This is a genomic window from Actinosynnema sp. NPDC023794 (assembly GCF_040639675.1).
Classification (GTDB): domain Bacteria; phylum Actinomycetota; class Actinomycetes; order Mycobacteriales; family Pseudonocardiaceae; genus Actinosynnema; species Actinosynnema luteola.
Window position 1 is genome coordinate 1 of sequence record NZ_JBFAFR010000002.1, and the last position, 113,646, is coordinate 113,646.

The following is a 113,646-nucleotide window of genomic DNA, read 5'->3' on the forward strand; positions in this document are numbered from 1 at the left end:
GCTCCCCACACCCCCCCCTCCACACAAGGCCCCCCCCCTCCGGGGCCACGCCACCCGGCGGTGGGGTCGCCCGGCCCCGCGCGACCCACCCGCCGTCAGCGGGTCCTGCTGTGCCGAGGGCTCATCTGCGGTGCGACGGGGTCTTCCACTCCGGCACGTCCGCCCGGCCGACCCGGTCGGGCGCGATCCGGAACCGGTGGTCGGTGTGGGTCGACTTCACGCCCGCCGCGGTGCGGCTGACCACCCGCAGCTGCTGGTCGCCGGTGTGGGTGGGGGCCCAGCGGATCGTCGCGGTGCCGTCCGGGCCGATCGGGACCGTGGTGGTGACGCCGTCGACCGTGTACTCGAACGCCGTCGCGTCGGCCTGGTTCGCGGTGAACGTGAAGGACCCTTCGCGCGACTTGCCGCTGGAGGCGGCGGGGAACTCCGCCGAGCTGACGGTCGGGTTGTCGTGGACCCGCCAGTTCGCGCCGCCCTGGGCCGACCAGGTGCCGGCGGCGTTGCGGACGCGGGCGCGCAGCACCAGCGTGCCGACGCGGTCGGCGGTGTGCCGGACGGTGGTCGTGCCGTCGGGGTCGGCGGGCGCGGTGTACTTCACCGAGGGCGCGTGGTCGAACCAGTACTCGTACTCGACCGGCGCGACCATGCTGGTGGTGAAGGTGACCGTGGCCGGCCGGGCCGGCGACTCGCCGGCGATGGTGATGGCCGGCGCCGCGCCGTCCACGCCCAGGTGGACCGTCCGCGTCACCGACAGCCGGCCCGACCCGTCGGTGCTGCGCACCCGCAGGGAGGCGAAGTCCAGGTCGGTGGCCTGCGGCACCCAGGTGAAGCGGGCCGTGCCGTCCGCCTCCGCGGGCACCACGACGCGTTCGGTCGTCGAGGCGTCGTGGCGCATGAAGAAGTAGGTGTAGGAGACGGCGCCCGCTTGGCGGGGCTGGATCTCGAACTCCACCGACGACCCGACGACCTCGCTCCCGCGCTGGGTGACGACCGGCGCGTCGTCCAGCACGAACCGGTAGGTGCGCTCGGCCGACGCCACGCCGGCCGCGGACGTGCTGTGGGCCGTGAGCACGTTGAGCCCGCTGTGGGTCGGCGCGTACATGACGCTCGCCTTGCGCTGCGCGTCGGCGGCCACGGTGATCTCCGGGCCGTCGTCGACCTGGAAGGTGTAGCTCACCACGTCGGTCAGGTTCGAGGAGAAGTCGAACCGACCGGGCACGCCCACGCCGCCGTTGGGGCTGCCGTGGATGTCGTACCGGTCCGACACCACGATCGGGCGATTGTCCAGGACTTCGAACGGGTACGAGCGGTCCGACGAGCGGTTGCCCGCGCGATCGACCGTCCGCACGACCGCGACGTCGTAGCCCGTGCGCGGGGGCGTGCGGGTGATCGTCGCCCGGCCGCCGGGGGAGGCCGGGGTGGCGGTCTGCCACTCCGCTTCGGCGAAGAACCGGTACTCGTACGCGACGACGTCGTCAGAGGTGGTGGAGAAGGTGAAGTCACCGGGCACGCCGAGACCACCGCCCCTCTGACCGGGCCCGCTCGGGTAGACCTCCGAGAAGACGGTCGGCGCCGAGGGCGCGGTCCGGTCGATGGTGAAGTAGCAGGGCTCGGTCTCCGGGGAGGCGGACGTGGCGTCGAGCGCGCGCACCGTCCACGCGTGCGTGCCGTCCTGCGGGAACAACCAGGCGTTCGCCTGCGCGACGACCGCGCCGTTCGCGTCGGCCGGCCACTGGAGCGTCTCGCGGGCGGGAGGGTCGGCGACGGGCCAGTGCGCGAACTCGGCCGTCAGCGCGTCACCGGGGTCCGGGTCGCTCAGCGTCGCGGTGAACACCACGCGTTGGGCGTCGTTGAGCCTCGCCGGGTTGAGGTAGGTGCCAGGCGCGGTCGGCGCGCAGCCCTGGTCCGGCCAGACCTGGCGCCCGGTCGGTGTCGCCGGCGGGCTGTTCTCCGCGGTCGCGACGGGCGCGTCGCCCCTCGGCTCCTGGTAGGCCGACGCCGGTGCGGCGGTGGTGAAGGCGGTGCTCAGCAGAGCGATCGCGGCGACCGCGCGCGCGGATCTTCGCCACGGTGTCATGGTGGGGTCCCCCTGGGGTCGGCACGTCGCGAGGATCATGCCAGGAAATCGCCCGGAAAACGCCAGGTGGGAGCACTGTTACCGGCGGTGCGCGGCCGATCACGCGACCGGGTCGGCCAGAGCGGGCCGGAGCGGGACGGCCGGGGTTGGTCGGCCAGGTGGGGCGGCTCGGCCGGGTCAGCTCGGCAGGGGAGCGGCGCCGCGTTCGGTGATCAGTTGCTGCATGTACGTGCTCTCGGCCGTCTGCGACTTGAGCATGTTGTCCGCGAGCGTCCGCACGACCGACTGCCCGGCGCGCGTGGCGGCGTACTCGGCCATCGGGGCGCCGCCCTTGTGGTGCCGCAGCATCAGCTGCAGGAAGTAGACGTCGAACTCGACGCCGGTCAGCGAGCGCAGCTTGGTGATCTCCTCGGACGACGCCATGCCCGGCATCCGCTCGGCGTCACCGGAGCCCGAGGCCGAGCCGGCCGCGTCGTGCCCGTGCGTGCCGGAGGTCATCCACCGCATGTGCACGCCGTCGACCGACTGCTCGGGGTAGCCCCAGAGGAACAGCCAGCCCTTCATCCGCCCGACCTGCTCCAACTGGGTCGAGGCGATGTCGAAGGCGAGCTGCCGGACGGCGGGGTCGGCCGTCTTCTCCCGCGCGATGTTGGCCATCGTCACGCCCTGGAGGTGGTGCGTCGACATGTCCTGCGTGAACCCGACGTCGACGGAGTCGCGCGCGGGCGTGGAGCTGGTGTCGGCGCCCGGCAGCTTGATCAGCAGGCCGACGGCGGCGCCGAGCAGGAGGACGGCCACGACCGCGATGGTCACGACGACCGTCCTGGTCGCGGTCACCCCGCGTGGCGGGGGTGCCTCGTCCTGCTGCCCGGCGCCTGCCACAGGTCAGCTGCTCGCGGTCGTGGTGGCCGCGGGCGCGTCGGTCGCGGCCGGCGGGGCCGACGGGTCGCCGCTCGACTCCGTGCCGTCCGTCGCCCCACCGTCCATCGGGACGGCGTCGGCGCCGGGCGCCTCCGCCACGAACGGCGGCGGGTTGGTCACGTCGAACTGGGTCGCGTCGCACGTGGCGCCGACCTCGGGGTACGTGTACTGGTTGCGCCGCAGCGACTGGATGAACTGGTCGATCCGCTCGTCGTCCGCGCTCTCCAGCTTCAGCTGGTGGCCCCACGACTGCAGCGAGATCGGCTTGTCCAGGCCGGGGTAGGGCGACAGCATGGTGAACGGCTGGCCCTCGGCCCGCGACTTCAGCTTGTCCAGCGCCTCACCGGTGATCTGGTCCGGGTTGTAGGCGATCCACACCGCGCCGTGCTCGAGCGGGTGGACCATGTTCTCGTTGCGAACGGCCTTGTCGTACACCGTGCCGGTGCAGTCGGCCCACACGTTGTCGTGCGGACCGCCGAACGGCGGTGACTGGTCGTAGGCGACCCGCTGCGTGGCGTCGACGTGCTTGCTGGCCTCGTACTCGACCTTGACCACGCCGGGGATCTGGTCCGAGGGGTCCTTGTTCTCCTCGGTCGGGTTCCACTTCGCGAGCGCCTGCTCCTTCGCGTTGCGGTCCGCGATCTGGCTGTACGCGTAGCCGAACACGGTGCCGGCCAGGGCCAGCACGGCCACCACCGCGATGATGGTCCCCCACGGCTTCGGCTTCTTGGCCACCACCGAGGAGCGCGCCGCCGCAACGCTGGAGCGCGCGGCCTTCGTCTTCTTGCCGCTGGTCATGTCCGCCTCAGTCTCGTCATACGCCCATGCCGCGGGCCAGTGTAGGGATACCGTGTCTGATCACCGTCAACTGGCCGTCACAGCGGGTGGTCGTCAACAGTTGCCATTCCCACTTCGCGGGACGCGCATCCCGGTCGAGACCAGCGAGAACGCTTCCCTAGACTTGTCGGGTGACTCCCGCTGCGCTCGCTGAACTGGTCCGTGCGACGGCCGTGGACGTGCTGTCCACCCGCGGCCTCGACCCCGCCGCCCTGCCCACAGCGGTCACGATCGAGCGCCCCCGCAACCCCGAGCACGGCGACTACGCCACCAACGTGGCCCTCCAGACCGCGAAGAAGGTCGGCGTGACGTCCCGCGACCTGGCCGGCTGGCTGGCCGACGCGCTGACCGGCACCGACGCCATCTCCTCGGTCGAGGTGGCGGGCCCCGGCTTCCTGAACCTGCGGCTCGCCGCGGACGCGCAGGGCGCGATCGTGCGCGAGGTGCTGAAGGCCGGCGACGCCTACGGCCGCGGCGACCAGTTCGCCGGCACCCGGATCAACCTGGAGTTCGTCTCGGCGAACCCGACCGGCCCCATCCACCTGGGCGGCACCCGCTGGGCCGCGGTCGGCGACGCGCTCGGCCGCGTCCTCGCCGCCAACGGGGGCGAGGTCACCCGCGAGTACTACTTCAACGACGCGGGCGCGCAGATCGACCGGTTCGTCCGGTCCCTGATCGCCGCCGCGAAGGGCGAGCCCGCGCCGGAGGACGGCTACGCGGGCGGCTACATCGGCGACATCGCCGCCGAGGTGCTGCGGCAGGAGCCCGGCGCGCTGACCGCCGAGGACTCGCACGAGGTGTTCCGCCGCATCGGCGTGACCCTCATGTTCGAGGAGATCAAGAAGGACCTGCACGACTTCGGCACGGACTTCGACGTCTTCTTCCACGAGGACTCGCTGCACAAGTCCGGCGCGGTCACCAAGGCCGTCGAGCAGCTCAAGGACTCCGGCGCGCTGTACTTCGACAACGGCGCCTGGTGGCTGCGGTCCACCGAGTTCGGCGACGACAAGGACCGCGTGGTCATCAAGAGCGACGGTGACCCGGCGTACATCGCCGGTGACATCGCGTACCTGGTCGACAAGCGGTCGCGCGGCTTCGACCTGTGCATCTACATGCTCGGCGCCGACCACCACGGCTACATCGGCAGGCTCAAGGCCGCCGCGTCGGCGCTGGGAGACGACCCGGCGTCGGTCGAGGTGCTGATCGGCCAGATGGTGAACCTGGTCAGCGAGGGCGTCCCGGTGCGGATGAGCAAGCGCGCGGGCAACGTGATCACCATGCAGGACCTGGTGGACGCGGTCGGCGTGGACGCCGCCCGGTACGCGATGACCCGCTCCTCGGCGGACTCGTCCCTGGACATCGACCTCGACCTGCTGCGCAAGCGGAGCAACGACAACCCGGTGTTCTACGTCCAGTACGCGCACGCGCGGCTCTCGTCGGTGCTGCGCAACGCCGCCGACCTGGGCGTCACGCCCGGTGAGGCGGTCGAGGAGCTCGCGCACGACCGCGAGGGCGACCTGATCCGCACCATCGGCGAGTTCCCGCGCGTCGTCGCCACCGCCGGTGAGCTGCGCGAACCGCACCGCGTCGCGCGGTACCTGGAGGAGCTGGCCGGTACCTACCACCGGTTCTACGAGGCCTGTCGCGTGCTGCCGAGGGGCGACGAGGAGACGACCGAGCTGCACCGGGCGCGGCTGAGCCTGTGCGCGGCGACCCGCCAGGTGTTCGCCAACGGCCTGGCGCTGCTGGGCGTGACCGCGCCGGAGCGCATGTGATGCGCGCGCACCCGGCCGGTCCCCGGCACGCCGACGTCGTGGTCCCCGCCAGCACGGCGGGCAACCGGCCGTCCTCCACCGAGCAGCTCGACGCCCTGCACCCGCGGGTGTGGCCCCGCAACGCCGAGCGCGGCGACGACGGCGCGGTGCGCCTGGCGGGCGTGGACGTGCGGCAGCTCGCCCAGGACCACGGCACCCCGCTGTTCGTGATGGACGAGGGCGACTTCCGCGCACGTTGCCGCGAGCACGCCGAGGCGTTCGGCGACCCGACCCGGGTCCACTACGCGTCCAAGGCGTTCCTGTCCGTCGCGGTGGCCCGGTGGGTCGCCGAGGAGGGCCTGAGCATCGACGTGGCCAGCGGCGGCGAGCTGGCCGTCGCGCTGCGCGCCGAGTTCCCGCCGGAGCGGATCGCGCTGCACGGCAACAACAAGTCCGTGGCCGAGCTGACCGCCGCGGTCGAGGCCGGTGTCGGCGTGGTCGTGCTGGACTCGTTCTACGAGATCGCCCGGCTCGACCAGGTCGCCCGCGAACGCGGACGCGTGCAGCCGGTGATGATCCGGGTGACGGTCGGCGTCGAGGCGCACACGCACGAGTTCATCGCCACCGCGCACGAGGACCAGAAGTTCGGCTTCTCGCTGTCCTCGGGCGACGCGGCCGAGGCGGCGCGCCGGGTGCTGAAGTCCGACGGGCTGCGGCTGATCGGCCTGCACAGCCACATCGGCTCGCAGATCTTCGACGCCAGCGGCTTCGAGGTCGCGGCGCGCCGGGTCATCGGGCTGTTCGCGGAGCTGCGCGACGAGCACGGCGCCGGGATCCTCGAGCACGTCACGACCGTGGACCTCGGCGGCGGCCTCGGCATCGCCTACACCGCCGACGACGACCCGCCGCCGCCCGCGGAGCTGGCCAGGCAGCTGCACAACATCGTGGCCAAGGAGAGCGAGCACGCCGAGCTGCCCGCGCCGAAGATCGCGGTCGAGCCGGGCCGCGCCATCGTCGGCCCCGGCACGGTGACGCTGTACGAGGTGGGCACCATCAAGGACGTCCAGCTCGACGCGGGCGTGGTCCGCCGGTACGTGAGCGTGGACGGCGGCATGAGCGACAACATCCGCACCGCCCTCTACGACGCGGTCTACGACTGCAAGCTCGTCTCACGCGCCGCGGGCGAGGACGCCCGGCCCGTGCTCTGCCGCGTCGTGGGCAAGCACTGCGAGTCCGGCGACGTGGTCGTGCGCGACTGCTGGCTGCCCGACGACCTCGCGCCCGGCGACCTGATCGCGGTCGCCGCCACCGGCGCGTACTGCTACTCCATGGCCAGCGGCTACAACCGGCTGCCCCGGCCCGCGCTCGCCGCGGTCGTGGACGGCCAGGCCCGGTTGCTGCTGCGCCGGGAGACCGAGGAAGACCTGTTCCGCCTGGAGGTATGAGAAGTGGCAAGCCACGAGGGCAAACCGATCAGGGTCGCGCTGCTGGGCTGCGGCACGGTCGGCACCGAGGTGGTCCGGCTGCTCACCGACCAGGCGGCCGACCTCACCGCGCGGGTCGGAGCGCCGGTCGAGGTGACCGGCATCGCCGTGCGCCGGCCGAACAAGCACCGGGACGTGCCCGCCGAGCTGCTGACGACCGACGCGGCGGCACTGGTGGCCTCCGACGACGTGGACGTGGTCGTGGAGGTCATCGGCGGCATCGAGCCCGCCCGGACGCTGCTGCTGGCCGCGCTGCGCGCGGGCAAGTCGGTGGTGACCGCGAACAAGGCGCTGCTGGCCGAGCACTCGGCCGAGCTGTTCGAGGCCGCCGACACCTCCGGCGCCGACCTGTACTTCGAGGCGGCGGTGGCGGGTGCGATCCCGCTGCTGCGCCCGCTGCGCGAGTCGCTGGCCGGCGACCGCATCACCCGGGTGATGGGCATCGTCAACGGCACCACGAACTTCATCCTCTCGGGCATGGACTCCACCGGGGCCGGTTACGCCGAGACCCTGGAGGAGGCGACCAGGCTCGGGTACGCCGAGGCGGACCCGACGGCCGACGTGGACGGCTTCGACGCCGCGTCCAAGGCCGCCATCCTGGCTTCCCTGGCCTTCCACAGCCGGGTCACGGCCGCCGACGTGCACCGCGAGGGCATCGCGTCGGTCAGCGCCGCCGACATCGCCGCCGCCAAGGCACTGGGCCGCACGGTGAAGCTGCTCGCCATCTGCGAGCGGGTCGCCCAGGACGACGGCGAGGGCATCTCGGTGCGGGTCCACCCGGCGATGATCCCCACGTCCCACCCGCTGGCGAGCGTGCACGGCGCGTTCAACGCGGTGTTCGTGGAGGCCGACGCGGCCGGCGAGATGATGTTCTACGGCCAGGGCGCGGGTGGCGCCCCGACCGCCAGCGCGGTGCTCGGCGACCTCGTCGCGGTGGCCCGCAACCGGGTGCACCAGGGGCGCGGGCCGCGTGAGTCGGCCTACGCGGCGCTGCCCGTCCGGCCGATGGGCCAGACGCCCACGCGTTATCACATCAGCCTCGACGTCGCCGACCGGGCGGGCGTGTTGTCGCAGGTGGCGGCGGTGTTCGCGGAACACGACGTGAGCATCGCGGCCGTGCGGCAGGAGGGCCGGGTCGACGACGCCAGCCTGGTGATCGTCACCCACGCCGCGACCGACGCGGCACTGCGGTCGACCGTGGACAAAATCGGCGGGCTGCCCGTGGTTCGGGAAGTGGTCAGCGTGATGAGGGTGGAAGGCGAAGAAACATGACGATCCAAGCAGGCGTGCGACCGGGGTGGCCCGGCATCATCCACGCCTACGCGGACCGGATCGAACTCCCCGAGGGCGCCAAGGTCGTCACCCTCCACGAAGGCGGCACGCCGTTGGTCGCCGCCGAGCACCTGTCGGAGCTGACCGGCTGCCAGGTCTACGTCAAGGTCGAGGGCGCGAACCCGACCGGCTCGTTCAAGGACCGCGGCATGACCGTGGCCATGACGCACGCGCTGGCCAGCGGCATCCGCGCGGTGATCTGCGCGTCGACCGGCAACACCTCCGCCAGCGCGGCGGCGTACGCGGCCAAGGCGGGCCTCACCGCCGCGGTGCTCGTGCCGCGGGGCAAGATCGCGCTGGGCAAGCTCGCCCAGGCGGTCGCGCACGGCGCGCGGATCCTGCAGATCGACGGGAACTTCGACGACTGCCTGGAGCTCGCGTCCAAGACCGCGACCGAGTACCCGATCACGCTGGTCAACTCGGTCAACCCGGTGCGGCTGATCGGCCAGAAGACCGCCGCGTGGGAGATCTGCGACGTGCTCGGCCGCGCGCCGGACGTCCACTGCCTGCCCGTCGGCAACGCGGGCAACATCACCGCGTACTGGCGCGGTTACTCGGACTACCACAAGGACGGCGTCACCGACTCGGCGCCCCGGATGTTCGGGTTCCAGGCCGCGGGCTCCGCGCCGCTGGTGCTCGGGCAGCCGGTGGCGAACCCGGAGACCATCGCGACCGCCATCCGGGTGGGCAGCCCGGCGTCGTGGACCGGCGCGGTGGCCGCCAAGGAGGAGTCCGGCGGGCTGTTCGAGGCCGTGACGGACGAGAAGATCCTGGAGGCCTACCGGCTGCTGGCCTCGGCCGAGGGCATCTTCGTCGAGCCCGCGTCCGCGACCAGCGTGGCGGGCCTGCTGGCCACGGCCGCCGACGGTCGGCTGCCGAAGGGCTCCACGGTCGTCTGCACGGTCACCGGCCACGGCCTGAAGGACCCCGACACGGCCCTGCTGGGCATGCCCGAGGTCGAGCCGGTGCCGGTGGACCCCGGCGCCGTGGCGACCGCGCTGGAGCTGGCGTGACGGCCCTGGCCGCCCGCCGCGTCCGCGTCACCGTGCCCGCGTCGACGGCGAACCTCGGCTCGGGGTTCGACGCGCTCGGGATGGCGCTGGGCGTGCACGACGAGCTGGAGTTCGCCGTGACCGGCGGCGGCCTGGTGGTGGAGGTGTCCGGCGAGGGCGCCGCCGACGTGCCGACCGACGAGCGCCACCTGGTCGTGCGCGCGTTCCGGGCGGCGTGCGAGCTGGTCGGGGTCGAGGCGCCGGGGCTGCGGCTGACGTGCCGCAACGCCATCCCGCACGCGCGGGGCCTCGGCTCGTCCGCGGCGGCGGTCGTGGCCGGTGTGGCGGCCGGTTTCGCCCTCGCCGGTCGCGAGTCGGACACGAGCGCGTTGCAACTCGCCGCGGAGTTCGAGGGGCACGCCGACAACGCGGCGGCGGCGATGTTCGGCGGCGTGGTGATCGCGTGGACGCAGGGTGACCGGTACCGAGCGGTCCGTGTCGACCCGCACCCCGGTGTGACGCCGGTCGTGCTGGTGCCCTCGGAGGAGTCGTCCACCCACACCACCCGCGGCCTGCTGCCGTCGAAGGTGCCGCACGAGGACGCGGCGTTCGCGGCGGCTCGGTCGGCGCTGGCCGTGCACGCGCTCACCGCGGACCCGTCGCTGCTGGTCGACGCGTTGGACGACCGGTTGCACGAGCCCTACCGGGAACCCGCCTGGCCTGCGACGACGCGGCTGGTGCGGTCCCTGCGGGAGGCGGGGGTGGCCGCCGCGGTGTCCGGGGCGGGACCCACGGTCCTGGCCCTGCCACCGGACGGTGTGCTGCCGCCCCGGGTGGAGCTGACCGGGTTCGAGGCGCGTCAGGTGCCGGTCGACCTGGACGGAGTCCGGGTTGCGCCACTCGGCTGAGTGGTGCGACGCGCCGCACCCCGGTTGTTGCACCCGGCCGGACCGGCGTCTACCCTCGGGGCCATCAGTCACCGCGCGCACGGGCGCCGGTGTGGTGCCCGGACGTTCGTTCCGGGTCGCATTCCTCCAGTGATCTGGCTCTGTGCCGTATGGACGGGGCCGACGCTGGAAGGCACCCGCTCGCCGTGTGACCGAAGTCCCGCACCGGAGGACTCCGCTTTCGTGCGCGTTCCGCGCCGTCGCCAGGTCCGCCTGAACCGGGACGAAACTGCCGCACCGCATTCCGTCGGACGGCAGGTCCGCTGGAACGCGTAGGAGGCGCGTTCCGGTCAGGAAGGACATGTGTGACCAACACCGATGTACTGAGCAGCCAAGCTCCTGCTGCTCCCAACCCCGCTGCCAGTTCCGGAGCCGAGGAGAACGCTCTGACCACCCCTTCGAACGGCAGCGCCACGCCGCGCAAGCGCGCGGGCCTCTCTGGAATGGTGCTGGCCGAACTCCGTGAACTCGCAGGTCAGCTGGGTATCACCGGCACGGCCGGCCTCCGCAAGGGCGACCTGATCGCCGCCATCAAGGAGCGGCAGGGCGGCACCTCCGGTCGGGGCAGTGCCGCGACGCCGCCCAAGGCCGAGAAGAAGGCCGAGGCCCCTAAGGCGGTCGTCGAGCAGGCGCCCGTGGTGGAGAAGAAGGCCCCCGCGGCCACCGCCCCGGTGGAGAAGCCGACCCAGCAGCAACTCGACGTGACCGACCGTCCCGCCGAGGAGGAGGGCGGCCGTCGCGGCAACCGCCGCCGCCGTTCCTCCAACCGCCCGGCGGGCAGCCCCGAGGCTCCCGCCGCGGACGTCCAGCAGGCGCCGGCCCAGGCCGACCGGCCCGCTCAGGCGGACCGCGTCCAGGCCGACCGCCAGCAGGGCGACGGCCGCCAGCAGGGCGAGCGCACCGAGCGGCCGGACCGCGCCGAGCGGTCGGACCGGGGCGACCGGCCCGACCGCGGTGACCGGCAGGACCGCTCCGAGCAGCGCGAACAGCGCCAGGACCGGGGCGACCGCGGCAACCGCGGCGACCGCGGCGACCGGCAGGACCGGGGCGGGCGTGACGACCGCGGTGGCCGCGACCGCGACCAGAACCGCAACCGCCAGCAGAGCGGTCCGGGTGACGACGACGAAGAGGGCGGCCGTCGCGGTCGCCGCTTCCGCGACCGCCGCCGTCGCGGTGGCCGCGGGGACGAGGGCGGTCCGGCCACGGACACCGAGGTCCGCGACGACGACGTCCTGCTGCCCGTGGCGGGCATCCTCGACGTGCTGGAGAACTACGCGTTCGTCCGCACCTCGGGCTACCTGGCCGGGCCGAACGACGTGTACGTCTCGTTGTCGCTGGTCCGCAAGTACGGGCTGCGCCGCGGCGACGCCCTGATCGGCGCCGTGCGGCAGCCGCGCGACGGCGAGCAGCAGCGGCAGAAGTTCAACCCGCTGGTGCGGGTGGACAAGATCAACGGCCTCGACCCGGAGGAGTCCCGCAACCGGCCGGACTTCACCAAGCTGACGCCGCTGTACCCGAACGAGCGCCTGCGCCTCGAGACGGAACCGCACATCCTGACCACGCGCGTCATCGACCTGGTGATGCCGATCGGCAAGGGTCAGCGGGCCCTGGTCGTGTCGCCGCCGAAGGCGGGCAAGACCTCGGTGCTCCAGTCGATCGCGAACGCGATCACGAAGAACAACCCCGAGTGCCACCTGATGGTGGTGCTGGTGGACGAGCGCCCGGAAGAGGTCACCGACATGCAGCGGTCGGTGAAGGGCGAGGTCATCGCCTCCACCTTCGACCGCCCGCCGTCGGACCACACCACGATCTCGGAGCTGGCCATCGAGCGGGCGAAGCGCCTGGTCGAGATGGGTCACGACGTGGTCGTGCTGCTGGACTCGATCACCCGACTGGGTCGCGCCTACAACCTCGCGGCCCCCGCGAGCGGCCGGATCCTGTCCGGTGGTGTCGACTCGACCGCCCTGTACCCGCCGAAGCGGTTCCTGGGCGCGGCCCGCAACATCGAGGGCGGCGGCTCGCTGACCGTCATCGCGACGGCCCTGGTCGAGACCGGGTCCGCGGGTGACAGCGTGATCTTCGAGGAGTTCAAGGGCACCGGCAACGCCGAGCTCAAGCTCGACCGGAAGATCGCGGACAAGCGGACCTTCCCGGCGGTGGACGTCGACTCGTCCGGCACCCGCAAGGAAGACCTGCTGCTCTCGCCGGACGAGCTGGCGGTCATGCACAAGCTGCGCCGGGTGCTGCACGCCCTGGACAGCCAGCAGGCCATCGACCTGCTGCTCGACCGCCTCCGCAAGAGCCGGACGAACATCGAGTTCCTGATGCAGGTGGCCAAGACCACCCCGGGCGGGGACAACGACTGACCCCGTCCGACCACCGAAGGCCCGTCCGGCACCCACGCCGGGCGGGCCTTCGGGCGTGCTCAGGGCGTTCCGGCGTCCGTCAGCAGGGCGGCGCGGTCGAGGCGGTGCCCGCCTCGACGAGAGCGGCGGTGCGGCGGCGTTCGAGGAAGTAGTCGGCGATCAGCAGCACGACGACCGGCACGCCGAGGCCGACGACGGCCGGCACGGGCACGCGCACGCCGTCCAGCAGCACCCCGACCGCCAGCACGGACGTCAGGTACGGCCAGCGCAGCCACCAGCGCTGCCACCGGGCCGTCCACCCGACCGAGCCCGACGTCGCGACGCCGACGGCGACGGCCGCGCCGAACACGGGGCTCGACAGGGCCAGCTGCCCCGGAGCGCCCACCAGCAGGCCACCCAACCCGGTGAGGCCCAGGACGGCGATGCTGAACAGGAACGGCACGGCCAGCCACGAGGTCAGCGACAGGGGACGCCCGACAGTGCAGAACACCCCGACAGTGTTGCGTCCGCGCAGCGTGGACCGCTGCTGTCTGTAGTTCAGCGGTTACCTCGTGCGCCAAATGGTCGACCACCATCGGCGAGCGGTTGTGACCCCGGCCACCGGGAACAAGCGCGCGAAGCCGCGCGTTGCAGTCCGTGACGGCCGATCTGGCACACTGTCTGGTCGAGCCCGGCTCCGGTTCACCTCGAAGGATCGAGGACCCGGCGGCCACTTCAGGAAAGGGACAAGACGTTGAAGACCGGCATTCACCCCGAGTACGTGACGACCGAGGTCACCTGCGGCTGCGGCAACACCTTCAGCACCCGCAGCACCAAGACGTCCGGCGCCATCCACGTCGAGATCTGCTCCAACTGCCACCCGTTCTACACGGGCAAGCAGAAGATCATGGACACCGGTGGCCGGGTCGCGCGCTTCGAGGCCCGCTACGGCAAGCGCGCCAAGTAGCTGTCACAACGGCGTCCACCCCGAATCCGCGGGTGGGCGCCGTTGTCGTCTCCACACCCCGAAGCACCCTCGCCAGACGTTGAGACCGGAGCAAGATCGTGACGCTGGACGCCCTGCTGGCCGAGCACGCCGAGCTGGAAGCCAGGCTCGCCGACCCCTCGGTGCACGCCGACCAGGCGGGCGCGCGGAAGCTCGGCAAGCGCTACGCCGAGCTGACCCCGATCGTGAAGACCGCCCGTGAGCTGGAGCAGGCGAAGTCCGACCTGGAGACGGCCCGCGAGCTGGCCGCCGAGGACGCGGTGTTCGCCGACGAGGCCGAGCAGCTGGCCAGGACCGTGCCCGCGCTGGAGTCGAAGCTGACCGAGCTGCTCCTGCCGCGCGACCCGCACGACAGCGCGGACGTCGTGCTGGAGATCAAGTCCGGCGAGGGCGGCGAGGAGTCGGCCCTGTTCGCCGGCGACCTGCTGCGCATGTACCTGCGGTACGCCGAACGGCACGGGTGGAAAGCCGAAGTGCTCGACGGGACGGATTCCGACCTGGGCGGCTACAAGGACGTCACGGTGGCCATCAAGAGCCGCGTGGACACCCCGGACGGCGTGTGGTCGCGGCTGAAGTACGAGGGCGGCGTGCACCGCGTGCAGCGGGTGCCGGTGACCGAGTCGCAGGGCCGCATCCACACCTCCGCCGCGGGCGTCCTGGTGTTCCCCGAGGTCGACGAGGTCGAGGTCGAGATCGACGAGAACGACCTGCGCGTCGACGTGTTCCGCTCGTCCGGCAAGGGCGGGCAGAGCGTCAACACGACCGACTCCGCGGTGCGCATCACGCACCTGCCCACCGGCATCGTGGTGTCCTGCCAGAACGAGCGCAGCCAGCTGCAGAACAAGGCGCGCGCGATGCAGGTGCTCCAGGCCCGGCTGACCGCGCTGGCCGAGGAGAAGCAGCAGCAGGAGGCGTCGGACGCCCGGCGCACCCAGATCCGCACGGTGGACCGCTCCGAGCGGGTCCGGACCTACAACTTCCCGGAATCGCGCATCTCCGATCACCGGGTCGGGTACAAAGCCCATAACCTGGACCAAGTGCTCGACGGCGACCTGGACGCGGTGCTGGACGCCCTGGCGGCGGCCGACCGCGCGGAGCGACTAGCCGCCGGGTGAGCCGACGATGAGGGGGCGCGCGATGGCGGAGATCCTGGTGAACCCGCGGCGAGCCCCTCTCGACGCCGTCCTGGAGATCCGGGTGGTCGACCTGCCACCGGACGAACGGGTCGTGGTGCGCGCGTCGACCGGCGACTGGTCGTCGTCCGCGGTGTTCCTGGCCGACGAGCGCGGCGTGGTGGACCTGACCCGGCACGCGCCCGTCGAGGGCGACTACTCCGGCGTCGACCCGATGGGGTTGTCCTGGTCGATGACCCGGACGGGTGAGCCGAGCGGGCCGACGTTGATCGAGGTCGTCGGGGTCGGCAAGGCGGAGCTCGACCGGCTGACCGTGCCCGAGGGCGTCAGGCGGACCGAGGTGCGCGAGAACGGCCTGGTCGGCGTGCTGTTCGAGCCCGACGACGACCAGGTGCACCCCGGCGTGCTCGTGCTGGGCGGGTCCGAGGGCGGGGTGCGCGAGCTGGACGCGGCACTGCTCGCCGGGCACGGGTTCGCGGTGCTGGCGCCGGCGTACTTCGGCGCGCCGGGCGTGCCGGACGACCTGGTCGAGATCCCGCTGGAGCACTTCGGGACCGCGCTGGAGTGGCTCGGCGCGCGGGCGGGGCGGCTGGGTGTCGTCGGCGGGTCGCGCGGCGGTGAGGCGGCGTTGCTGCTCGGCGTGACGTTCCCGCAGGTCAAGGCCGTGGTGAGCGTGGTGGGCAGTGGCGTGGTCACGCAGTGCATCGGGCCGGGAACGCGGTTGTTGCGGAAGCTGGACCACGAGGCCGCGTCGTGGACGTGGCAGGGCAGGCCGCTGCCGTACCTGCCGTACTCGATCCCGGACGAGCTGCGCGAGCGGGTGGTCTCGGGCAAGCCGGTGCGGCTGAGCCTGGCGTTCGACCTCTCCGACGGCATCCCGGAGGACGCCGAGATCCCGGTCGAGCGGATCGAGGGCGGTGTGTTGCTGCTCTCATCCGGGCAGGACGAGTCGTGGCCGTCGGTGGCGCTGAGCGAGGTCGCCTGGCGCCGGCTGACCGGGCACGCGCACCGGCACGAGCGCGTGGTGTACCCCGAGGCAGGACACCTGATCGCGGGGCCACCGCACCGGCCGGTGGAACTGGTGGTGCCGGGCCCGGGCGTGGACTTCTCGATGGGCGGCACGGCCGCCGCCACGGCCGCCGCCCGCGCCGACGCGTGGCGTCGGACGGTTGAGTTCTTGTCGGACCAACTGGGCACCTAATGTGTCGCTCATGAGCGCACACTTTGACGTCGTGGTCCTCGGTGCGGGGCCAGGCGGGTACGTCGCCGCGATCCGGGCGGCCCAGCTGGGGCTGAAGACGGCGGTCATCGAGGAGCGTTACTGGGGCGGGGTGTGCCTGAACGTGGGCTGCATCCCGTCGAAGGCGCTCCTGCGCAACGCGGAGCTCGCGCACCTGTTCACCCACGAGCAGAAGACCTACGGCATCCAGGTCGACGGCGCGGTGAAGTTCGACTACGGCGCCGCCTACGACCGCAGCCGCAAGGTCGCGGACGGGCGCGTCAAGGGCGTGCACTTCCTGATGAAGAAGAACGGCATCACCGAGTACAACGGCCGGGGCACGTTCCTCGACGCGAACACCATCCAGGTGGGTGACGAGACGGTCACGTTCACCCACGCGATCATCGCGGCGGGCGCGACGACCCGACTCCTCCCGGGGACGAAGCTGTCCGAACGGGTGGTGACGTACGAGGAGCAGATCCTGTCGCAGGACCTGCCGGAGAGCATCGTCATCGCCGGCGCGGGCGCCATCGGCGTCGAGTTCGCGTACGTGCTGCACAACTACGGCGTGAAGGTCACCATCGTCGAGTTCCTCGACCGGGTGGTGCCGCTGGAGGACGCCGAGGTGTCGGCGGAGCTGGCGAAGCGGTACAAGCGGCTCGGGATCGACGTGCGGACGTCCACGAGGGTCGAGTCCATCGACGACTCCGGGCCGCGCGTGCGGGTGACCGTGTCGAAGGACGGCGCGCAGGAGGTCCTGGAGGCCGACAAGGTCATGCAGGCCATCGGCTTCCAGCCGCGGGTCGAGGGCTACGGGCTGGAGAACACCGGCGTCCAGCTCACCGAGCGCGGCGCGATCGCGGTCGACGGGCGCGGGCGCACGAACGTGGAGAACATCTTCGCGATCGGCGACGTGACGGCGAAGCTGATGCTCGCGCACGCCGCCGAGTCGATGGGCGTCATCGCGGCGGAGACCATCGCGGGCGCGGAGACCATGGAGCTGGACTTCGTGATGATCCCGCGGGCGACGTACTGCCAGCCGCAGATCGCGTCGTTCGGGTGGACCGAGGCGCAGGCGCGCGAGCGCGGGTTCGACGTGCGGGTGGCGAAGTTCCCGTTCACCGCGAACGGCAAGGCGCACGGCATCGGCGACTCGGCCGGGTTCGTGAAGCTGATCAGCGACGCCAAGTACGGCGAGCTGCTCGGCGGCCACCTGATCGGACCGGACGTGACCGAGCTGCTGCCCGAGCTGACGCTGGCCCAGCAGTGGGACCTGACCGTCCACGAGGTGGCGCGCAACGTGCACGCGCACCCGACGTTGGGCGAGGCGGTCAAGGAAGCCGTGCACGGGCTGGCCGGCCACATGATCAACTTCTGATCCCCCTACCCTGGAAGCATGACCCGACACCCGTTGCGGCTGGCCATCAACGAAGCGGAACGCCTGCTGGCCGCGGCGGGTGTCGACAGCCCCCGGGTGGACGCCGAGCTGCTGGCCGCCCACGTGCTCGGCGTCGAGCGCTCGCGCCTGCCGCTGATCCCGCTGGTCGACCCGCCGGTGGTCGACGCGCTGCACAAGGCCGTGCGGGAGCGCGCCACGCGCGTGCCGCTGCAGCACATCACCGGCCGGGCGCACCTGGGCGGCGTGGACCTGGAGGTCGGTCCGGGCGTGTTCATCCCGCGTCCGGAGACCGAGTTGGTGCTGGAGTGGGCGCTGTCCACTGTGGAGGTCTCGGACCCGGTCGTGGTCGACCTGTGCACGGGTTCCGGCGCCCTGGCGCTGGCCGCGGCGCACCGGTTGCCGAAGGCGTCCGTGCACGCGGTCGAGCGCGACCCCTCGGCGCTGGCCTGGGCCCGGCGCAACGCGGAGGCCCGTGCCGCCGCGGGCGACACGCCGATCACGCTGCACGCCGGCGACGTGACCGAGCCGGACGTGCTGTCCGACTTGGACGGACAGGTGGACCTGGTGCTGTGCAACCCGCCGTACGTGCCGGATGCCACCGAGGTGCAGCCGGAGGTCGCCGACCACGACCCGCGGCACGCCGTGTTCGGCGGGCCGGACGGGCTGGAGGTGATCCGGCACGTCGTGGCGGTGGCCGCGCGGTTGCTCAAGCCCGGCGGGCACGTGGCGATCGAGCACGACGACAGCCACGGCGTGGTCGTGCCCTCGCTGCTCTCCTCGCGCCGGGTGCTCACCGACGTCGCGGACCACCGCGACCTGGCGGGCCGCCCCCGCTTCGCGACCGCGCGCCGGACCTGCCTGCACATGGCATCTTGACGCACATCTTCGAGTGCATCATGAGGTTTAGGTGATAACGACCTTGACTCTCGATGACGACATCGCACATCTGGTGGACGAGGCTGTCCACCGCGAGCGCCGTCCGATGAAGCAGGTTGTCAACGATGCCCTGCGGAAAGCGTTGGCGTCACCCGTGACGCGACAAGAGCCGTACCGACTCAAGCCCCATCGCTCCGCGGTGAGGCCCGGGTTCGATCTGGCGGGCCTCAACCGGCTGGCCGACGAACTGGAGGACGAAGCGGTCATCGGCAAGGCCCGGGACACTTCGTGATCATTCCCGACGGCAACTTGCTGCTGTACGCCGTGGTCCCAGGCTTTCCGCAGCACGCCCGAGCCCACGAGTGGTGGGAAGAGACGGTCAACAGCAACGCTCGGATCGGCCTCAGCCACCCGCTGTGTCGGCTTCCTGCGGATCGTCACGAACGCGCGCGTCCTAGCGTCACCGTTGGCGGTCGATGGCGCCGTTGGCCACGTGCAGGAGTGGCTCGCCCAACCCAAGTGGGTCAACCCGCCCTGACCGCGCGCCGGGGCTAGGGGGTGGCGTGCTCGACCATCCCGGCCAGGCGCGACCGGGTCAGGTCCCACTCCTCGGGCGGTCCGGCGGAGTAGAGGACGTATTCGACTCCGCCCGATTCCCAGTACGCGGTGGCGACCCGTTTCGCGCCCGACGGGGTGTTCTCGTCGAATTCCCAGGTGACGGCCGGATGAGTGCGGATCGTGGTCGGGGTGAGCGCGACGCGGCGGTGGCCGGGTTCCCGTTCGCGGTCGGCGGCGGCTCGCGTGATGCGGTCCAGGAGCGGTGTCGACCGGTCGGTCACCGGTGCGCCGCCGAGCCGCAGCTCGCGGCGCGGTGACGTCGGGTCGGTGGCGACGAAGGTCGTGGTGACCGTGCCGGTGGCGACCTCCCACCCTGCCGGGATCGCGGTGGCGAGGCCCCACGGCGCTTCGACCCGTCGCAGGTCCGGCGGGAGGGTGGCGGTGGTCGTGGGCGGCGGGGTGGTGGTGGTCGTGGTGATGACGGGCAGGGTGGCCGCCGCCGCCGCGGCGGTGGTGGCGCCGGGTGCGGGCGTCGGCGCCTGTCGGTCCAGGGCCAGGTAGCCCGCGGCGCCGGCCACGACGACGTACGCGGCGGCGGCCGACAGCGCCAGGGGAAGGGCGCCGATCGGGTTTCTCGCATTCACCGGACGCCTCGCCATCGGGATAATCTGGACGTCAACGCTCCGCCGAGTAAATCGGAGAACCCGCGATGGCTGTCAATGGGCCGAACGAGTGGAGCGGAGTGCGGGAATGGCTGGCGGCGCGCATCATCCGCGTCGACCTGACCGATTTCGCCGATCCCGACCGGGTGCGCCTGTCCCGCGCGCTGACCGCGCTGACGTCGGCGCTGGGCGAGGGCCACGACGGCGAGAGCCACCTGGCCGCCGCCGTGGTGCGCGCGGAGCTGGGACGTGGCGGCGCGCCCCGCGCGGACGACGTGCTGCGGACGCACCTGGCCATCGCGCTCGCGGCCCGGACGGCGGAGGTGCGCGGCGTCACGCCGGAGGGCGCGCTGGTCGTGACGGGTGCGCGTCAGGCGGCGGAGTGCCGCGCGCTGGCCGAGGAGATCCTGGCGCTCAGCCCGCACCCGGAGTTGATCGCGTTCGCGACCGACCTGTCCCGGCGGGTGGACGAGGCGCAGAGGTGGCGGTGGGTCGAGCCGGACGTGTGGACGGCGGCGGTGGTCGGGCTGGCCGTGCTCGTGCTGCCGTTCGTGGGTGGCGCGATCGGCGACCCGGCGGTCACGGCGGCCGGTGTGCTGGTGGGCGCGGCGCTCGTGTTCGGGTTCGTGATGGCGCACCGGAAGCGGAGGTGGGCGGTCGACGCGGCCGCGGTGTTCGGCCGCGGCCGTCCGTGAGCGGGCCGCCGAACGCGCCTGCCGCGCCGTGCCCGCCGCTCGCCGTCCGGGTGTGACCTCGACCGCTGGGGTCGGTCGCGCTGTGCTTGGATCAGCAGGGTGAGCACGATCTACGATTGTGGTGTCCAGGCCGATCGCGTGGCGGGCCTGGAGGCCGCCGCGGGAGCCGTGCGGGCCGGGCGGCTGGTCGTCCTGCCCACCGACACCGTGTACGGCATCGGGTGTGACGCGTTCGACGCGGCGGCTGTTCGTGCCCTGCTGGAGGCCAAGGGCCGCGGGCCCGACATGCCGGTGCCCGTGCTGGTCGGCTCGTGGACCACGATCGACGGGCTGGTCCTCGGGGTCCCCCGGCAGGCTCGGGCGTTGATCGAGGCGTTCTGGCCGGGCGGGCTGTCGCTCGTGCTGCCGCACGCCCCCTCGTTGGCGTGGGATCTCGGTCACACCCGCGGCACCGTGATGCTGCGGATGCCGTTGCACCCGGTCGCGTTGGAGCTGCTCCGCGACGTCGGGCCGATGGCCGTCTCCAGCGCGAACAAGTCGGGCTTCCCGCCCGCGGGCACCGCCCAGGAGGCCTGGGACCAGCTCGGCGAGGAGGTCGGCGTCTACCTGGACGGCGGGCCGGCCGCCGAGAACATCGCCTCCACCATCGTCGACCTGACCGGACCGGACCCCGTGGTCCTGCGGGAGGGCGCGGTGCCGGTCGGCGAGGTGTCGAAGGCCCTCGGCGTCGAAGTCGAGGTCGCCCGCTAGTGGATCTTCCCGATCGGAGTAGCGTGGTGCTCCCGTCGCACGAACCACCCGCTCAAGATCCACCCGACACCCCATCGCCGAGGGGCTAGCCTGCCGTGGGCCAGTTGCCTGCCGTGTCCAACGTCCTCCCCGTCCGGGAGTACCTGCTCGTCGCGCTGACCGCCGCGGTCGTGACGTTCCTGCTCGTCGGCCTGGTCCGCGCGCTGGCGTTCCGGATCGGCGCGGTCGCCTACCCCCGCCAGCGCGACGTGCACGTCCAGCCCATGCCGCGGATGGGCGGCCTCGCGATGTACGGCGGGGTGCTCGGCGGCATGCTCCTGGCGCACCAGCTGCCGGTGCTGCGCTCGGCGTTCGACTTCTCCTACGACCCGTACGCGGTGATCGTGGGTGGCGGCGTGATCGTCCTCGTCGGCGTGCTCGACGACCGGTTCGAGCTGGACTCCCTCACGAAGCTCGCCGGACAGGTCACCGCGGCGGGCATCCTCGTGCTGTTCGGCCTGCAGTGGCTGCTGTTCTGGGTGCCGTGGGGCGACGACGGCGAGGGCACCGGCTCGCTGCTCTCGCTGGACCAGAACCAGGGCGCGATCCTGAGCGTGCTGCTGGCCGTGACCATGGTCAACGCGATGAACTTCGTGGACGGGCTGGACGGCCTGGCGGCCGGCATCGGGCTCATCGCGGCGGCGGCCACCTGCGTGTTCTCCATCGGGCTGCTGGCCAACAACGGCGGCGACGTGGGCGCGTACCCGCCCGCGCTGATCGCGGCCACGCTGGCGGGCGCGTGCCTGGGCTTCCTGCCGCACAACTTCAACCCGGCGCGGATCTTCATGGGCGACTCGGGGTCGATGCTGATCGGGCTGATGCTCGCGGCGGCGACGATCTCGGCGTCGGGGAAGATCAACTACGAGTCGGTGCGGGCCACCGACGTCCTCGGCCTGCTCTCGCCGCTGGTCGTGGTGGCCGCGGTGCTGTTCGTGCCGCTGCTGGACCTGCTCATGGCCGTGGTCCGGCGGACCCGGCGGGGCGAGAGCCCGTTCTCCGCGGACAAGATGCACCTGCACCACCGGCTGCTGGAGATCGGCCACTCCCAGCGCCGCGCGGTGCTGCTGATCTACTTGTGGGCGGGCGTGCTGGCGTTCGGCGCGGTCGCGTTGACGCTGTTCGACGTCGTCGTCGTGGTGTGGTGCCTCGCCATCGGACTTGTTCTCGCGCTGTTGGTCTCCGCGATACCCAGACTTCGCGAAGTGCGCCGCACCTGACCCCCGCCGGCGAGGTGGGCATCAAGACCTCTTTACACTCGGTCCCGACCAGTGAGAAGAGGTGACATGAGCCAGGACAGCTCTGAGGGCAAGACGGAGTGGACCCACGAAGCCGTCGTGCAGCGACTCGCGGGTGAGATGTACCGCAGCGCGCTGTGGGCCGCGCTCGGGACCGTGGTCGCGGCCGCGATCCTCTGGACTGTGCTGGCCGGTGTCCCCGGCCTGGTCGCCGCGCTGATCGGTGGCGCGCTCGCGTGCCTGTCGTCGGCGGGGACGCTGCTGCTGATGCACCGCACCGCGGCGATGCCGCTCCAGGTGATCATGGTGGCGGCGCTCGGCGGGTTCATGGGCAAGCTGATCCTGCTGTTCGCGGTGGTCGCGCTGCTGCGCCAGTTCCCCGTGCTGCACGCCAACGCGCTCGCGTTGACCATGGTCGCGACCATCGTGGTCGCCACGGTCATGGAGGTGCGCGCCTCCAAGCGCAGTCGCAGTCAGATCATCATCCCCACCCCTGGCAACACCTGATCTACCGGCTGGTACGGTGCGCGCAGGACGGGACACCCAGGTAGGTGGGGTGCCTCTCGCGGGCGCTTGCGGTCCGTAAGGTACGTTAAGTCCCGATCGTGACGATTCCCCCGGCGGAGTGAACGCCGGCCGGGAGAACCGGAAGGAACACAGTGACCACGATGGTGCTGGCTGCGGGTGATGAGTTCGTCGCACCCGGCGTGAAGGACTTCTTCCTCCCACCGATCTTCGGTGAGGTCACCAAGCCCATGGTGCTTCTGGTGCTCTCGATCTTGATCATCGGTGCGTTCTTCATCGCGGCGACCCGCAACCTCAAGCTCGTCCCCGGCAAGTTCCAGTTCGCCGCCGAGTCGCTCTACGACATCGGCCGCAACTCGATCGCACGCGAGCAGATCGGCGCGAAGGACTTCAAGCCGTTCGTCCCGCTGATCCTCACGGTCTTCACCTTCATCCTGGTGAACAACCTGTTCGGGCTCATTCCGGTCGTGCAGTTCCCGACGATGTCGCACATCGGATTCCCGTTGGCCGTCTCGGTGCTGGTGATCTACCCGGTGTACCACTTCGTCGGGTTCAAGCGCCACGGGTTCGTCGGGTATCTGAAGAATCAGACCATGCCGCCCGGCGCGCCGTGGTTCGTGCTGATCCTGCTGATTCCGATCGAGTTCTTCCAGAAGTTCGTCCTGAACCCGCTCACGCTCGCGATCCGAGTTTTCGCGGCCATGTTCGCGGGTCACCTGCTCTTGCTGGTGTTCACCCTGGCCGGTGAGTACCTGCTCTTCTCCGGCGGCATCACCGTCGTGGTCGCGCCCATCGCGTTCGCCTTCGCCATCGGGCTGACGTTCCTGGAAGCGCTGATCATGGTGCTGCAGGCCTACATCTTCGCGTTGCTGTCCGCCAACTACATCGGCGCGGCGCTGGCCGAAGAGCACTGAGAAATCACAAGCCTCCGATCCGCGAGCGTTCGCGGACCGAGTTGGAAAGGGAACACCACAAGTGAGCGCTATCGTTCTTGCCCAGGAAGCCGCGACCGTCAACCTCAACCAGGGTCTCGCTGCCATCGGCTACGGCCTCGCGGCGATCGGCCCCGGCATCGGCGTGGGTCTGATCTTCTCCTCGGTCATCAACGGCACCGCCCGTCAGCCCGAGGCTCGCGGCGTGCTGCTGAGCCTGGCCTGGACCACCTTCGCCATCGTCGAGGTCCTGGCGCTGCTCGGCTTCGTCGTCTACTTCCTCGCCATCGGCTGATCTGAAGTTCATCGCAATAAGGAAGGTTTGTGATGACTACCCTCATCCTGGCGGCGGAAGAAGGGGCCATCAACCCCGTTCTCCCACACACGTCCGAAATCATCATCGGCCTGATCGCGTTCCTCCTGCTGCTCTTCGTCATCAAGAAGTTCGTGTCGCCGCGCTTCGAGACGTTGTACGCGGAACGCGCCGCCAAGATCGAGGGCGGTATCGAGAAGGCCGAGCAGGCTCAGGCGCAGGCGCAGCAGGCGCTGGACCAGTACAAGGCGCAGCTGGCCGAGGCCCGCGCCGAGGCGGCCCGCATCCGTGACGACGCCCGCATCGAAGGCGAGCAGATCATCAGCGAGCTGCGCGCCAAGGCGCAGGAGGAGTCCTCGCGGATCATCGCGCAGGGGCAGACCCAGCTCGAGACGCAGCGGGCGCAGATCGTCGCCGAGCTGCGCGGTGAGTTGGGCCGGCTGGCCATCGACCTGGCGGACCGGGTCGTCGGCGAGTCGCTGGAGGACGAGGTGCGCCGTCGGGGCACCGTCGACCGGTTCCTCTCCGAACTCGACGGCACGTCGGCTCCGGCCGCCAAGTGAGGGAACGCCGATGACGCTGCACGCCGCCAGCCGTGACGCCCTGGCCGCCGCCGAACTGCGGTTGCTGGAGGTCGTCGACGCCACGTTGGACAGTGCCGCACTGGGCAAGCTGGGCAGCGAGCTGTTCGCGGTCGTGAGCCTGCTGTCGGCGCAGCCCGCGCTGCGCCGCGCGCTGGCCGACAACTCCTCGAGCCCCGAGTCGCGGGAGCAGCTGCTGCGCGGCCTGCTCGACGGCAAGGTCGCCGACGTGACCGTGCAGGTGCTGGCCACGGTCGTCACCGCGCGCTGGTCCAGCCCGCGCGAGCTGGTCGACGGCATCGAGTCGCTGGCCCGCACCACGCTGCTGGTGCGGGCGGAGCGGGACGGCAAGCTCGACGCCGTCGAGGACGAGCTGTTCCGACTCGGTCGCATCATCGCGGGCAACCACGCGCTCGAGCTGGCGCTGTCCGACCCGGTGGCCGAGCCCGCGGGCAAGGTCGCGCTGGTCGACAGCCTCGTCGCGGGCAAGGTCGACGAGACCACCAAGACCCTGGTGGACCAGCTCGTCCGCGAGCCGCGCGGCCAGGGAGTCGTCAACGGCCTCGGCGACCTGGCGTCGCTCGCGGCCAAGCGCCGGGAACGTTCCGTCGCGTACGTCCGTTCCGCCGTCGAGCTCGACGCGGCGCAGCAGGACCGCCTCGAGGCCACGCTGACCCGGATCTACTCCAGGCCGATCGCGCTGCACGTCGAGGTCGACCCCACGCTGCGCGGCGGGCTGCTGATCAAGATCGGTGACGAGGTCATCGACGGCAGCGTGGCCGGTCGCCTGGCGTCACTGCGCCGCGACCTCGCCGGCTGACCGACCGGAACCGCGGCCCACAAGCCCCTTTCCCAGAACGAAGTGAGAGCAGGAACGACATGGCGGAGCTGACGATCTCGTCGGACGAGATCCGCAGTGCGATCGAGAAGTACGTTTCGACCTACTCCCCGGAAGTCAGCCGGGAAGAGGTCGGCGTCGTCGCGGAGACCTACGACGGCATCGCCATCGTCGAGGGTCTGCCCGGCACCATGACCAACGAGCTGCTGGAGTTCCCCGGCGGCGTGCTCGGCGTGGCCCTGAGCCTCGAAGTCCGCACCATCGGCGCGGTCATCCTGGGTGACTTCGACAAGATCGAAGAGGGGCAGGAGGTCAAGCGGACCGGCCAGGTGCTCTCCGTGCCGGTCGGCGACGGCTTCCTCGGCCGCGTGGTGAACCCGCTCGGCCAGCCGATCGACGGCCTCGGCGACATCGTGGCCGACGACAACCGCGCGCTGGAGCTGCAGGCGGCGTCCGTGCTGCAGCGGCAGCCGGTGAGCGAGCCGATGCAGACCGGCATCAAGGCCATCGACGCGATGACCCCGATCGGTCGCGGCCAGCGCCAGCTGATCATCGGCGACCGCAAGACCGGCAAGACCGCGGTCTGCATCGACACGATCATCAACCAGAAGAAGGCCTGGGACTCGGGCGACCCGCAGCAGCAGGTCCGCTGCGTGTACGTCGCCATCGGCCAGAAGGGCTCCACCATCGCGGGCGTCAAGACCGCGCTGGAGGAGGCGGGCGCGCTGGAGTACACCACCATCGTCGCCGCCCCCGCGTCCGACTCGGCAGGCTTCAAGTGGCTCGCGCCCTACACCGGCTCGGCCATCGGCCAGCACTGGATGTACCAGGGCAAGCACGTCCTGATCATCTTCGACGACCTGACCAAGCAGGCGGAGGCGTACCGCGCCATCTCGCTGCTGCTGCGTCGCCCGCCGGGCCGCGAGGCCTACCCCGGCGACGTCTTCTACTTGCACTCGCGCCTGCTCGAGCGCTGCGCGAAGCTGTCCGACGACATGGGCGGCGGCTCGATGACCGGCCTGCCGATCATCGAGACCAAGGCCAACGACGTGTCGGCGTACATCCCGACCAACGTCATCTCGATCACCGACGGCCAGTGCTTCCTGGAGTCGGACCTGTTCAACGCGGGTGTGCGCCCGGCCGTCAACGTGGGCATCTCGGTGTCCCGCGTCGGTGGCGCCGCGCAGACCAAGGCGATGAAGACGGTCTCCGGCTCGCTGCGCCTGGACCTGTCGCAGTTCCGCGAGCTGGAGGCGTTCTCCGCCTTCGCCTCGGACCTCGACGCGGCCTCACGCGCCCAGTTGGACCGCGGCGCCCGCCTGGTCGAGCTGCTCAAGCAGGGCCAGTACTCGCCGGTCCCCGTCGAGGAGCAGGTCGTCTCGATCTACCTCGGCACCAAGGGCCACTACGACGACATCGCGGTCGGCGACGTCCGCCGCTTCGAGTCGGAGTTCCTGGACCACGTGCGGCGCAGCCACGACGTGATCCTCTCCGACATCCGCGAGTCCAAGAAGTTGTCGGAGGACACGGAGCGGGGCATCGTGGACGCCGTCACCGCGTTCAAGCAGCAGTTCACCGCGTCCGGTGGCGCGAGCACCTCGGTCAACGAGGCGCCCGCCGACGCGATGGACGCCGACAAGGTCGGGCAGGAGTCGGTGAAGGTCAACCGGCCCGCTCCGACCGAGAAGTGACGTAGGCATGGCGGCACAGATCCGGGAGCTGCGCCAGCGGATCCGCTCGGTCAACTCGACCAAGAAGATCACCAAGGCGTACGAGCTCATCGCCACGTCCCGTCTCGCCAAGGCGCAGACGAGGGTCGCGGCGTCGCGTCCCTACGCGGAGGAGATCACCTCGGTCCTCTCCGCGCTGGCGACCGCGTCCGCGAACCTCGACCACCCGCTGCTGACCGAGCGCAAGAACCCCCGCCGCGCCGGCGTCCTGGTCGTGACCAGCGACAAGGGCATGTGCGGCGGCTACAACGCCAACGTGCTGCGTGCTGCGGAGGAACTGCTCTCGCTGCTGCGGTCCGAGGGCAAGGAGCCCGTGCTCTACGTCGTCGGCCGCAAGGGCGTCGGCTACTACAAGTTCCGCAGGCGCGCGATCGCGGGCGAGTGGACCGGCTTCTCGCAGCTCCCGCACTACGTGAACGCGGTCGAGGCCGGTGACGCGCTGGTCAAGGCGTTCGTCGCGGGCAGCGACGACGAGGGCGACCAGCCCGGTCCGGACGGCGTGCTCGGCGTGGACGAGCTGCACGTGGTCTACACCGAGTTCAAGTCGATGCTGAGCCAGACGCCGGTCGCCAAGCGGATCGCGCCGATGGTGGTCGACTTCGACCCGGAGCCGCAGAAGCTCCAGTCGGTGTACTCGTTCGAACCGAGCGCGGAGACGCTGCTGGGCGCGTTGCTGCCCAAGTACGTCAAGACCCGGCTCTTCTCGGCGCTGCTGGACGCGGCGGCCTCGGAGTCGGCGGCACGGCGGACCGCGATGAAGGCGGCGACGGACAACGCCACCGAGCTGGTCCGCAACCTGAGCCGCCAGGCGAACGCGGCCCGCCAGGCCCAGATCACCCAGGAGATCAGCGAGATCGTCGGTGGCGCCTCCGCGCTTACCGGGGGCGCAGGAAGTGATGAGTGACATGAGTGCTACTGCCACCACCACCCGCACCGGCCGTGTGGTCCGGGTGATCGGTGCCGTCGTCGACGTGGAGTTCCCCCGCGACGCGGTGCCGGAGCTGTTCAACGCACTGCACGTGGAGATCACCTACGAGGCGGTCGCCAAGACGCTGACCCTGGAGGTCGCCCAGCACCTGGGTGACAACCTGGTCCGCACGATCTCCATGCAGCCGACCGACGGCCTGGTCCGCGGCGCGGCGGTGACCGACACCGGCAAGGCGATCAGCGTGCCCGTCGGCGACGTCGTCAAGGGCCACGTCTTCAACGCGCTGGGCGACTGCCTCGACGAGCCCGGCCTCGGCCGCGACGGCGAGCAGTGGGGCATCCACCGCAAGGCGCCGTCGTTCGACCAGCTCGAGGGCAAGACCGAGATCCTGGAAACGGGCATCAAGGTCATCGACCTGCTGACCCCGTACGTCAAGGGCGGCAAGATCGGCCTGTTCGGCGGCGCGGGCGTGGGCAAGACGGTGCTCATCCAGGAGATGATCACCCGTATCGCCCGCGAGTTCTCCGGCACGTCGGTGTTCGCCGGCGTCGGCGAGCGCACCCGTGAGGGCACCGACCTCCTCCTCGAGATGGAGGAGATGGGCGTGCTCGGCGACACCGCCCTGGTGTTCGGTCAGATGGACGAGCCGCCCGGCACCCGCATGCGCGTCGCGCTGTCCGCGCTGACGATGGCGGAGTACTTCCGCGACGTGCAGGGCCAGGACGTGCTGCTGTTCATCGACAACATCTTCCGGTTCACCCAGGCGGGTTCCGAGGTGTCGACCCTGCTGGGCCGCATGCCGTCCGCCGTGGGTTACCAGCCGACGCTGGCGGACGAGATGGGTGAGCTCCAGGAGCGCATCACCTCGACGCGCGGCAAGTCGATCACCTCGCTGCAGGCCATCTACGTGCCCGCGGACGACTACACCGACCCCGCGCCGGCCACCACGTTCGCCCACCTGGACGCGACGACGGAGCTCTCCCGTCCGATCTCCCAGAAGGGCATCTACCCGGCGGTGGACCCGCTGTCCTCGTCCTCCCGGATCCTCGAGCCGTCGATCGTCGGCGAGGAGCACTACCGGGTGGCGCAGGAGGTCAAGCGGATCCTGCAGAAGTACAAGGAGCTGCAGGACATCATCGCCATCCTCGGCATGGACGAGCTGTCCGAGGAGGACAAGGTCCTCGTCGGCCGCGCCCGTCGCCTGGAGCGCTTCCTCGGCCAGAACTTCATCGTGGCCGAGAAGTTCACCGGTCAGCCGGGGTCGTTCGTGTCCATCAAGGACACCATCGAGGCGTTCGACCGCGTCTGCAAGGGCGAGTTCGACCACTTCCCGGAGCAGGCGTTCTTCTCCTGCGGCGGGTTGGACGACGTCGAGGCCAACGCCAAGAAGCTCGCCGGCAAGTAAGTCGGGCTTTGCCGAAGGGCCGTTCCCCGCTCGGGGAACGGCCCTTCGGCCGTTGTCGGGGTCAGTGGGAGGCCCAGCCCAGGGCGCGGGAGATGGCCAGGCCGCACGTGCGCACGGCGGGCACGACGGTGTCCGTGCGGGTGCCCGTCGGCACGACGACGGACACCGCGGCCACCACGTGGCCGTCCGGGCCGCGCACGGGGGCGGCGACCGAGTAGGTGATCATCTCGATCTGGCGGTCGCTGATGGCGTAACCCTCGCGGCGCACGCGGGCCAGGGCCGCCCGCAGCTCCGGCGCCGACCCGATCGTCCGGGGCGTGAACCGCTTGAGCGGCGCGGCCAGCACGGCCTCCTGCACGGCGACGGGCGCGGCGGCCAGCAGCACCAGACCGACGCCCGTGCAGTGCGTCGGCATCCGGCTGCCGACCCGCGTCACCACGTTCACCGCGTCCCGCGCCGAGATCCGCTCCACGTACACGACCTCCGTGCCGTCGCGCACGGCCAGCTGCACGTTGTGCCGCGTGACCTCGTAGAGGTCCTCCAGGAACGGCAGGGCGCGGTCCCGGAGGTCCAGGCTGCCGGGCGACAGCGCGCCCAGCTCCAGCAGCCGCAGGCCCACGCGGTAGCGGCCGTCCGGCGCGCGGTCCAGGGCCCGCAGCTCCACCAGGGACGCCACCAGCCGGTGCGTGGTGCTCAGCGGCAGGCCGGAGTGGCGGCTCAGCTCGGACAGCGTGACCGCCGGCCGGTCCACGGTGAACACCGACAACAGCGAGAACGCCCGCTCCAGCAGCGACTTCGGTGTGGGCACCGGCCCAGTCTCCCAACGGCCTTCCGCTCATCGGAAACCGCCCTGCCCTGTTCGATGTGACCCGCGCCACCCTCCCGGAATGGGCAGATGGGTGCTCCCGGTACTGCTCGAAACGGGGCAGTGGGGCATCACGCCGGCGTCCGCGTCGGTCGTCTCCACGGCGGGCCTGGTCGGCATGATGCTGGGGGCGATGGCGATCGGCACGGTCACCGACCTGGTCGGGCGGCGCAAGGCGCTGATCGCGTCCGTCGGCGGCTTCTCCCTGTTCACCCTGCTGTGCGCGGCGGCGCCGTCGATCGAGGTGTTCGGCGGGTTGACGTTCCTGGCCGGGCTCGGCCTCGGCGGCTGCCTGCCGACGGCCATCGCGCTGGTCGACGAGTTCGCGCCGGCGCGGCGGCGGGGCCGGGCCACCACGCTGGTCATGACCGGCTACCACGCCGGGGCGGTGCTGACCGCGCCGCTCGGCATGGTGGTCATCCCTTCGCAGGGGTGGCGGGCGTTGTTCGTCGTCGGCGCGGCGCCCGCGCTCGCGCTGGTGCCGTTGATGGTGGTGCTGCTGCCCGAGTCGCGGGCGTTCCAGGGGGAGCGGGCGTCGGCCGGGCGGCTGGTCGGCTCGCTGTTCCGGCCCGGCGTGCGGCGGGCCACGGCGGCGTTCCTCGGCCTGCTGAGCGTGAAGCTGCCGACCGCGGCCGTCTACGCGGCGGTGTTCGTGGCCGGGTGCTTCGTGTTCAGCTCGCAGGTTTTGGTGTACGCGTACGTGGGCCGCGCGTACGACGACGGCAACCGCGCCACGGGTCTGGGGTGGACGGCGGGCGCCGGCCGGATCGGGGCCGTCTGCGGGCCGGTGCTGGGTGGGGCGCTGCTCACCGCGGGCCTCGCCCACCCGTGGGTTTCTACGCGTTCGCCTTGGTGGCGGGCCTGGGCGCGGTCGCGGTGACCGCCGTCGGAGCGGTCTCCGGGCGGGTCGCCGCGGGCCGCGACGGCGGCTGAGGGTGGCTGGTGCGGCGGGGTGAACCGGTCACCGTTTAGACTGCGGGTGACTCCAGTCGACTCAGGGAGATGCGCGTGGCCGAGATGACCGTTCAGCTGGTCGCGGTGGAACGCCGCCTGTGGTCCGGCACGGCCACCTCGGTGGTCGCGCAGACGCTCGAAGGCGAGATCGGCATCCTGCCCGGCCACGAGCCGGTGCTCGGTCAGCTGGTCGAGGGCGGCGTGGTCCGGATCCGCACCGCGGACAACGAGCTGGTGACGGCGGCCGTGCACGGCGGGTTCCTCTCCGTGACCGGCGACGGGGTGAGCATCCTCGCCGAGGCCGCGGAGCTCTCCCACGAGATCGACGTCGAACAGGCCCGCTCGGACGCGCAGAACGCGGACGACGTGCAACGGGCCCGGGCGATCGCGCGGCTTCGCGCCGCCGGGCACTCGGCCTGACGCGGACGAGCGGACGAACGCCGTGGGGATCGCCGAGCTGGTGGGGCTGGTCCTGTTCGGCGCGGTGGTCGTCCTCGCGTACCTGGCGTGGCGGCGCGTCCGGCTGCTGCGCGCGGGCGGCGTGCACGTCGCGCTGAGGTCCAGGATCAAGGGCTCCGGCCGGGGCTGGCACCTGGGTGTCGGGCACTACCGGGGTGACGAGTTCACCTGGTTCCGCGTGCTGAGCCTCAGCTCCGGCCCGGACATGGTCATCTCCCGCGAAGGCTTCGAGATCGACGACCGCCGCGAGCCCACCGCACCGGAGGCGTACGCGATGCCCGCGGGCGCGGTGGTACTCCGTTGCCGCGGCAACAAGGGCGAGGTCGAGATCGCGATGGGCCCGGACGCGCTGACAGGATTCCTGTCCTGGTTGGAGTCAGCGCCTCCGGGCCGATCCATTCCCTGGGCCTCCTAGCGACCCCCGGTCAGGTCAGGTCGAGGCCGGTGAGCGCCGGCCGCACCGCCGTCGTCGAGCTGATCGCCTCGTTGTCCAGCGGGTGGTCGTCCTCCCCGGGCAGGGACGCCACCGCCCGGAAGTTCACCTTCCCGAACGCGGCGTCGTCCGGGCGGAACGTGTAGCTGAACGGGAAGCCCACCGTGCCCGTCGCGCTCGCCGGCACGTACTGGGTGTAGTGGCCGACCTCGCTCCAGCCCGACGGCGTGCTGCGGTACAGCGTGACGGTCACGTCCTCGGCGTACCGCGTGTTCGCGATCCGGATGGTGACGGGTTTGGTGACGCCGACCGTCGCCGACGCCGGTGTGGTGAACCGGGCGATGGCGACGTCGTGCGTGCGGACCTGGACCACCCGCGACGTGGTGGCCGAGCGGCCGTCCCCGGTGTTGTGGGTCAACGTCACGGTGTAGTCGCCGTCTGCCGCGTAGCGGTGGTGCGGTCGTACCGTGCCTTCGGCGGTCGTCCCGTCGCCGAAGTCCCACCGGGTGGTCAGGTCGGTGGACACGTCCGGGACCTCGGTGTAGTCGTAGAACCCGATGTCGTCGAACACGGACGGCGAAGACGGGGTGTGCGAGAAGTAGGGCACGATCGGTCGGGCGACGTCGATGGTGAGCCGCAGGTTTCCCGCGTTGTACTCGCCCTGGGCGACTCGCAGGTAGTACGTCGTGCCCGCGACCGCGCGGAAGGTCAGGCTTCGCGACGAGGACACGCAGTCGACCTCGGTGAGGCTCCCGGGCGTCGATCCCGTGAAGACCGACAGCACCGCGGTGCTCGGGTCCTGCGAGAAGGTGACCGAGGTGGTTTCGGCCAGCGTCACGGCGTACCAGAGCGATCGGGTGGGCGGTGCGCACGTGCCCGCCGGCTCGCCCGGTTCCAAGGTCGCCGTCGACAGGGCGGGCTGCGCGGTGCGGGGCAGGGTGGTGACCGGTTCGGCGTCGGCGAACGCGTCGTTCGGGAGCGTGGCCGGCCCGGTCACCGAGAAGGTCAGCGACGGCGGCCAGGCCGGCTGCGGGGTGAGCGAGCTGACCATGAAGTGGTAGCGGGCGCCGGCGACGACGGGCAGCTCGATGCGCGACTGGAGCGTGCCGTCCACGTCGTCGTTGCAGGCGACCCTGGTCAGCGCGCCGCGGGAGCCGGTGTGCGCCGACAGGCCCGTGTCGTAGGTGCTGCCCGCGGTGGTGGCCGTGACCACGCCGTTCGCGGGTGCGGTGTAGGTGAACCAGACCGTGAGCTGGTACCCGTAGCAGTTGTCGGGGTCGTCGGCGGCGTGCGTCGCCTCGACGACCGGCTGGGTGGTGGTGAACGGCAGGGCGCCGACCGGCGTCGCCTGGTCGAAGTCGTCGTTCGGGGGCGGCGCGGCGTGCGCCACCCCCGGGACGAGCAGACCGAGCAGCGCGGCCACCACGACCAATCCGGATCTTCGTGTTCTGCGCACGGCGAAATCCCCCCTCGTCGAGTGGACGCCCCCCGGCGTCCGGACTCGACCGAGTGAACACAAAGACGATCAATCGTGGTGGCCTGCCGATCACCCGGGCACTCGATCGGTCGAGTGATGTCACTCGAACGGAGGGTCAGGCCGGATTCCTGATGCTCTCGTAGATCCGCGCGAAGCCCTCCTTGCCGTGACCGGCGTCGACCTGCCGCCGGATCAGGTTCCGCACCATGCCGACCACCTCCGTGGAGATGCCCCGGGCGGCGCTCGCGTCGAGCATGTCGCCGAGATCGGAGAACTCCAGGCTCTGCTGATCCGGCACGGTGTAGTCGCCGCCGTCGACCACGGCCGCGAGCCCGGCGAACCCGCCGGTCATCGCGGCCAGCCACGGCGCGGCACGCCCGGCGAACTCGGTCGCCGTCACGCCCGCGTCCGCGACCATCGCCGCGCCGTGCAGGAAACCGGCGAACATCACGTACATGCCGGCGAGCAGGGCCAGGTCGTACAGCGACGCCAGGCCCGCGTCCTCGCCGAAGTACGCGCTCTCGCCCCACAGGTCCAGCAGCGGGCGGTGCCGCTCGAACGCGGTGGCCGAGCCGCTGTAGAGGACGGACGAGCCGGGCCGCCCGATCATGTCCGGCACGGCCATGATGCCGCCGTCGAGGTACACCACGCCGTGCGCCGCCGCCCAGCCGGCGATCTCCCTCGACTGGTCGGGCGTGGTCGTGGTGACGTTGACCAGCGTGCGGCCGGTGAGCAGGTCGGCGACGGGGTCGAGCACCTCGTGGACCGAGGCGGCGTCGAAGAGGCAGGCGATCACCACGTCGGACGCGGTCACGGCGTCGCCGACGGTGCCGGCGGCCGCGGCGCCGAAGTCGACGAGGGCGTCGGCCTTGCCGGGCGAGCGGTTCCAGACCGTCGTGGTGTGCCCGGCGCGCACCAGGGCGGTGGCGAGGGCGGCGCCCATCGCGCCGAGCCCGAGAACGGTCACCTTCGTGTTCGTCATGCCAAGATCGTCACTCGTACCGGTACGGTTGACCAGTACGGACTATTTTGTGCAGTACACACCTTTTGGTAAGCACCCCCGGGAGGGGCCGATGGCGGCTCGACGTGGTCCCTACTTCTGCGGCATCGACGCCGCGATGGACGTGGTGTCCGGCAAGTGGAAGTCGCTGATCCTGTGGGACCTGGCCGAGCACGGCGTGCGGCGGTTCGCCCAGCTGCGCCGCGGCCTGCCGGGCGTGAGCGAGAAGATGCTGGTCCAGCAGCTGCGTGAGCTGGAGGAGGACGGCCTCGTGCACCGCGAGGTGTTCCCCGAGGTGCCGCCGAGGGTGGAGTACGCGCTGACCGGGCACGGGGAGTCGCTCAACGAGGCGCTCGCCGCGCTGGGCGTGTGGGGCGCCGAGCGGATCGAGCGCATCGGCGCCGAGAAGGTGGTCTACGCGTCCTGAGCGGGCACCCGCTCGGCGGGGCTCGGTCGCCGGAACAGGGTGCCCAGCCTGCGCAGGGCCTCCTGGTCGCCGGAGGCCGAGGCGGCGCCGGAGGCGATCTTGTCCGCCAGGCTCGACCGGCCGTCGGCCAACGAGGCGAAGACGTCCTCGTCGGTCTCGACCACCGCGTCGGGCCGCCCGGCGGGGCCGTGGCCCGCGTCCACCCCGCCGTCGTCCACGCGGACGTGGAACACCTCGTCGCCGACCCGGAACTCGTAGACGGCCCGCACGCCCGCGGCGGCCTCGGCGTCGAAGAACGCCTCCATCGCCAGCACGGCCCAGCCGGGGTGGAACGCCTCGCCCGCCCGCCGCTCGCCCATGGCCCACCTCGTGCCCCAGCGGGCCAGGGCGAGCACCGCCGGCCCGAGCTCCAGGCCTGCCTCGGTGAGGGCGTAGGCGGGGGTCCGGGCCGGCGCGGGCAGCGTGACCTTGTGCGCGAGGCCTTCGTGTTCGAGGTGCTTCAACCGGGCCGCGAGCAGCCCCGTGCCGAGGCCGCGCAGGCTCTGCTGGAGGTCGCCGAAGCGCTTCGGCCCGGTCAGCAGCTCGCGGACCAGCAGGAGCGTCCAGCGCTCGCCGACGAGGTCGAGCGTCCGCGCGGTGGCGCAGTACTGGTTGTACGTCCGCTGGTCCACCGGCTCATCCTAGGGTCGGCGCCTCCCGGCCCACGACGGCGAGCAGCACGTCCGCGATGCGGCGCGGATCGGTCAGCGGCACGTCGTGCGGCCCGTCCACCGGCACCCTCCGGTAGCCGAGGTCGGCGGCGAACCGGGCGAACGGGAACGTCTCCGGCAGGCAGTGGACGCCGGTGCCGGGGATGCGGTCGACGGCGCCGGTGAGGCGGGTCGGCTCGGTGAACGTCCGCAGCGCGTGGGTGCGCAGCCGCTCGCCGAGCCACCGCGCGTCGTCGGGGTCGGTGACGCCGAACGACTCGGGCGCGGGCGGTGCGATCAGGCCGTCGGCGTTCGCGGCGGCGGTGACCCTGGTGGTGAACCAGTCCGGCGCCAGGTCGGTCAGGCTCGCGCCGTCGGGTCCGGCCCAGCCGTCGACCAGCACGAGGTGGGCCACCCGGTGCGGGCGGAGGTCGGCGGCCTGGCGGACGACCAGGCCCGCGTAGCTGTGGCCGACCAGCACCAGGTCCGGGTCCGTGACGGCGTCGACCGCGGCGACCACCTCGTCGACGTGGTCGGACAGGCCGACGTCGCGGTCGTGCGTGAGGTCGGGCGTGACGACGTGCGCGCCGGCCGCCGTGAGCAGGGGCGCGACCCGCTCCCAGGCCCAGCCGCCGTGCCACGCGCCGTGGACGAGGGCGTAAGTGGTCATGGTCGACCTCCGGGTAGGCGTGCTTCCTGTTTTTGAAGCTTAGACTTCAAAAACAGGAAGCACCATCCCCGGGGTCAGGCGTTGGCGCCCGGCTGCCAGAGCACGTCGCCGTCCGGGTTGGCGACCCTGGCCAGGATGAACAGCAGGTCGGAGAGCCGGTTCAGGTACTTCGCGGTCAGCGCGTTCGTCTGCTCGGCCTCGACCTCGATCAACGCCCACGCGCCCCGCTCGGCCCGCCGGGCGATGGTGCGGGCCTGGTGCAGCAGCGCCGCGCCGGGTGTGCCACCGTTGAGGATGAACGACTCCAGCTTGCCCAACCGGGAGTTGAACGCATCGCACCACGACTCGAGCCGGTCGACGTAGGCCTGGGTGATCCGCAGCGGCGGGTACTTCGGGTCGGGCGCGATCGGCGTGCAGAGGTCCGCGCCGACGTCGAACAGGTCGTTCTGGACCTGCCGCACCACCTCGGCGACGTCGGGTTCCAGCGCGCCGAGCGCCAGGGCGACGCCGAGCGCGGCGTTGGTCTCGTCGACGTCGGCGTACGCCGTGATGCGGGGTGACGTCTTGGGCACCCGGGAGAAGTCGCCGAGGCCGGTGGTCCCGTCGTCGCCGACCCGGGTGTAGATCTTCGTCAGGTGCACGGCCATGCGAAGCACTGTAGACACCGCGGTGGCCGACCACGGACGGGCACGATTCAGACCGTACGTAGGATTGCGGCACAACGAGCAAGGAGTTCCTTACGTGAGTGAGCACTTCCGGGTTCAGGGCGGTGGGCGGCTCGTCGGCGAGGTCGCCGTCGTAGGCGCGAAGAACAGCGTGCTCAAGCTGATGGCGGCGGCACTGCTGGCCGAGGGCACCACCACCATCACCAACTGCCCGGAGATCCTGGACGTGCCGCTGATGGCGGACGTCCTGCGCAGCCTCGGCTGCGAGGTGGCGATCGAGGGCCGGGTCGTCACGATCACCACGCCCAAGGAGCTCAACCACCGCGCCGACTCCGAGGCGATGGGCAAGCTGCGCGCGTCCGTGTGCGTGCTCGGTCCCCTGGTGGGCCGGTGCAGGCGGGCCGTCGTCGCGCTGCCGGGTGGCGACGCGATCGGCAACCGGCCGCTGGACATGCACCAGAGCGGCCTGCGCAAGCTCGGCGCGCACAGCGAGATCGAGCACGGCTGCGTGATCGCCGAGGCCGAGGGCCTGCACGGCGCGCAGATCTGGCTCGACTTCCCCAGCGTCGGCGCGACGGAGAACATCCTGATGGCGGCGGTGCTGGCCAACGGCACCACGGTCATCGACAACGCCGCCCGCGAGCCGGAGATCGTGGACATCTGCGTGATGCTCCAGCAGATGGGCGCGAAGATCGAGGGCGCGGGCACGTCCACGCTCACCGTGCACGGGGTGGAGTCGCTCCAGCCGACCGAGCACCGGGTGATCGGCGACCGGATCGTCGGCGCCACCTGGGCGTTCGCCGCCGCCATGACCCGCGGTGACATCACCGTGCGCGGCGTGGACCCGCACCACCTCGACCTGGTGCTGGAGAAGCTGCGGATGGCGGGCGCGGACGTGACCACGCTCGACGACGGCTTCCGCGTGGTGCAGACCGACCGGCCGCGGTCGGTGGACTTCGTGACGTTGCCGTACCCCGGTTTCGCCACCGACCTGCAGCCGTTCGCGATCGCGCTGTCGAGCGTGTCCGACGGCACGTCGATGATCACCGAGAACCTGTTCGAGGCGCGGTTCCGGTTCATCGAGGAGATGGTGCGGCTGGGCGCGGACGCGCGCACCGACGGCCACCACGCGGTGGTGCGGGGCGTCGAGCGGCTGTCCAGCGCGCCGGTGTGGGCGTCGGACATCCGCGCGGGCGCGGGGCTGGTGCTGGCCGGGCTGTGCGCGGACGGCGCGACCGAGGTCTACGAGATCTTCCACATCGAGCGCGGCTACCCGGGCTTCGTGGAGAACCTGCGCAAGCTCGGCGCGACCGTGGAGCGCGTCAGCGCCTGACGGCTCAGGGCCGCACGGTCACCGGCACCCGCTGGGCGGTGTTGTTGGCCATGCCCTGCCGGTTCCACGGCTGGTCGACGGGCTGGGTGCGGCCGTCCTCGTCGGTCGCCCGCACCCGCAGCACGTGCTCGCCGGGCGTCGCGTCCCACGCGCACTCCCAGCGCCGCCACGCGTACCGGTCGCCGGCGGGGCCGAGGTCGGCCTCCACCCACGTGCCGTCCAGCTCGACCTCGACCTCCGCCACGGGCGCGTGGCCGCTCCACGCGCGGCCGGTGAGCAGCACGCGGCCGGCGTCCACGAACCGCCGGCGGGTCATGAAGTCGGGGAAGCCGGGCGGGACCATCAGGGCCTTGGGCAGGATCCGGGTCACCGGCGTGCCCTCGTCGTCGGGCTCGTGCGTGATCCGGTAGGCGACGGCCTGCTGGAAGCCGTCGAACGGCCGGTCCAGCGCGGTGATCGAGCGCAGCCACTTCACGTGCGCCATGCCGTACCAGCCGGGCACGACCAGCCGCAGCGGCGCGCCGTGCTGCGGCAGCAGCGGTTGGCCGTTCATCTCGTAGGCCAGCAGCACGTCCGGTCGCAACGCCTCGGCGACCGGCAGCGCGCGCTCGTAGTCCTGCTCGACACCCCGGTCCAGCCCGTGGTCCAGGCCGGTGAACACCACGTCCACCGCGTCCGGCGGCAGGTCGGCCAGCAACGGGGCCAGCGGCGTGCCGGTCCACGTCGCGCAGCCGACCGCCTCGTCCAGCCACGGCTGGCTCACCGGCCGCGGGTGCAGCTTGGCCCGGCCGTTGCCCGCGCACTCCAGCGTCACCTGCCGGGTCACGGCGGGCAGCGCGCGCAGCTCCTCCAGCGTCCACGTGCGGCCGAGCACGTCCAGCGACCAGCCCGTGACGTCGGGGATGTCGTAGTGGATCAGCAGGTAGTGCAGGCCGGCCGGCGTCTCGTCGTAGCGCAGCGCCTCCAGCGGCATGCCGTGGTTGCGCGTGGCGAGCCGCAGCTCGTCGATCGAGATGTCCTCGTCGTCGTCGGCGATCCGGGACAGGCCGATGGTCATGTGGCGCTCCGCGGGAGGGGTTCGGCGTCGGGCACGTCGGCGGGGGAACACCACCAGCCGGTGCGGGCCGCCGTCGCACCACTGTCACCTTCATGCGCGCGGTCCGCAAGCGCTTGCCCGTGGTCAGACCTGAGCCGGTGTCCGCCCCTGAACCTGCGCGGCCACGCGGAACGCCCGGCGAAGCGTGGTGCGACCCTCCGGGGTCGTCACGCTGAGCTCCAGCACCGCTTTTCGGCGACCCATCCAGGTGAACGTCGGGGCCAGGAGTTGCGCCAGGTGCACCAGTCGCTTTGCGGACGTTTCCTTCAGGTGCGCCTCGTCCGAAAGCACCGCCAGGCATTCCAACGCGGCACGGCGGCTTTCCGGGTCGGTGAGCACACGGTTCGCCAGGACTTTCATCTGCGCGGGGCACGACGTGGCGAGGTCGGCCGCGGGCGGGTACGGGAAGTAGCCCGTGATCCACATGGCCAGCGGCAGTGCGACCTGGGACAGGCGGCGGTTCGAGGTCCACGACACGACCGCGTCCAGCACCTGTGCGCGGTGGTCGTCGACCTGCACCAGCTTCAGGATGGCGGCGACCACCGCGTTGCGCGGTGTCCACTTCGACGAGCGGGCGATCAGCTCCAACCGTCGCAGCGCCTCGCCCAGCGGCCGGGCTTGCGACAGGGTGAGGCTGAACCACACCGCGGTCGCCTGCTGGTAGGCCGTGCCGTCGGTCCACGCCTCGACCGTGCGTGAGACGAGGTCGCGGTACCTCTCGTCCAACCGCGCGACCACGGACGCCGCCAGGTTCTGGTGCGCCACCGCGCCCCGACCGGCGAGGTCGTCCACGAGTTGGAGCGGTTCGTGTGCCGGGATCTCGGTCACGATCGTGACCACCGCGCGCTGCACCGCGTCGGTGAACCGGGCGATCATGTCGCGGTCGCTCATCCACTGCCACAACACCTCGTGCGCGAGCGGGTACTCGCGCCACAGCCTGCGCAGCACCGCGCCCGCCCAGCCCTGGCGGGTGAAGTGGATCGTCTCCTCCTGCAAGCCGGGGTAGTCGGGGTGGTCGCGCACCGTGGTGGTCGCGGTGACCGCGGCCAGCAGGTCCTTCTTCGACAGCGCGAACGCCTTGTGACGCAGCGCCTCGCCGTCCTCGTGGCCCGCCTCGCGCAGCGCTTCGTCCAGGGACAGCGCCAGCGCCATCACCTCGTCGTAGGGCTGGTTCTCCAGCAGCGCCACGGCGAACGACAGGGCGAACTCCAAGTCGGTGCGCTCCGCCAGGTGCCGCTCCACGGCCTGCTCGACGTGTTCGCGCAGCTTCGCCAGCGCCTCCCGCGGGTCGAGCCCTTCGTGCACCCGCACGGCCAGCTCCGCCGCGCGCACCGCCTTCTCGGGCGATGCCTTCTCCTCCAGTTCGAGGTCGGCGGTGAGCACTCGCAGCGGACCGTCGAAGTCGGTCGGGCGCCGCCGCCTCAGTTCCGCTCGTGCCACGTCGTGAGCGGGTGGCGCGGTCAGTTGCACCACGTGGTCGGTCGCCTCGAGCGGAGCTTGTGCCGCCGAGTCCAGCACGATCACGAGGTGGCAGCCGACGGATCTCACCAGCCGGGTGACCCGTTCGAACTCGGCCCGGTCGAACGGGCCGCGCGTCGACTCCCGCACGTCCCAGACGTACCCCGTGCCGGCGACGAGGTTGTCGAACGTGCCCAGCGCCCGCTCCCGGTTGGCCTCCACGACCTCGACCGCGCCGACGTCGACCAGCAGCCGCCGCGCGGTGTACGAGCGGCCGGAGCCCGGCCCGGTGAGCACGACCACGCCGCGTGTGTCGAGCGTTCGTCGCGCGGCGGTGTACCCGTCGGGTGGTACGAAGTGCTGCCGCACGTCGTCCAGTTCGGACTGCGTCGCTCGGAGCACGACGAGCTTGGACACGCGGTCGACCCCGAACTGGACCCCGCCGTGGATCGCACCCGCCTGGATGCCGGTGAACGTTCCGTCGGCCGAGTTCTCGACGGGAATCAGCCGCAGCTCATCGGGCACCTTGTCGTCGTCGCTCATGGAAGCGCATTGTGGAGGAGATCTATCGGAGGTCTTCCGTACTAGTACGGGCTCGTCGATCCCCTCTTGCCCGGTCCTGGGGCCCGCTGTTCGGTGGTCACCCGTTCCCGTGCAGGAGGAGTTTCGCGTCGGGCACGTCCGCGGGGAACACCATCAGCCGGTGCAGGCCGCCGCGGCGCACGACGGTCACCTTGATGCGGGCCGTTCGCAAGCGCTGGGCCAGCACGTCCGCGGCCTCGGGCGTCGGCACGGCGGTGACCTCGGTCAGCAGGCCGAAGTCGTCGCCGGTGTAGTCGGGCACGGCGCGCCGGTCGATGCCGAACGCCCAGAACAGCACCAGGGCGAGCAGCCCGAACACGATCACCAGCAGCAGGAAGGTGGTGAGCGCGGTCACGTCGCACATCCTCCCGCAGCTTCGATTCAGTGAGCAACGGCACGCGCGGGCTGGGTTACTGGTCAGTACGCTACGGGGACAACGCGAGGTCGCGAGCGGCCGACTGCCGGGCGACCGAGTCGCCGCCTGCCGAGCAGCGGCAACACAACACCTAGGAGGTTGCCGTGCCGTACCCGGCCGACCGGGAGCGCGACCGTCCGTGGGTCATGCGGACGTACGCGGGTCACTCCAGCGCCACCGCCTCCAACGCGCTGTACCGCCGCAACCTCGCCAAGGGCCAGACGGGCCTGTCCGTGGCGTTCGACCTGCCCACGCAGACCGGCTACGACCCGGACGACGAGCTGGCCAAGGGCGAGGTCGGCAAGGTCGGCGTGCCCGTCGGCCACATCGGCGACATGCGGCAGCTGTTCGACGGCATCCCGATGGGCGAGGCGAACACGTCCATGACCATCAACGCGACGGCCATGTGGCTGCTCGCGCTGTACGTGAGCGTGGCCGAGGAGCACGGCGCCGACCGCGCCACCCTCGCGGGCACCACGCAGAACGACATCATCAAGGAGTACCTGTCCCGCGGCACGTACGTGTTCCCGCCCGGGCCGAGCCTGCGGCTGATCACCGACATGGTCGCGTGGACCGTGTCGAACGTGCCGAAGTGGAACCCGATCAACATCTGCTCCTACCACCTGCAGGAGGCGGGCGCGACGCCCGTGCAGGAGATCGCGTACTCGCTGTCCACCGCGATCGCGGTGCTGGACTCGGTGTTCGACTCGGGCCAGGTGCCCGAGGAACGGCGCGGCGAGGTCGTCGCCCGCATCTCCTTCTTCGTCAACGCGGGCGTGCGGTTCGTCGAGGAGATGTGCAAGATGCGGGCGTTCGTCCGGCTCTGGGACGAGATCACCCGCGACCGGTACGGCATCGCGGACCCCAAGCACCGCCGGTTCCGGTACGGGGTGCAGGTGAACTCGCTCGGGCTGACCGAGGCGCAGCCGGAGAACAACGTGCAGCGGATCGTGCTGGAGATGCTGGCCGTGACGCTGTCGCGGGACGCGCGGGCCCGCGCGATCCAGCTGCCCGCGTGGAACGAGGCGCTCGGCCTGCCCCGGCCGTGGGACCAGCAGTGGGCGCTGCGGATGCAGCAGGTGCTGGCCTACGAGACGGACCTGTTGGAGTACCAGGACATCTTCGAGGGCTCGCACGTCGTCGGGGCCAAGGTGGACGAGCTCGTCGAGGGCGCGCGGGCCGAGATCGACCGCGTGCAGGCGATGGGCGGCGCGGTCGCGGCGGTCGAGTCCGGGTACATGAAGTCGGCGCTGGTGTCGTCGTTGGCGGACCGGCGTCGGCGGGTGGAGTCCGGTGAGGACGTCGTCGTCGGCGTGAACAAGTTCGCCACCACCGAGCCGTCGCCGTTGCAGGCCGAGGGCGCGAACGCGATCGAGCAGATCGACCCGATCGTCGAGCAGCGCGCGGTCGAGGCGATCCGGGCGTGGCGGTCCTCTCGGGACGACGCGCTGGTGAAGTCCAGTTTGGACGACCTGCGGGCGGCGGCGAAGACGGACCGGAACCTGGTCGAGGTCACGATCGCGTGCGCGAAGGCAGGCGTGACGACGGGCGAGTGGTCGCAGGCGTTGCGCGAGACGTTCGGCGAGTACCGCGCGCCGACCGGGGTCTCGGCGGCGTCGGCGTCCGGTGAGGCGGGCGTGGAGATCGCGCGGGTGCGCGAACGCGTGCGGGCGACCGGCGAGGAGTTGGGCGAGCGGCTGCGGATCCTGGTCGGCAAGCCCGGCCTGGACGGTCACTCCAACGGCGCCGAGCAGGTCGCCGTGCGGGCCCGCGACGTCGGCCTCGAGGTCGTCTACCAGGGCATCCGGCTCACGCCCGCGCAGATCGTGGCCGCCGCCGTCCAGGAGGACGTGCACGTGGTCGGCCTGTCGGTCCTGTCCGGCTCGCACCTCGAGGTCGTGCCGGCGGTGGTCGACGGCCTGCGTGCGGCGGGCGCGGGTGACGTGCCGGTCGTCGTCGGGGGGATCGTCCCGCCCGACGACGCCGCCGCGCTGCGCGAACGCGGTGTGGCCCGGGTGTTCACGCCCAAGGACTACGAGCTGACCCAGATCATGGACGAGATCGTGACCGTCGTGCGCCAGGCGAACGGCCTGGAGACGTAGCACCCGCAGTGGACCGCCCGGCCGCTCGTCCCGGTCAGCGCGGCGTCACGGGGATGATGCCGTTGTCCTCCTCGAACACCAACAGGCGTGCGCCCAACGGCTTGCTCAGCGTCACCGGGTAGTACTGGAACCGGTAGATCGCGGTGTGCGCGCAGTCGCCGACCGGCCCGGTCTCGCGCACGCCGATCACCACGGACGTCTCGGTCTCGGTCACCACGGGCTCCCTGACCACGGGCTCGTCACCCGGGCACGGGGGGTAGGGTGCGCCCAGCTCCACCTCCAGGTGCACGCCGTCCGACGTCTTGGCGTCCTGAGCGCCGGGGATCTCCTCGCCCTGCTTCCAGAACGCGTCGGGCGTGAGCGCGGGCCACGCGTACACGCTGCCGAACGCCGACCGGAACAGCCACGCCGGCAGTTCCAGGTCGCCGCGGTCGGTCCTGAACGTCGCCCTGCCCAGCTCGGCGCTCACCAACTCCAGCGGCTCGCCCTCGCGGGCGCCCGCGGACATCCCGGCCAGCGCGTCGCGCACGCCGACCAGCGGGAACGTCGCCGGACCGTCGATCAGCACGACCTCCGCCGGCCCCGGCGTCGGCGGCTCGACGCCGGTGAACCGGTAGCCGTGGCCGTGGGCCAGCTTCTCCTCCTCGAGGCCCATCCACTCCACCTTCACCAGCTTCGGCGCGAACAGCACGATCGGCCGGGGGACGGCGTCGACCGGGAAGTCCACCACCCCGGCGGGAACGGGCGCGGTCGAGGTGGGCGGGTCGGACTCGAACGGCAGCGGCGCCGCTGCGTGGTCGACGCGGGCGCAGCCGGCCGCCAGCACACCGAGGATCACGACTAACAGGCGAAGTCTCATGCCAACGGGACGGAGGTCCACCGGCGGGCGGTTGCACGGCCGGTTACCGTCGGAACATGGCCGAATACCAGCACATCCGCGTCGACCGCACGGATGACGTCGTGCGGATCACCATGGACCGCGCCGCCCGGCGCAACTCGCTGTCCGCCGAGCACCTGGCGGAGCTGCTGACCGCGTTCCGCGAAGTCGCCGCGTCGGACGCGGTAGGGGTGGTGCTCGCGGGCGAGGGGCCGGTGTTCTCCGCCGGGCACGACTTCGCCGACGTGTCGGCCCGCGACCTGGAGGGCGTGCGCGAGCTGCTGACGCTGTGCACGGACCTGATGCGCACGATCGAGTCCGTGCCTCAGGTCGTGATCGCGCGCGTGCACGGCCTGGCCACGGCGGCCGGCTGCCAGCTGATGGCGTCGTGCGACCTCGCGGTGGCCGCCGAGGAGGCCGGGTTCGCCCTGCCCGGCGGCAAGGGTGGCTGGTTCTGCCACACCCCGGCGGTGCCGGTGGCCCGCGCGATCGGGCGCAAGCGCCTGATGGAGATGGCGTTGACCGGTGACGCGGTGGACGCGCGCACCGCCGAGCAGTGGGGCCTGGTGAACCGCGTCGTGCCGCTCGCCGAGCTGGACGACGCCGTGGACGAGCTGATGCGCCGGGCCACCCGCGGCAGCCGGGCCGCCAAGGCGTTGGGCAAGCAGACGATCTACGCCCAGCTCGACCGGCCCGAGGCCGACGCCTACGGCATCGCGGTGGAGGTGATGGCGGCGGCGTCGCAGACCCCGGCGGCCAAGGAGGGCATGGCGTCGTTCCTGGAGAAGCGCCCGGCCGTCTGGACCGGCTAACCGACCACCCCGAGCACGAGGGACCCGGCGGCGAGGGCGAGGGACGCGCCGGGAGCGGCGATGTTGTGCCACACCCGGTGCCGCACGTGGAGCCCGACCGCGCCCGCGAAGAACGCCACCAGCCCGATCGCCGCCGCCGTCCCGACGACGGGCGCCCCGAGCAGGCCGAGGAGCAGGCCGACCGCGCCCGCGGCCTTCAGCGCGCCCAGGGCGGGCACCCACGAGCCCGGCACGTGGACCTCGGCCGAGTTCGCCGGCACGAACCCCGCCCTCGCGAAGTCGGCGACGGCGACGGCGGCGTTGGCCAGGATCGCGAGGACGGTGACGACGACGTGTGCGGTGGACACGAAACCCTCCGGACGTGAGGTGAGCGGGCGGAGCGCCTACTCACCCGACGTGCGGGCGGCGTGGGAGGTGACCGGCCGCCCCACCCGCTCGCAGAACAACGTCGTCGGCCGGCGCCTCCGCGCACGCCTGCACCTCGGCGGAGGTCGACTCCGCGATCGCGGCGGTCACGGCTGCGCGTGCTCGTGCAGCAGGAGCAGCGTGTAGGCGGCGATCGACTGGGCGTCGGTGATGTCGCCCCGCGCGATCATCGCCTCGAACTCCGCGCGCGGGAACCACGCCGAGCGCATGTCCTGCTCCTCGTGCTCCCGCTCGTGGAAGCCCTCGCGCAGGTCGGTGGCCAGGAACACCCGGCCGCGCTGGCTGGACATGCCCGGCGCGACGTCCAGCATGCCGAGCTGCACCAGCTTGCCCGCCCGCAGCCCCGTCTCCTCCCGCAACTCGCGTTCGGCCAGCACCAGCGGGTCCTCGTCGGCGCGTTCGGGCGCGGTGCCCTGCGGGAACTCCCAGCGCCGCATGCCGATGGGGTAGCGGAACTGCTCGACCAGCCGCAGCCGCTCGCCGTCCATGGGGATCACCAGCGCGAAGTCGGGCTTGTCCACCACGCCGAAGATGCCGGTGGTCCCGTCCGCCCGCCCGATGGCGTCCTCCCGGACCACCATCCACTGGTTCGCGTACACCTCACGCGATCCGAGGGTTTCCACGATCACTCTCCCTGTGCCGAAGGCTCCGGGCCGCCGCGCGATCGGGCCACTGCCGATCGACGCCGCCCGCACGCGAAGTACACCACCGGGCGGCCGACCGGACTCCGACCACCTCCGCGTGCGGCCGGGGCGCCGCCTCGGCGTGTGCGCTCTCGTCGGTGATCAGGGTCGACGGGCTCGGCGCGCGGCGCGGTCGCCGCGGTGACACGTCGGCCGACGGCACCTGCCGGTGGGCCGAGGGCCGCACCCCGTAGCCTGTCGGCCGTGCGCCTCGTCATCGCTCGCTGCCAGGTCGACTACGTCGGACGTCTCACCGCCCATCTGCCGATGGCGCAGAGGCTGCTGCTGATCAAGGCGGACGGCTCGGTGTCGATCCACTCCGACGACCGCGCGTACAAGCCGCTGAACTGGATGAGCCCGCCGTGCTGGCTGATCGAGGACCCGGACATGTGGGTCGTGCAGAACAAGGCGGGCGAGAAGCTGATCATCACGTTGGCCGAGGTGCTGCACGACTCCAAGCACGAGCTCGGCCCGGAACCCGGCCTGGTCAAGGACGGCGTCGAAGCGGACCTGCAGAAGCTGCTGGCCGAGCACGTCACCACGCTCGGCGACGGCTGGACCCTGGTGCGGCGCGAGTTCCCGACCCCGATCGGGCCGGTGGACCTGATGTGCCGCGACGCGTCCGGCGCCTCGGTGGCCGTGGAGATCAAGCGCCGCGGCGAGATCGACGGCGTCGAACAGCTGACCCGCTACCTGGAACTGCTCAACCGCGACCCGCTGCTGGCGCCGGTGCGGGGCGTGTTCGCCGCGCAGCAGATCAAGCCGCAGGCGCGGACCCTCGCCGAGGACCGCGGCATCCGCTGCGTCGTGCTCGACTACGACGCGCTGCGCGGCATCGAGTCGGACGAGTTCCGCCTGTTCTGATCGCTCGAGTTGACCTTTCGTCGCTCTTGCTTACCCTGGTCGACGCATTCCCGGTGCGAAGTCCCGCGACTGTTGTCACTGCACGGCACAGCGGTACGCCTTGATCTCGGGAGCCACCAACGTCACGTGGCTGAGGCACGGGGGACGGTCAGCGCGGCGTGCCGTTCGCCGTCTTCCCGATCTCGGTCTCGGTCACGCAGGTGATGGTTCCGTCTCGACGAGAGGTTGAGCGTTGACCAGGCCGCCAGTCGATCCGCATCCATGCGAGCACTGCGGGTCGGAAACCCGAAATCCGCGCTTCTGCAGCAACTCCTGCCACCTCAAGGGGACTCAGGAGCTTCGTTCGGCGCGCTTGCTCAACCGCGCCCGCCTTGTCCTCAGTGTGGCAGTGGTCGAGTCATGCGAGGTGCGAAAACCTGTAGTCGGGCCTGCTCGGACGCGATGCGTCGACGTGAGCCCGATCCGTGTCGCCGCTGCGGGTCGCAAGAGCGGTTCGGGCGCCGCAGGAGAGGTCCTTACTGCTCATGGCAGTGTTTCAACGAGGATCGTTACGAACGGACCGGTTCATTCGCCACGTGGCTCGCGAAGTGGACATCCGGATTGATCTCCGGCACTGCCCTTCCTGCGTGGTCAGCGGTGCGAGGAGTGCGGGTGGAACCAGGTGAACCCGGTCAGCGGCCGAGTCCCGTTGCACGTCGATCACACCACCGGGGACCGGAGCCGGAACAAACCGGACGAGGTGCGTCTCCTCTGTCCCAACTGCCACTCTTTGACCCCCAACTACCAGCACCTCAACAACCCCGGCGTCGCGCCGGTACGGTCACGGCCGAGCCGGAGGTACCGGGACACGTGGCTGAGGTCCGCGCCGGAGGGCGCCGTGCGGCGGTCGTGGTCGGCAGCCGTTCGGCGGTCTGACCGTTCGGGCGAATCGCGCCGCCGGTCCGCACGCGGGTCGGCCGCGCCCGTTCGCGCTGGGTCCGCGGAGCCGGCGGCGCGCCCGTTCTCGCCGCAGTTTGCGGGGTCGGCGGTAAGCCGTTCGGGCGCGTGGCAGGCCGGATTTCGCGATATACGCTGACTTCCCCCTCAACGGGCTTGGAGGCGCGTGGTGCGAAGATCGCGAAGACGAAGATCCGGTTCACCCCTGGTCCTGTCGGTTCTCCTGTCGGCCCTCCCGGCGGTGGCGGGCTGCGTGTCGCAGACGCCCGCGTTGTCGCCGCCCGTCGTCGCGGTGGTGAGCTCACCCGCCGCACCTTCTCCAGCCGCGCACCTCGCGGCACACCCACTCTCCGGCCACGCGGGCGGCGAAGTCCTGCTCAGCGGCCAGGGTTATCCGGCACACGGTCGAGTGGTGTTCACCTTCCACGGCCACCGGATCGGCGACACCACCGCGGACGCGGTCGGCCGGTTCGTCGAAGTGCCGGTGCGCGTGCCCGACTCGTTCGGCGATTCCGCGCCCGGCACGCCGTTCACCATCGGCGCCACCTCCGGACCCGTCTACGCCGAGACGCCGTTCGTGCTGACCCGCTGACGCGGCGGCGTGCTCACCTGAGGTTTAGCCCCGGGTAGTTCAAACCGGCGGAGCGCGTCGAGGTGCACTACCGTCGGCTTGATCGGCTGTGCGGTAGTGCCTGGTCACGCGTGGTGGCGCGCGATCGTGTTCGGGGTTGTTCGGAGCAGGGAGGTGGGCTGAGGTGCCCGTACTGGCCCAGGTGGACCTCAGGCTGGACGCCGGTCCGTTGGACTACACCTTGCTGGCGGTGTACTTCGTGTTCGTCCTCGGCATCGGCTTCCTGGCCCGCAGATCGGTCTCGTCCAGCCTGGACTTCCTGCTCTCCGGCCGCTCGTTGCCCGCGTGGGTGACGGGACTGGCGTTCATCTCCGCCAACCTCGGCGCGATCGAGCTGCTCGGCATGGCGGCCAACGGCGCGCAGTACGGCATGGCGACGGTGCACTACTACTGGATCGGCGCGATCCCGGCCATGGTGTTCCTCGGCCTGGTGATGATGCCGTTCTACTACGGCTCGAAGGTGCGCAGCGTCCCGGAGTTCCTGCGCCGCCGCTTCGGCAAGGGCGCGCACCTGGTCAACGCGATCAGCTTCGCCGTCGCCCAGGTGCTGATCGCGGGCGTGAACCTGTACGCCCTGGCGTTCCTGCTGAACCTGATGCTCGGCTGGCCGATCCCGCTGTCGGTGGTCATCGCCGCGGCGATCGTCCTGACCTACACCGCGCTGGGCGGCCTGTCCGCGGCGATCTACAACGAGGTGTTGCAGTTCTTCGTGATCGTGGCCGCGCTGCTGCCGCTGACGATCGTCGGCCTGCACAAGGTCGGCGGGTGGGACGGGCTGGTCGAGAAGGTCACCGGCGGTCCGGGCGGCACCGAGCAGCTGTCGGCGTGGCCCGCGACCGAGCTGACCGGCATCCAGAACCCGGTGCTCAGCGTGATCGGCATCGTGTTCGGCCTCGGCTTCGTGCTGTCGTTCGGGTACTGGACGACGAACTTCGCCGAGGTGCAGCGCGCGTTGTCGGCGAAGAGCATGTCGGCCGCGCGGCGCACGCCGATCATCGGCGCTTACCCGAAGATGCTGATCCCGTTCGTGATCATCATCCCGGGCATCATCGCCGCGCTGGTGGTGCCGGAGATGGCCGCGCTCAAGGCCGGTGAGGAGAGCGGCGTCGTCTACAACAACGCGCTGCCCGCGTTGATCGGCGAGCTGCTGCCCAACGGCATGCTGGGCATCGCGATCACGGGTCTGCTGGCGTCGTTCATGGCGGGTGTGGCGGCGAACGTGTCGTCGTTCAACACGGTGTTCACGTACGACCTGTGGCAGGACTACGTGAAGAAGGACCGCCCGGACGAGTACTACCTGCGGATCGGGCGGCTGGCCACGATCGGCGGCACGGTGGTCGCCATCGGGACCGCGTTCCTCGCCGCCGGCTACGGCAACATCATGGACTACATCCAGGCGCTGTTCTCGTTCTTCAACGCGCCGCTGTTCGCCACGTTCATCCTGGCCATGTTCTGGAAGCGGATGTCGGCGGCGGCGGGTTGGGCCGGCCTGGTCGCGGGCACGCTCGGCGCGGTGGCGGTGTTCGTGCTCGCCGAGACCGGCGTGCTGGACCTGCCGGGGCAGGGCGCGAGCTTCGTCGGCGCGGGCGTGGCGTTCGCGGTGGACATCGTGGTCAGCGTGGTGGTGACCACGTTCACCCGGCCGGTGCCGGAGGAGCGGCTGGTCGGGCTGGTCTACAGCCTCACGCCGAGGGAGGACCGCAGGCACTCCACCACGGGCGAGGACGCCGGGTGGTACCGGTCGCCGCTGCTGCTCGGCATCGGCGTGCTGGTGCTGACCGCCGTGCTCAACATCATCTTCGGCTGAGGGAGGTCGTCGTGGCGCACAAGGCCGGTCTGTTCGACCTGCGACTGGTGATCGCGGTGCTGTTCGCCGTCTACGGCGTGGTGCTGCTGGTGGTCGGGCTCGGCTTCACCGACGAGGCCGACCTGGCCAAGGCCGATGGGCTCAACATCAACCTGTGGACCGGCGTGGGCATGATCGCGCTGGCGGCGGTGTTCGCCGCCTGGGCGACCTGGCGGCCGGTCGTCGTGCCCGACAAGCCCGACGTGTCGGACCTGGCGTCCGGGCCGCCGCCGGGGTCGGAGGGGTGAAGCCCCGGTCAGCGCTTCGGGTAGACCGGGTTGAACGCCTCGACCGTCCAGGTGTCGAGCCAGCGGACGGCGCGGCGGATGCCGGGTCGGATTCGGTCGCGCATGCGGTGGTCCTCTCGGTCCGGTTCATCGGGGTCACCTGGTTCAGCGCGTCGACCTTCTGAATCGTTCCCGAGGGCGGTAGTGAGGACGGACACAGGGTTCGTGCCACGAATGGAGCACTCGGTCGCTACCGTGCACCCGTGCCCCGTCTCGTCGCCGTGTTGAGCTTGATCCTGCTGCTGGCCGGCTGTGCCGGGGCGGATCTGGCCAAGCAGAAGTTCCCGCGCACCACGATCCCGGCCGACGCCGAGAACGTCTCGGACCCGGGCGGGTCGAGCCAGAAGTCGCCGCCGCCCGCGAACGGCCAGCCGGTCGACCCGGCCTTCGCCGCGGACAAGCTGCGGCTGACCGACCCGTGCGAGCTGCTCGACGAGGACGTGCTGAAGCGGTTCGGCACGCCCGGCGACCGGTCGCGCAGCGGGTTCAGCCGGTGCTCGAACTTCATGAAGGACAAGGGTGGCAAGGACCTGGCCGTCACCGTCGAGGTCGGCCAGACCATGACCAGCGAGCTGAAGAACGCCGACAAGCAGCTCGCCGGCCTGCGCAGCTACGAGCAGGTGCTGGAGAACAGCGCGTGCTTCGTCTCGGTGATCACGCAGGAGGAGCCGGGGCTGGGTCTGACGGTGCAGATCGGGTACGAGGACGGCGACGCCTGCGCGCCGGGGCGTGAGATGGCCGAGGCGGTGGTCAAGCAGATCAAGGAGCGCTCGGCGACCCGGACGCCCGCCAAGGGCTCGCTGATCACGCTCGACCCGTGCGCCGTGCCGGACAAGGCGGCGGTCGACGCGGCGGCGGGCGCCGATTACCGTGTGTACCCGTACGGGCTGCACAACTGCGCCTGGGTCGGCGACGATCGCGAGCTGACGCTGGCGTTCCGCGAGACCTACATCCCCGACGACCGCTCGTTCGACGACAAGCAGACCGAGGTCGACCTGGGTGGCGGCGTGGTCGGCTACCAGGTGTCGAACAGCACGGCGTTCCCGTCGTGCGAGGTCAAGTGGGTGCAGCTGGCCGGCTCGGACAACGAGGGCGAGATCGTCCAGGTCAAGTCGGCCGCGCCGAAGGCGACCGAGTTCGACCGCTGCGCGGCGGCCGTGACGTTCGCCAAGTCGATCCTCGGCAAGATCCCGAAGGGCTGAACGGGGGCTGACATCACCCCCCGTTACCCGTTACTGTCGAGTAACCCCCGTGTTCGTGTTCGTGCTAGGAGGGTCCGATGACGCAGACCGTTCCCACCACTCCGGCGCGGGCCGACGACGGGCAGCGGAGGTTCGCCTCGCTCGACCCCCGCACGGGTGAGGTCGTCGCCCACCACGTGGTGAAGTCGGAGGACGACGTCCGGGAGGCCGTGCGGGTGGCTCGGGACGCGGCGGCGTTCTGGGCGGAGCTCGGGTTCGACGGCAGGCGGGCGCGGTTGGACGCGTGGCGCAAGCTGCTGCTCAAGCGGTTGGACGAGTTCCAGGTGCTGATCAGCGCCGAGACCGGCAAGTCCGCCGACGACGCGCGGGCCGAGCTGGCGCTGGTGATCGACCACCTGCACTGGGCGGCGAAGCACGCGCCCAAGGTGCTGGGCAAGCGCAAGGTCGCGCCCGGGATGTTGATGTACAACCACGCGGCGACGTTGGAGTACCGGCCGTTGGGCGTGGTCGGCGTGATCGGGCCGTGGAACTACCCGGCGTTCACGCCGATGGGGTCCATCGCGTACGCGTTGGCGGCGGGGAACGCGGTGGTGTTCAAGCCGTCGGAGTTCACGCCGGGGGTCGGGGTGTTCCTGGCGTCGACGTTCGGCGAGGTGGTGCCGGAGTTCCCGGTGCTGCAGGTGGTGACGGGGTTCGGTGAGACCGGCGCGGCGTTGTGCACCTCCGGGGTGGACAAGCTGGCGTTCACCGGGTCGACGGCGACGGGCAAGAAGGTGATGGCGGCGTGCGCGGCGTCGTTGACGCCGGTGTTGGTGGAGTGCGGCGGCAAGGATCCGCTGATCGTGGCCGAGGACGCCGACGTCCGGGCGGCGGCGGACGGCGCGGTGTGGGGCGGGATCTTCAACTCCGGGCAGACGTGCGCCGGGGTCGAGCGGGTCTACGTGGCCGACGCGGTGTACGACGAGTTCATCGGGTTGGTGGTGGAGAAGGCGAAGAAGTTGCGGCCCGGTGGTGAGGCTGACGCGCACTTCGGGCCGATCACCATGCCCAAGCAGGTCGACGTGATCCAGTCGCACGTGGCCGATGCGTTGGAGCGGGGCGGGCGGGCGGTGGTCGGCGGGTTGGAGTCGATCCGGCCGCCGTACGTCGAGCCGGTGGTGCTGGTGGACGTGCCCGATGACTCGACCGCGGTGACCGAGGAGACGTTCGGGCCGACGTTGGTGGTGACGAGGGTGGCCGATGCGGACGAGGCGGTTCGGCGGGCCAACTCGCTGGCCTTCGGGCTCGGTGCGTCGGTGTACTCGCGGAACCGGGGCGAGGAGTTGGCGGACAAGCTGCGGTGCGGGATGGTGTCGATCAACTCGGTGCTGGCGTACGCGTCGGTGCCCGGGTTGCCGTTCGGCGGGGTGGGCGATTCGGGGTTCGGGCGGATTCACGGGGACGACGGGCTGCGGGAGTTCGCCTATGCCCACTCGGTGACGCGGAAGCGGTTCGGGGCCCTGCTGAACCCGATGACGTACGACCGCGGGTCTCGCACGATCCGGCACGTGGTGCGGCTGGTCCGCGTCCTCTACGGCCGCTGACCGCGCGTGTCGAACGCTCAGGTCGCGAGAGTCGAACGCTCAGGTCGCGCGTGTCGAACGTTCAGGTCGTGAGAGTCCTACGTTCGGAATGCCCGAGTTGAACGCTCGGGGGTCAAGTCCGGTTCGATGTGACATGGGCCCCTAACGGGCATCCCAGGCAGCCAAAGCCGGGCAGGCTTGGCGGGGGAAGAGCGTCCGCCAAGCCTGCCCGGCCTCGACCAGCCCATGGCACCCGAACCCGTGTCAAATCGGGCCTCGGTGGGTGTGCGGCGGGTCTGTTGTCGGTGGGGTGACTGTGTGGGGGTGGTTGCGGGTTTGGGCGCTGGGTGGATCTCGATCAGGGTGAGAGGGTTCGTTCGAGGTCGGTGAGGACTTCTTCGGCGGCGAGGACGCCCAGGCCCAGGAACCAGGTTTCGTCGGGGACGGGCTTGGCGTGGTCGGATTCGACGGCGGTCAGGGTTTGCCACAGGGGGCCGCCGAGGACTTGGGCTTGGGCGGTCTTGGCCTGGTCGCCGTAGGTGCCGATGAGGATCCAGTCGGCGTCCGCTTGGGCGATTTGTTCGGTGCTGACCTCGACGGCCAGGTCGTCCACCTGGCTGGCTTGGGGTTGGGGGATGCCCGCGTCGATCAGGATCGTGCCGATGAAGCTCTTCTTGGCGTAGAGCCTGATCTTGCCCGGCATGAAGCGGAGCATGGTGACGGTGGGGCGCTTGCCCGCCTTGGACTCGATGGTCTCGCCGACCCGCTTGGCGTGGGTCTCGTAGTCGCTGATGAGCTTCTCGGCCTCGGTGGAGCGGTCGAGGGCGGCGGCGTTCAGGCGGAAGTTCTCCTTCCACGTGTAGCCGGGGCGGGCGGCGAAGACGGTCGGTGCGATTTCCGAGAGCTTCGGGTACTGCTGCTCGGCGCGCAGTTGCGAGCCGATGATGAGGTCGGGCTGGAGCTTGGCGATCGTCTCCAGGTTGAGGCTGGTGATGCCGCCGACGTCCTCCGGGTTGCCCGCCTTGTCGCCGATGTAGCCGGGCATGGTGGGCGCGCCGTCCGGGTAGGCGACGCCCACCGGCTTGATGCCCAGGGCGACGACGTTGTCCAGCTCGCCGCCGTCGAGGACGACGACGCGTTCCGGGCGCTTCTCGATCACGGTCTCGCCCATGGCGTGCTTGATGGTGCGGGGGAACTGGCCGGGCTGGGCGTCGGTCCCGAAGCCGGCGCTCTTCTCGCCCGCCTTGCCGAACTCCGAACCGCCCTGGGCCACCGCGGGTCTGTCCGCCGGCGTCTCGGTCTGGCCGCACGCGGCGAGGGTGAGGGCGGCTGCCAGCAGCGCCGCGATCCTGGTGTTCGACACTCCGAGGTTCCTCCGCTACTCCAGGTCACTGACCTGCTGTTCTTAGGGTTGCCTCACCGTAGCTTCCGCTTTCCGGGCCGCTCGCGGTGGAGTAGTAATGGGGTGATCAGCGTCGATCGGGAGGTCCACCCGTGAAGAAGATCATCAACGATCCGGCGACCGTGGTGGTCGACGCGTTGCGCGGCATGGCGCTCGCGCACGCCGACTTGCTGGAGGTCCAGTACGACCCGGCGGTGGTGTTGCGGGCGGACGCGCCGGTGTCGCGGAAGGTGGCCGTCATCTCGGGCGGGGGTTCCGGGCACGAGCCGTTGCACGGCGGGTTCGTCGGGCGGGGGATGCTCGACGCGGCCTGTCCCGGCGCGGTGTTCACGTCGCCCACACCCGATCAGGTGGCGGCGGCCGTGGCGCGGACCGACGGTGGCGCGGGCGCGTTGTTGATCGTGAAGAACTACACGGGTGACGTGCTCAACTTCGAGACCGCCGGCGAGCTGGCGGCGGCTGACGGCGTGGACGTGCGGACGGTTGTCATCGACGACGACGTCGCGGTGAAGGACTCGCTGTACACGGCCGGGCGGCGTGGTGTCGGTGGGACGGTCTTGCTGGAGAAGATCGTCGGGGCCGCGGCGGAACGAGGGGTCGACCTGGACGGCTGCGAGGCGTTGGCGCGGCGGGTCGTCGGGCAGGTGCGGTCGATGGGGTTGGCGTTGACGGCCTGCACGGTGCCGCACGCGGGGGAGCCGTCGTTCACGCTGGCCGACGACGAGATGGAGCTGGGGATCGGGATCCACGGTGAGCCGGGGCGCAGGCGGGTCGCGGTGGGGTCGGCGGACGAGATGGTGAGGGCCCTGCTCGATCCGGTGCTGGAGGACCTGCCGTTCGCCGAGGGCGACCGGGTCCTGTTGTTCACGAACTCGATGGGCGGGACGCCGTTGATCGAGCTGTACTTGGCGCACGGGATCGCGGAGCGGTTGTTGGCGGAGCGGGGCGTCGTCGTGGAGCGGCGGTTGGTCGGGCCGTACATCACCAGTCTGGAGATGCAGGGGATGAGCTTGACGGTGTTGAAGCTGGACGACGAGATGATCGAGTTGTGGGACGCGCCCGTGCACACCCCGGCGCTGCGGTGGGGCGTCTGATGGACTGCACGGCGGAGTCTGTCGCGGAGGCGATGCGGGCGGTGGCGGCGGTCGTGGTCGAGCACCGCGAGGAATTGATCCGGTTGGACCGCGAGATCGGCGACGGCGACCACGGCGAGAACATGGCCCGGGGGTTCAGGGCGTTGGAGTCCAAACTGGACGAGGTGCCGTCGTCGCCCGGCGGGGTGCTGAGGTTGGCGGCCACGACGTTGATCTCGACGGTGGGCGGTGCCGCGGGGCCGTTGTACGGGACGGCGTTCCTGCGTGCGGCGACGTCGGTGGGCGATGTCGCTTCGGTGGACGGTGCGGCGGTGGCGGCGGCGTTGCGGGCGGCGTTGGAGGGGGTGGTGGCGCGGGGGAAGGCGGCGTTGGGCGACAAGACGATGGTGGACGCGCTGACACCCGCGGTGGCCGCCGCGGAGTCGGTGGCGGCGACCGGCGGCGGAGTGGCGGAGGTGTTGGGGGCGGCTGCCGACGCGGCTGAGCTGGGCGCCGATTCGACGGTGCCGATGGTGGCGCGGAAGGGCCGTGCGTCGTACCTGGGTGAGCGCAGTGCCGGGCACCTGGACCCGGGCGCGCGGTCGACGGCGTTGTTGTTGCGGACGTTGGCGGGGAGGGCGCGGTGATCGGGCTCGTCGTGGTGTCGCACAGCCGGCAGTTGGCCGCGGGTGTGGCCGAGTTGGCCGGGCAGATGGCCCCGAGGGTGGCGATCGTGCCGTCCGGTGGTGACGGGGCGGGTGGCCTGGGCACGGACTACGTGGCCGTCGGCGAGGCCATCGCGCAGGCCGATTCCGGGTCTGGAGTGGTGGTCCTGTTCGATCTCGGCAGCGCGAAGATGGTGGCCGACATGGCCGCTGAGGAGGCGGAAGGGTCCGTCGTCGTGGTGGACGCGCCGTTGGTCGAGGGTGCGGTGGCGGCGGCGGTTCGGGCGCAGGGCGGGGCCGGGTTGGCGGAGGTGGCCGCGGCGGCGTCGACTGCCGGGACCGTCTCGGCGGCGTCGGTGGCGTCGGTCGCGGAGGGGGATGTCGTGCGGGCGGGCGTGGAGCTGACGAACTCGGTGGGGTTGCACGCGCGGCCGGCGGCGTTGGTGGTGCGGGCGTTGGACTCGTTGGACGCGTCGGTGGTGGTGCGGTTCGGGGAGGAGTCGGCGGACGCCAAGAGCGTGCTGGCGTTGATGGGGTTGGGCGCGCCGGGCGGCGCCCGGGTGGAGGTGGTGGCTTCGGGCGCCGACGCGGCGGAAGCCGTGCGGAGGGTGGAGGAACTCGCCGCGCGGCGGTTCGACGAATGAGCTGGTGAGAGGCGCCTGGACCGATTACTTGCTCGATACGGATGGTGAAGCTCACGCGAACGATGCGTGACGGCCGTGGGATAGTCGCGGACAAGTTACCGTTCGGTAGCCACTCCGGCGAGTGGGAGGTCAACAGTGACGCGCCAGTTCAACACGGTCGGTGTCGTCGGTCTCGGCACGATGGGCGCCGGTATCGCCGAAGTCCTCGCCCGGACCGGCATCACCGTGGTGGCGGTCGACGTGGACGAGGCGGGCCTGGCTCGCGGTCGCGGCCACCTGGACCACTCGACGGACCGCGCGGTGGCGGGCGGCAAGTTGTCGTCGGACGAGCGTGACGCGACGTTGGCCCGCATCTCCTACGCCACGTCGTTGGACGCGCTGGCCGGTGTCGACCTGGTGATCGAAGCGGTGCCGGAGCGGATGGAGCTCAAGGCCGCCGTGTTCGAGGAGCTGGACCGGATCTGCGGCCCGGACGTCGTGCTCGCGTCGAACACCTCGTCGCTGTCGATCACCGAGATCGGTGTCCACACCGGACGGCCGGGCAAGGTGGTCGGCCTGCACTTCTTCAACCCCGCGCCCGTGTTGAAGCTGGTCGAGGTGATCCGCACGGTCGTCACCGAGCCGGACGTGGTGACCGACGTGGTCGCGTTCGCCGAAGGGCTGGGCAAGTCGCCTGTCGTCATCGGGGACCGGGCGGGGTTCATCGCCAACGCGCTGCTGTTCGGGTACCTCAACCACGCGGTGCGGATGTACGAATCCCGTTACGCGACAAGGGAAGACCTCGACGCGGCCATGCGGTACGGGTGCGGCTACCCCATGGGTCCGCTGGCCGTGCTCGACCTCATCGGGCTGGACACGGCGTACGAGATCCTGGACACGATGTACCACCAGTCGCGCAACCGGCTGCACGCGCCGGCGCCGCTGTTGAAGCAGATGATCACGGCGGGGTTGCTGGGGCGCAAGAGCGGGCGCGGCTTCTACACCTACGACGGGCCGGACTCGCCGGTCGTCGTGCCGGACGTCCTCACGCCGGTCGCTTCGGCGGAGGGTGAGGCCACGCGTGAGGTGCAGCGGGTCGGTGTGATCGGCACCGGGACGATGGCCACGGGGATCGTCGAGGTGTTCGCCAAGCGCGGGTACGACGTGGTGCTGCGGGCGCGTTCGGAGGAGAAGGCCGACGCGGCGGTGGGCAAGGTGCGCAAGTCGTTGGAGAAGGCGGTCTCGCGGGGCAGGTTGTCGGCGGGGGACCGGGACGCCGCGCTGGCCCGGGTGACGCCCGTCGTCGACTTCGCGGGCCTGGCCGACTGCGACCTGGTGGTCGAGGCGGTGGCCGAGGAGCTGGCGATCAAGAAGGCGGTGTTCGAGGCGCTGGACGAGGTGTGCAAGCCGGGTGCGGTGCTGGCGACCACGACGTCCTCGCTGCCGGTGATCGAGTGCGCCGCGGCCACCGACCGGCCCGGTGACGTCGTCGGGCTGCACTTCTTCAACCCGGCGCAGGTGATGAAGCTGGTGGAGGTCGTGGAGACGATCTCGACGTCGGCCGATGTCGTGGCCACGGCGCGCCGCGTGTGCCTCGACCTGGGCAAGGTGCCGGTGCACTGCGGGGACCGCGCCGGGTTCATCGTGAACGCGCTGCTGTTCCCGTACCTGAACGACGCGGTGAAGATGCTGGAGGCGCACTACGCGGTGGCCGACGACATCGACAACGCGATGAAGGTCGGCTGCTCGTTGCCGATGGGGCCGTTCGAGCTGCTGGACGTGGTCGGGCTGGACGTGTCGCTGGCCATCGAGCGGAGCCTGTACCTGGAGTTCCGCGAGGCCGGGTTCGCCCCCGCGCCGCTGTTGGAGCACCTGGTGAAGGCCGGGCGGCTGGGGCGCAAGACGGGCAAGGGTTTCCGCGACTACGTGTCCTGAGGGGCACGTTGTGCGGGCTGATGGCGTGTCGGGTTTCGGCGTTTGGCATCGTGGTCACCATGCGGCGTGTGGTGATCTCGCTCCTGGTGGCGGCGTTCGGTCTGACGAGCGCCTGCGCGTACACGGTCAACGGCACCCCGGTGGCGGAGCAGGTGCTCGACGTCGACCCGCCGTTCACGTCGGCCCCGCGCACGCCGACGGGGTCCGCGGACCCGTCCGGTGAGCCGAGCGGGGACGTCGGCGACATCTGCGCGTTGATCGGGTGGAAGGACCTGCCCTACGAGGTGCCGGACAAGGACGCCGAGCCGACGGAGACCGGTTACGACTCGGAGTTCGACCAGTCGTGCAAGTGGCAGACGTCGGTGGGTTCGCTGGACGTGGGCGTGACCTTGCGGTTCCGCGAGGGGCGGTCGATCACGTTGGAGCAGAACAACGGCGAGTTCGACCTGGGTGACCGGAAGGTGACCTACTTCGACCGGACGACGGACACGTCCGTGCAGCCGTCGTGCGTGCTGGTGATGGACTACGCCGGTGGCGGGCTCGGGATCATCGTGATCGACGGGTCGGCCCGGTTCGGCGCGATCTGCGACCAGGGCAAGAAGGTGGCCGAGGTGCTGCTGGAGAAGGAACCGACCGTCTGAGTCACGTTCGGCCCGTTGCGGCGTTCCGGCTTGCTCCGGTGACCACCGGTTCGCTTGGCGCGGGTGGGGGTAGGACCGGTCGAGGCGCGGCGCAGGTCGAGCGGGTTCGGCACGCGTTCGACCGGGCTCGGGTCGGGTGGCGCGTTCGACCGTCCGCACCTTGGCGTGCGGCTTGGCCTGGACCTGGGCTTGATCCCGCACCTGGACCGGGCCTGGACCTGGGCTGGAGCCGGCCCAGGCCGCTGGCCGTGGGGTCGGCCGGGTCAGCTGCAGCAGCCGCCGCCGCAGCACCCGCCCCCACCACCGGCACCGCCGGCGGGCGCGTTGGCCTTGCCGCCCAGACCGGCCATGGAGAGCAGCTTCACGGTGTCGTCGTGGCCGTTCGGGCACGGCGCGGGCGCGGAGGCCTCGTCCATCGAGCGCTTCACGTCGAAGGTCGAGCCGCACGCCTTGCAACGGAATTCGTAGGTTGGCACGTCGCTCATTCTCCCTGGCGCGGCGGTGCGAGCACCAGCAAGGGCACCCCAACTGCTGACACCGCGGCGAGCAGGGTCAACAGCGGCAGGCCGTGCACCCAACCCAGGCCGGCGGCGGCCAGGTGGGTGCCGGCGAACGTCGCCACCCACATCCGCGAGCTGGACCGCAACCACACCGGCGCCAACGCCGACAGTGCCGTGACCAGCATCAACATCGTCGCACCCAGCAGGACGCCCTGCCGGAGCCCGCGCGGCTGGCCGACCGGCACGTCCCCCTCGTGCAGGACCTGTCGTCCCTCGTCACCGGCGACGACGTCCGGCAGGGAGGGCTCGAAGAGCAGCCCACGCACTACCGGCACGAGGGTCACGGCCACTTCGGTCATCAGAAGAAGGGTTAATACGACCCGTTGCCACTTGCTCACCCAGTGGACCGTAGGCGATCACCCAGGGCGAGCCCGGATACCCTCGCTTCTCGTGCCACGTCGTAACCGCCAGCAACGCCCTGACGAGCCCTCACCCATCGGTGGGCACGGTTGGGCGCGCGCCGAGAGCGCCTCGGACGGCGAGTGGCTGGTGCGCACCGTCTCCGGCAGCGCCACAACCAAGACCTACCGCTGCCCAGGTTGTGACCACGAGATCCGCCCGGGCACCCCGCACATCGTCGCCTGGCCCGCCGGCGACTACGGCTCGGTAGAAGACCGCCGCCACTGGCACCAGGGCTGCTGGGCCTCCCGCCGCCGCCGAGGCCCCACCACCCGCCGCTGGTAACGCTCTGTATTGACGGGCGGGGCGAGCTGATCGACGGCGGGACCGCCGAATGGGATCGCGAACGGCCGGATGGACGGGAACCGGCGGGATGGCCAGTTGGACGGGTGGACGGCCGGGTGGGCCGGCTGGCCGGCTGACTCGCGCCACAATCCCGACGCCACAACCCCCGCATCGCACAGCCCGGCCGAGCCCAGCCGCGCGGGCTTAACGCAGCCGCGCCGATCCTGCCCGGCCAAGCCCTCGCCCAGGCCAGCTACGCCCGGTCCCACTGGGCCGGTCGCCGCCAGTCAGGCGATGGGTGAGGAGGCGGTGCGCGGGGTGGTTGGTGGCACGATGTCGCTGTGGGTGGTGACGTTCCGATCAGGGCCAACACCGTGCTCCCGGCACGCCGGGAAGCGGTGAGGTTGTGGACGTCGGACGGGCTCGCGTTGGTTGGCGAGTTGGCGTTGCCGGTCGACCGGGAGCCGTTGGCCACCGTGGTGTTGTTGCACCCGTTGCCGACGCGCGGCGGGATGATGGACTCCCACCTCTACCGCAAGGCGGCGTGGCGGTTGCCCGCGCTGGCCGGCCTCGCGGTGCTGAGGTTCAACACGCGGGGCACGACCAGCGCGGCCGGGTGCAGTGAGGGCGCGTTCGACCACGCCGTGGGCGAGCGGCTGGATGTGGCTGCCGCCCTGGCGTTCGCGGTCGAGCGCGGGTTGCCCTCGGTGTGGCTGGTCGGCTGGTCGTTCGGCACCGACCTCGCACTCATGCACGGGTGTGTGCCGGTGGTCGAGGGCGCCGTGTTGATCTCACCTCCTCTGCGGTGGAGCCAGGCCGAGCACTTGCGGACGTGGACGCGTGCGGGCAAGCCGGTCGTGTGCCTGGTGCCCGAGTTCGACACCTACCTGCCACCAGCCGAGGCCAAGCGGCGGTTCGGCGCGGAGCTCCCGACCGCGGACGTCATCGACTTCCCCGGCGCCAAGCACCTCATGGTCGGGTACACCGAAGAGGTGCTGGACGCGATCGTGTCCGCGGCCGTACCCGAGGTGCCCACGCCGTTGCCGCGCACCTGGTCCGGCCCTCACGAGCAGCATCAGACGGCCATCGCGACCTCCTGACGCCGCCAGACCAGCACCGGACCCTCGGCGGTCCGGCTGTCGCCCACGTGCGCGAAGCCCAGCTTCTCCGCGACGCGCTGGGAGGGCGTGTTGCCGGGGTCGGTGATGATCGTGATCGGACGGTCCGGTCGCGCCCGGCCCGCCCAGTCGATGGCCGCGCGCGCCATCTCCGGTGCGTAGCCGCGCCCCCAGTGCCGGGGGCGGAACCGGTAGAACAGGTTCAACGTCCGCTCGCCGTCCAGCTCGTGGTGCCGCAGGCCGCCGAAGCCGATGACCTCGCCGGTCTCCTGCAGCTCCACCGCCCAGTACCCGATGCCGTCGTGCGCCCAGTGGAGCTGCCACTCGGCCAGCATCTTCGCCGCCTGCTCCGCCGACGGTGGCCCCGACGGGTTGAAGCGGTTCGTCGCCGGATCCGACAGCACCGCGATCGCCGCGCGCACGTCAGCGGGGCCGACGCGTCTGAGCACGAGGCGGTCGGTGCGCAGCTCGTCCGGTTCGGGCGTGGAGGTCATGCGACGAAGCTAGCTCCGGGGTCCGACAATTCCGGGTATGGAATCCGCTCCGCTCGTCCTCCTGCACGCCTTCCCGTTCGACTCACGGATGTGGGACGGGGTGCGTCACCTGCTGAAACCGATCACGCCGGACCAGCGCGGCGGCGATCGTTCACCCGATCTGGTGGCTGTTGCGGACGACGTGCTGCGGTTGCTCGACGACCGTGGGATCGAGCGGGCGGTGCTCGGCGGGTGCTCCATGGGCGGGTACGTGGCGATGGCCGTGCTGCGGCGCGACCCGTCCCGGGTGGCCGGGCTCGTGCTGGCCGACACGCGCGCCGGCGCCGACACGGAGGAGGGGCGGGCGAACCGGCTGACGATGGCCGCACGGGTCGAGGCGGAGGGTCTCGGCTGGGTGCCGGACACGGTCGTGAGCGGGCTCCTCGGACCGGCGCCGGACGACGCCGTGGTGGCGAGGGTGCGTGAGTTGATCCTCGACCAGGACCCGGCGGAGGTGGTGTGGGCGCAGCGGGCGATGGCCGCGCGGCCGGATTCGGCCGGGGTGCTGGCGGAGGTGGACGTGCCGGCGTTGGTGCTGGTGGGGGAGCACGACGCGCTCACGCCGCCCGCGTTGGCCCGCGAGCTGGCCGGGGTGCTCCGGAAGGGCGAGTACGCCGAGCTGCCGGGCGTCGGCCACCTCACGCCCCTGGAGGCGCCGGACGCGTTCGCCGCCGCCGTTCTGGACTGGCGACGGCGCGTCGGTGTGTGACGGCGCGTCCTGAGCGTTGAATTCAGGGGTCCTGAACGTAGGACACACACGTCCTGGACGTAGGACTCGCGCGGGGTGGGGGTTAGCGCTTGCTGGCTTGGGCCTTCGGGTTCGGGCGCGCGATCTTTTGGGTCGGGCCGTCGGGAGCGGGGGCCGGGGTGGCGTCGGAGGTGGCCTCGGTGGGGGTGGAGGCCGACTTCGGTGAGGACGGTGGCTTGGCGGCGGTGGCGCCGGCGGTGGGTGCGCCAGTGGGAGGTGCGCCGGCGGAGGGAGTGGAGCCGGTGGAGGGAGTGGAGTCGGCGGAGGTGGAAGGTGCGCTGGTGGCGGGCGCGGGGGCGGTGGGTTGCTGCGGGCGCTCCTCCTCCAGCGGGTCCAGGAGGGGGGTCACGTCGTGCAGGGCCGAGCTCACGGCGTGCAGCTGCTGGGACAGCCGGTTGCGGAGCTGGCGGAGGGCGTCCACCTTCTGACTCGCCTGGGTGACGCGGCGGTTCGCTTCCTCCGTCGCCTCGCGCACCCGGCGGTTCGCCTCGTCGGTCGCCTCCTGCACGCGGGCCGTGGCCTCGCTGACGGAGTCGTGCCGCCGCCGGTTGGCCTCCTCGGTCGCCTCGCGCACCAAGCGCTGCGCCTCGGCGTTCGACGCGGCCTGCTCCTGCGCGATCTGGGCACGCACGCGCGCGGCTTCCTCCGCCGCCTCGCGCAACCGCCGCTCGGCCTCGCCCTTCGACGCTGCCTCCTGCTCGGCCAGCGTCTTCATCGACTCGACCCGCCGGGCCGCCATCGCGATCTCGAAGTCCTCCTCGACCGTGGTCCGGCGCTGGAGCGACTCCTCGTCCAACCGGGCGGCCTCGGCGCGGGCCTCGCCGACCACCCGGTCGGCCTCGGCGCGCGCCGTCTCCAGCACGCCCCGGTGCTCGGCCTCCATGTCGGCGCGCCGCTGGTCCAGCTCGGCGATCAGCTTCTCGTACCGGGTGCGCAGCACCCCCGCGTCGGCCTCGGCCTTGGCGCGGATGTGCCCGCCCTCGGCCTCGGCCCGCGCCTTGATCTCGTTCGCCTCGTCCTGCGCGAGGCGCAGCATCCGCTGCAACCGCTCGCTCAGGCCCTCCAACGTGGTCGGCGGCAGCGACAGCCGCTCCACCTGACCGCGCAGCTCGGCGATCTCCGACCGGGCCGCCTCGAGCTGGCGGGCCAGGTCGTTGGTCTGCGAGACCGCCGCGTCCCGGTCGGCCGCGAGCAGGCGCAGGTCGGAGTCGAGGCGTTCCAGGTGGTCCTCGACCTGGGCGCGGTCGTACCCGCGCTTGACGATGTCGAAGCCGGATCCCAGGGGGACGAGGTCACGGTCGTCGGCGAGGCCCATGTCGCTCACGCTACCCGCTCCCGATGTGCGGCGGTCACCCGAGCGCCGCACATCGGGGGTGATTTCGCTTTAGACGCCCCGGAAACGGTTGATCGCGTCCAGGTGGGCGGCCCGCAGCTCGTGGTCGCGCACGCCCAGGCCCTCCTCCGGCGCCAGCGTCAGCACGCCGACCTTGCCCTGGTGGGCGTTGCGGTGCACGTCGTGCGCGGCCTGCCCGGTCTCCTCCATGGAGTACACCTTGGACAGTGTCGGGTGGATCTTCCCCTTGGCGACCAACCGGTTGGCCTCCCAGGCCTCGCGGTAGTTCGCGAAGTGCGAGCCGACGATCCGCTTGAGGTGCATCCACAGGTACCGGTTGTCGTACTGGTGCATGTACCCGCTGGTGGACGCGCACGTCACGATCGTGCCGCCCTTGCGCGTCACGTAGACCGACGCGCCGAACGTCTCCCGGCCGGGGTGCTCGAACACGATGTCCGGGTCGTCGCCGCCGGTCAGCTCGCGGATCTTCGCGCCGAGCCGCTTCCACTCGCCGACGTCCTGCTCGTGCTCGTCCTTCCAGAACCTGTAGCCCTCGGCGCTGCGGTCGATGATCAGCTCCGCGCCCATGCGCCGGCAGATCTCGGCCTTCTCCGGCGACGACACCACGCACACGGGGGTGGCGCCGCCGTTGAGCGCGAACTGGGTCGCGTAGGAGCCGAGGCCGCCGGACGCGCCCCAGATCAGCACGGTGTCGCCTTGCTTCATGTTCGCGCCGTTGGTGGACACGAGCTGCCGGTACGCGGTGGAGTTCACCAGGCCGGGTGACGCCGCCTCCTCCCACGTCAGGTGGGCGGGCATCGGCATCAGCTGGTTGGCCTTGACCAGCGCGATCTCGGCGAGGCCGCCGTAGTTGGTCTCGAAGCCCCAGATGCGCTGCTCGGGGTCGAGCATGGTGTCGCTGTGCCCGTCGTGGTGCTCCAGCTGCACGTCGAGGCAGTGCGCGACGACCCGGTCGCCCGGCTTCCACGCGTTCACGCCCGGTCCCGTGCGCAGCACCACGCCCGCGAGGTCGGAGCCGACCACGTGGAACGGCTGGTCGTGCCTGCCGCCGTACTTCTTCAGGAACGCGAACGTGGACAGCGGCTCGAAGATCGAGGTCCACACGGTGTTGTAGTTGATGGCGCTCGCCATCACGGCCACCAGCGCCTCGCCGGGGCCGAGCTCCGGGGTGGCGACCTCGTCGACGTGCAGCGACTTGCGCGGGTCCTTGTCCTTGGTGGCCAAGCCGTCGAACATCTTGACCTCGTCGGCGTGCACCGTCACGCCCCGGTAGCTCTCCGGTACGTCCAGTGATCCGATCGCGTCCAGTTCGTCCGCGAGGATCGCGTCGAGGATCTTCTGCACGGCGTTCCCTCCCAATGGGGGCTTCGGGATGGTCGGGTGTGGCGGGCTCTAGAGGTCCACGCAGGTTGCCGGAGGTTACCCACGGGTAACCGATTCAGAACACGCGCTGTGAGCCACCGCACTGGCATTTCCCCCGATCGGTCGGTCTTGACCGGGCGGCCAATCAAGCGGAGCATCGATGTCGTCCGATTGATGAGGACGGAGGTACGAGTCATGGCAAAGGCGTGGACCAGGTGGCAGGACTGGGCCGAGGTCGTCATCGGCGCCTTGGTGCTGCTCTCGCCCCTGGTGGTGGAGACGACCACCGGGGCCATGTGGACGATGATCGTGCTCGGCGCACTGATCGCCATCGACGGCCTCGCGTCGCTCGCGATGCCCGGGATGGTGTACGGCGAGTGGTTCCAGATGGTCCTCGGCGCGCTGCTGTTCATCTCGCCGTGGGTGATCGGCTACAGCGACCTGATGGCGGCGTCGTGGGTCTCGTGGGTCGGCGGTGTGCTGACCGTCGCGGCGGGCGCCATGGCGGTGCCGCTGGCGAACGCCGCGCACGGCGGCCGGATCGCCGGCACTGCCTGAGAGTGACGACAACCCGGGCCTGCGGCCGATCGCCGTGGGCCCGGACCAACGGGAAAGGGCGCAGGCATTGGCAGAGGACTCGTCGGCCCGGGAACGGATCCTGCGAGCGGCCGAGGAGTTGTTCGCCGAGTCGGGTTTCGACGCGACGCCGACCTCGCGCATCGCCGAACGGGCCGCCGTGCCCAAAGGGCTCGTGCACTACTACTTCCGCCGCAAGACCGACCTGCTGGCGGCGCTCGTGCAGCGCCTGCCGGACGGCAACGTCGACGCGCGCCGGGTGGTGGTCGTCGGGGACATCGCGGAGAGCCTGCGCAGGCTCATCGCCGCGCTGGACGCCCGGCTCGACTCGTCGCCGCTGCTCAGCCACCTGCTGTGGCGTGAGGCGGACACGCACAAGGCGGTCCGCGACGCGCTGCACGAGCGCTACCAGTCGGTGGTGCGGCAGATCCGCCACGTCATCGTCGCCGCCGGCGGCACGGCGGTGGCCGCGAAGGACGTCGACAGCGCCTCCGCGCTGCTCGGCCTCGCGGTCAGCTACCGGCACTCGGTGGCCCGCCACGCGCCGGACGACGACCGGATGGACCTGGAGCTGACGTTCGTGGCCGCCGCCCTGGAACGCCCGTAGCCGGCGGCCCTGGAGCGGACGGCCCTAGTGGGTCGCCGCGGGCTCGACCAGCTCCACCAGCACTCCGCCCGCGTCCTTGGGGTGCACGAAGTTGACCCGGCTGTCGGACGTGCCGCGCCGCGCCGCCTCGTACAGCAGCCGCAAGCCCTTGCCGCGCAGCGCCTCCGCCGCCGCGTCCACATCGGACACCCGGTAGGCCAGCTGCTGCAGCCCCGGCCCGGACCGGCCGATGAACTTCGCGATGGTCGACTCCGGCGTCAGCGGCGCGAGCAGCTGCACGGCGGTGCCCGTGCCGTCGTCGCCCGGCGCGCGCAGCATCGCCTCGCGCACGCCCTGCTCCTCGTTGACCTCCTCGTGCGCGACCTCGAGGCCGAAGTGCTCGCGGTGGAACGCGATCGCGGCGTCGAGGTCCGGCACGGCGATGCCGACGTGGTCGATGGCTGTGACGAAACCGCGCAGTTCTTCCATGGCCGGATAGGCTAGTAGCCGAATCGGTGCAGGTCGCGCTGTGCGACGCCTCACACGGCTACCCCGTGGTAACCGTGGGTATCGTGGCCAGTTAACAACCGCTTACACCCGCTGTGGAGGCCGCTGTGTCCGGTTCCGTCATCGTCGCCGGGGCCCGAACCCCGATGGGGCGACTGCTCGGATCGTTGAAGGACTTCTCCGGCGCCCAGCTCGGTGGCGTCGCGATCAAGGCGGCCCTGGAACGGGCCGGGGTCGCGCCCGAGCAGGTGCAGTACGTGATCATGGGACAGGTGCTGACCGGCGGCGCGGGCCAGATCCCGGCGCGCCAGGCCGCGGTGAACGCGGGCATCCCCATGACCGTGCCCGCGCTCACGATCAACAAGGTGTGCCTGTCCGGCATCGACGCGATCGCGCTGGCCGACCAACTGATCCGCGCCGGCGAGTTCGACGTCGTCGTGGCGGGCGGTCAGGAGTCGATGACGCAGGCGCCGCACCTGCTGCCCAAGTCGCGCGGCGGGTTCAAGTACGGCGACGTCACGATGATCGACCACATGGCGCACGACGGCCTGTTCTGCGCGTTCGACCAGGTCGCGATGGGCGCCTCCACGGAGAAGTTCAACGCCCGCTACGGCCTGACCCGCGAGGAGCAGGACGCGTTCTCGGCCCGGTCGCACCAGCTGGCCGCCAAGGCCTCGGCGAACGGCGTCTTCGCCGAGGAGATCGCACCCGTCTCCATCCCGCAGCGCAAGGGCGACCCGGTGCTGGTCGCCACCGACGAGGGCGTGCGCGGCGACACGACCGTGGAGACGCTGGCCAGGTTGCGCCCGGCGTTCGCCTCCGACGGCACGATCACCGCTGGCTCGGCGTCGCAGATCTCCGACGGCGCGGCGGCCGTGGTCGTGATGAGCAAGGCCAAGGCCGAGGAGCTGGGCCTGACCTGGCTGGCCGAGATCGGCGCGCACGGCGTCGTCGCCGGCCCCGACGCCAGCCTGCACGAGCAGCCCGCGAACGCGATCAAGGCCGCGTGCGCCAAGGAGGGCATCGACCCGGCCGACCTGGACCTGGTCGAGATCAACGAGGCGTTCGCCGCGGTCGGCCTGGTCTCCACCCGTGAGCTGGGCGTGGCCGAGGACAAGGTCAACGTCAACGGCGGCGCGATCGCGCTGGGCCACCCGATCGGCATGTCGGGCGCCCGCATCGCGCTGCACCTGGCGCTGGAGCTGAAGCGGCGCGGCGGCGGCGTCGGCGCGGCGGCCCTGTGCGGCGGCGGTGGTCAGGGCGACGCCCTGATCGTCCGCGTGCCCAAGGGCCCCGCTGCCTAGGATCTGGAGGAGTGGGCCGCACCGTTGACGTAGCCGAGCTGGTCGACCGCGCGCGGGAAGGGCAACCGCGCGCGGTCGCCAGGCTGATCTCGCTCGTCGAGGACGCCGGCCCCCAGCTGCGCGAGGTGGCGGGCGCGCTGGCGCCGTTCTGCGGCAACGCGCAGGTCATCGGCTTGACGGGTGCGCCGGGCGTGGGCAAGTCCACGTCGACGTCCGCGCTGGTCGCCGCCTACCGCAGGCGTGGCAGGCGGGTCGGGGTGCTGGCCGTGGACCCGTCGTCGCCGTTCTCCGGCGGCGCGCTGCTCGGCGACCGGGTGCGGATGGGCGAGCACGCCACCGACCCCGGCGTGTTCATCCGGTCCATGGCCACCCGCGGTCACCTGGGCGGGCTGTCCTGGGCCACGCCGCAGGCGTTGCGCGTGCTCGACGCGGCGGGCTGCGACGTGGTGCTGGTCGAGACGGTCGGCGTCGGCCAGTCCGAGGTCGAGGTGGTGTCGCTGGCCGACACCACGGTCGTGCTGCTCGCGCCCGGCATGGGTGACGGCGTCCAGGCCGCGAAGGCGGGCGTCCTGGAGATCGCCGACGTGTTCGTGGTCAACAAGGCCGACCGCGACGGCGCCGACCAGACCGCGCGCGACCTCAAGCACATGATCTCGCTGGGCCGCCGGGAGCGGGAAGGCGGCTCGTGGCGGCCCCCCGTGGTGAAGACGGTCGCGTCGCGCGCCGAAGGGCTGGACGAGGTCGTGGACGCCGTCGAGGCGCACCACGCGTGGCTCGTGGAACGCGGTGAGCTGGCACGACGCCGCGCGACCAGGGCCGCGGGCGAGATCGAGGCCATCGCGCTGGAGCGGCTGCGTTCCCGGATCGGCGGATTGCGCGGCGCGTCCGCCCTCGAAACCCTGGCCAAACGGGTCGTGGCGGGTGAGCTGGACCCCTACGCTGCGGCTGATCGACTGGTCGAGGGGGTGGGGGTATGACAACGCCGGTGGAGGTGGACATCGGCACGCGCGACACCCGTCGGGTGATCATCGGCGGTGTGGTCGCCGGCGGCCTCGGAGTGGCGGCGCTCATCGGCGCGGTGAGCGCGTACGCCGACGGCGAGGGCGTCGGCGGGACGATCGCGCTGGTCATCGGGCTCGCGTTCACGGGCATCGCGCTGGGCGCGGTGCTCAACTGGAAGAGGATCTCCCGGCCGCGCAAGCTCGTGTTCGAGACCCCGGGCGTGCGGTGGGACGACCCGCGGGGCGCGCCGTGGGCCGTGGCGTGGCACGAGCTGGGCGCGGTGCGGATCTCGCGGACGCGGGAACGGGTCGTCGACCCGGCCGACGCCGTGCTGCGCAAGACGATGGTCAGGCTGGACCTGCTGCCCGCCGACCACCAGGCTTTCCGGGACCGGCACGCCGACATGGCGCACCTGGCCCGCGAGGACGGCGCCTACCGGCTGCCGCTGGGCGACGCGGCCGCGTTGGTCCCGGTGGTCGAGCGCGCCGTGCTCGGGTTCGCACCGCACCTGTACCGAGGGGTGCAGGACGAGGGCATCACTGTGGGGTTGTCGTGAGAGAGATCGAGATTCCCTTCGGCAACCGGGCCGAGCGACGTGCCGGGCTGGCGGTCCAGCTCGGCTTCACGCTGTTCGGCGTGCTGCTGATGTTCCTGTCGTACGCCGACGGCCACCTGGCGGCCATGTTCGTCGGGCCGCTGGTCGCGCTCGGCGGCCTGATCGGCGGCGGCGTCTGGCGGCGGAAGGCCCGGCTGCGCCGGCTCGTGGTCGAGCCGCAAGGCCTGCGCTGGGAGGAGAAGGGCAGGACGTGGGCCGTGCCCTGGTACGAGCTGGCCGGGGTGGCGCTGTCCTACGACGCCAAGCCCAAGCCCACGCTGTGGCTCAACCTCGCGCCGAACGACCCGAGGGCGTTCGCCGCCACGTACCGCAGCGTGCCGACGACCCCGTTCGGCCACTGGGTCCAGCTGGCCGACGACACCGGCAACGACCTGCTCGACCTGGCGTTGAAGCGGCACGCGCCGCAGCTCTACCGGGGGTACGTGACGCACTTCACGGGCGGTCGGGGCGCGATCGTGTGACCGACCGGGCGGTCGCCGCCAGGTGTGCCTCGTGCTGGGACACCGCCTTGCGCCAGAGCGGTTCGCGGTCGGACTCGGCGAGGACCAGGCCGTAGACGTCGGCCAAGGCGGTGAACCAGTCGGCCCGGTCGTCCAGCACCGTCCTGGTGGTGGTCTCCTCGATCCGGGACAGGGTCAACGCGCGCAGCACGTCCCACCCCCCGGCGTCGGTCCGCAGCACGCCGAACGTGCGCACGAACCCCGACTCCGGCGACGTGGACAGGTGCACGTGCCGGTCGGTGAAGTGGTCGAGGCCGACCTCGTCCGGCGCGAAGTGCATCGCGTGGAAGCTCCCGCGCACGTCGTGCCCCAACCGCCACGCGCCCGGCGCCGCCGTGGACGGCCCCAGCTCGAACGCGAACGGGCCCTGGCGGTGGACGCCCGCGCGCAGCGGCAACGGCGAGTGCAGCCCGTCGCCCAGCCCGGCGTCCACCAGCCAGACGTCGTCGGAGTCCGGCAGGTCGCGCACGGTGAGCGCGAGGTGGCTGCGGCTGATGCTCGGCTCGTCGTCGGCCGTCATCTGCACGCCGCCGGGATGCCTGGTCACGTGGTAGCCGAGCGCGCGCAGCAGCTCGGCGAACGCGCCGTTGAGCTGGAAGCAGTACCCGCCGCGGCCGGCCAGCACGCGGGCCGCCGAGTCGAGCGGGTCGAGCGAGGCCACGCGACCGAGCTGGATCTCCACCGTCTCGTACGGCACCCGTTCGGCGAACGCCCGGTGCAGCCGGGTCAACGCCGCCACGCTGGGTGGCTCCGCCTCGCGCAGGCCGAGGCGGCGCAGCAGCGCGGTTACGTCGAGCGATGCCATCTGGAAATCCCCCATCCGGGTGGGATGTGTCGAAGCCGGGACTTCCGACTCTAGGCAACGACGATCACAGCGCCGAACGTTTATCCCAGCGACTGGGGCGTGACGAAGAGGTGCGATGTACGACTCCGCTGGACTTCAGGTCCTGTCCCGCGAGGAATGCCTGGAACTGCTCGGCACGGCCGCCATCGGCCGCCTCGTGTACACCCACATGGCCCTGCCGGTCGTGCACCCCGTCGTGTTCGTGCTCGACGGCGAGTGCGTCGTGCTGCGCGTGCCGGACGGCAGCGCCACCCTCGTCGCCCGCGACACCATCGTGGCGTTCCAGATCGACGACGTCGCGTCGGACCTGTCCCGCGGCTGGTCGGTGATGGCGGTCGGGCACGTCACCGAGGTCGAGGAGCAGGCGCGGCTGGCCCGGCTGCGGCAGCTGCCGCTGGCCTCGCGCGGGGTCGGCGGCGGCGACCACTTCCTGGTCGTCGACCTGGAGGTGCTGTCCGGGCGTCGCATCCCCTAGGCGGAGGCGATAACCTCGGGCTCTCCGACTCGGAGGTGGTCTCGGGTGGCCGGATCCCCGGACGCGAACGCCGCGACGCGGCTGGACGGCCTGCTGCGCGAGCTGACCGACCGCACCACCGAGGTGGTCGTCTCGCAGGAGCGGCTGCACCGGCTGCTGGCCGCGGTCGTCTCGCTGGCCAGCGACCTGTCGCTGCCCGACGTGCTGCGGCGCATCGTGGAGTCCTCGTGCGGCCTGGTCGGCGCCCGGTACGGCGCGCTGGCCGTGGTCGGGCCGACCCGGCAGCTGCTGGAGTTCACCTACGACGACGGCCACCACAACACCGACTTCGACAAGACCGGGTCGGAGGCGACGACGTTCGACCCGTCCGGCCCCGGCTTCCTCGGCGTGCCGGTGCACGTGCGCGGCGCGGTGTTCGGCAACCTCTACCTCAGCGACAAGGCCGACGGCACCGACTTCACCCGCGCCGACCGCGAGCTCGTGGTGGCCCTGGCCGCGGCGGCGGGCATCGCGATCGAGAACGCCCGGCTCTACGCGCAGTCGCAGCAGCGGGAGGTGTGGCTGCGCGCGTCGAACGAGGTGACGAACGCGCTGCTCACCGGCACACCGGACCGGGACGCGCTGCGCCTGGTCGCGGTGCGCGCCCGCCTGGCCGCGGACGGCGTGAACGCGCTGCTGGCGCTGCCCGACGTGCAGGGCGAGCTGGCCGCGCGGGTGGTGGACGGCGACGTGCGCGGGTTCAGCGCGTCCGGCGAGGGCCGCCCGGCCCACGAGGTGTTCGAGACCGGCAAGGCCAAGGTGCTCGACGGGCTGCCCGACCAGCGCCGGATCGGGCCCGTGGTGTTCGTGCCGCTCGCCGCCGGGCAACGGGTGCTCGGCGTGCTGATGGTGGCGCGTGCGCGTGGGCAGCGGGCGTTCGACGCCTCCGACGTGGCGCTGGTCGAGTCGTTCGCCCGGCAGGCCGCGCTGATCCTGGAGTTCACCAGGGCCACCGGCGCGGGGCGGCGGCTGGCCGTGCTGGAGGACCGCGACCGGATCGCCCGCGACCTGCACGACCTGGTCGTGCAGCGGCTGTTCGGGCTCGGCCTGGGGTTGCAGAGCCTGAACGGGCTGGTGGAGCAGCCGCTGGTCGCCCAGCGGCTGGCGGACTTCGTCACCGAGGTCGACCAGACCATCCGGGAGATCCGGCGCACCATCTTCTCGCTCCAGGAGCCGCCCGCCGGCGCGGCCGACCTGCGCGCCCAGCTGATGAAGGTGGTGCAGGAGTCGGCCCGGCTGCTCGGCTTCGAGCCGGCGCTGGCGATGGACGGCCCGATCGACTCGGTGGTGCCCGACCACGTGCGGCCGGACCTGCTGGCCACGTTGCGCGAGGCGCTGGCCAACGCGGCGCGGCACGCGTCGGCGAAGAACGTCCAGGTCGAGGTGGTGGTGGACCGGGCGGCGGCGAGCCTGCGGCTGGTCGTGCGCGACGACGGCGGAGGCCTGCCGTCCGGTCGGGGCAGGCACACCGGCGGCCTGGTGAACATGGCGGCGCGCGCCGCGAGGTGGGACGGCTCGTGCGAGGTCGAGTCGGCCGAGGGCCAGGGTGTAACCCTGACGTGGTCCGTCCCGTTGGTATCGGTGTAGGGGAGGGCCCATGTCCATCTCGGTGCTTCTGGTGGACGACCACGAGATCGTCCGGCGCGGACTGCAGCAGCTGCTGGCGGTCGAGTCGGACATCGAGGTGGTCGGTGAGGCGGAGAGCGCCGCCGCGGCCGTGGCCGCCGCCGCGTTCCACCGGCCCGACGTGGCCGTGATCGACGTGCGGCTGCCCGACGGCGACGGCGTGACCGTGTGCAGGGAGATCCGTTCGACGGTCCAGCCGCCGCCCGCGTGCCTGATGCTGACCTCGTACTCCGACGACGAGGCGCTGTTCGGCGCGATCATGGCGGGCGCGGCCGGGTACATGCTCAAGCAGGTCTCCGGCAACGACCTGGTGTCCGCGATCCGCACGCTGGCCGGAGGCGGCTCGCTGCTGCACTCGGGCGTGACCGCGACCGTGCTGCAACGGCTGCGCGGCGGACCGGTCGAGGACCCGCGCTACGCGGCGCTGAGCCCGCAGGAGCGGCGGATCCTCGACCTGATCGCCGAGGGCCTGACCAACCGGCAGATCGCGAACCGGCTGTTCCTGGCCGAGAAGACGGTCAAGAACTACGTCTCCTCGCTGTTGCACAAGCTCGGCTTCGACCGCCGGACGGAGGCCGGTGTCTACGCCGCGCGCCGGCGGCAGGCCGGCGGGATCTAGTGCGGTGACCACCGGGTTCGCCGACCGCCGGTGGCATCCGCGCCGGCGCCACCTGTCCGTCGGAGCCTCCGTTCGAGCGAGGGGAACCAGGCTTGTCACCGACCCGGTGAACGTCCGTGGTCACCGCGCCGGCGGCTACAACGGCCAGCCGACCAGCGGGCGGGTGCTCGCGGCGGTGGGCGCGGTCGGGTCCGGCAGGGGCGTTCCCGGGCAGGTCAGGTCACGTGGCGGCAGCTCGCCGTCCACGATGAACGCCTCCACGACGTCGTCGACGCAGGGGTTGCCGAACGCGTAGATGCCGTGGTCGCCCTCGTCGGTCACGGTGAGCATCCGCGAGCCCGCGAAGTTGCGGTGGGCCCGCTGGGCGCCTTCCACCGGCGTCGCCGGGTCCCGCACCGACTGCACCATGAGCACCGGCGGCACGCCCTTGCCGGTCGGCTCCTTCAGCTCCAGCGGCGGGCGGTCCCAGAACGCGCACGGCGCGAGCCGCTGGTAGAAGCCGTTCAGCGGGTACCGCTCGCCCAGTCGTTCCGCCTCCCGCGCCAACGTGGTGCGGTTGTGCCGGAACTTCGTGTCGTTGCACGTGACGGCGTACAGCGTGGCGCTGGGCGCGTCCGGGTACCCGGCCACCAGCGCCGTCGCACCGGTCCGCGTCGCCTGCTGGAGCGTCACCAGGGTCTGCGCCGCGTCCTGGAACAGCAGCTTGCTGTACTGCGCCCGGGTCAGCACCAGGTCGAGCGCGAAGCCGTCGACCACGGCGCCGTCCGGCAGCGTGAGCGGGTTCGCGGCGAGCTCCGCGCGGGTCGTCTCGTAGGCCTGGCGGACCTGCTCGGCGGTCGTGCCCAGGTGGTAGAGGCCGTCGTACCGGGCCACCCAGGGCAGGAAGTCGGTCCGGAACCGGCGTTCGACGGCGTAGCCGAAGTTGTCGAAGATGTCCTGGAACGTCGAGGTGAAGTCGGGGTTGGAGTCGAGCACGACCTTGTCGACCCGGTCGGGGAAGTAGGTGGCGTAGTACGCGCCCATCCAGCTGCCGCCCGAGTAGCCGATCCAGTTGACCTTCTCCCGGCCCAGCAGGCGGCGCAGCAGGTCGAGGTCGTGGACGGTCTGCTCGGTGTTGACCACCTCGCCGAACTCGCCGGAGCGGGTCTGGCACGCGGTGGCCTGGAGCCGGGCGGCGTCGTAGAGCAGGTCGGTGTTGGCGCGGCTGCGGTCGCGCGGGTCGGCGATGCCCAGCCAGCTGTACCCGCCGCAGGTGGCGTTCGTGCTCGCGCCCGTGCCGCGCGGGTCGATGCCGATGACGTCGAGGTCGGCCACCAGCTTGGCGCGGTCCGCGTAGAGCAGCGGCAGGCCGCGGCCGGGGGCGCCCGGACCACCCGGGTTGGTCAGCACGACGCCCTTCGCCTGGCCGGAGCGCGCCTTGAGCCTGCTCACCGCGATGGTGATCGTGCGGCCGTCGTCCGGCGTGCGCCAGTCGAACGGCGCCTGGAACGTGCCGCACTCCAGACCTTCGAGCTCGGCGCACGGCGACCAGGTGATGCTCTGGTGCGGCCGTGGCTCGGCCTGCGCGTACGTCGGCAGGGCCGCGCCGATCAGCGCCGCGGTCACGGCGATGGCGGTTCTCGCTCGCATCGATGTCCCCCTCCCTCGAGGGCACCACTCCATCGCGCACGTAGGCTGGGGGACAACCGCAGAAAGGCCCTGTTCGGCTCTACGAAAGACTTAGGCCACTCGGGCTCGGAGGAAAGTAAGGTCGCTGGAGTGGGGATTTTCCGGAGGAAGCGGCCTGCCGCGATCGCCCGTGAAGTGGTGCGGGACCACACCTACGACGACGCGATCCTGGACATCGCGGCGGAGGAGATGGACGCGGGCCACCTGAGGGCGGCGACCACGGTGCTCGCGGAGTGCCGTGACGACCCCGAGGTGAGGGCGCTGCGGGCCGAGGTCCTCGGCGAGCACGCCATCGGCCACGCCGACGAGCTGCTGGAGCTGGCGAAGAACAACACCGACCCGGACCTGTGGCTGTTGGCCGGCACGGCGTTCATCCGGGAGGCGTGGGCGATCCGCGGCTCGGGGCGGGCCGACAGCGTCGGCAAGGACCGGTTCAAGGTCTTCTTCGGGACCCTCCGCAAGGCCGTCGGCCCGCTGCACGAGGCCGCGAAGCTCCTGCCGCGCGACGCCGTGCCGTGGGCGCAGTTGCAGACCGCAGGCCTCGGGTTGCAGGTCGACCGGGACCAGAAGGACGAGGTGTGGCGGGAGGTCGTGGCGCGGTGCGCCTCGCTGTACCCGGCGCACTGGACCCGGTTGCAGATCCTGGCGTCGAAGTGGGGCGGGTCGGCCGAGGAGATGATGGCGTTCGCGCAGGGCAGCGTCGACGCCGCGCCGCCCGGCGACCCGGTGGTCGCCATGCTGCCGCTGGCGCACTTCGAGATCTTCCTGGAGCAGTTCGAGGACGCCGTCCAGGCGCGGTCGGCGTTGAAGATCGCGACGCTGAAGATGCGCTACTTCACCCGGCACCGCGACGAGATCGCCACGGCGGCGGACAAGTGGGACTCGACCCCGACCAAGCCCCACCCGCGCGCGTTGCAGGCCCACAACCTGTTCGCGGCGGCGTTCGCCCTGGCCGACGACGCGCCGCGGGCGAAGCGCCACCTGCTCGGCATGCGCGACCACGTGCACGACGTGCCCTGGGCTTACGTCGCCTACCTGGCCGACGACCTCGAGAAGGAGTACTCGGAGCTGGCCAACAAGTACCTGTGAGCAGCTCACTTGCGCTTCTTCCCGGCCTCCCCCTTCAGCGTGGCGACCAAGACCGCCCACGCGTGAACCTGATCGGCCGACAGCTTCGGCACGGTCCGCACCACGGTTCGCACCACGGCGACGATGGCGGCGAGGCACAGGGTGCATATGAGGGCGAGCAAGACCACAGGGCTGTTGCCCAGTGACACGACCAGCGGCAGGACGAACTCGACGATCCGCGCGACATGCACGGCAGGCTCCCGGGTAGGCGTGGGGCGGGAGCCCGTCGGCGTGTCAGGCGGCGCGAGCAGGCTCCCGGAGGACATTGGACGTCCGGTGGGAGTTCGGCCCGCGCGTCACGTTGCCGGATGCGGTCATCAGCCTGGTGGGGGTGCTGGCCTGCCGGCGGCCGGGGCGGCGCAGCAGTCGCGCCCGTATGCGCGCGATCAACTGCCTGATCAGCGCCAAGAGCCGCAGCACCACCGACATGGGGCCGACCGCCGGGTCGTCCGCGCGATCAGGGCGCCAGCGGCGGTTGATCCGCTCGCCGGCGATCAGACCGGGCAGGGTGGACTCGAGGTCGTCCAGTGCTCGCGCGGCGCAGAGGTGTCCGGAGGTGAGCGTGCTGAAGTTGGTCCAAGCAGGAGTCGACGGCGCCCGGCGCGGCATCGCCAGCAGGGCCATCGCCGTGCCGAAGGTCAGCTCCTGGTGAGCCGCACCCCGCCAGTGGTGCCCCACATCGGCCGGGTTGGGTGCCAGCAGTCCGCGCACGAATGATTCGACCCAGAATGCCGTCTTGCCGATGCCCTGTCCGGTCGAGAGGAGAAGGCCGCGGTCTTCGATGCCTGCTTTGTGCCACCACTTGACCATCCTGAGCACCGTCCGCTGGCGGATGGCCGCGTACAGGTCACCCGCGGTCGCATCGGCCATCATGTCGGACACCTGACCAGTATGGCAGCCGGACGGAGTCGGGTGGTGGCTCCCGCCCTGCATGTCAGCCGCGCTGTCGGGTCAGCAGCGCCGCTTGCACTTCACCAGCGTCGACTTGCCCGCGCTGTGGTCACCGACGAGCGCGACGACCTCGCCCGCGTGCGCGGTGGACGAGGCGCGGCGCAGCGCGTCCACGTCCCGTAGTGCTCCACCAACTCCCGTGCGTCCAGCAGGGGCAGGCCATGCGCTCAGCTACCCGAGGCTCGACACCGATGGCGGCCTGCACCGGATGGCGACCACGTCGCCGGTCACCACGACCTCGCCCGCCGCGTGCGGCACGACCACCGTGCTGCCCCGGTGCACCGCGACAGGACCCAGCGTGCCGGCGCCCTCCAGCACCACGAACACGCCGAACGAGGGCTCCAGCGCCGCCGTGCCGGACACGTGCAGCCGGTCGGCGCGGAAGAACGGGTCGGCCTGCGCGTCGAACAGGTCCACCGACGGCCCGGTGAGCGCCTGCGTGCGGCGCACGAGGTCGCCGGGCGACTGGGCGCGGCGCTCCAGGCAGTCCAACGCCCTGTCGTAGCCCAGACCGAGGTGCCCGGCCTCGGCGTCGGCCAGGAAACCCCGCCACTCCAACGTGACCGAGAAGTCCGTCGGCTGCTGGAGCTCGACGATGAACACGCCCTCGCCGATGGCGTGCGGCACGCCGGCGGGCACGAACACCGTGTCGCCGGGCGAGACCTTGACCGGGTTCAACGCGGCCAGCATCGCGGCGGAGTCCTGAGTGGACACCCAGTCGGCGGCGACGGCCGCGGGCACGTCGTCGCGGAACCCGATGTACACCGTCGGGTCGGGCCCGGACGTGCCGATCACGATCCACGCCTCGGTCTTGCCGTGCCGGCAGCCCAGGTGGGTGGTCGCGAACGCGTCGGACGGGTGGCAGTGCACCGGCAGCCGCTGCCCGGCGTCGAGCAGCTTCACCAGCAGCGCGGTGTCCGGCCCGAACTCCGCCGCGTGCTCCGCGCCCAACCACCCCGCCGGGTCCGCCGCCACCGCGTCGCGCAACCACCGCCCGTCCGGCAGGCGGGTCAACCCGGCCTCGTCCTTGCCGAACTGCGTGGTGGTCGACGCGACCCAGTCCTCGGGCCCGCGGTCGGCCACGTCCTGGCTCCGGAACGCCGCGATGGCCGCACCGCCCCGGTAGAACTGCCGGGGCTGGTTGGCCTCCAGCGCGACGGGCTGGGTGTCGGAACTCATGCCGGTACCTCTCCTGATCCACGGGCCACCAACCGGACCGGCAGGACGACGCGGCGCGGTGGGGAGCTGTCGCCGTCCAGTCGGGCGAAGAGCAGGTCCGCCGCTGCCTTGCCGAGCGCGCTCGCGTCGTGCGCGATCACGGTCACCGGAGGCGAGAGCAGGTCGGCCAGCTCGAAGTCGTCGAAGCCCACGAGGGCGGGCCGCACGGCGCTGCCCGCCAACGCGCGCACCGCGTGCACGGTGATCCGGTTGTTGCCGGTCACCACGGCGGTGGCCGGGTCGGCGGCGTTCTGCAGGCCCTGCAACGCCTTGCGCACCGACTCCTCGTCGTGCGGGCCCATGACGACCAGCGACTCGTGGTAGCCGATGCCGGTCCGCAGGCAGCCCTCGCGGTAACCGCGCAGGCGTTCGTTGGCGGTGAAGATGTCCGGCGCGTCGCCGAGGAACGCGATCCGCCGGTGCCCGAACGACGCCAGGTGCGTGACGGCCTCGGCGGTGCCGCCGATGTTGTCCACCAGCACGGTGTCGGCGACCACGTCACCGGCCGGCCGGTCGAGGAACACCACCGGCGTGCCCGCCCGCATCTCCGGCACCAGGTACCCGTGCTGCAACCCGGCGGGCACGATCAGCAGGCCGTCCACCCGCCGTGAGCAGAACTCCAGCGACAGCTCGCGCTCCCGCGCCGGGTCCTCGTCGGACGACCCCGTGATCACCTGACGGCCGCGCAGCCTGGCGATCTCCTCGACCGCGCGCGTGACGCCCGAGTAGAACGGGTTGCCGACGTCCTCCAGCACCAGGCCGACCGTGCCCGTCGACGAACCCCGGCGCAGGTTGCGCGCGCTGAGGTTGCGCCGGAAGCCGAGCTGGTCGATCGCCGCGAGCACCCGTTCGGCCGTGGCCGGGTGCACGCCTGCCTCGTCGTTCACCACGCGTGAGACGGTCTTGATGCTGACGCCCGCCAGCCGCGCCACGTCGTTCATCGTGGCACGCCGCACCTTGCGGGCGCCTGCCGCGCCGTTCGGGGACAACGTTGTCATAGTGGGCGAATCACACACCGCCCGTTCACAGATGTCAACGTGCCGACCTGTCTCGAACCGGACACCCCTTGGTCTCGGAAATCCCGGCAGCTCGATTACGGAGAGTGCGTGGACAGCGTTGTCATCGAACGGCGGAGCCGCTCGGCGCGTCGTGACCTTATGGTGGATCGGTGACGGCTGACCCGGTGGAGTCGGTGAACACGTTCATCGGCACGAAGGACGACGGGAACACGTTCCCGGGCGCGTCGATGCCGTTCGGCATGGCGCATTCGAGCCCGATCGGCTCGCACTACGCCGGTTACCGCTACGACGACCCGGTGATCCGCGGGTTCGGGCACTTCTTCCTGTCCGGCGCGGGGTGCTCCGAGCAGGGCGGCCTGGTGTCGATCCTGCCGACCACCGGCCTGCCGCGCACCTTCGACCACCGGGCGTACGGCGCCGCGTACACGCACGAGGGCGAGGTCGGCAAGCCCGGCTACTACCGAGTGCGGCTGGCGTCCGGCATCACGGTCGAGACGACGGCGACCACCCGGGCCGGGGTGGAGCGGTTCACCTTCCCAGCCGGTATGACGCCGCACGTGTTGGTGAACGTGGGCCAGGCGAACGACGGCGAGCCGGTCTTCGCCAGCGGCGTGCGGGTGGTGGACGACCGGACGTTGGCCGGAACCGTGGTGGCCCAGGCGTTCTGCGGCGGGAAGCCGTACACGACCTACTTCACCACGACGTTCGACCGGCCGTTCCGCCGGACCGGCAACTGGGGCGGCGCGGAGGGCGGCGCGGGGCTGCGCGGGCAGTGGGTGTCGTTCGACGACGGCCCGGTGACCGCGGCGACCGCGATCTCGCACGTGGACGCGGACGGCGCCACGAAGAACCTCGCCGAGGCCCGGGGGAAGGCGTTCGACGAGTTGCGCGCGGCGGCCCAGGAGGCCTGGCGGCGCGAGCTGTCGAGCGTCGAGACGTCGTCGACCGGGACCGACCGCACCGTCTTCTACACCGCGCTCTACCACGTGCTGTTGCAGCCGTTGACGGGCAACGACGTGGACGGTCGGTACCGCGGGTTCGACGGGCAGGTGCACACCGCGGACGGCTGGACGTACCACGAGTTCTTCTCGCTCTGGGACACCTACCGGGCGCACAACCAGCTGCTGGCGCTGCTGCGGCCGGCGCGGGCGAAGGACATCGCGCGGTCGGTGCTGGCGATCCACGAGCAGGGCGGCTGGCTGCCCCGCTGGGCCTACGCCAACCAGGAGACGAACACCATGACCGGCGACCCGGTCACGCCGTTCCTGGTCGACCTGTGGCGGTTCGGCGCGTTGGCCGGCTTGGAGGAGCGGGCCTACGAGGCGCTGTGGCAGAACGCGACCGGTGTGCCGCCCACGTCGTCGCCGTTCGAGGGCAGGGCGGGCAACCCGTCCTACCTCCGGAACGGATTCGTGCAGTACGACAAGGACTTCCGCAAGAAGGGGCAGGACGTCGACCCGCACCACGGCGCCTCGGCGACGTTGGAGTACGCGCTGGCGGACTGCTCGCTGTGGATCATGGCGCTCACCCTGGGGCACGAGGACGACGCCGAGATCCTGCGCCGCCGCGGGCTGAACTACCGCGTGCTCTGGGACTCGACGGTGTCCGACCGCGGGTTCACCGGCTTCCCCCGGCCGAAGCTGCGCGACGGCGAGTGGCTCGCGCCGTTCACCCCGCAGGGACCGGACGGCTTCCACGAGGGCACGGCGTGGCAGTACCAGTGGCTGGCGCAGCAGGACGTGCCGGGTCTGGTGGAGCTGCTCGGCGGCCGTGACGCGGCGCTCGCCCGCCTGGACGACTTCTTCGCCTACCCGGAGCTGGTGGCGGACCCGGCGGGGACCGTGCGCTCGAAGTGGGTCGTCGGGCCGTACAACTACTACAACCAGTTCCGCTACAACCCGAACAACGAGCCGGACCTGCACGCGCCGTGGATGTACGCGCTGGTGGGGCAGCCGTGGAAGACCTCGGCCGTGGTGCGGGCGGCGCAGACGTTGTTCGTCGACGCGCCGAACGGCGTGACCGGGAACGACGACCTGGGGCAGATGTCGGCCTGGTACGTGCTCAGCGCCCTGGGCCTGTACCCGGTCACGCCGGGCACGGGTGACTTCGTGCTGAACGCGCCGCGGTTCGACCGGGCGGTGGTCCACCTGGAGAACGGCCGTGACATCACCATCACGGCGGCCGGCGCCGACCCGTCCGGGCTGCAGTACGTGCGATCGCTCCGCGTCGACTCGGAGCCGTGGGACTGCGCGTACCTGAACGTCGACCGGCTCGGCGGCGCGCACCTGGACCACGTCCTGACCGCGGACCCGGCGGAGGCGACGTGGGCGACTCGTCCGGCGTCCGCACCGCCCTCTCCCTGCACGGGTGAGCACGTCTCGTAATCGGGTTCGCGCGCACAGCTACCACGGGATACGTCGAAAGTCTCGATCGTCGTCTACTTCCGTCGCGAACGGATCGAAGTGCCGCCGGCGGGTCCCGGCACCGCTTACCGTCCAGCCATGACAGGGGCACGCATACCGGCCGTCGTGGTTGCCGACATCAGAAAGAGCTACGGCGAGCTGAAGGCGGTGGACGGCGTCTCGTTCACGGTCGCCGAGGGGGAGTTCTTCGGCATCCTGGGGCCGAACGGTGCCGGCAAGACGACCACGCTGGAGATCGTCGAGGGCCTGCGCAAGCCCGACGGCGGCCAGGTGACGCTGCTCGGCGAGCAGCCGTGGCCGCGCAACCCGAAGCTGCTGCCGCGCATCGGCGTGCAACTGCAGGCGTCGAGCTTCTTCGAGAAGCTGACCGCCCGCGAGCAGCTCCAGACGTTCGGCTCGCTGTACGGCGTGAGCCGGCGCAAGGCCGACGAGATGCTGGAGCTCGTCGGCTTGACCGACAAGGCGGACGTGCAGGAGAACAAGCTCTCCGGCGGCCAGCGCCAGCGCCTGTCGATCGCGTGCGCCCTCGTGCACGACCCGGACCTCGTCTTCCTGGACGAGCCGACGGCCGCGCTGGACCCGCAGGCCAGGCGCAACCTGTGGGACGTGCTGCGCGCGATCCAGGCCAGGGGCAAGACCATCGTCTACACGACGCACTACCTCGACGAGGCCGAGATCCTGTGCGACCGCGTGGCGATCATGGACCGGGGCCGGATCCTCGCCATGGACGCGCCCGCGACGTTGGTGCGCGGTCTCGATGCGCCCACGCACGTGGTGCTGCAGAAGGGGTTGCTGACGCGTGAGGCGGCGCGTGGGATCACCGGGGTCGACGACGCGCACGAGGACGAGGTGTCGTTGACCATCTCCACCCGCAAGCCCGCGCCGGTGCTGTCGGCGCTCGCCGAGCGCGGCACGTTGGACGGGTTGCAGGTGCGCACCGCCACGTTGGAGGACGTCTTCCTCGACCTGACCGGACGGGAGTACCGCGCATGACCGCGTTCCGGAGCCTGTCGGCCGCGATGATCAAGGGCTTCCTGCGGGACAAGATGACGTTGTTCTTCGTCTTCCTGTTCCCGCTGATGTTCCTCGTCGTGTTCGGCCTGCTGCTCGGTGACTCCGGCAGCGACAAGACCAAGATCGCGGCGGTGGGCGACGGGCCCGTGCTGACGACGTTGGAGCAGACCGGCGCGATCGAGCTGGAGAAGTACGACGACACGGCCGCCGCGCGGCAGAAGGTGGACGACGGCGACCTGCCCGCCGCCGTGGTGGTGTCCGGCGATCGCGTGGAGCTGATCTACGCGGCGAGCGACCAGGTCGCGGCGGGCACCGTGCTGGGGATCGTGTCCGGGGTGGTCGACAAGATCAACCTGGGTGCGGCGGACGTGGCGCCGCGGTTCACGTTGGAGACGAAGTCGGTCGAGGACGCGTCGCTCAAGCCGATCCAGTACCTGACGCCGGGCATCCTGTCGTGGGCGATCTCGTTCTCGGGCGTGTTCGGCTCGGCGCTGACCATGGTGGCGTGGCGGAAGAAGCAGGTGCTGCGGCGGATCCGGCTGGCGCCGGTGAGCACGACGACCGTGCTGACGTCGCGGGTGGTGGTGAGCGTCGGCACGGCGGCCGTGCAGGGCGTCGTGTTCGTGGCGGTGGCGTCGCTGCCGTTGTTCGGGTTGAAGTTGACCGGTCAGTGGTACCTGGCGCTGCCGTTGCTGGTGCTGGGCACGATCGCGTTCTTCGCGATCGGGATGCTGGTGGGCGCGTTCTGCAAGACGGAGGAGTCGGCCTCGGGGGCGGCGAACATCATCATCATGCCGATGGCGTTCCTGTCGGGCACGTTCTTCCCGGTGGAGAACGCCCCGGGGTGGCTGCAGACCGTGTCGAACGTCTTCCCGTTGCGCCACATGAACGACGGCATGCTGGACGTCCTGGTGCGCGGCAAGGGCCTGGAGGCCCTCGTCGTCCCCTCGGCCGTCCTGATCGCCTTCACCGTCGTCGTGGGCTTCATCGCCGCCCGCATCTTCCGCTGGGAAGACTGACCCGCGAGTCGAACCTCCAGGTCCCGCGTGTCGAACACTCAGGCCGGGCGTGTCGAACGCTCGGCGCCCGCGTGTCGAACGTCCAGGACCCGAGTTCAACGTTCAGACGCCGGACTCCGCCGTCCGTGTGAACCCGAGCGTTGAATTCAGAGGTCCTGGAGGTTCGACACGCGGGACCCGAGTGTTCGACACGCGCCGGGGGTGGGGTGGGGGTGAGGGGGGTCACTGGCCACAATGGGGGCATGCTTAGCAGCGCTGTTGGTCGGTTTCGCCTGCTCGCCCTGGCCGAGGCGGTGTCGTGGGCCGGTCTGTTGATCGGCATGTTCTTCAAGTACGTCGTGGTGGAGAACGAGATCGGCGTCAAGATCTTCGGGCCCGTGCACGGCGCGATCTTCGTCGGCTACGTCCTGGTGACGCTGATGCTGGCGCACCGCTGGGACCGCAAGACGCTCGTCCTCGGCCTGGTCGCGAGCATCCCGCCGTTCGGCACCGTGGTGTTCGAGCGCTGGGCCAACCGGACCGGTCGACTCGACGTCGCCCAGGACCAGGTTCAGCCCGCCGAGGACTGAGCGTTCAGACCGCCAAGGACCGGGCGCGGGCCAACTCCGCCTCGGGATCACCGAGGTGGTACACGCGCTCGCTCGGCTCGATGTTGTCCAGGAACTCCTGGTACACCACCGCGCCGACGAGATGTGACGCCGGCCGGGCGTGCCGCAGCGCGCTCGCCGGATCGCTCGACGGGTAGTGGCGCAACCACGCGTCGACCCACGTGCGTTCGATCACCGCCCGGAACTCCGGCGCGACGAACCCGATCAGCCGCGCCGCGTCCAACGCCGGGTGGCCCCAGTGCGCGTCACCCCAGTCGAGCACGACACCGCCCGAACGCCAGTTGCCCGGGTGGAAGTCGCCGTGCAGCAACGTCTCCGGCAACCCGAAGTCCGGCACCCGCACGCCGCGCACCCGCAACCGCGGCTCACCGGCCAACGCCGCCTGCACCGCCACCCACCGCGGCACGATCCGCTCGACCACGTCCTCACCCGGCTGCCAGCAGTCCACCCCCGGCGCCTCCGCCAGCAGCACCCGCCCGGGCTCGGCCGCGATCACCGCCGGCGCCAACGACGGGTCGACCGACGCCACCAGCCCGATCACCCCGGCCTCGTCCGCCATGAACGGCGGCGTGGCCTTCGCCCACACGTTCCCGCCCACCGTCGGCAGCCGGTACAGGCACGACAGGTTCCACGTCTTCACCTGCACGGCCGGCCCGGTCACCTCGACGTGCCGCCGCGCCCACTCGACCAACGCCGCCGGCCCGCCGGGACGCGCCCACGGCAGCCGCAGCGGGTGATCGGCGAAGTCGGTCGGCGAGCCTGCCGACAGCCCGTGCCCGGGCACGCGGTCGGCCTCGACCTGGTACGTCACCACGCCGTCACGCATCGCCGGCGCAGTGGTCCCGACCAGCCGCAACACGCTCGTCGTCACGCCGAGCACCCGGTCCAGGTGCGCGGTCACGGGCTCGACGTCGTTCCACCACGGGCTGTCGACCGTGAACGGCTCCGCCGCGCCGACGAACCGGCCGCCGACCGTCACCAGAGCCCTGATCTCCCGCACGACGTGCAGCGTGGCCGGGCAGGCGGTGCCGTGTCGACCGAATTCAGTCCTCGAAGTCGCCGACCGCGCGCCGGACCTTGGCCAGCAGGTCGGTCAGCTGCTCGGTCTGCCGGTCGGTCAGCCCGCGCAACCCGAACTCGACCCCGGTCACGGCTTCCGTGGCGGCCTCACGCCGGGCGTGCCCGGCCTCGGTGATCTCCACGAGCGTGGTGCGCCGGTCGGTGGGGTGGGGGTTGCGGCGCACGAGTCCGTCGGCTTCCAGCCGGTCCACGATGTTCGTGACGCTCGTCGGGTGCAGCTGGAGCCGTTCGCCCATGACCCGCATCGGCAGGCTGCCCGTGCGGGCGAACGTCAACAGCACCAGCGCCTCGAACCGCGCGAACGTCAACCCGTGCGGCTTGAGGGCGGCGTCCACGGCGGACTGGATGATCTGCTGTACTCGCATGACGCTGGTGACCGCCGCCATCGCCGTCGACGGTCCGATCCGCTTCTCCCACAGCTCGGCGGCGCGCGCGATGGGGTCGAACGGCAGCGGCTGGGACGTCATGCGCCGAAGCTACCAGTGGGTACCCCGACCAGGAGGCAGTAGTGCTCGTCGCGTTCAGCGTCAGCCCGCTCGGCGGTGAGTCGGACGGAGTGGCCGAGGCCGTCGCCCAGGCCGTGCGGGTGGTCCGCGAGTCCGGCCTGCCCAACGAGACCAACGCCATGTTCACGCTGGTCGAGGGCGAGTGGGACGAGGTGATGGCGGTGGTGAAGAAGGCGACGGAGGTCGTGCAGGCCACCGCGCCGCGGGTCAGCCTCGTGCTCAAGGCGGACATCAGGCCCGGCTGGACGGGCCAGCTCACGGCCAAGGTGGAGCGGGTCGAGCGACACCTGGCAGCTGACGAGTAGTCGGACGTCCGACTAACTTGACGGTCATGGAGCCGAGAGACCTGTGGGTCCGCTTCGAGACCTACCACGACGTCACGTACTTCTCGCCGGAGTCACGAGCGGTCACCGACGCGCTGGGCTGCAAGGGCGGCTGGATGGGCTACTTCGGCCAGCGCGCGGCGCCGTTGGGCGCGGCGGCGCCGGAGGTCGTGACCGCCGCGTTCTACAGCTTCCACCCGCGCATGGTGGCCCGTGCGCTGCCCGACGCGTGGGACGTGGCCAGTCCCGCCCGCTTCTTGGAGGCACGGCTGGAGGGCGTCGACCGGGCGCTGCGGCGGATGCTGGAGACGCTGGACGTCGCCGAAGCCGCCGACCTGGCCGGGCAGGCGGCGGAGGCCGCGCCGACGGCCGGGCGGGTCCTGGCCGCGGCGAACGGCGTGCTGCCCGTGCCGGACGAGCCGCACCTGGCGCTGTGGCAGGCGTGCACGACGTTGCGCGAGTCTCGTGGTGACGGCCACATCGCCGCGCTGGTGGCCGCCGACCTCGCACCGTGCGAGACGTTGGTGCTGTTCAGTGCCGACAAGGGCCTCGACCCGGCGTACATGCGTGCCGCGCGCGGCTGGTCGGAGCAGGAGTGGCGGGAAGCCGAAGCGGCGCTCACCGAGCGCGGTCTGCTCGACGGCGGCCTGACGCCGGCCGGTCGCGCGTTGCGGGAGGACGTCGAACGGCGCACCGACGAGGCCGCCACCCGTCCGTGGGATGTTCTCGGCCCGGCGGGCACCGCTCGTTTCGCCGAGTTGACGACCCCGATCGCGCTCCGCCTGGGGCGGCTCAACGAGGCGATGCGGACGAATCCGATGGCGATCGACCCGGTCGCGCAACTCCCCGGCTAGCCGCGCGTGGCCGGCCGCCGGACTCGTGCCAGGATGGAAGGCGTGACAAGGCCAGACCCCCGAAAGACCGCCGCACTGTCCGCCGCGTTGTCCGGGGCGGTCGACCTCGGCGCGCTGAAGGCCCGGGCCGACGCCGCGAGGCAGCGCGCCACCACCCCACCCCCGTCGTCCGGCTCCGGCGGAGCCGTCGGCGGTTCGGACGCCGGTCCGAGCCCGTGGGTGCTGGACGTCACCGAGGCGACGTTCCAGTCGGTTGTCGAACGCTCCCTGGAGATCCCGGTCGTCGTCGAGCTGACGGCGTCGTGGAGCCCCGAGGCAGGCCAGCTCTCGCCGGTGCTGGAACGCGCCGCCAGGGCGGGCGGCGGCACCTGGCTGCTGGCCAGGGTCGACCTCGACGCCAACCCGCGCATCGGCCAGGTGTTCGGCGTGCAGTCCGTGCCGACCGTGGTCGCGATCGCCGGCGGCCAGCCCCTGGACGCCTTCGCCGGGCCGCTGCCGGAGGCCGAGTTCGGCCAGTGGATCACCCGCCTGCTGGACGCCCTGCGCGACCGCCTGCCGGGCATCAAGGCGGCGGAGGCCAACCGCGCGGCGGCGCCGGGCGCGGAGCCCGTCGCCGAGCCGGAGGACCCCCGCTTCACCGCCGCCGAGGACGCCTTCGAGCAGGGCGACTTCGCCGCCGCCGAGGCCGCGTACGAGGCGATCCTCGCCGCCGAACCGGCCAACGCCGAGGCCAAGGCGGCGCTGGCGCAGGTCCGGTTCACGGCTCGGGCCGAGGCGGTGCCCGCGGACGCCACCGCGAAGGCCGACGCCAACCCGGACGACGTGGACGCCCAACTGGCCGCCGCGGACCTGGAGCTGGCGACGAACGACGTGGACCAGGCGTTCAAGCGACTGGTCGACACGGTCCGCCGGGTCTTCGGCGAGGACCGCGACAAGGTCCGCGAACACCTGGTGGGCCTGTTCGAACTCTTCCCGCCGGACGACGACCGGGTCGCCAAGGCCCGCCGCAACCTGGCCAGCGCCCTGTTCTGACCCACCCCACTCCCACCACTCTCGTCACGCCTGACAGGGGTCCCGTTCGCAGGACCCCTGTCAGTCTTGTGCCGAGGGCTCGGGAACTCGAGAAGACGAGAAGCGTCCTGGCCGGACGGACGGTTCAGCAGGCCGGCCCGATGCCCTTCTCCTCACCCACGGACCCCGACCTCGCTCAGCCCGCGTACTTGCGGGTGCACAGCCCGGCACCCTGGTAGAAGCCGTCGCGGAACGCCTCGACGCGGGCGAAGCCGGACGGCACCACGGTCCCGTTCACGTCCGCCGCGATCAGGCTCTTGTCGGCCAGCAGCTCGGCCACCGCCTCGTCCAGATCACCGGACGACAGGCGCAGCCGCGCGTTGCTCTGGTTCGTCGTCCCGGCCCACGCCCCGGTCAGGCAAGCCGTCCGCAACCCCGCCGCCGGACCCTCCAGCCCGTACCCGGTCGCCTTCTGGATCGACAGCGCGAACCGCGACGCGATCTCGGCGAACGCGGCGAAGTCGCCGATCCCGCCCTTCTGCCCGCGCTTCGGCGGCGTGCCGATCTTCACCAGGTCGGGCAGGTCGATGGAGATCGAGTTCGTCGCCGGGCAGTACGCCGCCGGCGAGGTGTCGCCGCCGTCCGGGCACTCCGCGGACGACGAGGTGGACAACGCGGGCGGCGTGGCGGCGGCATCCTTGAACGCCGCGCGCAGCGACTCCTCCAGCAGGTCGAGCGACCGCTGGTCGTCCACCTTCAGGTTGCCCTTGCCCTGCCCGGTGTCCTGGTCCTGCGAGTCGAACTTCTGCTGCGTGATCCGCGCCTTGATCTCGGCCTCGTCGATCTCCGCGCACCGCGACGGATCACCCGCGAACCCGAACTGGAACGCCGACACCCGGTCGAACGCGCTGCCGTGCGCGCCCTGCTTCTCGGCCGACGTGCCCGCCGCGTCCCGGATGAAGAACATCGTCGCCAGCACCTGGTTCAACCCGGGCCCGGTCGAGATGCGGAAGTGCTTGGCCTTGCCTTCAGCCACCCACCGGAAGAAGTTGCCCGCGTAGCAGTCGGCCTGCTGCTCCTTGATGATCGACGGCGTGGCCTGGTTGATCCCGCCGATGTCGCCGAGCTTGTACTGGATCGCGTGGCCCATCTCGTGCGCCAGCACGGTCACCACCGACATCGGCCCGAACGCGTCGTCCAGCATCGGCAGCAGCTCACCGCGGTCCCACGCGATCGAGTCGTCCAGCGAGCAGTAGAACGCGTTCGCCACGCCCGCCGTGTTGGTGCGGCAGATCTCCACGCCCTTGCCGTTGGAGTCGTAGGACACCAACCGCTTCACCGGCTCGAACTCCTTGCCGAACCGCGCGGGCAGCTGCTCGGCCCAGTACTCCTCGACGTCGGCCAGCGCGTTGATCGCGAGCCGGTCCATCTCGCCGCCGTCGGCGTTCTCCACCTGCAGGTCGGCGTCCGGCACGCCCGGCTTCGCGCCGCTCTCGCCGGTGGTGATGTCCAACCCGGCCACCTTGGTGACGTCGGGCCGTTCGGACCGCCCTTGGCCGCTCACCGTCTGGGTGCACCCCGTCAACGCCAACGCGGTGACGAGCGTCGCCGCAACCCAAGCCCGTCGAGCCATGCCCAAGCCCCATCCCCGGTCCGTGCCGATCCAAGCCCGAACCCTACTTGGCCGGCTCGCGGCATTAGGCCAAACCGCAGGCTTCGACGCCCTCGAACACGCCGCCGCGGAACACCTCGACCCGCTTGAACCCCGGACCGAGCGTCGCCGAACCGGTCGCGTCCCGGGCCGCGTAGTCGTAGGCGAGCAGCACCTGCACCGCCTCGTCGAGGTCGCCGGGCGACAGCCCGAAGCCCTTCTGCCGGGTGAACACCTCCCGCGTGTACGCGCCGGCCAGGCACAACGCGCTGGTCGCCGCACGCTCGCCTTCGAGGTCCACGTCCACCGCCGCCATCGCGGCCAACGCGTAACGGCTCGCCAGCAGCACACCCGTGGCGTAGTCGCCGATCTCGGCGTGCAGCTCGGGCAGGTCGGACTCGACCTCGAACTCCACCGACTTGTCCGCCGGGCAGTACGCCACCGGGCCCTGGTCGCCGGAGCAGTCCGGCTCCTCCTCGGTCGGCGTGGACTTCGGGTCGGTCCACTTCTTGCCCGCCTGCTCGACCAGGGCCTTGTAGTACAGGTTCAGGTCGGGCGTGACGTTCGTCAGCATCTCGTCGAACGGCAGGTTGCCGCCGCGGTCGCGGTCGTCGGCGGAGGTGAACGCCTGCTGCGTGAACACCCGGTTCTCCGTCGACATGGCCGCGCAGAACTCGGTGCCCTGCTGGTAGCCGTCCTGGAACGCGGACACCCGGTCGAACGCGTTGCCGTGCGCGGACCGGTCGCTCGCCGAGGTGCCGACCGGGTCGCGGAACGTGATCAGCGCGCCCAGCGCCGAGTCCAGCGTGTCGGAGCCGATGTCGAGGTGCTCGGACTTGCCGTCGTTGACCCACTTGATGAACGCGCCCGCGAAGCAGTCGGCCATCGCCTCGGTGAGGATCGTGGGGAACCGCTGCGGCTCGCGCCGCTCGGCCTCCGGCGTGATGCCCATCCGGTTCTGCACGGCGTGGCCCATCTCGTGCGCCAGCACGATCACCACGGCCGCGTCGCCGAACCGGTCCTTGAGCACGGGCAGCAGCGCGGCGCGGTCCCACGCGATGGCGTCGGCGCTCGGGCAGTAGAACGCGTTGCCCTCCACATCGCTCGCCTTCTCGGTGCACGGCGGCGGCTTGGCGGAGGGGTCTGCGGTGTCGACCGAGTAGATGCCGCCCTCGATCGGTTCCCACGGCTTGTCGAACGTGTCCGGGAACGCCTCTTCCCAGAACGTGTCGATGTCGGTGACGGCGGTGGCCGCCAGCTGGTCGATCGGACCGCCGTCGGTGCCCCGGATGAAGCCCGGGTCGACGGTGCCCTTGGTGACGGCCTCACCCGCCACCGGTTTGCCCGGGATCGCCTGGGCACAGGCGCTTGCCGTGAGCAGGACCGTCGCCAGCAGGACCAGCCGAGCCGATACGAGCCGCATTGGCCCATTGTGCCCGCGCCGAACCCCTACGGGGTCGTGTTCGACGCCGTCGCCGGATCACGGGTGCGTGTCGCCCACCTGGTCAACACCGGCACGGGCGCGACCGCGACCAGGAAGATCACGGCCACGGCGAGCCAACCGCCCGCGCCGAAGCCACCGAGCGCGAACGTCAGGACGGCGGGCCCGAAGAGCTGCACGGTGGCGGTGGCGGCCTCGTTGACCCCCTGGTAGGCGCCACGCGCGTCATCACGCATGAGACTCACCGACAAACCCCAGTTCGCGGCCACGTAACCGAGTTCGCCGACCACGTGCAGCACCGCCGCGATCACCACGACCGCCACGGCCGCCGCACCCGAGCCGCCCGCGGTCGTGGCGAGCAGGGCGCAGCTCGCGGCGAGGACGACCCCGGACCGGACCGCCGTGCGCGCGGCCTGGTCCGGGGTGCGGGCGAAGCGCGCGAACGGCACCTGGAACACGGTGATGCCCACCGAGCTGACGACCACCACCACGCCGCTCAGCGCGAGCGGCAGGTCGGTCGACCGGGACAGCCACAGCGGCAACCCGGTCGACAGCACCGCCCAGCACAGCGACAGGACCGAGGTGGCCGCGACGACGGCGAGGTAGGGGCGGTCGCGCAGCACGACTCGCGCGCGGGGCGCCGCACCGACCGACGACGGCTTGCGGACGGCGAGCGTCGTCACCGCCAGGACTCCGAACGTGAGCGCGTTGCCGGTGATCGCCAGGGCGTGGGCGGAGTGGCTGTCGGCCGTCAGCACCAGCGCGCCGAGCCCGGCCCCGATCGCGTAGCCGACGTGCTGCGCCACGCGCTGCTGCGCCAACGCACGCACCCTGGCCGCGTTGTCCGTCACCAGCCCCGCGATCAACGCCGTCCGCGCGGCGTTGCCGCCGTTGGCCGGCGCGGTGAACGCCACCGTCGCCACGAGGAACGACCACGTGCCGTCCACGACCAGGTAGGACGCCATGGCGCACGCTCGCACGACGGTGATCACCACCAGCACCGACCTCGGGTCGAACCGGTCCGCCAACGCGCCGAGCGGCACCGCCGCGAGCAACCCCGCCGCGCCGGCGACCGCCATCCCGACACCGACCGTCACCAGCGGCAACCCGAGCACGCGGGTGAAGAACAACGCCCACGTGGTGAACCACAGGCCGTCGCCGAGAGCCGAGACCCCGCGGCCCCACAAGAGCGCACCCAGCCCCACGGCAACCACCCTTCACAGTTCTATGAACGGTGTGTGCGACCGTATCCCGCGTCACCCGCGGTCCGCAACCAGGGTTCAGGGAAGCGTGAAGGGTGTTAGGGTGTGGTCGTGGCGGGATGGATCGACCCGGGCAACGCCGTGCAGGCGTCCGCCGTCGCGCTGGCCCGCGAACTGTCGGACCCGGTCCGGCTCACCGCGCTGCAACTGCTCGCCGCCGAGGGCCCGCACGCGATGGTGCAACTGGCCGACGCCATGGGCATCTCGCCGCCACGACTGGGCAACCACCTGGCCCGCCTGCGCGCCGCCGGCCTGGTCACGGTCGAGCACACCGGCCGCCACGCCGTCTACCGGGTCGCCCGCGCCGACATCGCCGACGTCCTCACCGCACTGGCCCGTTACGCCCACCACGACGACCTCACCTCACCGCGGCGCGCCTCATCGCCGGTGGACGTCGCCCACACGTGCTACGACCACGCGGCCGGTCGCCTGGGGATCGCGGTGTTCACCACCTTGGTCGACGGCGGCGCGCTCGTCCCGCCCGACGGCCGCACCGGCGAACTGGCGCTCGGCGAGGACCTGACCGCGTTGCACCGCCTCGGCGTCGACCCGCACGCCGTCGCACCGCGCCGCCGCCTGGCGTCGGCCTGCCTGGACCGCACGCACCGCGTCCCGCACCTGGGCGGCGACCTCGGCCGGCTCGTGCTCGACGCGTTCGTGGCCGACGACCTGGTCCGCCGTCAGGACGGCACCAGGGAACTCCTCGTCACCGAACGGGGAGCCGCACGACTTCCCGAGCTGCTGCCGGCTTTCACGCCCGCGCCATGACACCGCGCACCGCCCACGCCCGCGCGGTGAGCCGGATCGAGCCGTCCGGGTGGGTGGGCAGGCGGGTGCGGAGCAGGTCGCGCAGGGCACGGCGCCGGTCCTCGGGCAGGGACGCGGTGTAGCCGGGCGCCGGTCCCTGCCCACCGAGGAACGGACGCCAGTAGTCGTCGAAGTCGTTGAACACCGTCGGGACCTCCAGCGCCTCGACGCGCACCCCGCGCAGGCCGGCGTCGGTCCACAGCGCGCGGAGCGGTTCGGGTCGGCAGAGGGGGAAGCGCCTGCCCTCGTGCAGGGCGGCGGCGGCCGGGTCGAGGTCGGTGGCGGCGTCCCAGAAGAAGCGGGTGATCGCCATGCCCTCGGCGTAGTCCCAGACGTAGGCGGCGACCACGCCGCCGGGCGCGGCGACCCTCGTGCACTCGGCGAGGGCCCGGACCGGGTCGGGCACGAAGTTGAGGGCGAGGCCGCTGACCACGGCGTCGAAGGCGCGGTCGGACAGCGGGAGGGAGCGGGCGTCGCCGACGTGGAAGGCGGCCCGCGGGTCGGCGACCCGGTGCCGCGCGGTGGCCAGGAAGCCTTCGGACGGGTCGACGCCGACGACCTCGGCCGGGTCGGCGACCTTGAGGATCGCGGTGGTCAACGCACCCGTGCCGCAGCCGATGTCCAACCACCGGCGGGTCGCCGGCACGTCCAGCAGCCGGAGGAACCGCCGCGCGACGGGCGCGCTCCAACGCCCGACGTAAGCCTCGTACGCCTCGCCGACCGCCCACACCTCGTCCGCCATGGGGCTCAGCATGGCAGGCGCCGCGCCCTGTGGACGGCGTTCCGCACCACGCGGTTCGGTCAGGGCCCGCGCGCGTCCCGGCCGGGTCTCGAGGACCCGGCCGGGCAAGGCGGTCCGGTCAGGTGTTGTCGAGGTCGTCCAGGTCGATCGGGCCCTCGACGCCGGCCCGGTCCTCCGCCGTGACGGTCGCCGTGACCGCGGGTGCTTCCGGCGCGAGCCAGAGCACGCCCGCCGGCGGCAGCTGGAGCACGGCGGACGCGGGCCGCCCGTGCCACGGGTGCTCCTCCGCCTCCACCACGCCGAAGTTCCCGACGCCGGACCCGCCGTAGACCTCCGAGTCCGTGTTCACCACCTCTCGCCACCGACCCGTCACCGGCAGCCCGACCCGGTAGTCGTGGTGCGGCATGCCGGCGAAGTTCGCCACGCAGGCGAGCACCGAGCCGTCCTCGCCGATCCGCAGGAAGCTCAGGACGTTGCCCGCCGAGTCGTTCGCGTCGATCCACGAGAAGCCCTCGGGCCTGTTGTCCGCGCTGTACAACGCGGGCGAGCCCCGGTAGACCCGGTTCAGGTCGGCGATCAGCCGGTGCAGGCCGCCGTGCAGCGGCGACTCCAGCAGGTGCCAGTCCAGCGAACGGCCTTCCGACCACTCGTCGCGCTGCCCGAACTCGCCGCCCATGAACAGCAGCTGCTTGCCGGGGTGCGCCCACATGAACGCCAGCAGCGACCGCAGCCCCGCCGCCTTGTTCCAGTCGTCGCCGGGCATCCGCTGCCACAACGACCCCTTGCCGTGCACGACCTCGTCGTGCGACAGCGGCAGCACGAAGTTCTCGCTCCACGCGTACACCAGCGAGAACGTGATCTCGTTGTGGTGGAACGACCGGTGCACGGGCTCGCGCGACAGGTAGTGCAGCGTGTCGTGCATCCAGCCCATGTTCCACTTGAAGCCGAACCCGAGGCCGCCCAGGTGCGTCGGCCGCGTGACGCCCGGCCACGCCGTCGACTCCTCCGCCACCATCACCACGCCGGGGTGGCGCTTGTAGACGGTCGCGTTGAGCTCCTGCAGGAACCGCACCGCGTCCAGGTTCTCCCGCCCGCCGTACTGGTTGGGCAGCCACTGCCCTTCCTGCCGCGAGTAGTCCAGGTACAGCATCGAGGCCACCGCGTCGACCCGCAGGCCGTCGATGTGGAACTCCTCGATCCAGTACAGCGCGTTGGCGACCAGGAAGTTGCGCACCTCGTTGCGCCCGAAGTCGAACACCAGGGTGCCCCAGTCCGGGTGCTCGCCGCGGCGCGGGTCCTCGTGCTCGTACAACGCGCTGCCGTCGAACTTCGCCAACGCCCAGGAGTCGCGCGGGAAGTGGGCGGGCACCCAGTCCATGATCACGCCGACGCCGCGCTGGTGCAGCACGTCCACGAAGTGCCGGAAGTCGTCCGGCGAGCCGAACCGCGAGGTCGGCGCGTAGTACGACGTCACCTGGTAGCCCCACGACCCGCCGAACGGGTGCTCGGCCACCGGCATCAGCTCCACGTGCGTGAAACCGGCGCCCACCACGTAGTCCGCCAGCTCCGCGGCCAGCTCCCGGTAACCCAGACCGGGCTTCCACGAGCCCAGGTGCACCTCGTACACGCTCATCGGCGCGTTGATCCACTGCGTGGCGTCGCGCTTGGCCCGCCACTCCTCGTCGCCCCACTCGTGCGCGGTCCGGGTGACGACCGACGCGGTCTGCGGCGGCGTCTCGGTGGCGAACGCCATCGGGTCGGCCTTCTCGTGCCACCCGCCGTCCCGGCCGAGGATCCGGAACTTGTACCGGGTGCCCTCCGGGATGCCGGGGATGAAGATCTCCCACACGCCGGACGAGCCGAGCGACCTCATCGGGTTCGCGCGGCCGTCCCAGCCGTCGAAGTCGCCGCACACCCGCACACCGCGCGCGGTCGGCGCCCACACGGCGAACGAGACGCCCGAGACGGTGCCGTTGGGCGTGTCGTAGGTGCGCACCCGCGCGCCCAGCACGTCCCACAGGCGCTCGTGCCGCCCCTCGCCGATCAGGTGCAGGTCCAGCTCGCCGACGGTCGGCAGCCAGCGGTACGGGTCGTCCACCTCGACGACCTGGTCGCCGTACTCGACCTCCAGCCGGTAGTCACCGGGGTGCTCGGGCAGGTCGCCCGCGAACAACCCGTCGGCGACCCGGTCCAGGTCGAAGCGCTTGTCGGCGGCCATCACCGCCACCGCGGTCGCGCCCGGCCGCAGCGCCCGCGCGACCACGCCCTCCGGGACGTGGTGCACGCCGAGCACCGAGTGCGGGTCGTGGTGCGCACCGGCCAGCAGCCGGTCGACGTCCTCGGGCGAGATCATGACTGCACCGCTCCCTCTCCAGTGATCCGCGCGATCGACGACAACGGGACCGTCAACCACTCCGGCCTGTTCGCGTGCTCGTACGCGACCTCGTAGACGGCCTTGTCCAGCTCGAACGCCCGCAGCAGGTAGCCCCGCTTGCGCGGGTCGCCGACCGACTCCGACGCCGCCTCCGCGTAGCCCTCGGTGAACGCCGCGCGGTTGCGCCGCGCCCACTCCAGCGCCCGCACGGTCAGCTGGTGGTCCTCCGGCTGGCCGACGAGCAGCTGGTGCGCCGCGTAGTCGAAGGATCGCAGCATCCCCGCCACGTCGCGCAACGGCGAGCGCAGCGCGATCCGCTCGGCCATCGGCGAACCCGGCTCGCCCTCGAAGTCGATCAGGAGCCAGCCCTGCACGGTCCGCAGCACCTGACCGAGGTGCAGGTCGCCGTGGATGTGCTGCACGGCGACCGCGTCCGGTGTCTCCCTGGCCTGCTCGAACGCCTCCCGCAACGCGGGCACGTACGGCCGCAGCTCCGGCACCGAGGCGACCACCGCGTCCAGCCGCGCGATCATCGCCCGCACGGTCCGGTCGATGTCCTCGGCGTCTGCGGACTGCGTGCCCAGCGCGCGCTCCAGGTCGGCGTGCACCGTGGCCACGGCCTGTCCCAGCCGCTGCGCCTCGCCGGCGAAGTCGCCGCCCACCTCGTCGGCGTGCAGGTCGGCCTCGGCCATCAGGTCGCGCACGCTGGTGGTGGCCATCGCCCAGCCGTCCACCGCGTCCGGCATGAACTGCTGGAGCATGCCGACGGTCGTGGTCTGACCGTCGAGCCGACCGGTGATCGACCCGAGCGGCTGGGCGATGTGCTCGCACCCGACCTGGCGCAACGCCCGGTGCAGCACCAGGTCCGGGTTCTCGCCGTAGCTGAGCTTGCGGAACAGCTTGAGGATGTACTGGCTGCCGAACACGATCGAGGTGTTGGACTGCTCGGACGTGATCGGCCGGCCGCGCAGCCCGGTCTGCAGCTCGACGTCCGGCTCGTGCGCGAACCTCAGGCCCTCGACCTCGACGCCCTCGGCGATCAGGTCGAGCAGCACGCCGGTCAGCTCCGGCACGGAGGTGGCCTCGTAGTTGTCCACGTGGTCGGTGACCAGCAGCTGGTAGGGCTCACGCCGGCCCGGCTGCTCCACCTCCACCACGAGGTGCACCAGCACCGGGTCCTCGGACCGCAGCACGGCCGCCCGCAGCGGGCGGATCGAGGTCACCGGGCGGTCCTTCCCGCCGAACCACCGCTGCGCGGGAAGCCACTCGGGCAGCTCGGCCAGCACCCTGTCCACCAGGTCGTGCGGCTGGGTCACGTCCATCACCTCGGCTCGCTGTCGTCGCCGGCTTCCACGAGTTGGAACCAGTAGAAGCCGTGACCGGGCAAAGTCAGCAGGTAGGGCAGGTCGCCGACGGTCGGGAAGACGACGCCGCCGGTCAGCTCGACCGGCCTGCTGCCGTGGTGCTCCGACAGGTCGAGCTCGACCGGCTGCGGGAACCGCGACAGGTTGTTCACGCACAGCACGACGTCCTCGTGGCCGTCGGGCCGCAGCCACCGCCGCCGGTAGGCCAGCACGCTCGGGTTCGACCCGCCGAGATCGGTGAAGTCGCCCTCCGCGAACGCGTGGTGCTGCTTGCGCACCTCGATCATCCGCCGCGTCCAGTGCAGCAGCGAGGACTGGTTGTTCAGCTGCGCCTCGACGTTGAGCGCCTGGTAGCCGTACACCGGGTCCATGATCACGGGCAGGTAGATCCGGCCCGGGTCGCAGCTGGAGAACCCCGCGTTGCGGTCCGGTGTCCACTGCATCGGCGTGCGCACCGCGTCGCGGTCGCCCAGCCAGATGTTGTCGCCCATGCCGATCTCGTCACCGTAGTAGAGGACGGGCGAGCCCGGTAGCGACAGCAGCATCGCGGTGAACAGCTCCTGCTGGTTGCGGTCGTTCTCCAGCAGCGGGGCCAGGCGCCGTCTGATGCCGATGTTCGCCTTCATCCGCGGGTCCTTGGCGTACTCCGCGTACATGTAGTCGCGCTCTTCGTCGGTGACCATCTCGAGCGTCAGCTCGTCGTGGTTGCGCAGGAAGATGCCCCACTGCGCGCCCGACGGGATCTCCGGCGTCTGCGCCAGGATCTCCGAGATCGGGAACCGCGACTCCCGCCGCACGGCCATGAAGATGCGCGGCATCAGCGGGAAGTGGAACGCCATGTGGCACTCGTCGCCGCCCACCTCCGGGTCGCCGAAGTACTCGACCACGTCCGACGGCCACTGGTTGGCCTCCGCCAGCAGCACCCGGCCGGGGTACTCGTCGTCGACGACCTTGCGGCAGCGCTTGAGGAAGTCGTGCGTGCGCGGCAGGTTCTCGCAGTTCGTGCCCTCCGCCTCGAACAGGTACGGCACGGCGTCGAGCCGGAACCCGTCGATGCCCAGGTCGAGCCAGAACCGCAGGGTGTCCAGCATGGCTTCCTGGACGTGCGGGTTCTCGAAGTTCAGGTCGGGTTGGTGGGAGAAGAACCGGTGCCAGTAGAACTGGCCGCGCACCGGGTCGTAGGTCCAGTTGGACGACTCCGTGTCGACGAAGATGATCCGCGCGTCCGCGTAGCGCTGGTCGTCGTCGCTCCACACGTAGTAGTCGCCGTAAGGGCCGTCCGGATCGGTGCGCGACTGCTGGAACCACGGGTGCGCGTCGCTGGTGTGGTTGAGCACCAGGTCCGTGATCACCCGGATGCCGCGCCGGTGCGCCTCGTCCAGCAGGTACACGAAGTCCTCGACCGAGCCGAACTCCGGCAGCACCGCGCGGAAGTCGGAGATGTCGTAGCCGCCGTCGCGCAGCGGCGAGGCGTAGAACGGCGGCAGCCACAGGCAGTCGACGCCGAGCCACTCCAGGTAGTCCAACCGGGACGCGAGGCCCCGCAGATCTCCGGTGCCGTCGCCGTTGGAGTCGCTGAACGCGCGCACCAGCACCTCGTAGAACACCGCGCCCTTGAACCAGTCGCGCTCGCGCGGCACGAGCTTGGCCGACCGGAAGTCCTCGGCCTGCGGTTCGACCAGCAGGCCGTCCGCGCCGATGGCCTCGCCGGTGTGCGGCACGTTCTCCAGGCCTACCAGCGCGGCGTCGGGTCGGGCCTCTTCCTGCATGTGTGCTCCACCTCGTCCCACCTCATTGGGGGTGCGTTCGATCGTCCCTCGTGCTCTTCGGCGGGCACGGGGACTCAGGTTTCGGGGACCGGGCTGGGTTTTCTAGTGGCTGAACCTGCGCTGGACGCCGACGACGTGCGCCGGGGCGCGCCAGGGTTCCAGGCGGACGTAGTTGGCCTGACCCCAGTCCCAGGTCTCCCCGGACACCTCGTCGTGCGCGATCAGCCGCTCGTGCCAGTCGACGCCGAGCGCGGGCAGGTCCAGCCAGACGGTGCCGTCCTGCGCGTTGTGCGGATCCAGGTTGACCACGACGACGACCGTGTCGCCGCTGCCGGGATCCTGCTTGGAGTAGGCGATCAACGCCGGGTTGTCGACGTGGTGGAACCGGAGTGTTCGCATCTGCTGCAACGCCGGGTGCGCCCGGCGGATCGCGTTCAGCTTGCGCAACCACGGTTCCAGCGACCGTCCCTCGGCCACCGCCGCCGCGTAGTCGCGGGGGCGGAGCTGGTACTTCTCCGAGTTCAGGTACTCCTCGCTGCCCGGCCGGACGGCCTCGTGCTCGAACAGCTCGTAGCCCGAGTACACACCCCAGGTCGGCGCCATCGTCGCCGCCAGCGCCGCGCGCAGCGCGAACATGCCCGGACCGCCGTGCTGGAGCGATTCGTGCAGGATGTCCGGGGTGTTGACGAACAGGTTGGGCCGCGCTTCGTCCCAGTGCTCGACCAGCTCGTTGCCGAACTCGGTCAGCTCCTCCTTGGTCGTGCGCCAGGTGAAGTAGGTGTAGCTCTGCGTGAAGCCGAGCTTGGCCAGGCCGTACAGGCGGGCCGGGCGGGTGAACGCCTCGGACAGGAACAGCACGTCCGGGTGCCGGTCCTTGACCGCCCAGATCAGCCACGCCCAGAAGTCCGGCGGCTTGGTGTGCGGGTTGTCGACCCGGAAGATCCGCACCCCGTGGTCCACCCAGTGCAGCACGACGCGCAGCACCTCGTTGTAGATGCCCTGCGGGTCGTTGTCGAAGTTGACCGGGTAGATGTCCTGGTACTTCTTCGGCGGGTTCTCCGCGTAGGCGATCGAGCCGTCCGGGCGGGTGGTGAACCACTCGGGGTTCTTCAGCACCCACGGGTGGTCGGGGGCGCACTGGAGCGCCAGGTCGAGCGCCACCTCGATGTTCAGCTCGCGGGCCCGGTCGACGAACGCGTCGAAGTCCTCGATCGTGCCGAGCTCGGGGTGGATCGCGTCGTGCCCGCCCTCGTCCGCGCCGATGGCCCAGGTCGAGCCGGGGTCGTCCTCGGTGGCGGTGAGCGTGTTGTTCGGTCCCTTGCGGTTCACCCGCCCGATCGGGTGGATGGGGGGCAGGTAGGCGACGTCGAAGCCCATGGCCGCGATGCGGTCCAGCTCCTTGGCGGCGGTGACGAACGTGCCGTGCACCGGGACGCCCGACTCGTCGACGCCGCCCGTGCTGCGGGGGAAGAACTCGTACCAGGACCCGAACGCCGCACGCTTGCGGTCGACCCACACCTTCCGCGGCTTGCCCCTGGTGACCAGCTCGCGGACGGGGTGGTCGTGCATGACCCGGCGGACGTCGCTCGCGAGGGCGGGCGCGACCCGCTCGGCGAGGGGGCGGTGCTCGTCGCGCAGCGCGGTGGCCGCGTTGACCAGCAGCGGCTTGTCCTTGCGCCGGTCGGGGCGGCGGCTGACGCGGTCGAGCAGGAGCGCGCCGGTCTCCAGGTCGTTCGCCAGCTCGTCCGCGCTCTGACCCGCGGCGATCTTGACCTCGACGGCGTGCTCCCAGGTGGCCCACGGGTCGCTCCAGGCGTCCACGCGGAACGTCCACGCGCCCGGCGCGTCCGGCACGATCGTGGCGGCCCAGCGGTCCAGGCCGACACCGCGCGGGACCATCCGTGTCTGTCTGGCGACCCGGTCGTCCGGCCCCCGCCACGCCACCGTGGCGGCCACGGCGTCGTGGCCCTCGCGCCACACCGTGGCCTCGACCGGGACGTGTTCGCCGACCACGGCCTTCGCCGGGTAGCGACCGTTGCTCACGGTCGGGGAGACATCGTCGATACCGAGTCGTCCACTCATCGGCAGCGCCCCTCTCACCTGGTGTGACGCTTGCACGGTCAAGTCTGCCCGCAGCGGTGGGACGGCCCACCACCGGGACACCTGTTCCCGACGTTCCTACCCGTTCTGATCGGATTGCACACTTGGCGGTGGCGACCGTCTCGCGATGCGAGCAGAGTCGCAAAGCGTGATCGATTCGGGCCGCGAGCCACGCCGGTACCGATCGAGCGAACACGGGTCACCCGATCAGGATAGTGATCATGCCGCCCGGCTCCACGTCCGTCACCGAGTTCCCGGCCGGGCCGACACCCGCGGCGCCGGCGCTCGCCCGGCCGCCGCCCCGTGCCGATCCCGCGCGACCACGTCGACGCGGTCACCGCCGACCCGGGACGTGCCGCTGACCGCGTTCCGGGAGATCTGCGAGGTCATGCCGCTGCGCAGGCACGAGGCGCTTGCGCGCTGTGGGCGAAATAACTTGCAAAGCGCAGTTTGCGCTGGTCAGGCTGTATCGGTCACGGCATCGGTTCGGGTGACCGTTGTTACGCGCCGCTGGATGGGGGATAAGGTCCGACGCCATGCGAGCACTTCGCCGGTTCACCGTCCGAGCCAGTCTGCCCGAGCCGTTGACCGCCCTGGGCACCCTCGCCACGAACCTGCGCTGGACGTGGCACCAGCCCACCCAGGACCTGTTCGCTTCGGTCGCCCCGGAGCTGTGGGCCGAGAGCGGCGACCCGTTGCGGCTGCTGTCGGTGGTCGCGCCCGAACGCCTCGAAGCCCTCTCCCGTGACGAGCAGTTCCTCGCGCACGCCCGCGCCCTCGCCGACGACCTGCACCGCTACACCACCGGACCGCGCTGGTTCCAGCGCCGCCAGGACGAGATCGCGCAGCGCCGCGAGCACGGCAGCCACGACCTGAACCCCCTGCCCACCGCGATCGCCTACTTCTCCATGGAGTTCGGCGTCACCGAGGCCCTGCCGAACTACTCCGGCGGCCTCGGCGTGCTGGCGGGCGACCACCTCAAGGCGGCCTCCGACCTGGGCGTGCCGCTGATCGCGGTCGGCCTGCTCTACCGGTCCGGCTACTTCCGCCAGGCGCTGTCCCTGGACGGCTGGCAGATCGAGCACTACCCGGTGCTCGACCCGCGCGGCCTGCCGCTGGAGCTGCTCACCGAGCCGTCCGGCGCGCCGATCCTCGTGCACGTCGCCATGCCCGGCGACCGCGTGCTGCGCGCCAAGGTGTGGAAGGCGCAGGTCGGCCGCATCCCGCTGCTGCTGCTCGACTCCGACGTCGAGGAGAACGACGACGACCTGCGCGGCGTCACCGACCGCCTCTACGGCGGCGACCAGGACCACCGCATCCGGCAGGAGATCCTGGCCGGCGTCGGCGGCGTCCGCGCCGTGCGCACGTACTGCGACCTGACCGGGCACCCGTCGCCCGAGGTGTTCCACACCAACGAGGGCCACGCGGGCTTCCTCGGCCTGGAACGCATCCGCGAGCTGGTCACGACCGAGGGCCTCGACTTCGACCAGGCGTTGGCGGCGGTCCGCGCGGGCACGGTGTTCACCACGCACACGCCGGTGCCGGCGGGCATCGACCGGTTCCCCGTCGACCTGGTGCAGCACTACTTCGGCTCCGAGGCCCTGCTGCCGGGCGTGAACACCCAGCGGCTCCTCGCCCTCGGCGCGGAGGACAACCCCGGCCTGTTCAACATGGCGCACATGGGCCTGCGGCTCGCGCAGCGCGCCAACGGCGTCTCCAAGCTGCACGGCACCGTCAGCCGCGACATGTTCCGCGGCCTGTGGCCGGGCTTCGACGCGGCCGAGGTGCCGATCGGCTCGGTCACCAACGGCGTGCACGGCCCGACGTGGGCGGCGACCGAGATGAGCAGGCTCGTCGGCGACACTGAGGAGGCCGGCGTCGGCCTGCACGGGTTCGAGCCGGTCACCGACCAGCGGCTGTGGGAGCTGCGCAACGACCTGCGCGGCAAGCTCGTCGACGAGGTCCGCCGCCGCACGCGCGCGTCGTGGCTGCAGCGCGGCGCGTCGGCGTTGGAGCTGGGCTGGACCGACTCGGTGTTCGACCCGGACGTGCTGACCGTCGGCTTCGCCCGCCGCGTGCCGACCTACAAGCGGCTGACGCTGATGCTGCGCGACGCGGACCGGCTGCGCGCGCTGCTGCTGCACCCCGAACGGCCGGTGCAGCTGGTCGTCGCGGGCAAGTCGCACCCCGCCGACGACGGCGGCAAGGCGTTGATCCAGCAGATCGTGCGGTTCGCCGACGACGCGGGCGTGCGGCACCGGATCGTGTTCCTGCCCGACTACGACATGTCCATGGCCCGGTACCTGTACTGGGGCTGCGACGTGTGGCTGAACAACCCGATGCGCCCGCTGGAGGCGTGCGGCACGTCCGGCATGAAGTCGGCGCTGAACGGCGGGCTGAACCTGTCGATCCGCGACGGCTGGTGGGACGAGCTGTACGACGGCAGCAACGGCTGGGCCATCCCGACCGCCGACGGCATCACCGACCCGACCCGGCGTGACGACCTGGAGGCCGCGGCGCTGTACGACCTGCTCGGCAACCAGGTCGCGCCGCTGTTCTACGACCGCGGTGAGGACGGCGTGCCGACGCGGTGGCTGGCGATGGTGCGGCACACGCTGGCCTCGCTCGGCCCGGCGGTGCAGGCGTCGCGGATGGTGCGCGAGTACGTGGAGAACCTGTACGCGCCCGCCGCGTCGTCGGCCGCCTCGGTGGTCGGCGACGGGTTCCGCGGCGCGAAGGAGCTGGCCGCGTACCGGCAGCGGCTGCGGGCGTCGTGGACGCGGGTGCGGGTGCTGGAGTCGGAGATGTCGCTGAACGGGTCCGCGACGCCGAACCTCGGCTCGCCGGTCGGCGTGCGGGCGCGGATCGAGCTGGCCGGCCTCGAACCGTCCGAAGTGGACGTCCAGGTGGCGTTGGGCCGGGTCGGCGACTCCGACGAGCTGTACGACGTGGTCACGCACGGCATGGACTACGCGGGCAACGGCAACTACGAGATCGAGGTGCCGCTGCCGCACGCGGGCGCGGTCGGCTACACGGTGCGCGTGCTGCCGAGGCACGACCTGCTCGCGTCACCGGCGGAACTCGGTCGGGTCGTGCTGGCCGGCTGAGATCGCTCGACCAGATGACCGTCGGCGTGACCGGCGGTCATCTGGTCCACGCTGGTGTGCCGGGGGTTTCTTCGGTCGGGTGAACTCGCCGCTTTCACCGGCAGGTGGCCGCGCGTCCGCGCTTACGCTTCCGGCGTGAGGAAATTCGCGACGATCGGCACGGTGCTCGCCGTCGTGCTCGCCGTGGCCGTCATCCCGGCCGCGTCGGCGCAGCGGCAGTCGGCGGAACCTCCCGCCGCGTGCGCGGGACTGGTGGCGCAGCTCGCGGACACGCTGAAGAAGGTGGTCGAGCCGCTGGCCGCGAACCCGCCGGCGCCGGACAAGGCCGCCGTGCCGCTGGGCGAGGTGCTCCGCGTGCTGGTGGCGATGACGGCGACCAAGTGCCTGCCGACGCCGCCGACGACCGCGCCCGCGGAGGTCCGGTTCCACGGGCCGGAGCTGTGCCTGTCGCAGGACCTGGCGATGTTCGCCGGCGCGTTCAGCGTGCTGAGCAAGATCGTGCCCGGCGCCGTGGCGCCGGATCCGGGGAAGCTGCGCGCCGAGGCGCAGACGTGGTTGAAGCTCGTGAACGAGGCCCTGAAGACCTGCGGCCTGCCCGTGCCGGAGGGCGGCATGCCGGCCATGCCGGATCCTGCCTAGTCCCTCAGGAGATGTTGAGCCGGGCGGTGGTCTCCGCGACCCGGGGCATCCAGCCGGCGAGTTGTTCGGCCTCGACCAGGCTCGCGCGGGCCGCCGCGTTGTCGCCGGCGGCCATGTGCGCGCGGGCGATCGTGGCCAGGGCGTCGGCGCGGGCGAGACCGCTCTCGCTGGTCGCCTTGGCCTGGGTGGCGAGGGCGAGCGCGGTGGTGTGGTCGTGCTCGATCAGGGCGAGTTGCGCCAGCGTGGCCGTGCAGCGGTGGCGCGGGTAGCCGAACTTCATCGCGCCGTCCGCCGCGCGTTTCGCCGCGGGCACGCCGACGTCCGCCGGCAGTTGGCCGCCCTCGACCGCGTTCGCCGTGGAGCCGGCCATCGCGGCGAGCACGAACGCCATGTCGCGCGGCTCCAGGTCGGTGCGCCCGACCAGTCCGCTGACCAGGTGCAACGCCTCGCCGTACCGGGCGCGCAGCGTCAGCACGGCGGACCGCGCGCCGATCGCGACCAGCAGCGTGGGGTGGCGTTCGACCAGTTCGTCGGCGAGCGCTTCGGCCCGGTCGAGGTCGCCGACTTCGAGCGCGTCGGTCACCTGGTTGACCAGGGGCGTCGCCTCGAACTCCGCCGCCGTGCGGCCGGACACGCGGGGCAGGGCGAACAGGAACCAGCCCGGTGAGGTGGTGCCCGCGCCGCGTCGTGGCCACAGGCCGTTGAGCAGCACGGCCGTGCCCGCGACCGCGAAACCGCGCAGGAACGGCTGGTCCGCGTCCGACCAGACGAGCGCGCCGAGCCAGACCACCGCCACGACGGCAGCGGCCACGACGGCCGACGTGAGCCCGGTGAACCACAGCCGGCGGCGGACCGGCGCCTTGATCGACGTGAGGCCGACCGACATCAGCAACGGGATCGTCCGCCACACCACCCGCAGGTGCGGCTTCGTCCACGTGCGGATCTCGCCGCCGACGCCGATCTCGACCAACGGCACCCGCACGTGGAACAGCCGTGCGCCGGCCAGCAAGCCGAGCTGCAGCGCCGCGTTGACCGCCCACGTCCCCACCGCTGCCCCACCGAACGTCGCGACACCCGGCCGCCAGACCACGAGGACGACCAGGGCCAACCCGGTCAGCGCTTTCCACACGGACCTGGAGACGCTACCGCCCTCCTCCCGGTTCCCGAATGCAGAACTCGGGGTGCGCGAACGTAGGACACGATCGTTCTGGACGTGGGACACGCGGGACCTGAAGGTTCGACACGCGCGGTGTGAACGTAGGACTCTCGCGCGTGTCGAACGCTCGGGTACGGCGTGTCGAACGTTCGGGTATGGCGTGTTCGACGTTCGGGGCGGTCAGGTGACGGCTTGGGTGGCGCCCGGCCGCACGGGGAGGCCGGCAGCGGCGTAGCCGCGGAAGCCGCCGACGAGGTCCGTCGCACGCGGCAGGCCCACGCGTTGCAGGTCGCGGGCGGCCAGGCTGGAGGCGTAGCCCTCGTTGCACAGCACGACCACGGTGGTCTCGGCGGTGAAGCCGGGGATGCGGTGCTCGCCGCCCGGGTCCAGCCGCCACTCCAGCACGATGCGCTCCACCGGGATCGAGCCGGGGATCTCACCCTCCGCCGCCCGGTTGTGGTGCGGTCGGATGTCGACCACCAGCACGTCCGACAGCCCGGCCAGCTCCTCCGGCGACACGCGGGTCAACGACCGCCGCGCTTGTTCCAGCAACTCCTCGGCACTCACGGACCCTCCTGGTCGGCCAGAACGCGCAGCTGCTCCAACGGCAGCCGCAGGGCGGGCAACGGCGGGATCTCCTGCGGTATGTCGGCGAGACTCGGGTACTCGCGGGTCGGCACCAGCGGCGGCGAGTAGGCGTGCACGCTCGCCGCACCGATACTGCCCTGGTTCAGCACCCGGTGCGCGCGCCCGGCGCCGAACCCCAACGCGCTGCCCACCGGCCGCCGCGCGCTGCGGATCGGCCCACCGGGGTAGCGGTAATCCTCCGCCAGCTCACCGGTGAGCACGGTGAACGAGCCCGCCGCGCCGCCGTGGTCGTGCGGCTCGGTGCCCTGACCGGGCAGCCAGCTCAGCAGCCACAGCTCGACGCCCTCGGTCAACCCGAGCCGCGCCCACCATCGCCGATCGGGGTCGAACCGGAGGACGTCCAGCAACGGGGTGGTCAGTTCGGCGGCGACGGTGGACGTCAGCTCGCGCAGCTCGCGCGGCGTCCACAGGTCGCGTTCCGGGTGGATGATGTCGCGCAGGAACCGCACGTCCAGCTTCGGGTGCAGGTCGGCGCGCGCGATCGTCGCGGTCACGTGGGTCGCTCCTGATGGCTACGGGTCGGGCGGGGTAGCGATCAAGACGCGACGCGGCGTCAACCCATCGGGCCGGACCGGCCGCGTCGCGTCCCGCTACACCCGCACGACGCCACCAGCAGGAGGTCGATCGTGCGGTCGCACCAGGTCAGCAACGGACGGGCCACGCCGGCATCGTGCCACGGAACCGCGCACCGCGCGCACGGCTCCCACCAGGCAGGATCACGTCGGTGACGGAGGCAGTCGGTCACCGACACAACTCAGTTCGGCACCCTCAGCAGCAACAGGGAGCGGCCCTCCAGCACGACGGTCGCGCCGGCCGCCAGGCTCTCCTCGACCGCGGGTGAGCCGTCGGGGGTGGTGGAGTCGATCGTCGGCTCGTACCGCCCGCCGTACTCGGGCCCCGGCAGGGTGACCTCGATCGGGTCCGCGCCCGCGTGCACGAGCAGCAGCCACGAGTCGTCCGACACCAGTTCGCCGTCACGCGAGCGGGACAGGCTGTTGGACCCGTCGATCCACATGCCGAGGAACCGGCGGCCGTCGTCGAACCAGTCGGTCTCGGCCATCTCCTCGCCGTCCGGCCGGAACCACACCAGGTCGGGCGCCCCGGACGCCGTGGTCCGGCCGTCGAAGAACTGCGGCTGCCGCAACGCGGGCGACGCGCGGCGCACCGCGATCATCCGGCGCGCGAACGCCAGCATCGCCTCGCCCTCGCCGCCGAGCTTCCAGTCCACCCACGACGTCTCGTCGTCCAGGCAGTACGCGTTGTTGTTGCCGCCCTGCGTGCGCCACTGCTCGTCACCGGCGGTGAGCATCGGCGTGCCGGTGGACAGCATCAGCGTGGCGAACAGGTTCCGCGCCTGCCGGGCGCGCAGGGCCAGCACCTCGGGGTCGTCCGTCTCGCCCTCGACGCCGCAGTTCCACGACCGGTTGTCGTTGGTGCCGTCGCGGTTGTCCTCGCCGTTGGCCAGGTTGTGCTTCTCGTTGTACGACACGAGGTCGCGCAGCGTGAACCCGTCGTGCGCGGTGATGAAGTTGATCGACTGCCACGGTCGCCGCAGGTCGTCGGCGTACAGGTCGGACGAGCCCGACAGCCGGTAGGCCAGGTCGCGCACGCTGGTCATGCCGCGCCAGAAGTCGCGCACGGTGTCGCGGTACCGGCCGTTCCACTCGGCCCACTGCACGCCGAAGTCGCCGACCCGGTAGCCGTCGCCGGTGGCGTCCCACGGCTCGGCGATCAGCTTGCACCGCGACAGCACCGGGTCCTGCGTGATCGCGGTGAGCATCGCCGACGCCCGGTCGAACCGGCCGCCGCCGGGCCTGCCCAGCGTGGACGCCAGGTCGAACCTGAACCCGTCCACGCCCATCTCGGTGGCCCAGTACCGCAGCGAGTCCGTCACCAGCCGCACGAACTGCGGCGACCCGGCCTCGGTGGTGTTGCCGCAGCCGGTGATGTCGAGCGTGCCGCCGCCGTCGATGTGCAGGTAGTAGCCGGGCGCGTCGAAGCCCCGGTAGGACAGCGTCGGACCCTCCGGACCGCCCTCGCACGTGTGGTTGAACACCACGTCGATGATCACTTCGATCTCCGCGTTGTGCAGCGCGGCGACCATCGTGCGGAACTCCTCCACCTCACGCCCCGGCTCGCTGGCGTAGGCGGGGTGCGGCGCGAAGTAGCTCAGCGGCGAGTAGCCCCAGTAGTTGTGCCTGCCGTCGCGGATCAACGACGGCTCGTCGACGAACGCGTGCACCGGCAGCAGCTCGACCGATGTCACGCCGAGCCGCGTGAGGTGCTCCAGCACGGCCGGGTGCGCCAGCCCCAGGTACGTGCCGCGCTGGTGCTCGGGCACGGCCGGGTGCTGCTTGGTGAACCCGCGCACGTGCAGCTCGTAGAACACCGCCTCCTCGAACGGCACCTCGGGCTTCACGCCCGTGTCCGGCCCGCCGGGCGAGGTGACCACGGACAGCGGCACGCTGCCCAGCGAGTCGACCGGCGACGGTCCGCCGAGCATCGGGTCGTCCACGTAGCCCAGTGCCGCGTCGAGGTCGGACAACGTCCCAGTGATCCGCGTCGCATACGGGTCGACCAACAGCTTCGCCGGGTTGCACCGCAGGCCACGTGACGGGTCGTACGGCCCGTGCACGCGGTAGCCGTAGCGCTGACCGGGCGTGACGCCGGAGATCAGCCCGTGCCAGACGCCGAACGTGCGCTCGGTGAGCTCGACCCGCTCCTCGGTGCCGTCTTCGCTGATCAGGCACACTTCCACGGCGTGGGCGGGCGGCGCCGAGACCGCGAAGCGCACACCTCCGGCCTCGGGGTGCGCCCCGAGGGGGAACGGTCGGCCCGCGAGCAGGATCGAGTCGGCAGCCATGAGCCCGATCTTTCCAGCACACACGCTCGGTGTGGGCATGAGCGCGATGAGGTTCACCGACCCGCCCATACCTCCCCCCACCGGACCACCGGCGGAACGGGGTGCAGAACAATGGCGGCGGCGGCGCATCGACGGGGCGAGGGCAGGCGTGGAAAACGAAGATCTGGTCATCCACATGCAGGGTGTTTCGGTTCGACGTGGCAAGACCACGCTGGTCGGGGACGTCGACTGGAGCGTGGAGCTGGACGAGCGCTGGGTCGTGCTCGGGCCGAACGGCGCCGGCAAGACGACGCTGCTCCGGCTGGCCGGCGCGGAGCTGCACCCGACCAAGGGCAAGGTGCACCTGCTCGGCGAGCGGATCGGCCGGACCGACGTGGCCGAGCTGCGGCCCCGGATCGGGCTGTCCTCCTCGGCGTTGAACGGGCGCATCCCGGCCGACGAGAAGGTGGTCGACCTGGTGGTCAGCGCCGGGTACGCGGTGCTGGGGCGCTGGCGCGAGGAGTACGACCGGCTCGACACCGGCCGCGCCAGGGAGCTGCTGGCCACGATGGGCATCGAGCACCTGGCCGACCGCACCTACGGCACGTTGTCCGAGGGCGAGCGCAAGCGCACGCTGATCTCGCGCGCGTTGATGACCGACCCGGAGATGCTGCTCCTGGACGAGCCCGCGGCGGGTCTGGACCTGGGCGGGCGCGAGGACCTGGTCGCCCGGTTGTCCGAGCTGGCGATGGACCCGGACGCGCCGGCGACGGTGCTGGTCACGCACCACGTGGAGGAGATCCCGCCCGGCTTCACGCACGCGCTGCTGCTGCGCGACGGCGGCATCGTGGCGCAGGGCCTGCTGGCCGACGTGCTGACCGAGGAGAACCTCTCGAAGACGTTCGACCAGCCGCTGGAGCTCCAACGGTCGGGTGACAGGTACTTCGCCCGCCGCAAAACTACCGAGGGGTAACCTGCGAGGCGCACCGACGTCAGGGTCGAGGAGGACCGCGTGGCTGAGTTCGTGAGGCTCGAAGTCGAGGACGGGATCGGCACCATCCGGCTGGACCGCCCGCCGATGAACGCGCTCAACCGGCAGGTCCAGGAAGAGATCCGGTCCGCCGCGCTGGAGGCGACCGACCGGGCCGACGTCTACTCGGTGATCGTGTACGGCGGCCCCAAGGTGTTCGCGGCGGGCGCGGACATCAAGGAGATGGCCGAGCTGTCCTACGCCGAGATGGCGGCCCGCGCGGGCGCGTTCACGTC

The 113,646-nt window shown here is 71.5% G+C and carries 109 protein-coding genes and 2 pseudogenes (1 of these 111 only partly in view); 66 read left to right on the top strand and 45 right to left on the bottom strand.

What is annotated here, in order from left to right:
- Positions 1-121: 121 nt before the first annotated feature.
- From AB0H12_RS04455 to AB0H12_RS04465, 3 genes are all read right to left on the bottom strand, one after another.
- Positions 122-2,077 (bottom strand): hypothetical protein, encoded by a 1,956-nt coding sequence (locus AB0H12_RS04455; protein WP_499620818.1) that lies wholly within the window; start codon positions 2,075-2,077, stop codon positions 122-124.
- 177 nt (positions 2,078-2,254) lie between these two features.
- Positions 2,255-2,890 carry a DUF305 domain-containing protein gene (locus AB0H12_RS04460; protein WP_499620819.1) on the bottom strand — a complete coding sequence of 212 codons (636 nt, stop codon included), beginning with the start codon at positions 2,888-2,890 and terminating at the stop codon, positions 2,255-2,257.
- A 72-nt stretch (positions 2,891-2,962) separates the two neighbouring features.
- The gene (locus tag AB0H12_RS04465) at positions 2,963-3,796 is read right to left on the bottom strand and encodes a thioredoxin-like domain-containing protein (RefSeq protein ID WP_499620821.1); all 834 of its coding nucleotides are present in this window, start codon (positions 3,794-3,796) and stop codon (positions 2,963-2,965) included.
- Positions 3,797-3,966: 170 nt separating this feature from the next.
- Between AB0H12_RS04465 and argS the strand changes: the two genes are divergently transcribed.
- The 6 genes from argS to rho all read left to right on the top strand — a co-directional run bounded on the left by argS (position 3,967) and on the right by rho (position 12,710).
- The gene (gene argS / locus AB0H12_RS04470; protein WP_499620822.1) at positions 3,967-5,610 is read left to right on the top strand and encodes an arginine--tRNA ligase; all 1,644 of its coding nucleotides are present in this window, start codon (positions 3,967-3,969) and stop codon (positions 5,608-5,610) included.
- Positions 5,610-7,034, top strand: coding sequence for a diaminopimelate decarboxylase (lysA, locus tag AB0H12_RS04475; RefSeq protein WP_499620824.1), 1,425 nt, complete (start codon positions 5,610-5,612; stop codon positions 7,032-7,034). Before argS ends, lysA begins: the two co-directional genes overlap by 1 nt.
- Before the next feature lie 3 nt (positions 7,035-7,037).
- Positions 7,038-8,345: a homoserine dehydrogenase gene (locus AB0H12_RS04480; RefSeq protein WP_499620825.1), complete on the top strand. Its 1,308-nt coding sequence runs from the start codon at positions 7,038-7,040 to the stop codon at positions 8,343-8,345.
- Positions 8,342-9,418: a threonine synthase gene (thrC, locus tag AB0H12_RS04485; RefSeq protein WP_499620827.1), complete on the top strand. Its 1,077-nt coding sequence runs from the start codon at positions 8,342-8,344 to the stop codon at positions 9,416-9,418. Before AB0H12_RS04480 ends, thrC begins: the two co-directional genes overlap by 4 nt.
- On the top strand, positions 9,415-10,305 hold the full coding sequence (thrB, locus tag AB0H12_RS04490; protein ID WP_499620828.1) for a homoserine kinase: 891 nt from the start codon (positions 9,415-9,417) through the stop codon (positions 10,303-10,305). The genes thrC and thrB overlap by 4 nt, the downstream gene beginning before the upstream one ends.
- Before the next feature lie 344 nt (positions 10,306-10,649).
- Positions 10,650-12,710 carry a transcription termination factor Rho gene (gene rho / locus AB0H12_RS04495; protein ID WP_499620829.1) on the top strand — a complete coding sequence of 687 codons (2,061 nt, stop codon included), beginning with the start codon at positions 10,650-10,652 and terminating at the stop codon, positions 12,708-12,710.
- A 79-nt stretch (positions 12,711-12,789) separates the two neighbouring features.
- Here the strand turns inward: rho and AB0H12_RS04500 are convergent, their stop codons facing one another.
- Entirely contained in the window at positions 12,790-13,200 is a 411-nt protein-coding gene (locus AB0H12_RS04500) for a hypothetical protein (RefSeq protein WP_499620830.1), read from the bottom strand.
- A 243-nt stretch (positions 13,201-13,443) separates the two neighbouring features.
- Between AB0H12_RS04500 and rpmE the strand changes: the two genes are divergently transcribed.
- From rpmE to AB0H12_RS04530, 6 genes are all read left to right on the top strand, one after another.
- Positions 13,444-13,656 carry a 50S ribosomal protein L31 gene (rpmE, locus tag AB0H12_RS04505; RefSeq protein ID WP_230572533.1) on the top strand — a complete coding sequence of 71 codons (213 nt, stop codon included), beginning with the start codon at positions 13,444-13,446 and terminating at the stop codon, positions 13,654-13,656.
- A 98-nt stretch (positions 13,657-13,754) separates the two neighbouring features.
- Positions 13,755-14,810: a peptide chain release factor 1 gene (gene prfA, locus AB0H12_RS04510; RefSeq protein WP_499620831.1), complete on the top strand. Its 1,056-nt coding sequence runs from the start codon at positions 13,755-13,757 to the stop codon at positions 14,808-14,810.
- 22 nt (positions 14,811-14,832) lie between these two features.
- Positions 14,833-16,029 carry an acyl-CoA thioesterase/bile acid-CoA:amino acid N-acyltransferase family protein gene (locus AB0H12_RS04515; RefSeq protein ID WP_499620833.1) on the top strand — a complete coding sequence of 399 codons (1,197 nt, stop codon included), beginning with the start codon at positions 14,833-14,835 and terminating at the stop codon, positions 16,027-16,029.
- A 10-nt stretch (positions 16,030-16,039) separates the two neighbouring features.
- On the top strand, positions 16,040-17,425 hold the full coding sequence (gene lpdA / locus AB0H12_RS04520) for a dihydrolipoyl dehydrogenase (RefSeq protein WP_499620835.1): 1,386 nt from the start codon (positions 16,040-16,042) through the stop codon (positions 17,423-17,425).
- An 18-nt stretch (positions 17,426-17,443) separates the two neighbouring features.
- Positions 17,444-18,322, top strand: a complete 879-nt coding sequence (gene prmC / locus AB0H12_RS04525; protein ID WP_499620836.1) for a peptide chain release factor N(5)-glutamine methyltransferase — start codon at positions 17,444-17,446, stop codon at positions 18,320-18,322.
- Positions 18,323-18,365: 43 nt separating this feature from the next.
- Positions 18,366-18,614 (top strand): hypothetical protein, encoded by a 249-nt coding sequence (locus tag AB0H12_RS04530; protein WP_499620838.1) that lies wholly within the window; start codon positions 18,366-18,368, stop codon positions 18,612-18,614.
- Between the two features lie 259 nt (positions 18,615-18,873).
- On the opposite strand, the gene AB0H12_RS04535 is transcribed toward AB0H12_RS04530, so the two are convergent.
- Positions 18,874-19,524 (bottom strand): serine/threonine kinase C-terminal domain-containing protein, encoded by a 651-nt coding sequence (locus AB0H12_RS04535; RefSeq protein WP_499620839.1) that lies wholly within the window; start codon positions 19,522-19,524, stop codon positions 18,874-18,876.
- A 65-nt stretch (positions 19,525-19,589) separates the two neighbouring features.
- On the opposite strand from AB0H12_RS04535, the gene AB0H12_RS04540 reads away from it, so the two are divergent.
- The 11 genes from AB0H12_RS04540 to atpD all read left to right on the top strand — a co-directional run bounded on the left by AB0H12_RS04540 (position 19,590) and on the right by atpD (position 29,513).
- The gene (locus AB0H12_RS04540) at positions 19,590-20,237 is read left to right on the top strand and encodes a hypothetical protein (RefSeq protein WP_499620840.1); all 648 of its coding nucleotides are present in this window, start codon (positions 19,590-19,592) and stop codon (positions 20,235-20,237) included.
- A gap of 99 nt (positions 20,238-20,336) precedes the next feature.
- Positions 20,337-20,987 carry an L-threonylcarbamoyladenylate synthase gene (locus tag AB0H12_RS04545; RefSeq protein ID WP_499620841.1) on the top strand — a complete coding sequence of 217 codons (651 nt, stop codon included), beginning with the start codon at positions 20,337-20,339 and terminating at the stop codon, positions 20,985-20,987.
- A 95-nt stretch (positions 20,988-21,082) separates the two neighbouring features.
- Positions 21,083-22,243, top strand: coding sequence for a glycosyltransferase family 4 protein (locus tag AB0H12_RS04550; protein ID WP_082404575.1), 1,161 nt, complete (start codon positions 21,083-21,085; stop codon positions 22,241-22,243).
- Between the two features lie 66 nt (positions 22,244-22,309).
- A complete protein-coding gene (locus tag AB0H12_RS04555) occupies positions 22,310-22,768 on the top strand; it encodes a Cg1360 family ATP-synthase-associated protein (protein WP_499620842.1) in 459 nt (152 codons plus the stop codon).
- Positions 22,769-22,920: 152 nt separating this feature from the next.
- Entirely contained in the window at positions 22,921-23,700 is a 780-nt protein-coding gene (gene atpB / locus AB0H12_RS04560; RefSeq protein ID WP_499620843.1) for a F0F1 ATP synthase subunit A, read from the top strand.
- 61 nt (positions 23,701-23,761) lie between these two features.
- A complete protein-coding gene (locus AB0H12_RS04565) occupies positions 23,762-24,013 on the top strand; it encodes an ATP synthase subunit C-like protein (protein WP_053721978.1) in 252 nt (83 codons plus the stop codon).
- A gap of 32 nt (positions 24,014-24,045) precedes the next feature.
- Positions 24,046-24,594, top strand: a complete 549-nt coding sequence (locus tag AB0H12_RS04570) for a F0F1 ATP synthase subunit B (RefSeq protein WP_499620844.1) — start codon at positions 24,046-24,048, stop codon at positions 24,592-24,594.
- Between the two features lie 10 nt (positions 24,595-24,604).
- On the top strand, positions 24,605-25,432 hold the full coding sequence (locus AB0H12_RS04575) for a F0F1 ATP synthase subunit delta (RefSeq protein WP_499620845.1): 828 nt from the start codon (positions 24,605-24,607) through the stop codon (positions 25,430-25,432).
- Between the two features lie 59 nt (positions 25,433-25,491).
- Complete coding sequence (atpA, locus tag AB0H12_RS04580; protein WP_499620846.1) at positions 25,492-27,141, top strand: F0F1 ATP synthase subunit alpha; 1,650 nt, start codon at positions 25,492-25,494, stop codon at positions 27,139-27,141.
- A 7-nt stretch (positions 27,142-27,148) separates the two neighbouring features.
- Positions 27,149-28,084: a F0F1 ATP synthase subunit gamma gene (locus tag AB0H12_RS04585; RefSeq protein ID WP_230572520.1), complete on the top strand. Its 936-nt coding sequence runs from the start codon at positions 27,149-27,151 to the stop codon at positions 28,082-28,084.
- Positions 28,077-29,513, top strand: a complete 1,437-nt coding sequence (atpD, locus tag AB0H12_RS04590; RefSeq protein ID WP_499620847.1) for a F0F1 ATP synthase subunit beta — start codon at positions 28,077-28,079, stop codon at positions 29,511-29,513. Before AB0H12_RS04585 ends, atpD begins: the two co-directional genes overlap by 8 nt.
- A gap of 61 nt (positions 29,514-29,574) precedes the next feature.
- On the opposite strand, the gene AB0H12_RS04595 is transcribed toward atpD, so the two are convergent.
- Entirely contained in the window at positions 29,575-30,321 is a 747-nt protein-coding gene (locus AB0H12_RS04595) for an IclR family transcriptional regulator (protein WP_499620848.1), read from the bottom strand.
- A gap of 91 nt (positions 30,322-30,412) precedes the next feature.
- Here AB0H12_RS04595 and AB0H12_RS04600 point away from each other — a divergent pair.
- The 3 genes and pseudogenes from AB0H12_RS04600 to AB0H12_RS04610 all read left to right on the top strand — a co-directional run.
- Positions 30,413-31,311 (top strand): annotated as a pseudogene (locus AB0H12_RS04600) (MFS transporter); the annotation flags it as partial.
- 75 nt (positions 31,312-31,386) lie between these two features.
- Positions 31,387-31,752 carry a F0F1 ATP synthase subunit epsilon gene (locus AB0H12_RS04605; RefSeq protein WP_499620849.1) on the top strand — a complete coding sequence of 122 codons (366 nt, stop codon included), beginning with the start codon at positions 31,387-31,389 and terminating at the stop codon, positions 31,750-31,752.
- A gap of 22 nt (positions 31,753-31,774) precedes the next feature.
- Positions 31,775-32,206 carry a DUF2550 domain-containing protein gene (locus tag AB0H12_RS04610; RefSeq protein ID WP_499620850.1) on the top strand — a complete coding sequence of 144 codons (432 nt, stop codon included), beginning with the start codon at positions 31,775-31,777 and terminating at the stop codon, positions 32,204-32,206.
- Between the two features lie 10 nt (positions 32,207-32,216).
- On the opposite strand, the gene AB0H12_RS04615 is transcribed toward AB0H12_RS04610, so the two are convergent.
- On the bottom strand, positions 32,217-33,680 hold the full coding sequence (locus AB0H12_RS04615) for a PKD domain-containing protein (RefSeq protein ID WP_499620851.1): 1,464 nt from the start codon (positions 33,678-33,680) through the stop codon (positions 32,217-32,219).
- Positions 33,681-33,816: 136 nt separating this feature from the next.
- Complete coding sequence (locus tag AB0H12_RS04620; RefSeq protein ID WP_499620852.1) at positions 33,817-34,683, bottom strand: NAD(P)-dependent oxidoreductase; 867 nt, start codon at positions 34,681-34,683, stop codon at positions 33,817-33,819.
- 91 nt (positions 34,684-34,774) lie between these two features.
- On the opposite strand from AB0H12_RS04620, the gene AB0H12_RS04625 reads away from it, so the two are divergent.
- Positions 34,775-35,128, top strand: a complete 354-nt coding sequence (locus AB0H12_RS04625; protein ID WP_499620854.1) for a winged helix-turn-helix transcriptional regulator — start codon at positions 34,775-34,777, stop codon at positions 35,126-35,128.
- On the opposite strand, the gene AB0H12_RS04630 is transcribed toward AB0H12_RS04625, so the two are convergent.
- From AB0H12_RS04630 to AB0H12_RS04640, 3 genes are all read right to left on the bottom strand, one after another.
- Entirely contained in the window at positions 35,116-35,799 is a 684-nt protein-coding gene (locus tag AB0H12_RS04630; RefSeq protein WP_499620855.1) for a winged helix-turn-helix transcriptional regulator, read from the bottom strand. The two genes, AB0H12_RS04625 and AB0H12_RS04630, sit on opposite strands and share 13 nt — an antisense overlap.
- Positions 35,800-35,803: 4 nt before the next feature.
- Complete coding sequence (locus AB0H12_RS04635) at positions 35,804-36,487, bottom strand: alpha/beta fold hydrolase (protein WP_499620856.1); 684 nt, start codon at positions 36,485-36,487, stop codon at positions 35,804-35,806.
- Between the two features lie 74 nt (positions 36,488-36,561).
- On the bottom strand, positions 36,562-37,134 hold the full coding sequence (locus AB0H12_RS04640; protein ID WP_230572510.1) for a cob(I)yrinic acid a,c-diamide adenosyltransferase: 573 nt from the start codon (positions 37,132-37,134) through the stop codon (positions 36,562-36,564).
- 94 nt (positions 37,135-37,228) lie between these two features.
- Between AB0H12_RS04640 and murA the strand changes: the two genes are divergently transcribed.
- Positions 37,229-38,485: a UDP-N-acetylglucosamine 1-carboxyvinyltransferase gene (gene murA, locus AB0H12_RS04645; protein WP_499620857.1), complete on the top strand. Its 1,257-nt coding sequence runs from the start codon at positions 37,229-37,231 to the stop codon at positions 38,483-38,485.
- Positions 38,486-38,489: 4 nt separating this feature from the next.
- Here the strand turns inward: murA and AB0H12_RS04650 are convergent, their stop codons facing one another.
- The 3 genes from AB0H12_RS04650 to AB0H12_RS04660 all read right to left on the bottom strand — a co-directional run bounded on the left by AB0H12_RS04650 (position 38,490) and on the right by AB0H12_RS04660 (position 41,985).
- Positions 38,490-39,542, bottom strand: coding sequence for a sulfite oxidase (locus AB0H12_RS04650; protein ID WP_499620859.1), 1,053 nt, complete (start codon positions 39,540-39,542; stop codon positions 38,490-38,492).
- Positions 39,543-39,665: 123 nt separating this feature from the next.
- Positions 39,666-41,582 (bottom strand): hypothetical protein, encoded by a 1,917-nt coding sequence (locus AB0H12_RS04655; protein WP_499620861.1) that lies wholly within the window; start codon positions 41,580-41,582, stop codon positions 39,666-39,668.
- 97 nt (positions 41,583-41,679) lie between these two features.
- The gene (locus tag AB0H12_RS04660; protein WP_499620863.1) at positions 41,680-41,985 is read right to left on the bottom strand and encodes a hypothetical protein; all 306 of its coding nucleotides are present in this window, start codon (positions 41,983-41,985) and stop codon (positions 41,680-41,682) included.
- Positions 41,986-42,140: 155 nt separating this feature from the next.
- Here AB0H12_RS04660 and AB0H12_RS04665 point away from each other — a divergent pair, with 155 nt between their 5' ends.
- Positions 42,141-44,138 (top strand): methylmalonyl-CoA mutase family protein, encoded by a 1,998-nt coding sequence (locus tag AB0H12_RS04665; RefSeq protein WP_499620864.1) that lies wholly within the window; start codon positions 42,141-42,143, stop codon positions 44,136-44,138.
- Between the two features lie 34 nt (positions 44,139-44,172).
- Here the strand turns inward: AB0H12_RS04665 and AB0H12_RS04670 are convergent, their stop codons facing one another.
- Positions 44,173-44,976, bottom strand: coding sequence for a hypothetical protein (locus AB0H12_RS04670; RefSeq protein ID WP_499620866.1), 804 nt, complete (start codon positions 44,974-44,976; stop codon positions 44,173-44,175).
- Between the two features lie 77 nt (positions 44,977-45,053).
- Between AB0H12_RS04670 and AB0H12_RS04675 the strand changes: the two genes are divergently transcribed.
- Complete coding sequence (locus tag AB0H12_RS04675) at positions 45,054-45,827, top strand: enoyl-CoA hydratase-related protein (protein WP_499620868.1); 774 nt, start codon at positions 45,054-45,056, stop codon at positions 45,825-45,827.
- Here the strand turns inward: AB0H12_RS04675 and AB0H12_RS04680 are convergent.
- On the bottom strand, positions 45,824-46,174 hold the full coding sequence (locus AB0H12_RS04680; protein WP_499620870.1) for a DoxX family protein: 351 nt from the start codon (positions 46,172-46,174) through the stop codon (positions 45,824-45,826). The two genes, AB0H12_RS04675 and AB0H12_RS04680, sit on opposite strands and share 4 nt — an antisense overlap.
- Before the next feature lie 165 nt (positions 46,175-46,339).
- Complete coding sequence (locus tag AB0H12_RS04685) at positions 46,340-46,876, bottom strand: NUDIX domain-containing protein (protein ID WP_499620872.1); 537 nt, start codon at positions 46,874-46,876, stop codon at positions 46,340-46,342.
- Positions 46,877-47,140: 264 nt separating this feature from the next.
- Here AB0H12_RS04685 and nucS point away from each other — a divergent pair, with 264 nt between their 5' ends.
- The 6 genes from nucS to AB0H12_RS04715 all read left to right on the top strand — a co-directional run bounded on the left by nucS (position 47,141) and on the right by AB0H12_RS04715 (position 54,285).
- Positions 47,141-47,800, top strand: coding sequence for an endonuclease NucS (gene nucS / locus AB0H12_RS04690; RefSeq protein ID WP_230572499.1), 660 nt, complete (start codon positions 47,141-47,143; stop codon positions 47,798-47,800).
- 1,189 nt (positions 47,801-48,989) lie between these two features.
- Positions 48,990-49,328, top strand: a complete 339-nt coding sequence (locus AB0H12_RS04695) for a hypothetical protein (RefSeq protein ID WP_499620873.1) — start codon at positions 48,990-48,992, stop codon at positions 49,326-49,328.
- Between the two features lie 163 nt (positions 49,329-49,491).
- The gene (locus AB0H12_RS04700) at positions 49,492-51,174 is read left to right on the top strand and encodes a sodium:solute symporter family protein (RefSeq protein ID WP_499620874.1); all 1,683 of its coding nucleotides are present in this window, start codon (positions 49,492-49,494) and stop codon (positions 51,172-51,174) included.
- Between the two features lie 11 nt (positions 51,175-51,185).
- Entirely contained in the window at positions 51,186-51,461 is a 276-nt protein-coding gene (locus tag AB0H12_RS04705) for a hypothetical protein (protein ID WP_499620876.1), read from the top strand.
- Positions 51,462-51,703: 242 nt separating this feature from the next.
- Complete coding sequence (locus tag AB0H12_RS04710; RefSeq protein ID WP_499620877.1) at positions 51,704-52,702, top strand: DUF3558 domain-containing protein; 999 nt, start codon at positions 51,704-51,706, stop codon at positions 52,700-52,702.
- 77 nt (positions 52,703-52,779) lie between these two features.
- Positions 52,780-54,285, top strand: a complete 1,506-nt coding sequence (locus tag AB0H12_RS04715) for an aldehyde dehydrogenase family protein (RefSeq protein ID WP_499620878.1) — start codon at positions 52,780-52,782, stop codon at positions 54,283-54,285.
- A 337-nt stretch (positions 54,286-54,622) separates the two neighbouring features.
- On the opposite strand, the gene AB0H12_RS04720 is transcribed toward AB0H12_RS04715, so the two are convergent.
- Entirely contained in the window at positions 54,623-55,627 is a 1,005-nt protein-coding gene (locus AB0H12_RS04720; RefSeq protein ID WP_499620879.1) for an ABC transporter substrate-binding protein, read from the bottom strand.
- A 131-nt stretch (positions 55,628-55,758) separates the two neighbouring features.
- On the opposite strand from AB0H12_RS04720, the gene dhaK reads away from it, so the two are divergent.
- From dhaK to AB0H12_RS04745, 5 genes are all read left to right on the top strand, one after another.
- A complete protein-coding gene (dhaK, locus tag AB0H12_RS04725) occupies positions 55,759-56,760 on the top strand; it encodes a dihydroxyacetone kinase subunit DhaK (RefSeq protein ID WP_499620881.1) in 1,002 nt (333 codons plus the stop codon).
- Positions 56,760-57,386, top strand: a complete 627-nt coding sequence (gene dhaL, locus AB0H12_RS04730) for a dihydroxyacetone kinase subunit DhaL (protein ID WP_499620882.1) — start codon at positions 56,760-56,762, stop codon at positions 57,384-57,386. Before dhaK ends, dhaL begins: the two co-directional genes overlap by 1 nt.
- Positions 57,383-58,048, top strand: coding sequence for a dihydroxyacetone kinase phosphoryl donor subunit DhaM (gene dhaM / locus AB0H12_RS04735; protein WP_499620884.1), 666 nt, complete (start codon positions 57,383-57,385; stop codon positions 58,046-58,048). The genes dhaL and dhaM overlap by 4 nt, the downstream gene beginning before the upstream one ends.
- Positions 58,049-58,183: 135 nt before the next feature.
- Positions 58,184-59,962 carry a 3-hydroxyacyl-CoA dehydrogenase family protein gene (locus tag AB0H12_RS04740; protein ID WP_499620886.1) on the top strand — a complete coding sequence of 593 codons (1,779 nt, stop codon included), beginning with the start codon at positions 58,184-58,186 and terminating at the stop codon, positions 59,960-59,962.
- A gap of 59 nt (positions 59,963-60,021) precedes the next feature.
- Entirely contained in the window at positions 60,022-60,603 is a 582-nt protein-coding gene (locus AB0H12_RS04745; RefSeq protein ID WP_499620888.1) for a DUF3558 family protein, read from the top strand.
- 263 nt (positions 60,604-60,866) lie between these two features.
- Here the strand turns inward: AB0H12_RS04745 and AB0H12_RS04750 are convergent, their stop codons facing one another.
- Together AB0H12_RS04750 and AB0H12_RS04755 are read right to left on the bottom strand one after the other, a co-directional pair.
- A complete protein-coding gene (locus tag AB0H12_RS04750) occupies positions 60,867-61,079 on the bottom strand; it encodes an FmdB family zinc ribbon protein (RefSeq protein ID WP_498775049.1) in 213 nt (70 codons plus the stop codon).
- Between the two features lie 5 nt (positions 61,080-61,084).
- Positions 61,085-61,462 carry a hypothetical protein gene (locus tag AB0H12_RS04755; protein WP_499620889.1) on the bottom strand — a complete coding sequence of 126 codons (378 nt, stop codon included), beginning with the start codon at positions 61,460-61,462 and terminating at the stop codon, positions 61,085-61,087.
- Positions 61,463-61,553: 91 nt separating this feature from the next.
- Between AB0H12_RS04755 and AB0H12_RS04760 the strand changes: the two genes are divergently transcribed.
- Positions 61,554-61,847, top strand: a complete 294-nt coding sequence (locus tag AB0H12_RS04760) for an Rv1322 family protein (protein ID WP_499620890.1) — start codon at positions 61,554-61,556, stop codon at positions 61,845-61,847.
- Between the two features lie 341 nt (positions 61,848-62,188).
- Positions 62,189-62,947: an alpha/beta hydrolase gene (locus AB0H12_RS04765; RefSeq protein WP_499620892.1), complete on the top strand. Its 759-nt coding sequence runs from the start codon at positions 62,189-62,191 to the stop codon at positions 62,945-62,947.
- Here AB0H12_RS04765 and AB0H12_RS04770 read toward each other — a convergent pair.
- Positions 62,923-63,459, bottom strand: coding sequence for a GNAT family N-acetyltransferase (locus tag AB0H12_RS04770; protein ID WP_499620893.1), 537 nt, complete (start codon positions 63,457-63,459; stop codon positions 62,923-62,925). The two genes, AB0H12_RS04765 and AB0H12_RS04770, sit on opposite strands and share 25 nt — an antisense overlap.
- A gap of 37 nt (positions 63,460-63,496) precedes the next feature.
- Between AB0H12_RS04770 and AB0H12_RS04775 the strand changes: the two genes are divergently transcribed.
- Positions 63,497-64,207 carry an alpha/beta fold hydrolase gene (locus AB0H12_RS04775; RefSeq protein WP_499620894.1) on the top strand — a complete coding sequence of 237 codons (711 nt, stop codon included), beginning with the start codon at positions 63,497-63,499 and terminating at the stop codon, positions 64,205-64,207.
- 82 nt (positions 64,208-64,289) lie between these two features.
- On the opposite strand, the gene AB0H12_RS04780 is transcribed toward AB0H12_RS04775, so the two are convergent.
- Together AB0H12_RS04780 and ccrA are read right to left on the bottom strand one after the other, a co-directional pair.
- Positions 64,290-65,561 (bottom strand): chromosome segregation protein, encoded by a 1,272-nt coding sequence (locus AB0H12_RS04780; protein ID WP_499621762.1) that lies wholly within the window; start codon positions 65,559-65,561, stop codon positions 64,290-64,292.
- A 69-nt stretch (positions 65,562-65,630) separates the two neighbouring features.
- Entirely contained in the window at positions 65,631-66,944 is a 1,314-nt protein-coding gene (gene ccrA / locus AB0H12_RS04785; protein WP_499620895.1) for a crotonyl-CoA carboxylase/reductase, read from the bottom strand.
- 213 nt (positions 66,945-67,157) lie between these two features.
- Here ccrA and AB0H12_RS04790 point away from each other — a divergent pair, with 213 nt between their 5' ends.
- Together AB0H12_RS04790 and AB0H12_RS04795 are read left to right on the top strand one after the other, a co-directional pair.
- Positions 67,158-67,520, top strand: coding sequence for an SPW repeat protein (locus AB0H12_RS04790; RefSeq protein WP_499620897.1), 363 nt, complete (start codon positions 67,158-67,160; stop codon positions 67,518-67,520).
- A gap of 67 nt (positions 67,521-67,587) precedes the next feature.
- On the top strand, positions 67,588-68,145 hold the full coding sequence (locus AB0H12_RS04795; RefSeq protein ID WP_499620898.1) for a TetR/AcrR family transcriptional regulator: 558 nt from the start codon (positions 67,588-67,590) through the stop codon (positions 68,143-68,145).
- Positions 68,146-68,169: 24 nt separating this feature from the next.
- On the opposite strand, the gene mce is transcribed toward AB0H12_RS04795, so the two are convergent.
- Positions 68,170-68,613, bottom strand: a complete 444-nt coding sequence (gene mce / locus AB0H12_RS04800) for a methylmalonyl-CoA epimerase (RefSeq protein WP_499620900.1) — start codon at positions 68,611-68,613, stop codon at positions 68,170-68,172.
- A gap of 125 nt (positions 68,614-68,738) precedes the next feature.
- Here mce and AB0H12_RS04805 point away from each other — a divergent pair, with 125 nt between their 5' ends.
- From AB0H12_RS04805 to AB0H12_RS04820, 4 genes are read left to right on the top strand one after another with little or no spacing between them, the layout of a single operon-like run.
- Entirely contained in the window at positions 68,739-69,935 is a 1,197-nt protein-coding gene (locus tag AB0H12_RS04805; protein WP_499620901.1) for an acetyl-CoA C-acetyltransferase, read from the top strand.
- 11 nt (positions 69,936-69,946) lie between these two features.
- Positions 69,947-70,912 (top strand): methylmalonyl Co-A mutase-associated GTPase MeaB, encoded by a 966-nt coding sequence (gene meaB / locus AB0H12_RS04810; RefSeq protein ID WP_499620902.1) that lies wholly within the window; start codon positions 69,947-69,949, stop codon positions 70,910-70,912.
- Positions 70,909-71,493: a hypothetical protein gene (locus tag AB0H12_RS04815; protein ID WP_499620903.1), complete on the top strand. Its 585-nt coding sequence runs from the start codon at positions 70,909-70,911 to the stop codon at positions 71,491-71,493. Before meaB ends, AB0H12_RS04815 begins: the two co-directional genes overlap by 4 nt.
- On the top strand, positions 71,490-72,014 hold the full coding sequence (locus AB0H12_RS04820; RefSeq protein WP_499620904.1) for a hypothetical protein: 525 nt from the start codon (positions 71,490-71,492) through the stop codon (positions 72,012-72,014). The genes AB0H12_RS04815 and AB0H12_RS04820 overlap by 4 nt, the downstream gene beginning before the upstream one ends.
- Here the strand turns inward: AB0H12_RS04820 and AB0H12_RS04825 are convergent.
- Positions 71,986-72,858, bottom strand: a complete 873-nt coding sequence (locus AB0H12_RS04825; protein WP_499620905.1) for an arylamine N-acetyltransferase family protein — start codon at positions 72,856-72,858, stop codon at positions 71,986-71,988. The two genes, AB0H12_RS04820 and AB0H12_RS04825, sit on opposite strands and share 29 nt — an antisense overlap.
- A 115-nt stretch (positions 72,859-72,973) precedes the next feature.
- Here AB0H12_RS04825 and AB0H12_RS04830 point away from each other — a divergent pair, with 115 nt between their 5' ends.
- The 3 genes from AB0H12_RS04830 to AB0H12_RS04840 are packed head-to-tail and all read left to right on the top strand — an operon-like array spanning position 72,974 to position 75,656.
- Positions 72,974-73,372 (top strand): pyridoxamine 5'-phosphate oxidase family protein, encoded by a 399-nt coding sequence (locus AB0H12_RS04830; RefSeq protein WP_230567858.1) that lies wholly within the window; start codon positions 72,974-72,976, stop codon positions 73,370-73,372.
- A 45-nt stretch (positions 73,373-73,417) separates the two neighbouring features.
- The gene (locus AB0H12_RS04835; RefSeq protein ID WP_499620906.1) at positions 73,418-74,998 is read left to right on the top strand and encodes a GAF domain-containing sensor histidine kinase; all 1,581 of its coding nucleotides are present in this window, start codon (positions 73,418-73,420) and stop codon (positions 74,996-74,998) included.
- A 10-nt stretch (positions 74,999-75,008) separates the two neighbouring features.
- On the top strand, positions 75,009-75,656 hold the full coding sequence (locus tag AB0H12_RS04840; RefSeq protein ID WP_230567856.1) for a response regulator: 648 nt from the start codon (positions 75,009-75,011) through the stop codon (positions 75,654-75,656).
- Between the two features lie 135 nt (positions 75,657-75,791).
- Here AB0H12_RS04840 and AB0H12_RS04845 read toward each other — a convergent pair whose 3' ends face one another.
- A complete protein-coding gene (locus AB0H12_RS04845) occupies positions 75,792-77,285 on the bottom strand; it encodes an alpha/beta fold hydrolase (RefSeq protein WP_499620907.1) in 1,494 nt (497 codons plus the stop codon).
- A gap of 129 nt (positions 77,286-77,414) precedes the next feature.
- Here AB0H12_RS04845 and AB0H12_RS04850 point away from each other — a divergent pair, with 129 nt between their 5' ends.
- Positions 77,415-78,413, top strand: coding sequence for a hypothetical protein (locus AB0H12_RS04850; RefSeq protein ID WP_499620908.1), 999 nt, complete (start codon positions 77,415-77,417; stop codon positions 78,411-78,413).
- 5 nt (positions 78,414-78,418) lie between these two features.
- Here the strand turns inward: AB0H12_RS04850 and AB0H12_RS04855 are convergent, their stop codons facing one another.
- The 5 genes and pseudogenes from AB0H12_RS04855 to AB0H12_RS04875 all read right to left on the bottom strand — a co-directional run bounded on the left by AB0H12_RS04855 (position 78,419) and on the right by AB0H12_RS04875 (position 81,562).
- Positions 78,419-78,643, bottom strand: a complete 225-nt coding sequence (locus AB0H12_RS04855; RefSeq protein ID WP_499620910.1) for a hypothetical protein — start codon at positions 78,641-78,643, stop codon at positions 78,419-78,421.
- 43 nt (positions 78,644-78,686) lie between these two features.
- Positions 78,687-79,334, bottom strand: coding sequence for a hypothetical protein (locus AB0H12_RS04860; RefSeq protein ID WP_499620911.1), 648 nt, complete (start codon positions 79,332-79,334; stop codon positions 78,687-78,689).
- 59 nt (positions 79,335-79,393) lie between these two features.
- Positions 79,394-79,561 (bottom strand): annotated as a pseudogene (locus AB0H12_RS04865) (ATP-binding cassette domain-containing protein); the annotation flags it as partial.
- A 13-nt stretch (positions 79,562-79,574) separates the two neighbouring features.
- Positions 79,575-80,582, bottom strand: a complete 1,008-nt coding sequence (locus AB0H12_RS04870; protein WP_499620913.1) for a class I mannose-6-phosphate isomerase — start codon at positions 80,580-80,582, stop codon at positions 79,575-79,577.
- Complete coding sequence (locus AB0H12_RS04875; protein WP_499621763.1) at positions 80,579-81,562, bottom strand: LacI family DNA-binding transcriptional regulator; 984 nt, start codon at positions 81,560-81,562, stop codon at positions 80,579-80,581. The genes AB0H12_RS04870 and AB0H12_RS04875 overlap by 4 nt, the downstream gene beginning before the upstream one ends.
- A 227-nt stretch (positions 81,563-81,789) precedes the next feature.
- On the opposite strand from AB0H12_RS04875, the gene AB0H12_RS04880 reads away from it, so the two are divergent.
- The 4 genes from AB0H12_RS04880 (at position 81,790) to AB0H12_RS04895 (ending at position 86,665) form a co-directional block, all read left to right on the top strand.
- Positions 81,790-84,024: a GH92 family glycosyl hydrolase gene (locus tag AB0H12_RS04880; protein WP_499620914.1), complete on the top strand. Its 2,235-nt coding sequence runs from the start codon at positions 81,790-81,792 to the stop codon at positions 84,022-84,024.
- Positions 84,025-84,141: 117 nt separating this feature from the next.
- Entirely contained in the window at positions 84,142-85,056 is a 915-nt protein-coding gene (locus AB0H12_RS04885) for an ABC transporter ATP-binding protein (protein WP_499620916.1), read from the top strand.
- Complete coding sequence (locus AB0H12_RS04890) at positions 85,053-86,096, top strand: ABC transporter permease (RefSeq protein ID WP_499620918.1); 1,044 nt, start codon at positions 85,053-85,055, stop codon at positions 86,094-86,096. Before AB0H12_RS04885 ends, AB0H12_RS04890 begins: the two co-directional genes overlap by 4 nt.
- Before the next feature lie 242 nt (positions 86,097-86,338).
- On the top strand, positions 86,339-86,665 hold the full coding sequence (locus AB0H12_RS04895) for a DUF3817 domain-containing protein (RefSeq protein ID WP_499620920.1): 327 nt from the start codon (positions 86,339-86,341) through the stop codon (positions 86,663-86,665).
- Positions 86,666-86,669: 4 nt separating this feature from the next.
- Here the strand turns inward: AB0H12_RS04895 and AB0H12_RS04900 are convergent, their stop codons facing one another.
- Both AB0H12_RS04900 and AB0H12_RS04905 read right to left on the bottom strand, forming a co-directional pair.
- Complete coding sequence (locus tag AB0H12_RS04900; protein ID WP_499620921.1) at positions 86,670-87,704, bottom strand: phosphotransferase; 1,035 nt, start codon at positions 87,702-87,704, stop codon at positions 86,670-86,672.
- A 43-nt stretch (positions 87,705-87,747) separates the two neighbouring features.
- Entirely contained in the window at positions 87,748-88,251 is a 504-nt protein-coding gene (locus AB0H12_RS04905; RefSeq protein ID WP_053721863.1) for a MarR family winged helix-turn-helix transcriptional regulator, read from the bottom strand.
- Positions 88,252-88,292: 41 nt separating this feature from the next.
- Here AB0H12_RS04905 and AB0H12_RS04910 point away from each other — a divergent pair, with 41 nt between their 5' ends.
- Genes AB0H12_RS04910 through AB0H12_RS04920 form a run of 3 tightly spaced genes read left to right on the top strand, consistent with a single transcriptional unit; the run spans position 88,293 to position 90,499 of the window.
- Positions 88,293-88,595: an MTH1187 family thiamine-binding protein gene (locus AB0H12_RS04910; protein WP_499620922.1), complete on the top strand. Its 303-nt coding sequence runs from the start codon at positions 88,293-88,295 to the stop codon at positions 88,593-88,595.
- A gap of 26 nt (positions 88,596-88,621) precedes the next feature.
- Positions 88,622-89,467, top strand: a complete 846-nt coding sequence (locus tag AB0H12_RS04915) for an SCO6745 family protein (RefSeq protein ID WP_499620924.1) — start codon at positions 88,622-88,624, stop codon at positions 89,465-89,467.
- Between the two features lie 42 nt (positions 89,468-89,509).
- A complete protein-coding gene (locus tag AB0H12_RS04920; protein WP_499620925.1) occupies positions 89,510-90,499 on the top strand; it encodes a co-chaperone YbbN in 990 nt (329 codons plus the stop codon).
- Positions 90,500-90,674: 175 nt separating this feature from the next.
- On the opposite strand, the gene AB0H12_RS04925 is transcribed toward AB0H12_RS04920, so the two are convergent.
- The 3 genes from AB0H12_RS04925 to AB0H12_RS04935 all read right to left on the bottom strand — a co-directional run bounded on the left by AB0H12_RS04925 (position 90,675) and on the right by AB0H12_RS04935 (position 94,775).
- Positions 90,675-92,111, bottom strand: a complete 1,437-nt coding sequence (locus AB0H12_RS04925) for a neutral zinc metallopeptidase (protein ID WP_499620926.1) — start codon at positions 92,109-92,111, stop codon at positions 90,675-90,677.
- Between the two features lie 64 nt (positions 92,112-92,175).
- Positions 92,176-93,552, bottom strand: a complete 1,377-nt coding sequence (locus AB0H12_RS04930) for a neutral zinc metallopeptidase (RefSeq protein WP_499620927.1) — start codon at positions 93,550-93,552, stop codon at positions 92,176-92,178.
- Between the two features lie 26 nt (positions 93,553-93,578).
- The gene (locus AB0H12_RS04935) at positions 93,579-94,775 is read right to left on the bottom strand and encodes an MFS transporter (protein ID WP_499620928.1); all 1,197 of its coding nucleotides are present in this window, start codon (positions 94,773-94,775) and stop codon (positions 93,579-93,581) included.
- Positions 94,776-94,883: 108 nt separating this feature from the next.
- Between AB0H12_RS04935 and AB0H12_RS04940 the strand changes: the two genes are divergently transcribed.
- Positions 94,884-95,600, top strand: a complete 717-nt coding sequence (locus AB0H12_RS04940) for an ArsR/SmtB family transcription factor (RefSeq protein ID WP_499620930.1) — start codon at positions 94,884-94,886, stop codon at positions 95,598-95,600.
- Here AB0H12_RS04940 and AB0H12_RS04945 read toward each other — a convergent pair.
- From AB0H12_RS04945 to AB0H12_RS04965, 5 genes are all read right to left on the bottom strand, one after another.
- Positions 95,584-96,381, bottom strand: coding sequence for a class I SAM-dependent methyltransferase (locus AB0H12_RS04945; protein ID WP_499620931.1), 798 nt, complete (start codon positions 96,379-96,381; stop codon positions 95,584-95,586). The genes AB0H12_RS04940 and AB0H12_RS04945 overlap by 17 nt on opposite strands.
- Positions 96,382-96,499: 118 nt before the next feature.
- Positions 96,500-98,734, bottom strand: coding sequence for a 1,4-alpha-glucan branching protein GlgB (glgB, locus tag AB0H12_RS04950; protein WP_499620932.1), 2,235 nt, complete (start codon positions 98,732-98,734; stop codon positions 96,500-96,502).
- Positions 98,731-100,071 (bottom strand): maltokinase N-terminal cap-like domain-containing protein, encoded by a 1,341-nt coding sequence (locus tag AB0H12_RS04955; protein WP_499620934.1) that lies wholly within the window; start codon positions 100,069-100,071, stop codon positions 98,731-98,733. The genes glgB and AB0H12_RS04955 overlap by 4 nt, the downstream gene beginning before the upstream one ends.
- A gap of 5 nt (positions 100,072-100,076) precedes the next feature.
- Positions 100,077-101,888 (bottom strand): maltose alpha-D-glucosyltransferase, encoded by a 1,812-nt coding sequence (treS, locus tag AB0H12_RS04960; RefSeq protein ID WP_499620935.1) that lies wholly within the window; start codon positions 101,886-101,888, stop codon positions 100,077-100,079.
- A 102-nt stretch (positions 101,889-101,990) separates the two neighbouring features.
- Positions 101,991-103,970 carry an alpha-1,4-glucan--maltose-1-phosphate maltosyltransferase gene (locus AB0H12_RS04965; RefSeq protein ID WP_499620936.1) on the bottom strand — a complete coding sequence of 660 codons (1,980 nt, stop codon included), beginning with the start codon at positions 103,968-103,970 and terminating at the stop codon, positions 101,991-101,993.
- Between the two features lie 554 nt (positions 103,971-104,524).
- On the opposite strand from AB0H12_RS04965, the gene glgP reads away from it, so the two are divergent.
- Together glgP and AB0H12_RS04975 are read left to right on the top strand one after the other, a co-directional pair.
- A complete protein-coding gene (glgP, locus tag AB0H12_RS04970) occupies positions 104,525-107,095 on the top strand; it encodes an alpha-glucan family phosphorylase (protein WP_499620937.1) in 2,571 nt (856 codons plus the stop codon).
- Between the two features lie 135 nt (positions 107,096-107,230).
- Positions 107,231-107,734 (top strand): hypothetical protein, encoded by a 504-nt coding sequence (locus AB0H12_RS04975; RefSeq protein ID WP_499620938.1) that lies wholly within the window; start codon positions 107,231-107,233, stop codon positions 107,732-107,734.
- Between the two features lie 4 nt (positions 107,735-107,738).
- Here the strand turns inward: AB0H12_RS04975 and AB0H12_RS04980 are convergent, their stop codons facing one another.
- From AB0H12_RS04980 to glgX, 4 genes are all read right to left on the bottom strand, one after another.
- Entirely contained in the window at positions 107,739-108,863 is a 1,125-nt protein-coding gene (locus tag AB0H12_RS04980; protein WP_499620939.1) for a hypothetical protein, read from the bottom strand.
- Positions 108,864-109,070: 207 nt separating this feature from the next.
- Positions 109,071-109,457 (bottom strand): rhodanese-like domain-containing protein, encoded by a 387-nt coding sequence (locus AB0H12_RS04985; RefSeq protein WP_499620940.1) that lies wholly within the window; start codon positions 109,455-109,457, stop codon positions 109,071-109,073.
- Positions 109,454-110,032, bottom strand: coding sequence for a cysteine dioxygenase (locus AB0H12_RS04990; RefSeq protein ID WP_499620941.1), 579 nt, complete (start codon positions 110,030-110,032; stop codon positions 109,454-109,456). Before AB0H12_RS04990 ends, AB0H12_RS04985 begins: the two co-directional genes overlap by 4 nt.
- Before the next feature lie 260 nt (positions 110,033-110,292).
- On the bottom strand, positions 110,293-112,401 hold the full coding sequence (gene glgX, locus AB0H12_RS04995) for a glycogen debranching protein GlgX (protein ID WP_499620942.1): 2,109 nt from the start codon (positions 112,399-112,401) through the stop codon (positions 110,293-110,295).
- 175 nt (positions 112,402-112,576) lie between these two features.
- On the opposite strand from glgX, the gene AB0H12_RS05000 reads away from it, so the two are divergent.
- Both AB0H12_RS05000 and AB0H12_RS05005 read left to right on the top strand, forming a co-directional pair.
- Positions 112,577-113,353: an ABC transporter ATP-binding protein gene (locus AB0H12_RS05000; RefSeq protein WP_499621764.1), complete on the top strand. Its 777-nt coding sequence runs from the start codon at positions 112,577-112,579 to the stop codon at positions 113,351-113,353.
- 39 nt (positions 113,354-113,392) lie between these two features.
- Positions 113,393-113,646 carry the beginning of an enoyl-CoA hydratase/isomerase family protein gene (locus tag AB0H12_RS05005; RefSeq protein WP_499620944.1) on the top strand. It continues 526 nt past the right edge of the window, so 254 of the gene's 780 nt are visible here — the first part of the coding sequence; it begins with the start codon at positions 113,393-113,395; its stop codon lies off the right edge, out of view.

What these genes read in the sequence shown, in the direction of transcription:
- AB0H12_RS04875 (WP_499621763.1), bottom strand. Translation starts at nt 81,562, where the DNA reads ATGAACGACGTGGCGCGGCTGGCGGGCGTCAGCATCAAGACCGTCTCA.
- AB0H12_RS04540 (WP_499620840.1), top strand. Translation starts at nt 19,590, where the DNA reads ATGGCTGTCAATGGGCCGAACGAGTGGAGCGGAGTGCGGGAATGGCTG.
- AB0H12_RS04655 (WP_499620861.1), bottom strand. Translation starts at nt 41,582, where the DNA reads ATGAGCGACGACGACAAGGTGCCCGATGAGCTGCGGCTGATTCCCGTC.
- AB0H12_RS04945 (WP_499620931.1), bottom strand. Translation starts at nt 96,381, where the DNA reads ATGGCGGACGAGGTGTGGGCGGTCGGCGAGGCGTACGAGGCTTACGTC.
- AB0H12_RS04925 (WP_499620926.1), bottom strand. Translation starts at nt 92,111, where the DNA reads ATGGCTCGACGGGCTTGGGTTGCGGCGACGCTCGTCACCGCGTTGGCG.
- AB0H12_RS04915 (WP_499620924.1), top strand. Translation starts at nt 88,622, where the DNA reads ATGGAGCCGAGAGACCTGTGGGTCCGCTTCGAGACCTACCACGACGTC.
- mce (WP_499620900.1), bottom strand. Translation starts at nt 68,613, where the DNA reads ATGGAAGAACTGCGCGGTTTCGTCACAGCCATCGACCACGTCGGCATC.
- AB0H12_RS04965 (WP_499620936.1), bottom strand. Translation starts at nt 103,970, where the DNA reads ATGAGTGGACGACTCGGTATCGACGATGTCTCCCCGACCGTGAGCAAC.
- AB0H12_RS05000 (WP_499621764.1), top strand. Translation starts at nt 112,577, where the DNA reads ATGCAGGGTGTTTCGGTTCGACGTGGCAAGACCACGCTGGTCGGGGAC.
- treS (WP_499620935.1), bottom strand. Translation starts at nt 101,888, where the DNA reads ATGCAGGAAGAGGCCCGACCCGACGCCGCGCTGGTAGGCCTGGAGAAC.
- AB0H12_RS04715 (WP_499620878.1), top strand. Translation starts at nt 52,780, where the DNA reads ATGACGCAGACCGTTCCCACCACTCCGGCGCGGGCCGACGACGGGCAG.
- AB0H12_RS04625 (WP_499620854.1), top strand. Translation starts at nt 34,775, where the DNA reads ATGGCGGCTCGACGTGGTCCCTACTTCTGCGGCATCGACGCCGCGATG.
- AB0H12_RS04515 (WP_499620833.1), top strand. Translation starts at nt 14,833, where the DNA reads ATGGCGGAGATCCTGGTGAACCCGCGGCGAGCCCCTCTCGACGCCGTC.
- AB0H12_RS04890 (WP_499620918.1), top strand. Translation starts at nt 85,053, where the DNA reads ATGACCGCGTTCCGGAGCCTGTCGGCCGCGATGATCAAGGGCTTCCTG.
- AB0H12_RS04775 (WP_499620894.1), top strand. Translation starts at nt 63,497, where the DNA reads ATGGAATCCGCTCCGCTCGTCCTCCTGCACGCCTTCCCGTTCGACTCA.
- lysA (WP_499620824.1), top strand. Translation starts at nt 5,610, where the DNA reads ATGCGCGCGCACCCGGCCGGTCCCCGGCACGCCGACGTCGTGGTCCCC.
- AB0H12_RS04660 (WP_499620863.1), bottom strand. Translation starts at nt 41,985, where the DNA reads ATGTGCGACGTGACCGCGCTCACCACCTTCCTGCTGCTGGTGATCGTG.
- glgP (WP_499620937.1), top strand. Translation starts at nt 104,525, where the DNA reads ATGCGAGCACTTCGCCGGTTCACCGTCCGAGCCAGTCTGCCCGAGCCG.
- AB0H12_RS04575 (WP_499620845.1), top strand. Translation starts at nt 24,605, where the DNA reads ATGACGCTGCACGCCGCCAGCCGTGACGCCCTGGCCGCCGCCGAACTG.
- atpD (WP_499620847.1), top strand. Translation starts at nt 28,077, where the DNA reads ATGAGTGACATGAGTGCTACTGCCACCACCACCCGCACCGGCCGTGTG.
- AB0H12_RS04640 (WP_230572510.1), bottom strand. Translation starts at nt 37,134, where the DNA reads ATGGCCGTGCACCTGACGAAGATCTACACCCGGGTCGGCGACGACGGG.
- AB0H12_RS04790 (WP_499620897.1), top strand. Translation starts at nt 67,158, where the DNA reads ATGGCAAAGGCGTGGACCAGGTGGCAGGACTGGGCCGAGGTCGTCATC.
- AB0H12_RS04745 (WP_499620888.1), top strand. Translation starts at nt 60,022, where the DNA reads ATGCGGCGTGTGGTGATCTCGCTCCTGGTGGCGGCGTTCGGTCTGACG.
- atpA (WP_499620846.1), top strand. Translation starts at nt 25,492, where the DNA reads ATGGCGGAGCTGACGATCTCGTCGGACGAGATCCGCAGTGCGATCGAG.
- AB0H12_RS04585 (WP_230572520.1), top strand. Translation starts at nt 27,149, where the DNA reads ATGGCGGCACAGATCCGGGAGCTGCGCCAGCGGATCCGCTCGGTCAAC.
- lpdA (WP_499620835.1), top strand. Translation starts at nt 16,040, where the DNA reads ATGAGCGCACACTTTGACGTCGTGGTCCTCGGTGCGGGGCCAGGCGGG.
- AB0H12_RS04465 (WP_499620821.1), bottom strand. Translation starts at nt 3,796, where the DNA reads ATGACCAGCGGCAAGAAGACGAAGGCCGCGCGCTCCAGCGTTGCGGCG.
- AB0H12_RS04930 (WP_499620927.1), bottom strand. Translation starts at nt 93,552, where the DNA reads ATGCGGCTCGTATCGGCTCGGCTGGTCCTGCTGGCGACGGTCCTGCTC.
- AB0H12_RS04840 (WP_230567856.1), top strand. Translation starts at nt 75,009, where the DNA reads ATGTCCATCTCGGTGCTTCTGGTGGACGACCACGAGATCGTCCGGCGC.
- AB0H12_RS04885 (WP_499620916.1), top strand. Translation starts at nt 84,142, where the DNA reads ATGACAGGGGCACGCATACCGGCCGTCGTGGTTGCCGACATCAGAAAG.
- AB0H12_RS04650 (WP_499620859.1), bottom strand. Translation starts at nt 39,542, where the DNA reads ATGACCATCGGCCTGTCCCGGATCGCCGACGACGACGAGGACATCTCG.
- AB0H12_RS04895 (WP_499620920.1), top strand. Translation starts at nt 86,339, where the DNA reads ATGCTTAGCAGCGCTGTTGGTCGGTTTCGCCTGCTCGCCCTGGCCGAG.
- dhaL (WP_499620882.1), top strand. Translation starts at nt 56,760, where the DNA reads ATGGACTGCACGGCGGAGTCTGTCGCGGAGGCGATGCGGGCGGTGGCG.
- AB0H12_RS04770 (WP_499620893.1), bottom strand. Translation starts at nt 63,459, where the DNA reads ATGACCTCCACGCCCGAACCGGACGAGCTGCGCACCGACCGCCTCGTG.
- AB0H12_RS04815 (WP_499620903.1), top strand. Translation starts at nt 70,909, where the DNA reads ATGACAACGCCGGTGGAGGTGGACATCGGCACGCGCGACACCCGTCGG.
- AB0H12_RS04755 (WP_499620889.1), bottom strand. Translation starts at nt 61,462, where the DNA reads ATGACCGAAGTGGCCGTGACCCTCGTGCCGGTAGTGCGTGGGCTGCTC.
- glgB (WP_499620932.1), bottom strand. Translation starts at nt 98,734, where the DNA reads ATGATCTCGCCCGAGGACGTCGACCGGCTGCTGGCCGGTGCGCACCAC.
- AB0H12_RS04830 (WP_230567858.1), top strand. Translation starts at nt 72,974, where the DNA reads ATGTACGACTCCGCTGGACTTCAGGTCCTGTCCCGCGAGGAATGCCTG.
- AB0H12_RS04780 (WP_499621762.1), bottom strand. Translation starts at nt 65,561, where the DNA reads ATGGGCCTCGCCGACGACCGTGACCTCGTCCCCCTGGGATCCGGCTTC.
- AB0H12_RS04635 (WP_499620856.1), bottom strand. Translation starts at nt 36,487, where the DNA reads ATGACCACTTACGCCCTCGTCCACGGCGCGTGGCACGGCGGCTGGGCC.
- AB0H12_RS04870 (WP_499620913.1), bottom strand. Translation starts at nt 80,582, where the DNA reads ATGAGTTCCGACACCCAGCCCGTCGCGCTGGAGGCCAACCAGCCCCGG.
- AB0H12_RS04570 (WP_499620844.1), top strand. Translation starts at nt 24,046, where the DNA reads ATGACTACCCTCATCCTGGCGGCGGAAGAAGGGGCCATCAACCCCGTT.
- AB0H12_RS04845 (WP_499620907.1), bottom strand. Translation starts at nt 77,285, where the DNA reads ATGCGAGCGAGAACCGCCATCGCCGTGACCGCGGCGCTGATCGGCGCG.
- AB0H12_RS04555 (WP_499620842.1), top strand. Translation starts at nt 22,310, where the DNA reads ATGAGCCAGGACAGCTCTGAGGGCAAGACGGAGTGGACCCACGAAGCC.
- prmC (WP_499620836.1), top strand. Translation starts at nt 17,444, where the DNA reads ATGACCCGACACCCGTTGCGGCTGGCCATCAACGAAGCGGAACGCCTG.
- AB0H12_RS04620 (WP_499620852.1), bottom strand. Translation starts at nt 34,683, where the DNA reads ATGACGAACACGAAGGTGACCGTTCTCGGGCTCGGCGCGATGGGCGCC.
- AB0H12_RS04675 (WP_499620868.1), top strand. Translation starts at nt 45,054, where the DNA reads ATGGCCGAATACCAGCACATCCGCGTCGACCGCACGGATGACGTCGTG.
- AB0H12_RS04825 (WP_499620905.1), bottom strand. Translation starts at nt 72,858, where the DNA reads ATGGCATCGCTCGACGTAACCGCGCTGCTGCGCCGCCTCGGCCTGCGC.
- thrC (WP_499620827.1), top strand. Translation starts at nt 8,342, where the DNA reads ATGACGATCCAAGCAGGCGTGCGACCGGGGTGGCCCGGCATCATCCAC.
- AB0H12_RS04455 (WP_499620818.1), bottom strand. Translation starts at nt 2,077, where the DNA reads ATGACACCGTGGCGAAGATCCGCGCGCGCGGTCGCCGCGATCGCTCTG.
- glgX (WP_499620942.1), bottom strand. Translation starts at nt 112,401, where the DNA reads ATGGCTGCCGACTCGATCCTGCTCGCGGGCCGACCGTTCCCCCTCGGG.
- AB0H12_RS04905 (WP_053721863.1), bottom strand. Translation starts at nt 88,251, where the DNA reads ATGACGTCCCAGCCGCTGCCGTTCGACCCCATCGCGCGCGCCGCCGAG.